General features: G+C 71.8%; 84 protein-coding genes, 1 pseudogene and 3 riboswitches (1 of these 88 running past the window's edge). Of the genes and pseudogenes, 62 read left to right on the forward strand and 23 right to left on the reverse strand.

The genetic code is table 11. The features are described from left to right. Nucleotides 1-270, forward strand: a 270-nt coding sequence (locus ACWDVW_RS10950) for a transposase (protein WP_449946821.1), incomplete at its 5' end; no start/stop codon positions are given. A gap of 1567 nt (nucleotides 271-1837) precedes the next feature. Next, nucleotides 1838-2491 carry a protein NO VEIN domain-containing protein gene (locus tag ACWDVW_RS10955; RefSeq protein ID WP_449947105.1) on the forward strand — a complete coding sequence of 218 codons (654 nt, stop codon included), beginning with the start codon at nucleotides 1838-1840 and terminating at the stop codon, nucleotides 2489-2491. Between the two features lie 343 nt (nucleotides 2492-2834). Here the strand turns inward: ACWDVW_RS10955 and ACWDVW_RS10960 are convergent, their stop codons facing one another. The 3 genes from ACWDVW_RS10960 to ACWDVW_RS10970 all read right to left on the reverse strand — a co-directional run bounded on the left by ACWDVW_RS10960 (nucleotide 2835) and on the right by ACWDVW_RS10970 (nucleotide 5567). Continuing rightward, nucleotides 2835-3374 (reverse strand): hypothetical protein, encoded by a 540-nt coding sequence (locus tag ACWDVW_RS10960; RefSeq protein WP_449946823.1) that lies wholly within the window; start codon nucleotides 3372-3374, stop codon nucleotides 2835-2837. A gap of 103 nt (nucleotides 3375-3477) precedes the next feature. Continuing rightward, complete coding sequence (locus ACWDVW_RS10965) at nucleotides 3478-4029, reverse strand: hypothetical protein (protein ID WP_449946825.1); 552 nt, start codon at nucleotides 4027-4029, stop codon at nucleotides 3478-3480. A 92-nt stretch (nucleotides 4030-4121) separates the two neighbouring features. Then, a complete protein-coding gene (locus tag ACWDVW_RS10970; protein ID WP_449946827.1) occupies nucleotides 4122-5567 on the reverse strand; it encodes a HEPN domain-containing protein in 1446 nt (481 codons plus the stop codon). Between the two features lie 118 nt (nucleotides 5568-5685). Here ACWDVW_RS10970 and ACWDVW_RS10975 point away from each other — a divergent pair, with 118 nt between their 5' ends. From ACWDVW_RS10975 to ACWDVW_RS10985, 3 genes are all read left to right on the forward strand, one after another. Next, nucleotides 5686-6648 (forward strand): hypothetical protein, encoded by a 963-nt coding sequence (locus ACWDVW_RS10975; protein ID WP_449946829.1) that lies wholly within the window; start codon nucleotides 5686-5688, stop codon nucleotides 6646-6648. A gap of 271 nt (nucleotides 6649-6919) precedes the next feature. Next, nucleotides 6920-7090 carry a hypothetical protein gene (locus tag ACWDVW_RS10980; RefSeq protein WP_449946831.1) on the forward strand — a complete coding sequence of 57 codons (171 nt, stop codon included), beginning with the start codon at nucleotides 6920-6922 and terminating at the stop codon, nucleotides 7088-7090. Nucleotides 7091-7314: 224 nt separating this feature from the next. Beyond that, entirely contained in the window at nucleotides 7315-7953 is a 639-nt protein-coding gene (locus tag ACWDVW_RS10985; protein ID WP_449946833.1) for a hypothetical protein, read from the forward strand. Between the two features lie 85 nt (nucleotides 7954-8038). Here ACWDVW_RS10985 and ACWDVW_RS10990 read toward each other — a convergent pair whose 3' ends face one another. Next, nucleotides 8039-8446, reverse strand: a complete 408-nt coding sequence (locus tag ACWDVW_RS10990; protein WP_449946835.1) for a transposase — start codon at nucleotides 8444-8446, stop codon at nucleotides 8039-8041. Between the two features lie 1324 nt (nucleotides 8447-9770). Here ACWDVW_RS10990 and ACWDVW_RS10995 point away from each other — a divergent pair. The 4 genes from ACWDVW_RS10995 (at nucleotide 9771) to ACWDVW_RS11010 (ending at nucleotide 13752) form a co-directional block, all read left to right on the forward strand. Continuing rightward, nucleotides 9771-10553 carry a transposase family protein gene (locus tag ACWDVW_RS10995; RefSeq protein ID WP_449947108.1) on the forward strand — a complete coding sequence of 261 codons (783 nt, stop codon included), beginning with the start codon at nucleotides 9771-9773 and terminating at the stop codon, nucleotides 10551-10553. 409 nt (nucleotides 10554-10962) lie between these two features. Then, nucleotides 10963-12192 (forward strand): helix-turn-helix domain-containing protein, encoded by a 1230-nt coding sequence (locus tag ACWDVW_RS11000; protein ID WP_449946837.1) that lies wholly within the window; start codon nucleotides 10963-10965, stop codon nucleotides 12190-12192. Between the two features lie 212 nt (nucleotides 12193-12404). Further along, nucleotides 12405-12572, forward strand: coding sequence for a hypothetical protein (locus ACWDVW_RS11005; protein ID WP_236145651.1), 168 nt, complete (start codon nucleotides 12405-12407; stop codon nucleotides 12570-12572). Continuing rightward, on the forward strand, nucleotides 12562-13752 hold the full coding sequence (locus tag ACWDVW_RS11010) for a helix-turn-helix domain-containing protein (RefSeq protein WP_449946840.1): 1191 nt from the start codon (nucleotides 12562-12564) through the stop codon (nucleotides 13750-13752). The genes ACWDVW_RS11005 and ACWDVW_RS11010 overlap by 11 nt, the downstream gene beginning before the upstream one ends. A 76-nt stretch (nucleotides 13753-13828) precedes the next feature. Here ACWDVW_RS11010 and ACWDVW_RS11015 read toward each other — a convergent pair whose 3' ends face one another. Continuing rightward, a complete protein-coding gene (locus ACWDVW_RS11015) occupies nucleotides 13829-14290 on the reverse strand; it encodes a GNAT family N-acetyltransferase (RefSeq protein WP_449946842.1) in 462 nt (153 codons plus the stop codon). A gap of 197 nt (nucleotides 14291-14487) precedes the next feature. Between ACWDVW_RS11015 and ACWDVW_RS11020 the strand changes: the two genes are divergently transcribed. Together ACWDVW_RS11020 and ACWDVW_RS11025 are read left to right on the forward strand one after the other, a co-directional pair. Beyond that, nucleotides 14488-15411: a CDP-diacylglycerol diphosphatase gene (locus tag ACWDVW_RS11020; RefSeq protein ID WP_449946844.1), complete on the forward strand. Its 924-nt coding sequence runs from the start codon at nucleotides 14488-14490 to the stop codon at nucleotides 15409-15411. A gap of 347 nt (nucleotides 15412-15758) precedes the next feature. Beyond that, a complete protein-coding gene (locus ACWDVW_RS11025) occupies nucleotides 15759-16526 on the forward strand; it encodes a Crp/Fnr family transcriptional regulator (RefSeq protein ID WP_449946845.1) in 768 nt (255 codons plus the stop codon). 83 nt (nucleotides 16527-16609) lie between these two features. Here ACWDVW_RS11025 and ACWDVW_RS11030 read toward each other — a convergent pair whose 3' ends face one another. The 3 genes from ACWDVW_RS11030 to ACWDVW_RS11040 all read right to left on the reverse strand — a co-directional run bounded on the left by ACWDVW_RS11030 (nucleotide 16610) and on the right by ACWDVW_RS11040 (nucleotide 22634). Beyond that, nucleotides 16610-17914, reverse strand: coding sequence for a hypothetical protein (locus ACWDVW_RS11030; RefSeq protein ID WP_449946847.1), 1305 nt, complete (start codon nucleotides 17912-17914; stop codon nucleotides 16610-16612). A 375-nt stretch (nucleotides 17915-18289) separates the two neighbouring features. Next, on the reverse strand, nucleotides 18290-18829 hold the full coding sequence (locus ACWDVW_RS11035; RefSeq protein ID WP_449946849.1) for a DUF4240 domain-containing protein: 540 nt from the start codon (nucleotides 18827-18829) through the stop codon (nucleotides 18290-18292). Nucleotides 18830-18899: 70 nt separating this feature from the next. After that, on the reverse strand, nucleotides 18900-22634 hold the full coding sequence (locus ACWDVW_RS11040; RefSeq protein WP_449946851.1) for a glycoside hydrolase family 2 TIM barrel-domain containing protein: 3735 nt from the start codon (nucleotides 22632-22634) through the stop codon (nucleotides 18900-18902). A 347-nt stretch (nucleotides 22635-22981) separates the two neighbouring features. After that, nucleotides 22982-23110: riboswitch (cobalamin riboswitch) on the forward strand. Between the two features lie 99 nt (nucleotides 23111-23209). Here ACWDVW_RS11040 and ACWDVW_RS11045 point away from each other — a divergent pair. The 22 genes from ACWDVW_RS11045 to ACWDVW_RS11150 all read left to right on the forward strand — a co-directional run bounded on the left by ACWDVW_RS11045 (nucleotide 23210) and on the right by ACWDVW_RS11150 (nucleotide 46643). Beyond that, complete coding sequence (locus ACWDVW_RS11045) at nucleotides 23210-24265, forward strand: peptidase (protein ID WP_449946853.1); 1056 nt, start codon at nucleotides 23210-23212, stop codon at nucleotides 24263-24265. A gap of 35 nt (nucleotides 24266-24300) precedes the next feature. Continuing rightward, a complete protein-coding gene (locus ACWDVW_RS11050; protein WP_396747244.1) occupies nucleotides 24301-24795 on the forward strand; it encodes a hypothetical protein in 495 nt (164 codons plus the stop codon). Nucleotides 24796-25136: 341 nt separating this feature from the next. Then, nucleotides 25137-26585: a cell wall anchor protein gene (locus ACWDVW_RS11055; protein WP_449946856.1), complete on the forward strand. Its 1449-nt coding sequence runs from the start codon at nucleotides 25137-25139 to the stop codon at nucleotides 26583-26585. Beyond that, nucleotides 26582-27526, forward strand: coding sequence for a hypothetical protein (locus ACWDVW_RS11060; protein WP_449946858.1), 945 nt, complete (start codon nucleotides 26582-26584; stop codon nucleotides 27524-27526). Before ACWDVW_RS11055 ends, ACWDVW_RS11060 begins: the two co-directional genes overlap by 4 nt. Continuing rightward, entirely contained in the window at nucleotides 27519-28763 is a 1245-nt protein-coding gene (locus ACWDVW_RS11065) for a CbiQ family ECF transporter T component (RefSeq protein WP_449946859.1), read from the forward strand. Before ACWDVW_RS11060 ends, ACWDVW_RS11065 begins: the two co-directional genes overlap by 8 nt. Beyond that, entirely contained in the window at nucleotides 28760-30391 is a 1632-nt protein-coding gene (locus tag ACWDVW_RS11070) for an ABC transporter ATP-binding protein (protein ID WP_449946861.1), read from the forward strand. The genes ACWDVW_RS11065 and ACWDVW_RS11070 overlap by 4 nt, the downstream gene beginning before the upstream one ends. Next, nucleotides 30388-31302: an ECF transporter S component gene (locus tag ACWDVW_RS11075; protein WP_449946863.1), complete on the forward strand. Its 915-nt coding sequence runs from the start codon at nucleotides 30388-30390 to the stop codon at nucleotides 31300-31302. The genes ACWDVW_RS11070 and ACWDVW_RS11075 overlap by 4 nt, the downstream gene beginning before the upstream one ends. A 363-nt stretch (nucleotides 31303-31665) precedes the next feature. Continuing rightward, on the forward strand, nucleotides 31666-32622 hold the full coding sequence (locus tag ACWDVW_RS11080) for an ABC transporter permease (protein WP_350696998.1): 957 nt from the start codon (nucleotides 31666-31668) through the stop codon (nucleotides 32620-32622). A gap of 38 nt (nucleotides 32623-32660) precedes the next feature. After that, complete coding sequence (locus ACWDVW_RS11085; RefSeq protein ID WP_449946865.1) at nucleotides 32661-33452, forward strand: ABC transporter ATP-binding protein; 792 nt, start codon at nucleotides 32661-32663, stop codon at nucleotides 33450-33452. Then, nucleotides 33449-34270 carry an ABC transporter permease gene (locus ACWDVW_RS11090; protein ID WP_449946867.1) on the forward strand — a complete coding sequence of 274 codons (822 nt, stop codon included), beginning with the start codon at nucleotides 33449-33451 and terminating at the stop codon, nucleotides 34268-34270. The genes ACWDVW_RS11085 and ACWDVW_RS11090 overlap by 4 nt, the downstream gene beginning before the upstream one ends. A 20-nt stretch (nucleotides 34271-34290) precedes the next feature. Continuing rightward, complete coding sequence (locus tag ACWDVW_RS11095; RefSeq protein ID WP_449946869.1) at nucleotides 34291-35469, forward strand: ABC transporter substrate-binding protein; 1179 nt, start codon at nucleotides 34291-34293, stop codon at nucleotides 35467-35469. A 113-nt stretch (nucleotides 35470-35582) separates the two neighbouring features. Continuing rightward, entirely contained in the window at nucleotides 35583-36374 is a 792-nt protein-coding gene (locus ACWDVW_RS11100) for an IclR family transcriptional regulator (RefSeq protein ID WP_449946871.1), read from the forward strand. Between the two features lie 51 nt (nucleotides 36375-36425). Continuing rightward, on the forward strand, nucleotides 36426-37910 hold the full coding sequence (locus ACWDVW_RS11105; RefSeq protein WP_449946872.1) for an NAD-dependent succinate-semialdehyde dehydrogenase: 1485 nt from the start codon (nucleotides 36426-36428) through the stop codon (nucleotides 37908-37910). Further along, nucleotides 37904-38773, forward strand: a complete 870-nt coding sequence (locus ACWDVW_RS11110) for a nitrilase family protein (RefSeq protein ID WP_449946874.1) — start codon at nucleotides 37904-37906, stop codon at nucleotides 38771-38773. The genes ACWDVW_RS11105 and ACWDVW_RS11110 overlap by 7 nt, the downstream gene beginning before the upstream one ends. A gap of 129 nt (nucleotides 38774-38902) precedes the next feature. Beyond that, on the forward strand, nucleotides 38903-39466 hold the full coding sequence (locus ACWDVW_RS11115) for an amino acid synthesis family protein (protein ID WP_199489138.1): 564 nt from the start codon (nucleotides 38903-38905) through the stop codon (nucleotides 39464-39466). Between the two features lie 29 nt (nucleotides 39467-39495). Then, complete coding sequence (locus tag ACWDVW_RS11120; protein WP_449946876.1) at nucleotides 39496-40857, forward strand: aminotransferase class III-fold pyridoxal phosphate-dependent enzyme; 1362 nt, start codon at nucleotides 39496-39498, stop codon at nucleotides 40855-40857. Nucleotides 40858-40902: 45 nt separating this feature from the next. Further along, nucleotides 40903-42318, forward strand: a complete 1416-nt coding sequence (hydA, locus tag ACWDVW_RS11125) for a dihydropyrimidinase (protein ID WP_449946878.1) — start codon at nucleotides 40903-40905, stop codon at nucleotides 42316-42318. A 42-nt stretch (nucleotides 42319-42360) separates the two neighbouring features. Next, entirely contained in the window at nucleotides 42361-43368 is a 1008-nt protein-coding gene (locus tag ACWDVW_RS11130; protein WP_449946880.1) for an LLM class flavin-dependent oxidoreductase, read from the forward strand. A 4-nt stretch (nucleotides 43369-43372) separates the two neighbouring features. After that, nucleotides 43373-44068 carry an NADPH-dependent F420 reductase gene (gene npdG / locus ACWDVW_RS11135; protein ID WP_449946882.1) on the forward strand — a complete coding sequence of 232 codons (696 nt, stop codon included), beginning with the start codon at nucleotides 43373-43375 and terminating at the stop codon, nucleotides 44066-44068. After that, on the forward strand, nucleotides 44065-44895 hold the full coding sequence (locus tag ACWDVW_RS11140; protein ID WP_131053162.1) for a nitrilase-related carbon-nitrogen hydrolase: 831 nt from the start codon (nucleotides 44065-44067) through the stop codon (nucleotides 44893-44895). Before npdG ends, ACWDVW_RS11140 begins: the two co-directional genes overlap by 4 nt. Continuing rightward, complete coding sequence (gene cofC, locus ACWDVW_RS11145) at nucleotides 44892-45590, forward strand: 2-phospho-L-lactate guanylyltransferase (protein ID WP_449946885.1); 699 nt, start codon at nucleotides 44892-44894, stop codon at nucleotides 45588-45590. The genes ACWDVW_RS11140 and cofC overlap by 4 nt, the downstream gene beginning before the upstream one ends. 69 nt (nucleotides 45591-45659) lie before the next feature. Then, nucleotides 45660-46643, forward strand: a complete 984-nt coding sequence (locus tag ACWDVW_RS11150) for a DMT family transporter (RefSeq protein ID WP_449946887.1) — start codon at nucleotides 45660-45662, stop codon at nucleotides 46641-46643. On the opposite strand, the gene ACWDVW_RS11155 is transcribed toward ACWDVW_RS11150, so the two are convergent. Continuing rightward, nucleotides 46589-58774 carry an amino acid adenylation domain-containing protein gene (locus ACWDVW_RS11155; protein WP_449946889.1) on the reverse strand — a complete coding sequence of 4062 codons (12186 nt, stop codon included), beginning with the start codon at nucleotides 58772-58774 and terminating at the stop codon, nucleotides 46589-46591. The genes ACWDVW_RS11150 and ACWDVW_RS11155 overlap by 55 nt on opposite strands. Nucleotides 58775-58894: 120 nt before the next feature. Further along, a riboswitch (cobalamin riboswitch) is annotated at nucleotides 58895-59103 on the forward strand. 136 nt (nucleotides 59104-59239) lie between these two features. Here ACWDVW_RS11155 and ACWDVW_RS11160 point away from each other — a divergent pair. From ACWDVW_RS11160 to ACWDVW_RS11205, 10 genes are all read left to right on the forward strand, one after another. Continuing rightward, nucleotides 59240-61615 carry a ribonucleoside-diphosphate reductase subunit alpha gene (locus ACWDVW_RS11160; protein ID WP_449946891.1) on the forward strand — a complete coding sequence of 792 codons (2376 nt, stop codon included), beginning with the start codon at nucleotides 59240-59242 and terminating at the stop codon, nucleotides 61613-61615. Next, nucleotides 61612-62664: a ribonucleotide-diphosphate reductase subunit beta gene (locus tag ACWDVW_RS11165; protein WP_449947111.1), complete on the forward strand. Its 1053-nt coding sequence runs from the start codon at nucleotides 61612-61614 to the stop codon at nucleotides 62662-62664. The genes ACWDVW_RS11160 and ACWDVW_RS11165 overlap by 4 nt, the downstream gene beginning before the upstream one ends. A 1031-nt stretch (nucleotides 62665-63695) precedes the next feature. Then, entirely contained in the window at nucleotides 63696-64379 is a 684-nt protein-coding gene (locus ACWDVW_RS11170) for a GntR family transcriptional regulator (protein ID WP_449946893.1), read from the forward strand. Then, on the forward strand, nucleotides 64376-65341 hold the full coding sequence (locus ACWDVW_RS11175; RefSeq protein ID WP_449946895.1) for a tripartite tricarboxylate transporter substrate binding protein: 966 nt from the start codon (nucleotides 64376-64378) through the stop codon (nucleotides 65339-65341). Before ACWDVW_RS11170 ends, ACWDVW_RS11175 begins: the two co-directional genes overlap by 4 nt. Next, a complete protein-coding gene (locus ACWDVW_RS11180) occupies nucleotides 65341-65835 on the forward strand; it encodes a tripartite tricarboxylate transporter TctB family protein (RefSeq protein ID WP_449946897.1) in 495 nt (164 codons plus the stop codon). Before ACWDVW_RS11175 ends, ACWDVW_RS11180 begins: the two co-directional genes overlap by 1 nt. Further along, nucleotides 65832-67364, forward strand: coding sequence for a tripartite tricarboxylate transporter permease (locus tag ACWDVW_RS11185; protein ID WP_449946899.1), 1533 nt, complete (start codon nucleotides 65832-65834; stop codon nucleotides 67362-67364). Before ACWDVW_RS11180 ends, ACWDVW_RS11185 begins: the two co-directional genes overlap by 4 nt. Continuing rightward, complete coding sequence (locus tag ACWDVW_RS11190; protein ID WP_449946901.1) at nucleotides 67361-68383, forward strand: sialidase family protein; 1023 nt, start codon at nucleotides 67361-67363, stop codon at nucleotides 68381-68383. The genes ACWDVW_RS11185 and ACWDVW_RS11190 overlap by 4 nt, the downstream gene beginning before the upstream one ends. After that, complete coding sequence (locus ACWDVW_RS11195) at nucleotides 68380-69261, forward strand: dihydrodipicolinate synthase family protein (protein ID WP_449946903.1); 882 nt, start codon at nucleotides 68380-68382, stop codon at nucleotides 69259-69261. The genes ACWDVW_RS11190 and ACWDVW_RS11195 overlap by 4 nt, the downstream gene beginning before the upstream one ends. A gap of 49 nt (nucleotides 69262-69310) precedes the next feature. Beyond that, entirely contained in the window at nucleotides 69311-70945 is a 1635-nt protein-coding gene (locus ACWDVW_RS11200) for a fucose isomerase (RefSeq protein ID WP_449946905.1), read from the forward strand. After that, nucleotides 70946-72442 carry an FGGY-family carbohydrate kinase gene (locus ACWDVW_RS11205; protein WP_449946906.1) on the forward strand — a complete coding sequence of 499 codons (1497 nt, stop codon included), beginning with the start codon at nucleotides 70946-70948 and terminating at the stop codon, nucleotides 72440-72442. It begins immediately after the preceding gene. A 24-nt stretch (nucleotides 72443-72466) separates the two neighbouring features. Here ACWDVW_RS11205 and ACWDVW_RS11210 read toward each other — a convergent pair whose 3' ends face one another. The 4 genes from ACWDVW_RS11210 to ACWDVW_RS11225 form a co-directional block, all read right to left on the reverse strand. Then, nucleotides 72467-73516, reverse strand: coding sequence for a hypothetical protein (locus ACWDVW_RS11210; RefSeq protein ID WP_449946908.1), 1050 nt, complete (start codon nucleotides 73514-73516; stop codon nucleotides 72467-72469). Next, nucleotides 73513-74595, reverse strand: a complete 1083-nt coding sequence (locus tag ACWDVW_RS11215; RefSeq protein ID WP_449946909.1) for a hypothetical protein — start codon at nucleotides 74593-74595, stop codon at nucleotides 73513-73515. The genes ACWDVW_RS11210 and ACWDVW_RS11215 overlap by 4 nt, the downstream gene beginning before the upstream one ends. Next, nucleotides 74595-76250 (reverse strand): hypothetical protein, encoded by a 1656-nt coding sequence (locus ACWDVW_RS11220; protein WP_449946911.1) that lies wholly within the window; start codon nucleotides 76248-76250, stop codon nucleotides 74595-74597. Before ACWDVW_RS11220 ends, ACWDVW_RS11215 begins: the two co-directional genes overlap by 1 nt. Nucleotides 76251-76395: 145 nt before the next feature. Then, nucleotides 76396-77637, reverse strand: coding sequence for a cytochrome P450 (locus ACWDVW_RS11225; protein WP_449946912.1), 1242 nt, complete (start codon nucleotides 77635-77637; stop codon nucleotides 76396-76398). Nucleotides 77638-77783: 146 nt separating this feature from the next. On the opposite strand from ACWDVW_RS11225, the gene ACWDVW_RS11230 reads away from it, so the two are divergent. Both ACWDVW_RS11230 and ACWDVW_RS11235 read left to right on the forward strand, forming a co-directional pair. Continuing rightward, nucleotides 77784-78362 carry a TetR/AcrR family transcriptional regulator gene (locus ACWDVW_RS11230; RefSeq protein WP_449946913.1) on the forward strand — a complete coding sequence of 193 codons (579 nt, stop codon included), beginning with the start codon at nucleotides 77784-77786 and terminating at the stop codon, nucleotides 78360-78362. Nucleotide 78363: 1 nt separating this feature from the next. Further along, the gene (locus ACWDVW_RS11235; protein ID WP_449946915.1) at nucleotides 78364-80016 is read left to right on the forward strand and encodes an amidohydrolase; all 1653 of its coding nucleotides are present in this window, start codon (nucleotides 78364-78366) and stop codon (nucleotides 80014-80016) included. 100 nt (nucleotides 80017-80116) lie between these two features. Here the strand turns inward: ACWDVW_RS11235 and ACWDVW_RS11240 are convergent, their stop codons facing one another. The 3 genes from ACWDVW_RS11240 to ACWDVW_RS11250 form a co-directional block, all read right to left on the reverse strand. Continuing rightward, a complete protein-coding gene (locus ACWDVW_RS11240; protein WP_449946917.1) occupies nucleotides 80117-81238 on the reverse strand; it encodes a M14 family zinc carboxypeptidase in 1122 nt (373 codons plus the stop codon). A gap of 344 nt (nucleotides 81239-81582) precedes the next feature. Continuing rightward, nucleotides 81583-84951, reverse strand: a complete 3369-nt coding sequence (locus ACWDVW_RS11245; protein WP_449946919.1) for an endo-1,4-beta-xylanase — start codon at nucleotides 84949-84951, stop codon at nucleotides 81583-81585. A gap of 190 nt (nucleotides 84952-85141) precedes the next feature. After that, a complete protein-coding gene (locus ACWDVW_RS11250; protein ID WP_449946921.1) occupies nucleotides 85142-85825 on the reverse strand; it encodes a Crp/Fnr family transcriptional regulator in 684 nt (227 codons plus the stop codon). A 59-nt stretch (nucleotides 85826-85884) separates the two neighbouring features. Here ACWDVW_RS11250 and ACWDVW_RS11255 point away from each other — a divergent pair, with 59 nt between their 5' ends. Beyond that, nucleotides 85885-86163: a YciI family protein gene (locus ACWDVW_RS11255; protein WP_449946922.1), complete on the forward strand. Its 279-nt coding sequence runs from the start codon at nucleotides 85885-85887 to the stop codon at nucleotides 86161-86163. 54 nt (nucleotides 86164-86217) lie between these two features. On the opposite strand, the gene ACWDVW_RS11260 is transcribed toward ACWDVW_RS11255, so the two are convergent. Both ACWDVW_RS11260 and ACWDVW_RS11265 read right to left on the reverse strand, forming a co-directional pair. Beyond that, entirely contained in the window at nucleotides 86218-86802 is a 585-nt protein-coding gene (locus tag ACWDVW_RS11260; RefSeq protein ID WP_449946924.1) for a hypothetical protein, read from the reverse strand. 363 nt (nucleotides 86803-87165) lie between these two features. Further along, the gene (locus ACWDVW_RS11265) at nucleotides 87166-87741 is read right to left on the reverse strand and encodes a hypothetical protein (protein ID WP_449946926.1); all 576 of its coding nucleotides are present in this window, start codon (nucleotides 87739-87741) and stop codon (nucleotides 87166-87168) included. A gap of 343 nt (nucleotides 87742-88084) precedes the next feature. On the opposite strand from ACWDVW_RS11265, the gene ACWDVW_RS11270 reads away from it, so the two are divergent. After that, the gene (locus tag ACWDVW_RS11270; protein WP_449946928.1) at nucleotides 88085-90877 is read left to right on the forward strand and encodes an AfsR/SARP family transcriptional regulator; all 2793 of its coding nucleotides are present in this window, start codon (nucleotides 88085-88087) and stop codon (nucleotides 90875-90877) included. Here the strand turns inward: ACWDVW_RS11270 and ACWDVW_RS11275 are convergent. Further along, entirely contained in the window at nucleotides 90874-91764 is an 891-nt protein-coding gene (locus tag ACWDVW_RS11275; protein WP_449946929.1) for an alpha/beta fold hydrolase, read from the reverse strand. The two genes, ACWDVW_RS11270 and ACWDVW_RS11275, sit on opposite strands and share 4 nt — an antisense overlap. Nucleotides 91765-91875: 111 nt before the next feature. On the opposite strand from ACWDVW_RS11275, the gene ACWDVW_RS11280 reads away from it, so the two are divergent. From ACWDVW_RS11280 to deoC, 10 genes are all read left to right on the forward strand, one after another. Continuing rightward, entirely contained in the window at nucleotides 91876-92007 is a 132-nt protein-coding gene (locus ACWDVW_RS11280) for a hypothetical protein (RefSeq protein WP_449946931.1), read from the forward strand. Between the two features lie 421 nt (nucleotides 92008-92428). After that, on the forward strand, nucleotides 92429-93421 hold the full coding sequence (locus ACWDVW_RS11285) for a glycoside hydrolase family 11 protein (protein WP_449946933.1): 993 nt from the start codon (nucleotides 92429-92431) through the stop codon (nucleotides 93419-93421). Between the two features lie 159 nt (nucleotides 93422-93580). After that, nucleotides 93581-94585, forward strand: coding sequence for a CPBP family intramembrane glutamic endopeptidase (locus ACWDVW_RS11290; RefSeq protein ID WP_449946935.1), 1005 nt, complete (start codon nucleotides 93581-93583; stop codon nucleotides 94583-94585). 182 nt (nucleotides 94586-94767) lie between these two features. Beyond that, entirely contained in the window at nucleotides 94768-95550 is a 783-nt protein-coding gene (locus tag ACWDVW_RS11295) for a GntR family transcriptional regulator (protein WP_350696967.1), read from the forward strand. Nucleotides 95551-95653: 103 nt separating this feature from the next. Then, the gene (locus ACWDVW_RS11300) at nucleotides 95654-97030 is read left to right on the forward strand and encodes an ABC transporter substrate-binding protein (protein ID WP_449946937.1); all 1377 of its coding nucleotides are present in this window, start codon (nucleotides 95654-95656) and stop codon (nucleotides 97028-97030) included. 58 nt (nucleotides 97031-97088) lie between these two features. Next, nucleotides 97089-98060: a carbohydrate ABC transporter permease gene (locus ACWDVW_RS11305; protein ID WP_449946939.1), complete on the forward strand. Its 972-nt coding sequence runs from the start codon at nucleotides 97089-97091 to the stop codon at nucleotides 98058-98060. Beyond that, nucleotides 98060-98884, forward strand: coding sequence for a carbohydrate ABC transporter permease (locus ACWDVW_RS11310; RefSeq protein ID WP_350696964.1), 825 nt, complete (start codon nucleotides 98060-98062; stop codon nucleotides 98882-98884). Before ACWDVW_RS11305 ends, ACWDVW_RS11310 begins: the two co-directional genes overlap by 1 nt. Continuing rightward, complete coding sequence (locus tag ACWDVW_RS11315; protein WP_449946941.1) at nucleotides 98881-100356, forward strand: xylulokinase; 1476 nt, start codon at nucleotides 98881-98883, stop codon at nucleotides 100354-100356. Before ACWDVW_RS11310 ends, ACWDVW_RS11315 begins: the two co-directional genes overlap by 4 nt. A gap of 56 nt (nucleotides 100357-100412) precedes the next feature. Continuing rightward, nucleotides 100413-101429 (forward strand): zinc-binding dehydrogenase, encoded by a 1017-nt coding sequence (locus tag ACWDVW_RS11320; protein ID WP_449946943.1) that lies wholly within the window; start codon nucleotides 100413-100415, stop codon nucleotides 101427-101429. 128 nt (nucleotides 101430-101557) lie between these two features. Next, on the forward strand, nucleotides 101558-102268 hold the full coding sequence (deoC, locus tag ACWDVW_RS11325; RefSeq protein ID WP_449946945.1) for a deoxyribose-phosphate aldolase: 711 nt from the start codon (nucleotides 101558-101560) through the stop codon (nucleotides 102266-102268). An 81-nt stretch (nucleotides 102269-102349) separates the two neighbouring features. Here the strand turns inward: deoC and cobF are convergent, their stop codons facing one another. From cobF to cbiE, 3 genes are read right to left on the reverse strand one after another with little or no spacing between them, the layout of a single operon-like run. Continuing rightward, the gene (gene cobF, locus ACWDVW_RS11330) at nucleotides 102350-103138 is read right to left on the reverse strand and encodes a precorrin-6A synthase (deacetylating) (protein ID WP_449946947.1); all 789 of its coding nucleotides are present in this window, start codon (nucleotides 103136-103138) and stop codon (nucleotides 102350-102352) included. Beyond that, complete coding sequence (cobM, locus tag ACWDVW_RS11335) at nucleotides 103135-103905, reverse strand: precorrin-4 C(11)-methyltransferase (RefSeq protein WP_449946949.1); 771 nt, start codon at nucleotides 103903-103905, stop codon at nucleotides 103135-103137. Before cobM ends, cobF begins: the two co-directional genes overlap by 4 nt. After that, a complete protein-coding gene (gene cbiE / locus ACWDVW_RS11340) occupies nucleotides 103902-105113 on the reverse strand; it encodes a precorrin-6y C5,15-methyltransferase (decarboxylating) subunit CbiE (protein ID WP_449947114.1) in 1212 nt (403 codons plus the stop codon). Before cbiE ends, cobM begins: the two co-directional genes overlap by 4 nt. Before the next feature lie 312 nt (nucleotides 105114-105425). Between cbiE and ACWDVW_RS11345 the strand changes: the two genes are divergently transcribed. The 4 genes and pseudogenes from ACWDVW_RS11345 to cobA all read left to right on the forward strand — a co-directional run bounded on the left by ACWDVW_RS11345 (nucleotide 105426) and on the right by cobA (nucleotide 110478). Continuing rightward, the gene (locus tag ACWDVW_RS11345) at nucleotides 105426-107438 is read left to right on the forward strand and encodes a magnesium chelatase subunit D family protein (RefSeq protein WP_449947117.1); all 2013 of its coding nucleotides are present in this window, start codon (nucleotides 105426-105428) and stop codon (nucleotides 107436-107438) included. Continuing rightward, on the forward strand, nucleotides 107438-108052 hold the full coding sequence (gene cobO / locus ACWDVW_RS11350) for a cob(I)yrinic acid a,c-diamide adenosyltransferase (protein WP_449946951.1): 615 nt from the start codon (nucleotides 107438-107440) through the stop codon (nucleotides 108050-108052). Before ACWDVW_RS11345 ends, cobO begins: the two co-directional genes overlap by 1 nt. After that, a pseudogene (locus tag ACWDVW_RS11355) lies at nucleotides 108046-109428 on the forward strand (cobyrinate a,c-diamide synthase); the annotation flags it as partial. The gene cobO and the pseudogene ACWDVW_RS11355, both read left to right, overlap by 7 nt. 240 nt (nucleotides 109429-109668) lie before the next feature. Continuing rightward, entirely contained in the window at nucleotides 109669-110478 is an 810-nt protein-coding gene (gene cobA, locus ACWDVW_RS11360) for a uroporphyrinogen-III C-methyltransferase (RefSeq protein ID WP_449947119.1), read from the forward strand. A 42-nt stretch (nucleotides 110479-110520) separates the two neighbouring features. Here cobA and cobN read toward each other — a convergent pair whose 3' ends face one another. Then, on the reverse strand, nucleotides 110521-114159 hold the full coding sequence (gene cobN / locus ACWDVW_RS11365) for a cobaltochelatase subunit CobN (RefSeq protein ID WP_449946953.1): 3639 nt from the start codon (nucleotides 114157-114159) through the stop codon (nucleotides 110521-110523). Between the two features lie 66 nt (nucleotides 114160-114225). After that, nucleotides 114226-114304: riboswitch (cobalamin riboswitch) on the reverse strand. A gap of 66 nt (nucleotides 114305-114370) precedes the next feature. On the opposite strand from cobN, the gene ACWDVW_RS11370 reads away from it, so the two are divergent. Further along, a protein-coding gene (locus tag ACWDVW_RS11370; RefSeq protein WP_449946955.1) for a precorrin-3B synthase crosses the window boundary here: on the forward strand, nucleotides 114371-115343 show its 5' portion. It continues 227 nt past the right edge of the window; only the first 973 of its 1200 coding nucleotides appear in the window; it begins with the start codon at nucleotides 114371-114373; its stop codon lies off the right edge, out of view.

Below are 115343 nucleotides of genomic sequence, written 5' to 3' on the forward strand. Positions count from 1 at the left end.
AACACCCACGTCTCCGCCGCCATGCAACAGATGATCGACGCCCGGGACTGGCTGACCGTGATCCGGCTACCGGCCTACGCCCCGGACCTGAACCCGACCGAAGCAGTCTGGTCCCACCTCAAACGCAGCATCGGCAACCTCGCCGTGACCGGCGTCGACCACCTCCAAGCGATCATCCGCAACCGACTCAAGAGCATCCAGTACCGCACCGACCTACTCGACAGCTTCCTCGCTCACACCGGACTGACCCTCGAACCCGACACAACCTGACCATTCAAGATCTGTAGCGTCCCCCATCCATACCAACCATGCGTGTCCATCGACACATGCAGCCCTCGTCTGCTGCCAGCCGACGCACCTCGGCCACGTTCTCACCAGCAGCCTGTACGGCTGGGCGAGAATGAGCGCCGGTGTGCCGCCCAGATTCCAGCGGGTCACGTGGTCCATCCAGCGGCCGAGCGGATTGCACGGACCGCGCAGTGGCCTCTGGCCAGCCAGTGCAAGTCTTTGCAGGAGGTTCTCGCCAGCCGCCGCCCGCACCCGTCTGCCCAGTCGAGTAGCCGGCTGCGGGCCTCCACCTCGATGTTCGGGCCATAGGGCAAGCCCTGACTGGCGAGCACCCCAGTTTGGCGGCGCGGGCTTCGATGGTGTCGTGCAGATTGCGTTGCTCTGGGGTGGCGTGTCGGCGTCAACGTTTCTCGCGGCCTGGGTAGAAGAATCCTTGGTGCTCGCAGCAGTGGGGTATGAGATCGCGGCCGGTCACGGTGCTCTCCTCCGGTGCGAGTGGGTATGTCGAGGTCCTCATGCGCCAGCAGCCGTCAAGTGTTCACCCTTGCCTACTGCATCCGGCGCTGTAGCTTCCCGGTTCGGGCGTGTCGTCGCCTTCTGTGCAGCGCGGACACCGGGGCCGAACCGTCCGCGGTTCGTCGTTGAGGAGGTGTCCCATCAGCGCCTCAACGGTTTCGCCGGTGCTGAGGCCGTTGCACGAGGCCTGCCCGTAACCGGGCAAGGCGCGTTCGACTGGGCCGGTCAGATCGACGGCCAGCCGACTCACATCGGCACAGGCGGCCTCGTCCTGGCCGCGACGAGCAGACACACACCGCTCTGCTGAGCCTGATCAAGAACCAGCGTGCAAGTTGGAATTAATCGGGCAAAATATTGCAGCCAGCGTGCGGATCGGGGCAGATCCGTAAACGTGGTCATGGTCGATGTTCGATCGGGTTCGGCGAGGAGTTGAGGGCCCTTGCAGACCTTCGCCGAGAGCGCGGCAAACAACTAACACATAAGCTGTCCATCGGTCGGTCGGCTGACGATGATCTATCGATACGGCCCTTCAGTCGCGGCGGCATATAAGAAACAATCAACAGCTCGCTTGCAACGCCGGGGCTGTCTGCCCTCTTCCGATGAGGAGAACCAGCGCTACATGGCCAGCATGACGTCAGCCGAGTTCTTTGCTGCCCTTGACAGATTGGAACATCGTGGGTTCGAGCACTTGACGACTCGCTACAAGCCTTTGGCCTTACTGTGGACAATCGGCCGGATAGACACTGGCGGCCCGCAGCTGCGAATGGCAAAGTGGCGCGAGTTTCGCAGTGGTATGCTGTCGATTAAGCAGAGATACGGGCGCCCGCTTCCGGAGCCGGATCCACAGTACCCATTCTGGGAATTGCGTAGCAGTGATTTATGGGAGGTGGTGGGTATCGAAGGTAACGCAAAGTGGCCTTATGCGCCTTCAGTGGGCTCGCTCGAATCACGGAATCCGTCAGGTGGCCTGACCTTGGAGGCAGCAGCAGTACTTGCCGACCGGTCGATTCGCGTACGGGCGGTCAGTTCACTGATGAACCGGTTTTTTTATGACGAGGACCATATCCGACTGGCAACCGACCTTGGCTTTGATCGAAGCAGGGGCGCACATGTATCAAATGCGAAAGCATCAGGAATTTCCCGCTCGCCCTCGGTGTTGGGTCCGAGCGGGCCTAACGTCGCATCAGCCAAATCGGCGGCAAGTCAAGGTGAGCTCGGAGATGGTGCCGCCGGCTTTCGGATAGTGACAAGATCGTCGGCAGTCCGGCCAAGCGCTCAGGGTCGGCAGGCTGACGCTGCGACGAATAGAGCGATCGAAATCTACGCCGAGGACCTTGCGATTGAATATTTCAAGAAATTGGGCTGGTCTGTTGCGCGAGTCGGGCATCTTAAGCTGGGATTTGATCTTGATTGCATGCACCCGACGGAAGGGGCCCTGCACGTCGAAGTGAAAGGTACGCAAGGCCTTGGCGAACGAGTAACCTTGACCCCGAATGAGGTGCGACACACCCAGGCCACTCAGGCGTGCCGCGCGCAGCATGCGCTCTATGTTGTCGCGGGAATCGGCGTTGACACCGGCGCTGAGCCAATCCGGTGCTTCGGCGGACGGGAGCGGTGCCTCCGGCCCTGGCTCATCGACAGTGCCTTGCTAACACCAACGCAATACGCCTACACCGTGCCAGGGTAGGCAAGAATGGAGTCTATGAGAAACGGCTACCCATCGCGCTTCCCCAATTCTCGGGTATAAGGTGAGATTAGAGGCAGCGATCGCTTCTTTTCCGAAGCGGAAGGTGCTCTTGATGCCTATACAACGAACACGGAGCGAAATTCGCCGATTTCTGAGACTCGTAACGAGGAAAGTGATACCTGGAAGGTTGCACTTCGGGACAGCAGTGGAGCAACTTATCGCATGACTCTTTGCCGCATTATTGGAATTTGAGCACCGACTCTCCAAGCGGGAAAGATCGCCGTGTGCGTGGCTGGGTTAATGCCACTTAAGACATGGCGTTCTGGCGTGCCGGCGCGAGGGGTCATACCCCCACCGGGCCGTGCTCCGGCTCAGTGTCCCGGGCGGAACTAGCAGCATGTCGAGCCCTGCCAGCCTGTCTCAAGCGCTCCGCGATGGCGGCGGCTTCTTGCGTGTACACCAGCCCACCCTGGCGGACCAGTTCCTTCCTGTCGGGAGCAGTTATCTTGTAATGGCGCACTTCTACCTGAATGTCGCTGATAGCGGTGCTTGCGTTCCCGAGCTGCACGTTCACGCCTTGCAGGGATCTCTTCGCTTCCTTCAACTGCTCGCTCAGCTTTCCCTTAGCTGTCTTGGTCTCCGCCAGCGTTACGCGCAGCTCCTCGCTCTCTTGATGTGCCTTGGCAAGAGCCTCCTGCACACGACTCAGTTCGCCTTCCATCCTGGTCATGATCGACTCGGCGATCTGCACCGACTTGTCAGCGATGTGGACCTTCCTCTCGCGTCGGCTGAGGAGGTGGCTGATAAAGGCGGCGAACACCGACCCAAGCCCGAAGGCACCTGCTATGGCAACACCCAAGGTAATCTTCTCTGCGGTGGTCACTCTGCCTGCCCTGGTATCGATGGCTGCCCTTCAGCAGGGCAGGCTGTCAATTCATGCCTTGGCTCACTCTCTCTGAAGAGCGAAGGCATCCCTGCCGGACTGGTCAACGGCGAGGCTTGGGAACGGCACCGACGGCTCCGCCGTCATCGTCGTCAGGGCGGTCGATGATGCTCTCGGCCTGGAGAACGGCAAGCGTGGCTGCGTCGAGGTCTATGCCGTTGTCAAGCATGTTGTGGCTGATATATAGGGTTAATTGCTTGAGGCGACCCTCTACGTTGTGCTGGATTGACTGGGCGGTGCGCAACGTCTCGTCCAACTCTGCGCTAGCTTCTGCAACCTTCACCGCAGCTGCGGTTGTCTCCGCCATCACCTCGCTTGCAGCTCGAATCTCGGCCAGTTCCGCCCGCAACTCGCCGCTCTCCTCCTGGGCAGCAGCAAGGGTGGACTGAAGACGCTCAAGCTCAGACTCCATCCGAGACATCAGCGTGTTCGCAATCTGAACAGACTTGTCAGCGATCGTTACTTCCTTCTCGGCGATCGCCGCCCTCTTCTCAGGGCGGGATAGGAAGTGGTCGAACGCAGACTTGAGCAGTGCGCCGATGCCCAACGCGGTCGCGATGGAGACGGCCAACGTGATCTTCTCTGCGGTGGTCACACTGCCCGCCCTGGTATAGATGCCTGTCCGCCAACGCGCACGCTATCAACTCGTTATTCTGGTCAGGGGTCGGCTCCTCGTCCAGTCACCGCTCAGGCGTCCGTGGCCCCACCTGCTGGAGGCGGCCCGGCGATCCGCTCCACCGCAGCCTCCATCATGTGGAAGACGCCTCGCCGTCGAAGAGACCGCACAGCCCGTGACATGCCCTCGGCGCCGACACCAACTCGCTGAAGCAGACAGAGGCGAGTGACCTGGAACAGGCTCTCTGCAAGCCAGTACAGATCTGAGCCATCTAACGGCTCCCGTCCTTCATCAAGGTGCGTTAGGTTGTTCCTCGCCCGCTTGATCGCTCTCACCCAGGCGTCGACATCGTTTCCGACCAAGGAGTTGATGTTCTCGCCAAGCGCACTGGCAAGCTCCCTCAGCCGCCGATCGAGGCTCGGATCGTTGGCGTGCGCCATGATGTGGGAGAACCAGGCGTGATGCTCGGGCGGTACGCCGTTCTCTCTGATCTGCCGCCGCAACCTGCGGAAGGCCGACGGGGTGATGTAAGAGCCTCCGACCGTGGCTCGGTGTAAGCCCTCTGCCGCTGACGAGATGTTGAGGAACCGGTTCTCGCTGTAGATGCCGTCACTTCTCATGCTCAACAGCGCCCCGATGATGGGCCTCAGGCTTGGCGCACTGTCGAGCCAGGTAGCTACGGTCTGCACTCCACCCAGGTCGTCAAGCGGGACGAGCACATCCGTAGCGGAGAGCGTCTTGACTTCCGTTCGTCGACTTAGGTCACCTAGCCTCACCTTGATCTCAATCTCGCGGCGAGTACCTGGAATCGGCGCACCCGATCGGAGCAGTTCCGGGTGATCCGACCTGAACACAACGAGGCTGTCGAACGAGTCGGCGCGATCAGTGCACAAGGAACTCAGGTTGTAGAGGTTGCCCACATCGGAATAGATCATCGATAGCGGCATCATCTCGTCGTACTCAATCACGAACTCTGGCCACACGCTGACTTTGAAGCTCTCAAGCTCCACGTCCTCACGAGACCATCGGAAGTCAACTAGTATCTTGCCCCGCGAGAATCGTGCCTCGCTCGCTGGCGGCCGATCTAGTCGGCAGACCATCTCTCGCCTGTCTACGCCCTGAAGAGCCGAGTCAACGTCAACGGATATGGCGTCCTTGCCCACCCAAGGTGCAGCATCACGAAGACGAACAATCACTGACTCGAACACCGTCTGTTCATCGTCCGCGAAGTGTCCTCCAACGAGGATGCCGTTCACGAAGAACTTCTTGCGATGGAGCCAGCCGCAGTCGATCAGCGTCACAGGCTGCCCGTTGCTCGGTTCCTCGATCAGCCCGAAGATCCGGTCACGCGTGGCCCCGCCCAATTCCACCATCATGCCATCAGGACGGACCTCTACGAGCGGCTCCGTCAAGAAGAGATCTGCCCCGTCCTTCGGGTCGAACACGAGTCGCCCGTGGCGCTTGGCCTGCTCGTGTCCAGGCAGCCAGAAGGAGCCAGTTACTTCGAGGGGTAGCACAACCTGACAATAGAGGAGATCACTGATCTACGGCATACCTGCACCGAGCCGCTGCGACTTGCCGCCAACGAGTCGGTCACGCCACAGCCTTGTCAGCCCGAGCACGTAGCCTTGCCGCGTGGCGCTCAAGCGGGTGTACCTCGACCAGCGGGACTGGATCACGCTCGCCCGACAGCATTACGGGCGGACGGACGACAAGGAGATAGCGGGCGTGCTCGCACTCATCCGTGAAGCATCTGCCGCCGGTCACGCATCCTTCCCACTGTCGGCCGCCCACTACATCGAGACCTTTCGGCAGCGTGACCCGGCTCGCCGACGTCGCCTCGGAGCGTTCATGGCCGAGATCTCGCGCTTCCATGCCATCGCCGACGCACCGGTTCTCTTGGAGGCCGAAGTGCACGCGTCGCTGTGCGCTAGGGCTGGTCTGATGCCAACCAAGCAGCCGAAGCCCTTCGGGCGAGGAGTCGTGCACGCGCTCAGCATCGACAAGCCGCACTACTTCGCAGATGCGGACCTGGAGAAGCGGGCGATCGCTCAGCTTGGCGCAGAGGCAGTGTTCGATTACTTTGAGTGGGCCTCGATCACGGGTCCTAACAAGGAGCTACCTGCGGAAGGGATCGCGCTGCCCTCGAACGAGTTCGCGCAACGCCAGCTGGACTTCGAGCGAGAGACGGCAGAGAGGCTCCAGAAGTGGGGGCACAGCAGCGACCGGGCTCACCGGCTTGTTCTCGCGCAGGAGGCGCAGGACATCGTTGATCTTGCGAACAAGGAGTCGGTGGCGACGGGAATTGACATGTGGTCTTACATCACGTCGTCTAGAGAGACGCTGACCGACTTCATGCTTTCACTTCCGGCGAAGGGTGCCATCTGTCGGTTACGCATGTCGGCCCATGAGGATCAGCGCTTCCGGTGGCACAAGGGCGACCTCAACGACATGACGGCACTGGGAACAGCCGCCGGCTACTGCGATGTGGTGGTGTCGGAGAAGCACTGGGGGAGCATCTTGCGCCGGCACGCTGAGCATCTTCACGCCAAGGTCACGTCCAACTTGCGAGACCTGCCGCAACTGCTGGTTGGCTGACTCGCCGCATCGGCTGCGACTACAACGGCATGGTCGCTCCGGTTCTGGCTGGCGAGGCGCTGGGAAGCCCGCGAAGTCCGTACGAGCATGTCTCGCCGAACGTGTGTTCGAACACGCGGTCCGACACGCAAGTCACCCGGTTGGCTCGCTATGGTGTCTCCTGCGCACGCGGCACTGACCAACTTGGACCTGAGCTCAAGCTGATCGCGGGTCCGGATGGCTCCGGCGGCCGGGGGTCTATCCGCCCTCGGATCCGACGAGTTGGGGTGAAGTGGCAGTGACAGTGCGGCGCAAGGGGCCCTCGGGCCCGAGCAAGAACCGGCGGACCAACGCCAACCGGTGGCGGGATGTCGGCGAGTGGGTGGCACTGGCACTCAAGGTGCTCGCCTACGCGGCAGGGCTGGCGATGGCGCTGGCCAAAAACGGATGCGGGCCCAACTGACCTAGGGTCAGACGGGCCCACACCGAGAGGAAGGGCCTCCGCCTCACGGCTCCTACACCTAGGGGGCGGGGGTCTGCCACTGCACCACGCTGCATAGCAGTGCATCGTGTTGTAACGCTTCGCACGATACATCTCGTGACAGAGATGGGCGACACCGTGTTGCCTATCCCTCGCCGAGGTGGCATGCGGGAGCATGTGCTGGGAGCCAGGAGAGGACCTCAGGTATGGCGCTGGAAATCTTCGAGGGCAAGGGCTTCAATGGCGCGACCCTCGCGGTGGCAGTGTTGGCCCTGCTGGTGGCGGGGGTGGCAGCCTACTTCGCGCGTGAGGCGCTGTTCCCACCTAAGAGACGGATCACCATCCATGTGCTTACGCCTGTCCGCCTTCTCGCCGGCGCTCGGGTAGGGCTCGACGACGTGGAGGTCTCGCGTCGAGGACGCGTCCTTCCTGACCCTCACGTCATCACCATCCTGATTAGGAACACGGGCAGGCATGCGGTAGCGAGCGAGCAGTTCGACCAAGGCAGGCCCCTGAGGGTCGACCTTCAGTCGCCGATCGCAGCCCTTCTGAATCCGGCCGGCGGGCAGGCGCCCTCTGGTGTCGTCGTGGAGGGCACAACTGTCTGCTTCGGACCCGAGTTGGTCAGACGCAAGCAAGAGATTCCGATTCAGGTTTTGGCCTCGGAGTGGGGCGATCAAGAAATCACCTTGACTGAGCATCTGGTGGACACAGAGTGCCGAGTTCAGTTGGGCGGCTTCGAGCAACCAAGGGTGACCCGTCGTGCTGAGGCGGTGGCTACCGCATCAGCTACCGTCGGGCTCACCGTGAGCATAATTGCGCTGGTAACTGACCTCTTGAACTGAAGGGTCGGTCGTGATCGTCCCTTGTCTCCGCATCGTTCCGTCCCCCGCCCAACGGGCAAGCTCTGCTCGCGCGTACAGGTCTGCATCACTGCTTGTTCCCCTCGGCGTGCGCACGTTGCCCACCTTGCGCTATAGGCGCTTCTTTGAGGGTGTCGCGGGTCCAGTCGACCAGGCGTCCGGTGAAGCCCTGGTCGGTGGAGACGTGCCGGATCGGGGTGATCCTGTATGCCTGGAGCAGGGCGGTTTGGTGCCGTTGCGGTCCTGCCCTCGCGGTGAGAACGGTGGCGGCGACCAGCAGGCCCAGGGCGTCGATGACGATGAACCGCTTACCGCCGTTGACCTTCTTCCTGGCATCGTAGCCCAAACTGTCCCGACCGACGGTGCCGGCGCCCTTCACGCGATGCGAATCGATGACCCCCGCCGAGGGGTCCGGGTTCCGGCCCTGCTGCACCCGCGCCTTGATCCGCAGCAAAGTAAGGAGGTTCTCCGTCACGCCGGCTTGCCATCGGGTGAAGTACCATCGCACCGTCTTAACCGACAAGGCCCGACAGTTTGTCATCACCTTCTTCTAGTGGATTGCCGGAAGAATCATAAACTAGTGAAGCGGGTCGGCGGACATCTGGAGCTTTGCGCGCATGAAAGACCGCCCTAACTGCATCTAGTCTCGCACCTGGGATATCGGCTGGTAGGCGAAGCCATCCATTGTATGGAAGTGCCACCATAAAAGCATCCTTTTGCAATCGCTCACGGAGCCGATAGAACCAACGTGGGTACCGGTGGAAGGTGGATCGCGCCGCATGTCGGCCCGTCTTCGCAAGCCGCAGGAGTAGACGGAATGCGCGAAGTCGCCCGTACCGGCGCGAGGCTCGCCATGCGTTAGAGAGTCGGTCGGCTTGGCGTAGGCTGCTAGCAGGATGATCCTCGTACTCCGGGTGCCATGCTCCGTCGAGGTCGCCCAGGTTGTACGCCTGCATCTTGAGCAGGTCTGCTAGGAGGACCGCCCTTTCCGCTGTCCCGCGCGCGACTTCGAGAAAGTCTCCCCATCCGATTCGTGCGCTAATTTGATCTATGTCGATGCCGCGTAACGCATGTCGTTCCATGTTGGCGGGAGCTGGACATTCCGATCGATTTGCATAGTGCTCCTGAACTAGCATATCGACTCTGTCTCCGAGTCGGAGAAGTGAGGGTCCCATCGCATCATAGGCTGCGCTCAGCTCAAGCCGATTCTCCAAGATCAGTCCAGTGACTCGTGCGAGGTGAGCTACAATCCGCTGCACTGCTTGTCGATATGGAAGTAGGAGATCCTGGGCCGTTTGGCTACCTTGCTCCAGCTCCTCCATCTTCTCCGCTGACGCGCTGGCGGCGTGTTGGATGTCCAGCCAAGCCACCTCGGCATCGCGATAGAAGCGCAATGCGTTCTCATATTCGAGGGCCAGAGATTTTGGAACGCCACGGTAAACGGCCGCTGTGGGGCCGGAGGCTATAAGAACGGCACGCTCCCAATCTTTAGCCAAGGTGGCCCAAGAGTCGGATTGCTGCCTATACAGCTCGCCCTCTTGCAGCTCTCTCTGTCGACTCTGCGAGCGAATTTGCCCGATCAATCCCACGATGCTGATGATTACAGCACCTACTGCCGTTGCCAACGTCCAATCAAGGGATCTTAAGTCCATCTCCGGCGCTTTGTCCTCATTGAGCCTTTTTCAACCTGATCCTGCAGGTCAGGGATGGTGTGAGTGGCCCGGGTGTCGATGGGAGCGAGGCTCCAGGTAAGACAGCAAATCGACCAAAACCCGATGCCCCGACCGGGAGCCTCGCCTGTGCTGTCTTACCCGTCCACGATCTCGTTGTCCAGCCGGACCTTGAACCACCTGGCCGATCGCATCCGCAGCTACCGCAACCAGCGCCGATCCAGGTGGCGGCGCCTCGATGCGGGACGGCAGGCACTGCTTGCCCTGGCTCACCTGCGTAACGGTGACACCTACACCCGGCTGGCTGCCGGGTTCGCTGTCGGCGTGAGTACCGCATGGCGGTACGTGCAGGAAGCGATAGCCCTACTCGCGGCGACCGCCGATGACTTGACCACCGCCATGGACCGGATCCGCCGGCTGGCGTACGCGATCCTCGATGGCACCCTGATCCCGATCGACCGGGTCGCCGACCAGAAGCCGTACTACTCCGGAAAACACAAGCACCACGGCATGAACGTCCAGGTCATCGCCGACCCGGCCGGCCGCCTCATCTGGGCTTCGCCGGCGCTACCCGGCTCAGTCCATGACCTGACCGCAGCCCGAACCCACGGCATCATCGACGCGCTGACCAACGCGAACGCGATGACCTTCGCCGACAAGGGCTACCAGGGTGCCCGCGGCAGCATCCGCACCCCGTTCAAGCGGCACCGCTTCCGGCCGAAACTGTCACGCCGGCAGAAGACCGTGAACCGGGCCCACACAACGATCCGCGCCCGGGGCGAACGCGCGATCGCCACCCTCAAGACCTGGAAGATCCTGACCAAGCTGCGCTGCTGCCCACGACGAACGACCCCGATCGTGCAGGCCATCCTCGCGCTGCACCACATCGAAGCCAACCCCCACGCAGGATGAAAATGGCTCATTGTCGAATCGGGCGACCTCAGCCGCAGCGAGTATAGGCGTTGTTAGCAAGTCTCACACTCTTTATTTAGGTCGGGCAGCGCCAGGTCAAGGAGCCGTCTCGGCACACGCGTGCATTAAGGCGGTGTGAGACGTCGGCACGGGGCGGAGAGCCAACGTGAGTCGAAGGCGGGACGTGACCAGCGCGCTGGCCGTGTGACCACAGGTCACGTGACTGCTCGTCTAAGTTCCGCTTGACCTCTGCCCCTCGGGCTGCCCATGGCGCGGCCCGTCGCGAGCCAGCGCTCGGCCCCGGTGTTTAGTGCCATGGCGCTTGGGTCGATGCGGTGTACCGTCCGGAGTGGTGGCCCGTCGGGCGGTCGGCGGGTTCGGGCTCAGTCGGTTCTCCGGGGAGGCTGCCATGCTCACGACGATCGGTGATCACCTACGCAGACTGCGTAGCGAGTCCACTCTCACTCAGGAGCGGCTTGCGGAGCGTGCGGGCGTCAGTGTGGAGACGATTCGCAAGTTGGAGCAGAACGAGCGGACCAGCGCCCGCATGTCGACGTTGAACAAGTTGGCGACTGCGCTTGGCGTACCGACGTCCGCGCTGATGGGTTCCGCTGCGCAGGCGCAGGCCATGCGTGAGCCCGATGCCGCGCCGCTGGGCCTTGTCGATGTCCGCCGCGCTCTGACGCCGGTCTCGGGTCTCGACGGGCGTTCTGTGGTGGACGACCCCGAGATCGGCCCACCGACTGCCGCTGACGTGCGCCGGTCGATCAAGGCGGCGAACACGATCTACCATGCCAATGACTACGCGGCAGCTCTCACGTTGATCCCCGGCCTGCTCGATGAGGCGCGGACGTTTGTCGACGTCGCTGACGGTGATGAGCGGTTGGTCGCGCATGCGCTCGCGTCGCAGGCTCACCAGTTGGCGGGTCGGCTTCTCATCCAGCTACGCCGCGTTGACCTTGCGCATGTCGCCCTCACGGCGGCGCTCGATCACGCTCGCCGCAGCGGGGATGAAATGGTCGGTGCGGCAGCGGTGGCACCGATGTGTTGGCTGTTGCTGCGGCAGGCCCGGTTCGAGGAGGCTGAGGTGCTGGCGGTACGGACCGCCGATCAGGTGGAGCCGAAACTGTCCACCGCCTCACCTGCCCACCTGTCCGCCTGGGGCTTCCTGCTGATCAAGGGCGCGTCGGCGGCGGTGCGGGATGCCCGGCACGACGACGCCCGGGACATGCTCGACCTGGCGGCGGCGGGTGCGCACCGGCTTGGTGACCGGCCTAACCCGGACGCCGATATCACGGGCAACGACTATTCGGCCGAGGGTGTGCACCTGATGCGGGTGGAGTCGGCGGTTATCGCGGGCCGTCCCGACGAGGCATTGGCTCTCGCGCAGCAGGTGCACCGGTCTCCGCAGGTGACCCCGTCATCGCGGCAGCGGCACTACCTGGACGTCGCGTGGTCCCACGCTCAGACGGGTGCGTACGCGGACGCGACCGGTGTGCTGATGGATCTCCGGGATCGGGCACCGGCGTGGTTGCGGCAGCAGCGGTATGCCCGGGACATCGTCCAGTCGATCGCCGAGAAGCGCCGGCGGGCGATGACCAAGGAGTTGGCCGAGTTGGCGTCGCTGGTCGGGGTGTAGTCGCACAACACGTACCACCTTTCCCGCAGGTCGCACGACGTGGCCTGCCGTGTACCTGTCCACCCCCATTGCGCCCCGTGAACATGGCATTACGGGGTGCGACGGCGCGTGAGGTGCTGCCACCAGTTCTCAGGTGAGCCGCGCCCCTTCTGTCAGCACAGCAAAGGTCGTCTTTCGAGCGCACCTTGCCGTGCCTTTCGAGGAGGTAGCGGGTGGACGGTGTACAGCGCGAGCCGGTGCAGAGTCGAGGCGAGCAGGCGGAAGCGGCGGAGCGGGAGGCCGCGAAGCAACGCATCCTGGCGCAGGCTGAGGCGGAGCGGATACCGGTCGAGGAGACCACTCGGGCGGTGCCGGATCGGCGGTGGCGTCGTGCCCGGTGACCCGGTCCCGATTGGGCGGCGGGTCGCCTACCTGCGGGCGCGGCGGAACCTGTCGCAGCAGACGTTCGCCGACCGCCTGGGTAAGTCGAAGAGTTGGGTGGACAAGGTCGAACGCGGTGTGCGGTCGTTGGAGCGCCTGTCGGTCATCCGGGACATCGCCACGGTGCTGCGGGTGGATGCGGCGACCCTGCTCGGTCGCGATGTCGAGCCCGCCGATGCGGTCGAGCGTCACGAGGGTGTCGCCCGGATCAGGGCGGCGATGTCGACGTACGAGATGACCCTCGGTCGACCGTCCGCGCGCGGCGAGGTGATGCCGCCGGAGCGGGTGGCGCGGGAGGTCGCGCACGCGTGGACCACCTACCAGCACGCCCGATACCCGCACCTGATCGACCTGCTGCCGGGGCTGTTGACCACGGTGCACCGGGCGTACGCCCAGGACCCGGAGGCGGGCCGGACGTTGGTGGTGGAGGCGTACCGGGTCACCACGGCGTTGCTGGTCAAGCTGGACGAGCATCAGCTTGCCTGGTTGGCCGCCGACCGGGCCATGTCCGCCGCTACCGGCGACCGGTTGTTGCTGGCGTGCGCGTCGGTGCAGCTCGGTCAGGTGCTCCGGACGTCGGCGCGGGCGCGCTCGGTGATGCTGGCCGCCGCCTACCAGATCGCCCCACCCGACCCCGACACCGGCGAACCACCGGAGGTGTCGCTCTGCGGCAGCCTGCTCGTGCAGGCCGCCCTGATCGCCGCGACCTGCGGCAACGATCGCGCCGCCGCTGACCTGCTGGACGAAGCCGCCGAGATGGCCGCCCGGGTCGGCGAGGGACACGACCACCACCGCACGGCGTTCGGCCCGACCGCCGTCGAACTGGCCCGGGTCACCGCCGCCATTGAACTCGGCGACACCTCGGACGCCGTCGCGCGGCACGAGAAGGCGATCGGCCGGGACGAGTGGCGGTGGCTACCCGTCGAGCATCGCGCCGCGCACCTCGTCGACGCCGCTCGCGCCTACCTGGACACCGACGACGCCACCAACGCCGCCCGAGTGCTGATCCAGGCCGACGCCACCGCGCCCGCCGAGATCCGGCACCGACCGGCGGTACGAGAGATGGTCGCCCACGTGGCCCGCGACCAGGACGCTCCCACGACGATCACCCAACTCGCCATCAGCCTCGGGCTGGTCTGACCACGCCGTTCCTGTCCCGGAGCGCACCACCCGTCTTCCTGGACCGGGGCGAGACAGGTGACGACGGGACGGTGGCTCAGGTAGCCGGTTCGCGGACGTACTCGGCGATCCGGAGGCCGGGGATGACCTCGCGCTCACCGATCAGGCGGAAGTCGAGACGCTCGTAGAGCCGGCGGGCCGGGAGGTTCGCCGCGCCCGTGGCGACCACGGTCCGCCGGTCGCCGGCCGAGGCGAGGAGCGTCCGCACCAGGGCGGTGCCGGTGCCGCGACGGTGGGCCGTCGGGTCCACCACGAGCCGGTCGATGTCCAGCTCGGTGGGGTTCTCCGACCAGGCCACCGCACCGACCAGCCGTTCGTCGTGCTGGGCGCCGAGCCAGCGCAGCGGCGCGGCGCGCAGCGCGTCGAGCGTCTCGTGCAGGGGTGGGATGCGGTCGTCGCCGATGAGGGACGCCTCCACCGCGTACGCCGCGTGCTGGATCGACAGCAGCGTCCCGGCCAGTGTCTCGTCTGCGCCGGGGTCGATCTCCGTGATCCGCACCGCGCCATTCTGGCGCACCGGCCGGAGACGGCCGTCACCAGCCGGTGGACACGATCAGGGGACCGGTCGTCGGCATCGAGGAGCTTTCGGGTACTCCGCCCTAATGTCGACATCGCGTCCGAATCGTCCTTCCCGGCGTCCTGGCCCGAGACGGACACCGGCGCGTCCACACGGATCGGGAACCCTGGAGGCGGATGGTGGGCGACGACAGGACCGGCACGGAACTGGGCAGACGCCAGTTCGTCAGGCTCTCGGGAACGGTCGGTGCCACGGGTCTCCTGGGCCTGGTCGCCGCCGGTCGGGCGCGCGCCGACGGCGGCTCCGACGACGGGGGAGGGCCCCCGGTGAGCCCGGACGCTCCCGGTGCTCCGGGCGCCGCCACCTGCCCCACGCCCTCCGCGTTGTGCGGCTACCCCAGCGACACCGGTGGTCGGTACGACCTGTGGGACCGGGTGCAGGTCTGCACCGGAGCGAAGCCCGGACCGCCGTTCCCGCAGTGCCTGCGCACCACCACGACGTACGTGGTCCTCAACGGCGGTTCCGGATCCGACCACGACTACCTGCTCGTCCCGACCTGCCGTGTCAGCGGCATCGAGTGCCCGTTCATCGCCACCGCCGCCGCCCCGAACTACTGGCTCGACGCGTGGCTCAACGCCCAACCGGGCCAGCCCGGACACGTGGTCTATCCGCACGTCGGCCTGGGCGTCAACTCGGCCGACCCGATGATCCGGCAGCAGGACCAACTCCACATCCACCTGGCCGGGATCCACTCGGGCATCCAGACCCAACTGCAGAACCACGACGCGTCGATCACCAACAACCCGGCCCGGTGGCGCGATCAGATCGTGCCGATCTGGGGTCTGACCGGCACCGGCGCCCCCGCACCGCGCTCCTATCGGGTCCTGCACGTCGCCAACCTGAACGAGAATCTCTTCCGGCTCCTGCTCGACAGCGTGGTGCGGCCGACCGGATCGAACATGGCGGCCCAGGCGATGGCGGTGACCCCCCGCCTGATCGGCAACGGGGGCTTCTACGTCCTGAACAGCGAGCCGGGGCTGACCGTCCCGCCGGGTCAACCCGGCGGCACCGGCACCGTCGACTTCCTGCTCGCGTACGTCTGACCCGACCGGCCGGGTCTGCATGTGTCGTGTTCGGCGCGGTGCCTGGACCCGACATGCTACACCAGCCGGTATGGTCTGCCACGTCGTGCGGGACGCCCTCGCGCGGTGGGCAATATGCGGTACGAGCGGTCATTTCACGGGTTGACTCCCGTGTCGAATCGGACCCATCCTGGCCGGGTGGCCATACCTGAGGAACCGTTCGGTCCGCCGGTGCCGGTAAAACGCGCGACTGACGGGCGGCCGGGCGACTCGCTAGCGTATCAGGAACGGACGCCAAGATCATTGATGATCCGGCGCGATCCCTGGGCACCCACCGCGCTGACGAGACATCGGGACGGTGAACGGAGATGACCCTGGCCAGCACGCGGACCGCCACGAGTGTCCTGGACGACATGCTCGTGCCGCGCGGATCCGAGCTGACGCTCCGCCTGATGAAGGGCGTGCGATCCGCTCTCTATGCACACCCCGTGGCGGCCCGGCGGGTCGCGCTCGCGGCCGGCGAGCTGTTGCAGACGGACGGCGCGGACGGTCGTGTCTATTTCATCGACAGTGGCGCGATATTCCTGGAGCACTATTCTCCGACCGGTCGCCGGACCATTATCGACATGTTGTCGAAGAACGAGTACTTCGGCGAGGACTCGCTTCCCGGAATGCCGAACCAGTACATTCCCGCCGCCGTGGTCGACACGAATCTGATCGTGCTCGACAACGTCGTCATGCGGGACCTGCTCGACGAGGCGAACATCTGCGACGTGTGGTTGCGCAGCCAGATGTTGAAAGCGCGCCGGCACCGATCGCTGCTGTTACAACACACCACATCCGACTGCGAGGCGCGTCTGGCGATGCGACTGCTCGACCTGGCGCAGGGGTTTGGCACCGCGTCCGGCCGGAGCATCCGCATCGGCCTCAAGCTGCGCCACGAGGACTACGCCGCGATGATCGGCACGACCCGCTCCCGGGTCGGGCTGTTCCTGCAACGCTTCACCGAGCGCGGGATGATCCGAAAGACGCCGTGCGGCGCCATCCACGCCGACCCGCGCCTGATCGTCGACTACCTGATGGAACGGATGGGCCTGGGGCCGGGCCGACTGGGCCGCCCCGACGCCGTCGCCTGAGCGGCAGTCCACCTGCCGGCGTTCGGTACGCCTCCGGCTCCCGCCTGCGTAGGCGGGAGCCGGAGGAGACGACCGAGTGGTCGTTACCGGCCGCTCGGCTCCACGACCGTCGGGGTCGCGGTGCTCGGGGTGGCCGCGCGGGCCTGCTCCCGGGCCGACCGGACGTCGTGCCGGCGACGTCGCTCCCGCGCGTTCTGGTAGAGGCTGCGTCCCCAGAGCAGCAGTCCGCCGCCGTCGAGCAGGAAGCTGATCACCGCGATGGTGACGAAGTCAAACGACCCCATCATGGAGTCCTGCCCGGAGACGAAGAGCAGGAACTGGTAGATGAAGCCCCACAGCAGCGGGATCCCGACGAAGATCAGGGTGAGCAGGGCCATCAGGCGCCCGCCGATCCACGCCAGGGCGTACCAGCGCACCACGCGCATCTCCCGCCGGGGCAGCCCGGACTGGTCCACCCGGGGCGTGCGCCGCACCATCCGCGCGACCAGGTTGCGCAGGTAGTCCTCGGTGTCGGACATCAGGTTCCGGCACCCGAGCGCGGTGGCGACGATGTAGTAGCCGTCGGTCCGCAGGAACAGGAACGTCTGCCAGATGATCCGGACCAGGTACGTGAAGAGCAGCGCCGTGAGCAGCAGCGCGCCCCACTCCGGCAGTTGCAGGTAGCCCTGCCGGCCCGCCCAGAGGGCGAAGACGAAGGACGAGGCGAGCACGCCGTCCACCAGGGTTCCGGCGATGAACGCGACGAAGCGTTGCCGCTTCGGCGCCATCCAGATCGTGCTCATGTCGGTCTGGACCACCAGGATGTACATCTGGTTGCCGATGACGAGCCGCGACGGTACGCCCGCCGCCCGTGCCGCGACCATGTGCGCGGCCTCGTGGATCGCGACCCCGACCAGGGTGAGGATGAACGTCGCCCAGGTCAGCGCCGCGAAGTGGATCGGGAACAGCAGCGTCTCACCGGGCGTCGGCAGCAGGTCGGGATCGTCCGCGGCGAGGTACACGCCACCCGCGATGATCAGGACGCAGAGCAGCAGCACGGGGAGGCTGACCATGCGGCGGGCCACCGTCGGGCTGAGCCAGTTCAGGCTCCAACTGCGCCGGGGGCGGGACGTCGCGGCCGGGGCGGGGGCCGGGGCGGGGCTGGGTGCGGCGGCCTCGCCGTCGACCTCGACGAAACCCTCGTCGCCCAGCGCGTCCAGGAAGTCGGTGATGTCGGGCGTCTCGGAGTACTTCTGTTCGTACTGGCGGACCGCCTCGCCCACCGAGTTCCCGGCGGCCAGCGAGTGGAGCAGATCCAGCCCTTCGGCGGGGATCGACAGGAACACCTGTCGCTCGACGTCGCCGATGATGACGGTGTCGCCCTCCGCTCGGTGGTCGAACGGGCGCACACGGACAAGTGTGTCTGGTGGGTAGCCGGCCATGGTCAGTCGTCCTTTTCGCTCATCTCATCCGGGTCGTTGAAGGCCGGCACCCGGAGTTGCCGTCCGGGTGCCGGCCTTCAGGTGTGTCACCGTCAGGAGACGACACACGCAGCGGCGACAGCGCTGGTCTTCACCGACTCCAGCCGGCGAACCGTGAGCTTCTTCATGAAAATCACCTCCCTCGCGACATCGGGCAGCACTACGGTGCCGGTCGCGGGAGAGATCGTCTGCTCACTTATGTGCATACGCCGATAGCGTGTGTGTGGCATTGAGCGAGTCGAACCGAACATACTTCACAGGCGACGCCGGTCCGGCGGCGCCCTGGTCGTGTCGACCCGGGAGCTACGCGTCGGCCCAGCCGGCCGGATTCATGCACGACTCCCGGCTGATCCCCGAGCCGGTGTCCGGCCAGTCACCGAACCGCTCGTGATGCAGGTGGGAGAAGAGGTAGCAGAAGCCCTCGCAGCCGGCGTCGGGCACCGCCGTCACCGGATTCGCCTTGACCGCCTCATAGAACTCCCGGCCCAGCGCCACGATGTACCCACGGGCGTACAGGAAGCCGTCGTCGGAACCGTCGGTGATCTCGTGGATGTCGGCGCGGTCGATGTCGTACAGCTTGCGCTCCACGACCCGGTCGAGGGCGACCAGCTCGGTGCGGGGCAGGTCGGCGGCGAGTCGGCGCAGCTCGGTGACGAACGGGTCGAGCCACCGGTCGATGGCGTACCCGTCGTCGTGTGCGGGGTCGCGGCCGACCAGGGCGCGACGCAGGGCCGTCGGCTCCGGGCCCAGCGCGGCCCACGCCTGCTCCACCAGCGCCCAGAAGCGGTCCTCCTCCTCGGCCGTCGGCAGCGTCGGGGAGGCGATGAGGTCGTTGTCGGTCATTCGCGGACGATAACCACCCCCACCGACACCGGAGCCGCTCCGATCGAGGCTCCTGGGAGGAGCGAGGTCTCTAGGCGATCCGTTGGAGCTGGAAGCGCTGGTTGGGGTTGCCGGAGAGGGCCCACTGGCAGATGCGGGCCCCGTCGGCGGTGGACGCCGCGTACACGTCCATGGCCAGGCCGGTCTGCCGGTTGACCAGGCTGACCACGCCACCGCCGTGGTCGACGAGCCGCCACTGCTGTGCGGCGGTGTTGGTGTCGACCTGCTGGACGATGTCGGCGCCACTGGCGGTGGTGGCGGGCTGGAGCACCAGCCCGCTGTGGCGGGCCCGGATCCGGTAGTGACCGCCGTCCGCGGTCACGAAGTCGAACTGCTGGTTCGACCCGGTGCCGATCGGCCACTGGATGAGCGCGGTCCCCGGCGCGGTGGAGTTGGCGTTGACGTCCGCGGTCTTGCCGCTGTGCTGGGCCACGAGGCGGTAGTGGACTCCCGGCTGCACCGGTCCACCTCCGGTGACCTCGCCGACCGGCTGCCGGGACAGGGTCATCGCCTGGGCGACGTCGGGCAGCGGCCGCAGCCGGTAGCCGTAGGTGTAGGTCCGGTCCGGAAGGATCTTGTACGCGTCGATCGTGTGCGCGCCCCAGCTGTCGTTGCCGCCGACACCCATCTGCCGGTGGTTGACCCGCAGCACCACCTCCTGGCGTCGGGTCAACTGGTAGTCGTGCCGGACCCCGACCGACAGGTCCTCCGGGGTGAAGTACGACGCGTTCACCTCCACCAGCGAGTCGCCGGTCACCAGCAGGCCCCGGCCGGCGCTGTCGGTGAGGGCCGCCCACCGCACGTCGGTCTTGTTGCCGTTCTCCTGCGGTCGCAGGTAACTGGTCCACTGTTGGGCCACGGTCGACTGGTAGAGGCCGACGTCGGAGCCCGTCCGGCGGTCCCAGTGGTTCTCCTGGGGACCGCGACCGTAGTAGCGGAACCGGTCCAACGCGGCGGGCAGCATCAGGATCGTCCCCACCTCGGGGATGTACGGCAGCCCGGCCGAGCCGGGCCGGAGCGTCTGCTCGACCCTGATCTCACCGTTGCCGAAGACCGTGTACGTCGTGGTGTACGTCGAGACCGTACTGGTCGGCAGCGTGCCGTTGACGGTGATCCGGGTCGCGCGGTCGGAGAGGCGGGTCACCACCACCCCGGTCACCGTCCGGTTCGCGCCCGCCCGGCGCCAGGTGGCGTTGCGGGTCGGGTGGCCGTTGCCCCGGTCGTTGTCGTTCGGCGCCCGCCAGAAGTTCGGCGTCGGGCCGGAGTTGAGCAGCCGCATGCCCAACGCGTCGTACGAGCTGATCAGCCCGGTCCCCTTGGCGACGGTGACCGCGAAGCCGGTGCCGCTGACGGTGACCGCGGCGGTCGTCTCCGACACGGTCAGCGTCGGCACGCCGGTGACCGGGACCGGCTGGACCGGCGGGCTGCCGAAGTCGACCGCCAGCTGCTGTTTGGCCACCTCGAACCCGGCGTCGGCCCAGACCGTCGACGTCCGCAGCCGGAACGACAACTGGAGGAAGTGCTCCGCCCCGGGTGCGATGGCGCTCGGGCGCTGGATCGGCACCTGCACCGTCCCGGTCGACAGTGGCGCGACGTCGAGTTGTTGCGCGGTGAGGCTGCCGCTCTGGATCACCTGGCCGTCGGCGAGCAGCGACCAGCGCCCCTCGAACGCGTTCACGTTGGTGAAGAGGTACTCGTTGGTGATCCGGATTGACCCGGTGCTGACGTCGGCCCCGGCGGCGACGTTGATCGCCTGGTAGACCTGCTTGACTTCGACGGCCTTGCCGCCCGGCCGGCGGTCCGCGTCGACGATGCCGTTGCCGCAGAAGTTGCCCTCGAAGTCGGGGCGGTCACCCCAGTCACCGCCGTACGACAGGTAGGTCGCGCCGCTGCCGCCGGGGACCGGTCGGCGCAGTGCCTCGTCGGCGAAGTCCCAGATGAACCCGCCCTGCAGGATCGGGTAGCGCCGGTAGATGTCCCAGTACTCCTTCAGGTTGCCGGTCGAGTTGCCCATCGAGTGGGCGTACTCGTGCGACACGTAGGGCCGAGGGTCGGCGTCGCGGGCACGCTGCTCGGTGCGGGCCAGGGACTCGTACCCCTCCACCCGGAGGTCGCTGACCTCAGGCCGGTTGTCGCCCTGGTACTGGATGATCCGGGTCGGGTCGGCCGCCCGGATCCAGTTGCGCATGGTGACGAAGTTGCTGCCCGCGCCCGCCTCGTTGCCGAGGGACCAGATCACCACGCAGGCGTGGTTCTTGTCCCGGTGCACCATCGCGCTCGCCCGGTCGATGACCGGTGCGGTCCAGTCCGTCCGGGAGGCCGGGTAGCTGCCCATCACCCCGTGCGTCTCCAGGTTCGCCTCGTCCATCACGTACAGGCCGTACTCGTCGGCGAGTTCGTAGAAGGTCGGGTTGTTCGGATAGTGGGCGGTCCGGACGGCGTTGATGTTCAGCTGTTTCATCACCCGGATGTCGCGGACCATGTCCGCCCGGGTCAGCGCCGCGCCCCGGTCGGTGTCGATCTCGTGCCGGTTGACGCCTCGGATCGAGACGGGTCTGCCGTTGACCCGGATCAGGCCGTCCCGGATCGCGAACTCCCGAAAGCCGACCCGGGTCGACACGGTCTGGACGACCGCGCCGGACGGGTCACGGAGCTGGAGGACGGCGGTGTAGAGGTTCGGGTACTCGGCCGACCAGAGGCGGGGTGCCGTGACCGCCCGGCTGCCCCGGCCGGTCGCGTCCTGTCCGGGTGCGACCGCGCCGACGGCGATCTGGGTGCGCAGCGGATCCGGCCAGACCGGTTGCTGGTTCTGGTCGTAGAGCTGGGTCTCGACGGTGTAGGTCCCGGCCGGTTGGCTGCCGCTGTTGCGCAGGCTGGCCGCGACCACGAGGTCGGCGTTGGTGTAGCCGTCGCGCAGTGGTGTCTGGATGGTGAAGTCGCGCAGGTGCACGGTCGGCAGTGAGTAGAGGTGGACCGACCGGAAGATGCCGGAGAGCCGGATCATGTCCTGGTCCTCCAGCCAGTCCCCGTCCGGGAAGCGGAAGACCTCGACCGCGATCAGGTTGGCGCCGGTGCGGAGGTGGTCGGTGACGTCGAACTCGGCCGGGGTGTACGAGCCCTCGCGGTAGCCCACCCGGGTGCCGTTGATCCACACGTAGAAGGCGGCCTTGACCCCTTCGAAGTGGAGGTGGACCCGTCGCCCCTGCCATCCGGCGGGCACCTGGAAGGTCCGGCGGTACTGCCCGACCGGGTTGAACTGGGTCGGCACGAAGGGCGGGGTGCGAGCCTCGTCGAAGCCGGTGCCACCCCACCACGGGTACGCGATGTTGGTGTAGATCGGGAAGTCGTAGCCGTGCTGCTGCCAGTTGGCGGGCACCGGGATCGTGCGCCAGGAACTGTCGTCGACGTCCGTGCGGTGGAAGGTGAGGTCGCGGTCCGCCGGCCGCAGGACGTGCTGGAAGCGCCAGGTGCCGTCGAGGCTCAATCGGTACGGCGAGACCGTGCGGTCCGCGTTCAGCGCCTGCTGGAGGTCCCCGTAGGGCATCAGTGTCGCGTGTGGTGGCTGGGCGTTGACCTGGAAGATCCCAATGTTGTTGTTCCACTCCGGGTAGCCGTTGGGAGGATCCTCCCAGGCCGCTGCCGCGCCCGCCTCGGGTGCGGCAGCGGATGCGCCGCCCGACCACGGCGCGGCGATCGCGCCGAAGGCTCCCAGGCCGCCACCGAGCAGCAGACGGCGACGAACGGACGGTCCCTCTGGATCAGACATCTGCGGTCTCTCCTCGCCACCGACGGCACCGACGCGACGACGACTCGACTCACCGGGAGGTGCTGTCCGCCGAAGGAGCGGGAGGCCCAGTCATCGAAGCCGATCACTGGAAAGTTACGATATTCATCATATGTATGTCAACGCTGTGGCGCTTTCCTGGTCAGTTGGTGATCCAGGCGCAACTTTCGACGGTGATTTGATCTGATGAATGGGCGAGGTTGGTTCGTGGACCGCGCCTCCGGCCGATGTCGATCGTCGCGGCGTCGAGGGCGCTGCGGTGCCGTGGTGACGTACCGCATGCGGCCGATCGCACATTGACAGCGAAGTGGGGGCCGACCAGACTGGCCCGACAATTGCACAGCCGCGGTCACGTGTGGGGGAAGTCCGGTCGAAGTCCGGCGCTGGCCCGCAACGGTAGGCCGCCGGGGGTTACCCCGGTGGCGAGCCCGAATACCCGACGTGCCCGCGAGTCCCTGCTCCTCACCCGTCGTGGCCCACGGGTCGGAGGCCGGCCAGCCACGTCCTGACGGGCGGGCCGGGTTCCTGACGACCGCCGGGCCGGAAAGGCGCGCCCGATGGTCGTCCGCCCGAGCCGGTACCGCCCGCTCACCCTCCTCTGCGGCGTACTCGCCGCCCTCACCCTCACCCTGACACTCACCGGCCCGGCGATCGCCGCGCCCGCCCAGGTGGGCGGCGTCCGCTCCGACGCGGCCGCCGGCTGGCTGGCCCGCCAACTGGTCGACGGGGAACGATTCGAGACCGTCTTCGACGGCGTCGCGTACCCGGACCAGGGGTTGACCCTCGACGCGGTCCTCGCCTTCGCCGCCGCCGGCACGGCCGACGACTTCGGCGCGTCGGCGCTGGCCTGGGTCACCCGGCCGGACGTCCGCGACGGCTACGTCGGCGACGGCACCACCGAGGCGTACGCGGGCGCGACCGCCAAGCTCGCCCTCGCCGTGGCGGTACGCGGCGGCGACCCGACCGACGTCGGCGGGGTGGACCTGGTCGCCCGGCTGCGCGGGTTGCAGGCGCCCGACGGCCGGTTCACCGACCGGTCGGCGTGGGGCGACTACAGCAACGCGTTCAGCCAGTCCTTCGCGATCCTCGCGTTGCGCCGGACCGCAGCGGGAGTGCCCCCGTCGGCCGCCGGCTGGCTGGTCGGCACCCGGTGCCCGGACGGTGGTTACCCGGTGCTGCCGGCGCAGCCGGTCTGTAGCTCCGACGTGGACGCCACCGCCCTCACGGCGCAGGCGTTGCGGGCCGCCGGTCGGCACGCCGACGCCGCCGCAGCACTGCGCTGGCTGGTGTCGGTGCAGCGGGTCGACGGCGGGTTCGTCAACGCCGACGGGATCGCCAACGCCAACAGCACCGGCCTGGCGGCGCAGGCGCTGCGCGACGGTGGCCGGCCGGTGGCCTGGCTGCGGGCCCGGGTCTTCCTGACCGGGTTGCAGGTCGGCTGCGCCGCGCCGACGGCCGACCGGGGGGCCGTCGACTTCGACGGCGGCACCTTCGACCCGGGCACCGCCACCCGCGCCACCGCCCAGGCCGTCCTCGGTGTCACCGGCACCGGGTACGCGCGGCTCTCGTCTGCCGGTGCCGCCACCGGCGCACCCACCCTGCCCTGCCGTTGATCCGCACACCGATCCCCGTTCCCCGAGCCGAAGGAGTGCCCATGTCCCATGTCCAGAGTCCCGTCCGCCGGTGGTTCGCCGGCCTGTTGGCAGCGGCCGTCGTCGCGCTCGGCCTGATCGCCGTCGAACCGTCGCCGCGCGCCGCCCACGCCGCCGCCTGCACCGGCACGACGGGGGTCACCGTCGTGGTCGACTACGGTCCGCTCGGCGGCGGCGTCCAGGTGGCGTGCGCGCTCGGCGACCCGGCCACCGGGCTGGCCGCCCTCCAGGGCGCGGGCTTCGCGGTGACCGGTACCCAGCGGTGGGGCCTGGCGTTCATCTGCCGGATCAACGGTCAGCCGACCGCCGCCACCGAGCCCTGCGTGAACACCCCGCCGGCCAGCGCGTACTGGTCCTACTGGCACGCCTCCGGCAGCGGTGCGGCCTGGACCTACAGCACGCTGGGCGCGACCAGCTACAACCCGGCACCGGGAACGGTCGAGGGATGGTCCTTCGGCACCGGCACGGCACCCAGCATCACCGCCCCCTGACCTGCGGATAGCCTGACGGGTCCCGCGCCCGCCGGGTGTCGACGCCGTCTGGCGCCACAGGGCGACCGGGCGGTACGGTGTCGACACCCGGCGTGCCGGGCCACAACTGAATGCGTCCCGTTCGGGGGGAAGCCGGTCGAAGCCGGCGCTGACCCGCAACCGTGAGCGAGCACTGTCTCGCGAGCCGGAATGCCCCGAATCGGACGAGCGGCTTCCACTGTCGAGGTCTACAGGGTGGAGTCCGGCCAGCCGACTTTCGGCACCTCGTCGCGACCACGTGTACGGGATGCCGCCGGTGCCTTCCGGAGCTTTCACCGACCGCTCTGCGAAAGGCACCCCTCATGCTCTCCTGCTCGCTCCGGCGCGTCGGCGCCGGACTCGGCGCCGCCACCGCCACCGCGCTCGCCGTCGTCGTCGCCACACCGCTGGGCGGGGTGGCCGCACCGACCGCGACCCACACCGCCGCCGCCGGGGACGCCGCGCGCTGGCTTGCCGGCGAGTACGCCGACGGTGTCCTGCCCGGGCCGTTCGGCGGCGCCGACTGGGGCCTCACCATCGACGGCGTGCTCGCCCTCGCCGCCACCGGCGTCAACCCGTCGACCCGGCAGACGGCGACCGCACAGATCGCCGCCAACGTGCGCTCGTACAACAGCTACGACGACTGGGGCATCGAGGGCTTCACCGACGGCGGGGCCACCGCCAAGCTGCTCTACGCCGCCACCGCCGCCGGTGGCGACCCGACCGACTTCGGCGGCTGGGACCTGCGCGCGGAGACCCTGTCGCTGGTCTCCGGCGCGGACACCGGCCACCAGCACGGCCGGATCACCAGCCGCACCACCGAGGCGTCCGGTCAGGACCCGTCCAACACCTTTGACCAGAGCTTCGCCGTCCTCGGGCTGGCCCGCAGCGGCGGCGCACCGCAGGAGACGGTCGACTTCCTGGTCCGGCAGCAGTGCGCGGCCGGCGGCTTCCGGCTCTATCCCGACGCGGACGGCGCACCGTCGGCGAGCTGCGACGCGCAGGGCAACGCCACGCTCGACGTCGACTCCACCGCGATGGCCGTCCAGGCGTTGCTGGCCAGCGACGCCGACGGCGCGGACGACGCCGCCCAGCGCGGAGCCCAGTGGCTGGCGGCACAGCAACGCACCGACGGGTCGTTCGGCGGCTCGGGGCCGACCAGTGGCGCCAACTCCAACAGCACCGGCCTCGCCGGGCAGGCCCTGGCCGCGGCGGGTCGGGACAGCGAGGCGACCCGGGCCGCCGAGGCGTTGGCGGCACTCCAGCTCACCACCGGCAACGGCGGTGCCGCCGCGACCGAGGCCGGTGCCATCGCCTACAACACCGACGCGCTGACCGAGGCGGTCGGCGCGGGCATCACCGACAACCTCCGCGACCAGTGGCGTCGCGCCACCGCCCAGGCGCTGCTCGGCCTGGCCCAGGTGCCGCTCGGCCGGATCGGTCTCGACCCGCCGCCCACCGGCGGCCCCACCCCGTCGGCCAGCGCGTCGCCCACGCCCACCGGCTCGCCCACACCGACCGCGTCACCGACGCCGAGCACGCCACCGACGCCGACCGATCCGCCGACGGTCGACCCGACGCCGAGCGCCTCCCCGAGCGGTACGCCGGCCACGCCGGTCGCCACACCGACCGTGAGCACCAGCCCGGTCGCGGGGGGACCGGGACGCCTGCCCACCACCGGCGTGGCCATCGGCGGGTACGTGCTCACCGCGCTGCTGCTCGTCGGTGGGGGAGCGGTGCTGCTGGTGCTGGGCCGTCGGCGGGCCACATGAGCGGCCGGACGGTCCGCGCGGCAGTGGTGCTCGCGGTGACCGCCGCGAGCACGGCCCTCGGCGCGGCTCCCGCACAGGCCGCCGGTCGCGCCGGCCACTGCCCGGACGCCAACGGCGTGACCGTGGTGGTCGACTTCAAGGAACTCGGCGGTGGGGTGGTGGTCCGCTGCGCCCCGGGCGACCAGGCCACCGGTCTGGCCGCGTTGAAGAACGCCGGGTTCCAGATCGCCGGCACCCTGCGCTGGGGCGAGGGCTTCATCTGCCGGATCGAGGGCAAACCCTCGACCGCCACGGAGAAGTGCGTCGACACGCCACCGGCCAGCGCCTACTGGTCGTACTGGCACGCGCCGGACGGCGGTTCCTGGACGTACAGCGACCGGGGCGTGCTCAACCGCAAGCCACCGGCGGGCAGCTTCGAAGGCTGGTCGTTCTCGCTGAACCGCAGCGCCGACAACGCGCCCCGGCCTGCGGTGGCACCGAACCGGCCGGCACCACCGCCGCGCACCACACCACCGGCACCGCCGCCGCCCCGCACCTCGGCACCGGCACCGCCGCCACCCGCACCCACCCCGCCACCGCCGGGTGCCCCGCCGCCCGCCGCCCCGCCGCCGGCCGCAGGCGCACCCGTGGCGCCCGGCGTCGGCGTCCCGACCGGTGCGGCCGGTACGCCCGCCGCCTCGGCCCCGGTCGCGCCGACCGGCGACGCGTCCGGTCCGCCGCCGGAGGTGCCGCCGTCGGCGAGCGCCGTCCCGCCCCTGGGTGCCGCGCCCGCGCCGCCGACCGACCCGACGGGATCGCTCCCGCCGGTCGAGGTCACCGGAGCCCGGGACGGCGACGGCCTGCCGCTGGGCACCCTGGCCGGGCTGTTCCTGCTGGTCGCACTGGTCGGCGGTGGTGTCCTCGCGGCGCGTCGTCGGCGCACCGCCGCACCGGATGAGTGACCGGGCCGTCGTCGACAGCGGCCCGTCCGCTCGGCTGTCGGTGCGGTCCGGGGCTCGGACCGCCGGGACCTCTCGGCTGCCGCGCGGCCTGCATCCGGGCGCCTGGTGGTGTTGGGCGCTCGGGTTGGCGACGGCGGCCAGCCACACCACGAACCCGCTGCCGCTGGCGATGATCGTCGCTGCGGCGGCGCTGGTGGTGGTCCGTCGTCGCGGCGACGCCCCCTGGGCGTTGGCGTTCCGGATGTACCTGGTGCTCGGTGCGGTGATCGTGGCGATGCGGGTGCTGTTCCGCCTGGTCTTCGGCGGTGGTCAGGGCGACCACGTCCTGCTCCACCTGCCGGAGATCCCGTTGCCCGCCTGGGCGGCCGGTATCCGGCTGTTCGGGCCGGTCGCCGCCGAACAACTCCTCGGTGGCTTCTACGACGGGCTGCGGCTGGCCACGATGCTGATCTGTCTCGGTGCCGCCAACGCCCTGGCCAACCCGAAGCGGCTGCTCAAGGCCGTGCCCGGCGCCCTGTACGCGGTCAGCACGGCGGTGGTGGTCGCCCTGTCGGTCGCCCCGCAACTGGTCGAGAGCGTGCTGCGGGTACGCCGTGCCCGCCGACTGCGCGGTGCGCCCGGGCACGGTCTGCGCGCCCTGCGCGGCATCGCCCTGCCGGTGCTGGCCGACGCCCTGGACCGGTCCCTCGCCCTGGCGGCGGCGATGGACTCGCGAGGTTACGGGCGCACCGCCGCCGTACCGGCCGGTCGGCGTGCTCTCACCGGTGCCCTGGTGCTCACCGGGCTGGTCGGTGTCTGCGTCGGCACGTACGGCCTGCTCGACGCGACCGTGCCCGGCTATCTCGGTCTGCCGATGCTGCTCGCCGGGCTGGCCACGGCGGTGGTCGGAATGCTGCTGGCCGGGCGTCAGGTGCGGCGTAGTCGCTACCGCCCCGACCGGTGGCGGCTGGCCGAGCTGGCCGTCGCCGGGTGTGGCCTGGCCACCGCTGCGGTGATGACGTTGGCCGGCACGGTGGACCCGGAGCGGCTCTACCCGCCGGTCAGCCCGCTCACCTGGCCGGAGTTGACGCCCCTGGTGGTGCTCGCCGTGCTGGTGGCCGTGGCGCCGGGCTGGCTGGCCCCACCGGCACCGACGGCGAACCCCGCCGCGCGACCGCTGCCCGTGCCAGCGGCGGCGAGCGGCCGCACCGACCACACGTCGCCTCGCGACACCGCCCAGCCGGAGGCGCACCGATGATCGACTTCGACCGGGTCACCGTCCGGTACGCCGAGAGCCGCGAGCCGATGCTGCGCGACGTCCGCCTGCACATCCCGGAGGGCGAGCTGTGCCTGGTCGCCGGGCGCACCGGAGCCGGCAAGTCGACGCTGCTGCGGGCGATCAACGGGCTGGTGCCGCACTTCACCGGCGGCACCCTGTACGGCACCGTCACCGTGCACGGCCGGGACACCCGGGCACATCCGCCGCGCGATCTCGCCGACGTCGTCGGCGTGGTCGGTCAGGACCCGCTCGCCGGCTTCGTCACCGACACCGTCGAGGAGGAACTCGCCTACGGCATGGAGCAACTCGCGCTACCCGCGCCGGTCATGCGCAAGCGCGTCGAGGAGACCCTCGACCTGCTCGGCATCGCCGAGCTGCGGGACCGTCCGCTGCGGACACTCTCCGGCGGGCAGCAGCAGCGGGTCGCCATCGGCGCGGTCCTCACCAGCCATCCGCAGGTGCTGGTGCTCGACGAACCGACCTCGGCGCTGGACCCGACCGCCGCCGAGGACGTGCTGGCCGCCGTCACCCGCCTGGTCCACGACCTCGGCGTGACCGTGGTGGTGGCCGAGCACCGGCTGGAACGCGTCGTGCAGTACGCCGACCGGCTGCTCTATCTGCCCGGCGACGGCACCGTCGTCGACGGGCCACCGGACGCCGTGCTCGCCGGCATCGAGCTGGCCCCGCCGTTGATCGAGTTGGGCCGCGTCGCCGGCTGGACACCCCTGCCGCTCTCCGTCCGCGACGCCCGGCGTCGTGCGGGCGACCTCCGGCAGCGGCTCGCCGACGCGTCGCCCCCACCGGCGGCGCCGGTGCCGGACGGCGTACCGGCGCTGACCGCGCGGGGCGTCGCGGTGCGGTACCCGGGCACGGTGGCGGTGCGCGGTGTCGACCTCGACCTGCACTCGGGCCAGGTCGTCGCGCTGATGGGCCGCAACGGCTCCGGGAAGTCGAGCCTGCTCTGGGCGGTGCAGGGCAGCGGCCCACGCCAGGGCGGCACGGTGACCGTGCCCGGCCCGGACGGCGACACCGATCCGAAGGCGCTGTCCGCCGCGCGGGCCCGCCGCCGGGTCGGTCTGGTCCCGCAGACCCCGGGCGACCTGCTCTATCTGGAGACGGTGGCCGCCGAGTGCGCCCAGGCCGACCGGGAGTCCGAGGTGCCCGAGGGGACCTGCCGGGAGTTGCTGGACCACCTCACCCCCGGGCTGCCGGACGACCGGCACCCACGGGACCTGTCGGAGGGGCAGCGGCTGGCCCTCGCGCTCGCGGTCCAGCTCACCGCCGCCCCGCCGGTGGTCCTGCTCGACGAGCCCACCCGGGGGCTGGACTACCGGGCCAAGCGGCAGTTCGCCACCGTGGTCCGTCGACTGGCCGCGCAGGGCCGGGCGGTCGTGGTCGCCACCCACGACGTCGAACTCGTCGCCACCCTCGCCGACCGGGTGGTGGTGATGGCCCAGGGCGAGATCGTCGCCGACGGCACCGCCGCCGAGGTCATGCTCGCCTCACCGGCGTTCGCGCCCCAGGTCGCCAAGGTCCTGGCCCCGCAGCCCTGGCTGACGGTGGACCAGGTCACCTCGGCACTGGCCCGCGCCGAGGTGACGCGATGAGCGTGCTGCGGGTCGCTCCGCGTACGGCTGTCATCCTGACCCTCGCCTCGGTCGCCGCGTTCGCCACCTTCGCCTGGCCGTTCTTCGTGCCCGCCCAGCCGGAGGCGACGGCGCGGACCACCGAGGCGCCGCTGGTCTTCATCGTCGTCCTGCCGGTCCTGCTCGCCCTCGTCCTGGCCGAACTCAGCTCGGGCGGCATCGACAGCAAGGCGTTGGCGATGCTCGGCGTGCTCGCCGCCGTCAACGCCGCGTTACGCCCGCTGGGTGCCGGCACCGCCGGGATCGAGACGGTGTTCTTCCTGCTGGTGCTGGCCGGTCGGGTGTTCGGGCCCGGGTTCGGCTTCCTGCTGGGTGCCATCTCGCTGTTCGCCTCCGCGCTGCTCACCGCCGGGGTCGGACCCTGGCTGCCGTTCCAGATGCTGGCCGCCGCCTGGCTGGGGCTCGGCGCGGGGCTGCTGCCGTCCCGGCTGCGGGGCCGGGCCGAGATCGCCGTGCTGGCCGGGTACGGCGCGGTCGCCGCCTACGCGTACGGGCTGCTGATGAACCTCTGGTTCTGGCCGTTCAGCGTCGGCGCAGACACCCAGCTCTCGTACGTCGCCGGTGCGCCGGTGCTGGAGAACCTGCACCGCTTCGCGGTCTTCACCGCCGTCACCTCCACCTTCGGCTGGGACACCGGCCGGGCGGTCACCACCGCCGTCGCCATCGTCCTGGTCGGACCGGCGGTGCTGGCCGCGTTGCGCCGGGCCGCCCGCCGGGCCGCGTTCGACGCCCCGGTGACCTTCGCCGCGCCCGTCACGCCGACGGTGGGCGTGGGGTCGGGTGCACCCACCGGTGCGCCGATCGACGGGCCGGACGCGGTGCCGACCGCCCCGCCGGGACGAACCGGGGACGGTACGCCACCCGAACGATGAGCGGGTGTGTCCGGACGGTGTGCGGGTGTGCCCGGACGCGTTCCGGGACTGGCGGCCCGGCCTCCGCACCGTCCTGACGCCTCGTCGCCGTGCGGACGACGACGAGCGCTGGCACGCGTGGTGCCCGTGGCGTCGCTCTGCGTGGCGGCGGGTGGTGGACGTCTGCCCGGATCGGGGTATCCGCAGGTGGGCGCGGGTTACAAGGTCGTAAATCGTGATCTGAGGGCGGCTCCGAACCGTTGACGTGGCCTCGCTCACGCTCCTATGGTGAACCACCAGTTCACTGAGTGATCCGATCCGGGCGGGGGAAGCCGGCGGATCCCACGCCAGACGACGCTTCCGAGGGATTCGGAGAGTGCCTGCATGACCGTGACAAGAACGACCACCGCCGCGGTGGCCGCCCAGGGCGGACCCGCCGGTCAGGTGGACCCGCCGACACCACGCCGCCGAAACGCCCGACTGGCCGCCGCGAGCAGGAGCGGTCGCAACGCGGCCGGAGCCGTCCTGGTGGTGGCGGCGCTCGCCGGCCTCTGGGAGGGCTACAAGGCGTTGGGCCGGGCCGTCGGCGACGTCGTGCCCGGCACCCGGATCGCCTTCCCCGTCGCCACCGACGATCTGTCGATGCCGCACGTGTGGACGATCCTCGGCGCACTCGTCGAACCGGCCCGACGCGGCGACCCGACCACGCTCGGCGTCTATCTGCTCGGCGAGACCAGCGTGACGCTGCGCGAGGCGTTCTACGGCCTGGTGGCCGGCGCGTCGCTCGGCCTGCTGCTCGCCGTCCTCTTCCTGAACGTGGTGCCGCTGAGCAAGGGGCTGATGCCCTGGCTCGTGGCGTCGCAGACGGTCCCGCTGGTGGCCATCGCACCGATGATCGTGATCTGGGGCGGCAAGGCCGGCGCACCGCCCTGGGTGGCGGTCACCGGCATCGCCGCCTACCTCGCCTTCTTCCCGGTCACCATCAACACCCTGCGCGGTCTCAAGTCACCGCCGAAGGTCCAACTGGAGTTCATGCGCAGCGTCGGTGCCGGCCGCTGGCAGGTACTCGGGTGGCTGCGGATGCCCGCGGCGCTGCCCTTCGTCTTCGCCGGCCTGCGCCTCGCGGCGACCGCGAGCGTGGTGGGCGCGATCGTCGGCGAACTCTCCGCCGGCACCGGCCGGGGCATCGGCCGGGCCATCCTCACCTTCGCCTACTACTACTCCAACGGCCCCGAGAAGTTGTACGCGGCCGTCCTGGTCGCGGCGGCGGCCGGCATCGTCTTCGTGCAGTCCCTGGCACTCATCGAGCGCGTCGCGCTCCGGAACCGGCAGACCCGGTGACCACCCCTTCCGCCTCCACAACACCTGGAGAGACGCTGATGTCTGAGGCCGCGATCATTTCCGTGCGAGGAGTCACCAAGCAGTTCACCGGCGGAGACCGTACGGTGACGGCGCTTGAGGACATCGACCTGTCGATCGAGCGGGGCGAGTTCGTGTCCCTGCTGGGGCCCAGCGGCTGCGGCAAGAGCACCCTGCTGCGGATCCTGGCGGACCTCACCGAGCCGACCGACGGCACGGTGTCGCTCAACGGCAAGCCGCCGGCCGCGTCCCGGTTGGACCGGGACTACGGCATGGTCTTCCAGCAGGCCGGCCTCTTCGAGTGGCGGACCGTGCAGCGCAACGTCGAACTGCCGTTGCAGGTGGCCGGCGTGGACAAGGCGACCCGGCGGGCCAAGGCCCACGAGATGCTGGACCTGGTCCGCCTCTCCGACTTCTCCCGCCACTTCCCCTGGCAGCTCTCCGGCGGCATGCAGCAGCGGGTGGCGATCGCCCGCGCGCTGTCGGCCGACCCGGAGATCCTTTTCATGGACGAGCCGCTGGGCGCGCTCGACGAGATGAACCGGGAACGCCTGCAGGGCGAGCTGCTGCGGATCTGGTCGGACACCCGCACCACGGTCGTCTTCGTCACGCACAGCATCTCCGAGGCGGTCTTCCTCTCCTCGCGGATCGTCGTGATGTCCGCCCGTCCCGGTCGCATCGCCGCCAGCATCGACGTCGACCTGCCGTACCCGCGCACCGCGGCGACCCGGACCACCGACGCGTACTTCGCCAAGGTCACCGAGGTGCGCGCGGCGCTGCACGGCGTCCCGGCCGAGCAGGCGGCCCGATGAGCACCACGCCCCTCACCCGGACCGCCCCGTCCGCCGCCGGGCTCCGGACGGCCGTCGGCCGGTTCCTGCCGGTCGTGCTCACCGCCGTGGTGATCCTCGGCTCGTGGCAGTTGGCCGTCACGATCTTCGACGTCCCGTCGTTCATCGTGCCGGCGCCGGTGGAGATCTCGTCCGCGTTCCGCTCCGAGTTCGGCACGATCATGTCGGCCTCGGTGATCACCGTGCGGGCGGTGCTCCTCGGTCTGCTCCTCGGCGCGGTCGCCGGGGTCTCGGTGGCCCTGGCGCTCAGCCGCTTCCCGGGCGTGTCCGGCCCGGTGCTGACCGCCGCCGTCATCATCAACTGCGCCCCGATCGTGGCTCTCGCGCCGATCTTCAACAACTGGTTCGGGGTTACCAACCCGATGTCCAAGGCCGGCGTGGCCGCGGTGATGGTCTTCTTCCCGGTCCTGGTCAACACCACCAGGGGCCTTCTCCAGGTCTCACCCCTGCACCTGGAGATCATGCAGTCGCTCGCGGCACAGCCTCGACAGGTGGCGCTCATGCTGCGGCTGCCCAACGCGTTGCCGTACCTGTTCAACGCGCTCAAACTCGGCAGCACGCTCGCCGTGATCGGCGTGATCGTGACCGAGTACTTCGGTGGACCGAGCAACGCGCTCGGGGTGTATATCGCCTACCAGGCGGCCCTGCCCCGCTTCGAGTACGCCTGGGCCGGGATCGCCGTGGCCAGTGCCCTCGGTCTGCTGCTGTTCGGTGCCACGTCCCTCTTGGAACGCCTCCTGATGCCCTGGCACGAGTCCCTGCACGACAGCGACTCCTGAAAGCCCGGATCCCCCACGAAATGTTGGAGTCAGATATGGCCCTGCACCTACGGCGGACCTCGCGGAGGAACCGCCCGATCACGATCGCCGCCACGCTCACCGCCGTCCTGCTCGCCGCCTCGGCCTGCGGAGGCATGTCCGACGGCCCGAGCGAGTCCGCGGCCGAGGCCGCCAAGAACTGTGAGTCGACCACCAAGGTCCGGGTGGTGCTCCAGTGGGTCGCCCAGGCCCAGTTCGCCGGCTACTACGCGGCGAAGGAGAAGGGGTACTACGCCGAGGAGTGCCTCGACGTCACCATCCAGGAGGGCGGCGTCAACATCGTCCCCCAGCAGGTGCTCTCCGCCGGCAACGCCGAGTTCGCGGTCAGCCACGTCACCAAGACGATGGTCACCCGGGAACAGGGCGCGGACCTGGTCAACATCGGCCAGGTGTTCCAGCGCGGCGCGTACCTCCAGGTCGCCTGGGCCGACTCCGGCATCAAGGAGCTGACCGACCTCAAGGGCAAGAAGGTCGGGAGCTGGGGCTACGGCAACGAACTCGTGCTGTTCGCCGCGATGAAGGACGCCGGTGTCGACCCGACCAAGGACGCCGAGATCATCCAGCAGCCGTTCGACATGTCGCTGCTGCTGCGCAAGGAGGTCGACGCTGCCCAGGCCAAGACCTACAACGAGTACGCCCAACTGCTGGAGACCAAGAACCCGGACACCGGTCAGCTCTACCAGCCGTCGGACTTCTCCGTGATCAACCTCCAGGACGCCGGCTACACCAGCCTTGAGGACGGCGTCTACGCCCGGGGTGACTGGCTCAACGAGCAGGCCAACCAGGACACGGCGGTGAAGTTCCTCAAGGCGTCCTACCGGGGCTGGGGCTTCTGCCGCGACGAGCTGGACGACTGCGTGGACATCGTGCTCAACGCCGGCAGCGCGTTGGGCAAGGGACACCAGACCTGGATGCTCAACGAGATCAACAAGCTGATCTGGCCGGCCGCCAACGGCGTCGGGATGATGGACCAGGCGGCCTGGGACCAGACGATCAAGATCGCGATGGGCGGCGGCGTGCTCAAGGGCGTGCCGGACTCCGACGCGTTCCGCACCGACCTGTCGAAGCGCGCCAACGAGGAACTCACCGCTGACGGCTTCGACGCCAACGGCAACTCCTACACCCCGCAGACCGTGACGATCACGGAAGGCGGCAGGTAGGCGAGCGGTCGGGTGCCGGGCGGTCCCCACCGTTCGGCACCCGACCGCAGCCGATGGCTTCTGCCAAGATGTGGGCCGTATCTCACGGCTGACGGCGATTGATGGAGGTAGCGATGGCGCCCAGTGAGGCGGGCCTGGTGCGACGCACGATCTGGCTCCTGCGGGCGGTGGCGGCGCACCCGGAAGGTGTCGGGCTCAGCGAGGTCGCCCGCGAGGCGGGTATCCCGAAGGCCACCTGCTACCGGGTGCTCACCGTGCTGGAGCGGGAGAGCTGGCTCACCCTGGATCCGATCACCCGTCGCTACCGGGTGTCCCTCGGTCTGCTCTCCATCGTGGGCGGACTGCTCGACGGCGGTGGCGCCTACGGCCACATGCGGGAGGTGCTGCGCAACCTCGCCGAGGAGACCCGGGAGACGGCCGGCTTCGACGTGCTGCTGCCGCCGCAGGTGATGGTCGTGGCGCAGGTGCCGGGTCCGTCGCTGATCGGGCAGACGCTCAAGCCGGTACCCCGTACCCAGCCGGTCTGGGCCACCTCCACCGGCAAGGTGCTGCTGGCGGCGCTGAGCGCGGAGTCGGTGTGGGAGGACTTCACCGAGGAGTTCGCCGAGCACGCCCCGCCGGAGGTGGGCGACCTGGAGTCCTTCGTGGCCTCGCTGGACGCGGTCCGGGAGCGCGGGTTCGCCTTCGCGTACGACGAACTCGAGGTGGGGGCGGCGTCGGTCGCCGCGCCGGTGCGGCTGCGCGGCACCACGCCGTACGCGGTCTGGATCGGTGGGCCGACGTACCGGATCACCCGCGAGCGCATCGACACCATGGCGGAGTCGGTGATCAAGGCCGCCCGGCAGCTCACCGACCTGCTCAGTAACGCAGACATCGACATTCCGAGTGCCTTCGCCAGACGCTAGGGCACCCGCCGACCGCACGGCTCGTCCACGCGTGCGGTGAAGGAGGAGACAATGGCCGTACCAGCCGAGGTGTTGGCGGCGGCACTGACGGTGGTCGACAAGACCCCCAAGGGGCTGTACGTCGACGGCGAGTGGCGTGCGGGCCGGGACGGTGCCGTCCTGCCCGTGGAGGACCCGGCGACCGGCACCACCATCGCCGAGGTGGCGGACGCCTCGGTCGAGGACGGGCGGGACGCGTTGGCCGCCGCCGCCCGGGCCCAGGCCGGGTGGGCCGCGACGCCGCCCCGGGAACGGGGCGAGGTGTTGCGCCGGGCGTTCGACCTGATCATCGAGCGCCGTGACGACCTGGCCCGGATGATGACCCTGGAGATGGGCAAGGCGTTCGCCGAGTCCCAGGCCGAGGTGGCTTACGCCGCCGAGTTCCTGCGCTGGTTCGCCGAGGAGGCGGTCCGCATCGACGGCGGCTACCTGCCGGCGCCGGGCGGCAACTCGCGGGTCGTGGTGATGCGCCAACCGGTCGGCCCCTGCCTGCTGGTGACCCCGTGGAACTTCCCGATGGCGATGGGCACCCGCAAGATCGGTCCCGCCCTGGCGGCCGGGTGCACCGTCGTGGTCAAGCCGGCCAAGCAGACGCCGTTGTCCATGTTGGCGCTGGTGCGGATCCTGGAGGAGGCGGGCCTGCCCCGGGGCGTGGTCAACGTGATCACCACCTCGCAGTCCGGCCGGGTCACCTCGGCCCTGCTCACCGACGAGCGGTTGCGCAAGCTGTCGTTCACCGGTTCGACCCCGGTCGGCCGGACCCTGCTGGCCCAGTCCGCCGAGCGGGTGCTGCGTACCTCGATGGAACTGGGCGGGAACGCGCCGTTCCTGGTCTTCGGCGACGCCGACCTCGACCTGGCCGTCGAGGGGGCGGTCCAGGCCAAGATGCGCAACGTCGGTGAGGCGTGCACCGCGGCGAACCGGTTCTACGTGCACCGCTCCGTGGCGCCGCACTTCGTCGAGGCGCTCGCCGAACGGCTGGGCGGGCTGCGTGTCGGGCACGGGCTGGACCCGTCGACCGACGTGGGGCCGCTCATCGACGGCGTCGCGGTGACCTCGGTCGCCGAGCTGGTCGCCGACGCCACGCAGGCGGGTGCGGCGGTCGTCACCGGTGGCGGGCCGGTCGAGGGAGCCGGGCACTTCTTCGCGCCGACCGTGCTCTCCGGCGTGCCGGAGCGCGCCCGGTGCGTCCGCGAGGAGATCTTCGGCCCGGTCGCCCCGGTGGTGGTCTTCGACGACGAGGACGAGGCGGTCGGCCTGGCCAACGACTCCGAGTACGGGCTGGCCGCGTACGTCTTCACCGAGAACCTGGGCCGGGGGCTGCGGGTGACCGAGCGGCTGGAGAGCGGGATGGTGGGGCTCAACCAGGGCGTCATCTCCAACCCGGCGGCCCCCTTCGGCGGCGTCAAGCAGTCCGGGACGGGCCGCGAGGGCGGGGCGGTCGGCATCGACGAGTACCTGTTCGTCAAGTATGCGGCGGTGCGGGCGCCATGGTGACCCGCTTCCTGCTCGCCGGGGTGCAGATGGCGCCGGTCTTCGGCGACGTCGCGGCGAACATCGCCGGCACCTCCGCCTGGATCCGGGCGGCGGCCGACCGGGGAGCCCGACTCGTGGTGCTGCCCGAGGCGGCCTCGGCGGGGTACGTCTTCGCCGACCGGGCGGAAGCGGCCCGGTACGCCCAGCCGGTGCCGGACGGGCCGACGGTCACCGCGTGGGCGCGGCTCGCCGCCGAGCTGGACGTGTGGATCGTCGGCGGGGTGACCGAGCGGGACGGCGACGCGGTCTTCAACTCGGCGGTGCTGCTCGGTCCGACCGGGCACCTCGGCACGTTCCGCAAGGCCCACCTGTGGAACGACGAGAAGGAGATCTACGACCGCAACGCCGACGGTTTCCCGGTCTACGACACGCCGCTGGGCCGCATCGGCATCGGGATCTGTTACGACGCTTGGTTCCCCGAGACGTTCCGCAGTGCCGCGTTGCAGGGCGCCGACCTGGTGGTGCTGCCGTCGAACTGGGTGCCGGTGCCGGGACAGCCGACGACGGCGCCCGCGATGGCGAACCTGATGTGCATGACCGGGGCGCACTCCAACCAGTGTTACGTGGCCGGGATCAGCCGGATCGGGGTGGAGAACGGCCAACCCTTCGTCGGCCGGTCCGTCCTGGTCGGACCGGACGGCTGGCCGATCGCCGGCCCGGCCAGCGGGGACCGCGAGGAACTCGTGCTGGCCGAGGTGGACCTGATCGGTACGCGGGCGCAACGGTGGCACAACCCGTTCAACCAACCGCTGGCCGACCGGCGGACCGATCTCTATGTGACCGGTGACCACGCCGTGCCAGCGGTGCTGCCGTCACCGCGCTGACCTGCGTGGACGGCGACAGGTGAACCTCGCCGGATAGCCGGATACGTCCCTGGGGGCTATTGACTCGCTCCCTCTGCAACGCCAGGATATGAACCAATGGTTCATCCAATGAACCACTAAGGAGTGATCGTGAGCATCCGGGTTCGCAAGCTGATCCGTCACCTCGAAGAGACGCGGCTGGAGAACGGCAGAGCGGTGCAGCCGGTGCACCGGGTCGCCTTCGCCGGCGTGGTCATCGAGAATCCCTACCCCAGCGAGTACGTGCAGGACCTGGTCACCCTCGCCGACGAGATCGGTCAGGAGATCGGCGAACTGGTCGGCCCCGCCTGCGTCGAGCTGCTCGGCGCCGAGGTCGAGGCGTTCGGCAAGGCCGCGCTCGTCGGCATCGACGGTGAGGTCGAGCACGGCTCGGCGCTGATCCACAACCTGCGCTTCGGCAACGTGTTCCGCACCGCAGCCGGCGGCACCGAACTGCTGCCCGCCGCCGAGAAGGTCGGCGTGCCCGGCAGCCCGATCGACATCCCGCTCAAGCACAAGCTGGACTCCAAGACCCGCTCGCACCACCAGACGGTGACCCTCCAGGTGGCCGACGTGCCCCGACCCCGGGAGATCCTCGTGGTCTGCGCCGCGTCGAACACCGGACGCCCGCTGGCCCGCCTCGCCGCCTTCGGCGCCGAGCTCAAGAGCAACTGACCCAGCGCTCGACGGGACGGAGCCAGCCGATGACCATCACCGACACCGACACCACCACCTGGACCAGCGAGCGCCTCAAGCAGATCGACAAGGAGTACGTCATCCACTCCTGGTCGGTGCAGGGTGCGCTCGACCCCATCCCCGTGGCCGGCGGATCCGGTTCGTGGTTCTGGGACTACGACGGCCGCCGGTACCTCGACTTCCAGTCCCAACTGGTCAACCTGAACCTGGGCCACCAGCACCCCCGACTGGTCGAGGCGATCCGCGCCCAGGCCGAACAGCTCTGCTACATCGGACCCGGCTTCGCCGAGCGGTCCCGCGCGGAACTGGCCGAGATGATGGCCGGGCTCACCCCCGGTGACCTCAAGATGAGCTTCTTCACCACCGGCGGCGCGGCGGCCAACGAGAACGCCGTCCGGCTGGCCCGGCACGTCACCGGCCGACAGAAGGTCATCGCGCGGTACCGCTCGTACCACGGCGCCACGGCGGGCGCTATGTCGCTGACCGGCGACCCGCGTCGCTGGGCGGCCGAGCCGGGGATGAGCGGTGTGGTGCGGATGCTCGACCCGTACACCTACCGCTGCCCGGCCGGGCACCCCGACCCGTGCCCGGTCTGCTCCGGCGGCCCGCACCTGGAGGAGATCCTCCGCTACGAGAACCCGGAGACCGTCGCCGCCGTGATCGTCGAGCCGGTCACCGGCACGAACGGGCTGCTCTACCCGCCGGACGGTTACCTGCGCTCGCTGCGGGAGGTCTGCGACCGGTACGGCATCCTGCTCATCTTCGACGAGGTGATGGCGGGGTTCGGGCGTACCGGCGAGTGGTTCGCCTGCGACCACTGGGACGTGGTGCCGGACATCCTCACCACGGCCAAGGGGCTGAACTCCGGGTACGTGCCGCTCGGCGCGATGACGGTCTCCACCCGGATCTCCGAGTGGCTGCGGGACAACATGTTCTGGGGCGGCCTGACGTACGCCGGGCACCCGCTCGCCTGCGCCTCCGGCGTGGCGTCCCTGCGGATCATGCAGGACGAGGGCGTGGTGGAGAACGCCCGGGCGATGGGGGAGCGGCTCGGTGCCGGTCTGGCCACGCTGGCGGAACGCCACCCGAGCATCGGCGAGATCCGGGGCCGGGGGTTGTTCTACGGCGTGGAGCTGGTCCGCGACCGCGACACCCGGGAACCCCTCGTGCCGTTCAACGCCAAGGGACCGGCCGCCGCGCCGGTCGGCCGGCTGCTCAAGGCCGCGATGCAGCGGGGCGTCTACCTGACCGCCAACTTCAACGTGCTGCGGCTGACCCCGCCCCTGGTCATCAACGCCGAGGAGATCGACCTGGCGCTCGGCGTCCTGGACGAGGTGCTCGACCTCGCCGACGAGCACTACCAGAACTGAGCGACGGCGGCGGGTGACGGACCCGCCGGGGAGAGGAGAGGCACGATGCCGACGACGCTGATCACCAACGGCACGGTCGTCAACGCCGACGCCGCGGTCCGCGCCGACGTGCTGGTACGCGACGGCCGGATCGTCGCCCTCGGCACCGGCACGGACTGGACCGCCGACCACGTGGTGGACGCGACGGGCAAGCTGGTCATGCCCGGTGGCATCGACGCGCACACCCACTTGGAGTACCCGGTCGACGGCTTCAGCACCCATACCGCCGACGACTTCCACAGCGGAACGGTCTCGGCGGCGTGCGGCGGCACCACCACGGTCATCGACTTCGTCAAGAAGGAACCCGACCGGACGCTGTACGACACGTACCTGCGGCGGCGGGACACGGCGGCGGCCAAGGCCGTGGTGGACGTCGGCCTGCACGCCATCGTCCCGCCCCGCGCCGCCCAGCCGGACGTCCTCGACGACCTGCGCCGGCTGGTCGGCGAGGGCGCGACGAGCTGGAAGTTCTTCATGGCCTACCCGGGCCAGATGGTCGACGACGACGAGCTGCTCGACGGCTTCGAACTGGCCCGCGACCTCGACGTGCTGCCGATGGTGCACGCCGAGAACGGGCACATGGTGGCCCGCGAGGTGCGGCGTCTGGTGGACAGCGGCCGGACCGCCGAGAACTTCCACATGCGGGCGCACGGGCACGACTCCGAGGCCGAGGCGGTGCACCGCGCCGTCGTGCTCGCCGAGAGCATCGGCACACCGCTGTACGTGGTGCACGTCTCCAGCGCGGAGGCGGCCGACGAGATCAGCCGGGCCCGGTCCGCCGGGTCACGGGTCTACGGCGAGACCTGCCCGCAGTACCTCGTGGTGGCCTACGAGGACTACGCCGACCTGGGGGAGCGGGCCGCCGCGTACGTCTGCTCCCCGCCGATCCGGGAACGCAGCAACCAGGACGGCCTCTGGCGGATGCTCGCCACCGGCGCCCTGTCCACCGTCGCCACCGACCACGCCGGCTTCTGCCTGCACCAACCCGAGGACCTGCCGCCGCAGAAGCTGCGCAGCCCCGGCTACTTCCCGAAGGTGCCCAACGGGGTCCCCGGCGTCGAGGACCGACTGATGGTCCTCTGGCAGTCCGGCGTGGTGAGCGGGGTGATCGACCCGTGCCGCTTCGTGGACCTGGTCGCCGCCCGACCGGCCAAGCTGTTCGGCCTGTTCCCCCGCAAGGGCGTCGTCGCGGTCGGGGCGGACGCCGACCTGGTGATCTGGGACCCGGCCGCCGACCACGTGATCACGGCGGCGGGCTCGCACACGCGCACCGACTACAACATCTACGAGGGCATGCGCGTGACCGGTCGACCCGTGCACGTCTTCTCCCGGGGCGCGCACCTGGTCGACCCGGACGGCCTGCGGATCGACACCCCCGGCCGGGGTGCCTTCCTGACCCGCGACGCGCCGCGTCTCCTCTGACCCACCGAATCCCCTGCACCACGTACGAGCGGAGCTGGACAGATGACACTTCCCCTGGGTATCCACGTCGGTGAGCGACTCAGCCTGGAACAGACCTACTGGCAGGCCGAGTTCGCCGACCAGAACGGGTTCGAGTCCGTCTGGGTCGCCGAGGGACGACTCGCCCGCGACGGCATCGTCCCGGCGGCGATCATCGCGAGCAAGACGCGGAACGTGAAGATCGGCACCGGTGTGGTCAACAACAAGAGCCGCAACGCGGCCCTGATGGCGGTCACCTTCAAGACGCTGGACGAGGTCGCGCCGGGCCGGGCCATCCTGGGCATCGGCGCCTGGTGGGAGCCGCTGGCGACCAAGGTCGGCCAGCCGCTGTCCAAGCCGCTCAAGTCGATGCGCGAGTACATCGGCGTGCTCCAGGCGTTCTTCCGCAACGAGGTCGTCAACTTCGACGGCGAGTTCGTGCAGATGCAGGACGTGCGCTTCGACAGCATGTACCGGGAGAACAAGCCGGTCGACATCCCGATCTACATCGGCGCGGTCGGTCCCCGGATGCTCGAACTCGCCGGGGAGATCAGCGACGGCGTGCACATGGACTTCCTGCTCCCGCCGTCGTACATGGTGGGTGCCCGGGAGGCGATCGGCCGTGGCCTGGCCAAGCGGACCGACGGCCGCGACGCCATCGACCTGACCCAGATCGTCTCGTGCAGCGTCAACGACGACGACCCGCAGGAGGCCATCGACGCCTGCAAGGCGTTCCTCACCCTCTATCTGTGCCAGCAGCCGCACATCGCGGAGCACTGCGGGGTGGATCGGGAACTCGTCGACCGCTTGCAGGAGATCGCCGGCTGGCCCGCCACGCCCGAGGACATCAAGCGGGCGATGCACCTGGTCCCCAACAGCCTGGTGCAGAACGTCACCGCCTGCGGCACCACCGACGACGCCTTCCAGAAGCTCCAGGCGTACCAGGAGGCGGGCGTGCGCTGCCCGATCATCTCCACGCTCGGTGACAAGGAGCAGACCCTCACCCGGCTCGCCCAGGCCGCGAAGGCGTGACCCGGTGAGCACCCACCCCTCCTGCCGCGTCGCCGTGATCGGCGGCACCGGCCCGCAGGGCCGTGGGCTGGGCTACCGCCTGGCCCGCGCCGGACACCGGGTCGTCCTCGGCTCCCGCGACGCCGGACGCGCCGAGGCCGCCGCCGAGGAGTTGTCCCGCCAGGTCGGCGCCGCGCGCGTCACCGGCGCCACCAACCTCGCGGCGGCGACCGACGCCGACGTCGTCCTGCTCGCCGTGCCCTACGACGGGCACGCCGACCTGGTCACCGGACTGGCCCCGGCACTTGCCGACACGCTGGTGGTGAGCTGCGTCAACCCGCTCGGCTTCGACCGCCACGGCCCGTACGGCGTCGCCGTGCTGGCCGGCAGCGCCGCCGAGGAGGCCGCCGCGCTGGTCCCGTCGGCCACCGTGGTCGGCGCGTTCCACCATCTGGCCGCCCCCCTCCTGCTCGACCCGGACGCCGACCTGAGCCACGAGGACGTCCTGGTCTGCGGGGACGACGTCGCCGCCAAGGAGCGGGTGATGGCCCTCGCCGTCGACGTGACCGGTGGCCGTGCCCTCGACGCCGGCCGGTTGCGGCTGGCCCGCCAACTGGAACCCCTGACCGCAGTCCTGATCAGCGTCAACAAGCGGTACAAGACCCGTTCGGGGCTGGCTCTGACCGGCCTCGCCCCGGCGGTCGGAAAGGTCCCCGCGTGAAACTCGCCGCCCTGCAACTCCGCGCCACCGACGACCGGACCGAGACGATCGGCCGTGCCGCCGACCTGATCGACGCCGCCGCCGACCAGGGCACCCGCATCCTGCTGCTGCCGGAACTGTTCGCGGTGCCGTTCGTCCAGCCCGAACCCGACCTGGACTACTTCCGGTACGCCGAGGGCCTCGACGGTCCGTCGAACCGCATGGCGGCCGAGCGGTCGAAGCGGCACCGGATGACGGTCGTCTCGTCGATCTTCGAGGCGGGCCAGGTCCCCGGCGTCTATCACAACACCGCCTGCACCTACGTCGACGGTGAACTGAAGTCGGTGTACCGCAAGTCGCACCTGCCGTTCTCCAACGGCTTCCCGGAGAAGTTCTACTTCCAGCCGGGCGGCACCGAGCCCGACGTGGTGCAGACCGGCGAGACCGGGGTCGGCACCATCATCTGCTACGAGCGGCACTTCCCCGAACTGAGCCGCGTGGTGGCCCTGCGCGGCGGGTCGGTGCTCTGCGTACCCGTCGCCTCGGCGAGCGCGCCGATGCGCGAGGTGTTCCAGTTGGAGCTGCGCGCGCACGCCGTGTTCAACGGCCTCTTCGTGATCTGCGCGAACCGGGTCGGCACCGAGGGCACCAAGGAGTACTTCGGGCTGAGCGCGGTCTACGGCCCCAACGGCGACGTCCTCGCCCAGGCCGCCGACGACCGCGACGACATCGCCGTCGCCGAGGTCGACCTGGACCTGGTGGACCTGTCCCGTCGCCGTCGCCCGTTCCTGCGCGACCGCCGACCCGAGCTGTACGGCCGGTTGACCCGGATGGAGCCGGAGACGTGACACCCGGCTCGTGGGTGGTGGTCGTACCCGCCAAGTCCTTCGCGGCGGCCAAGACCCGGTGTGTGGGGCTGACCGCCGCCGACCGTGCCGCGCTGGCCCGGGCGATGCTGACCGACGTGCTCGGTGGGCTGACCTGGGCCCGGCGGGTCCGCGCCGTGGTCGTCGCCACCACCGACCCGGAGGTCACCGCCACGGCGTTGGCCTGCGGCGCCGTGGTCGCCGGCCGGATCGGCCCGCCCGAGTTGAACCGGGAGGTCGACGCGGCGCTGCGGCTCGCCGGCGAGGCGTACGGCGACGCGCGCCTGGCCGTGGTGATGGCCGATCTCGCCGCGGCCCGACCGGCGGAGTTCGACGCGGCGCTGGCGGCCGCCGAATCGTACCCACGGGCCGTCGTCCCGGACGCCGACGGCACCGGCACCACCCTGCTGGCGCTGACCGAGGCCGCCGACTTCCGTCCCCACCTCGGGCCCGGCTCGCGTCGCCGCTTCCTCGCCGACGGCTTCCACGACCTGCCGGTGCTCGCCCCCGGGCTGCGCCGGGACGTGGACACCGTGGCCCACCTGCTGGACCTGCGGGCCGGTCACCTCGGGGCCGGCACCCGCGCGTGGGCCGCGACACCGCCGTCCGTCGGTCCGCCTCGCGTCACCCGGCCCGTTCGTGCGGCCCACCCGCACGCCGTCCGGCACCCGGCCTGAGGTCACCTCGGCCCGGACGGTCGAGAATGGTTCACTGATCATGAGGTCGGCACCCACCGGGAGGACACGATGAGCCCGCTCACCAGCCGGGCCACCGGCGATCGCACCTGGCTGGTCGCCGTGGCCGCCAGTCTCTGGGGCTTCTCCAGCCTGCTCCGCGAACCGCTGGCCCGCGAGCTTCCCGCGTTGAGCGTGGTGCTGGCCGAACACGTGGTCCTGGTGCTGCTGGTGTCACCCTGGCTGATCCCGGCCGTACGCGCGCTGGCCCGGTCCTCGGTGCGGACGAAGCTGGCCGTGTTGGTGATCGGCGCCGGCTCCTCGGCACTGGCCACCACGCTCTTCACCGCCGCCTTCCGCCTGGGCGACCCGATCACCCCGCAGGTGTTGCAGAAGCTCCAGCCGGTGCTCGCCCTGGTCCTGGCCGCCATGCTGCTGGGGGAGCGGGTCGGCCCCCGGTTCCCGCTGTTCGCGGTGCCCGCGCTGGTCGGCGCCTGGCTGCTGGCCTTCCCCGATCCACTGTCGGCGCAGCCGCGCGGCCTGGCCGCCGCCGGACTCGCGCTCGGCGCGGCGGCGCTCTGGGCGGCCGGGACCGTCCTCGGCCGGATGGTCAGCGCCGAACTCTCCTTCCTGCACGTCACCACGCTGCGGTTCAGCGTCGGCCTGGTCGCGTTGGCCACCTTCGCGGCGGCGACCGGCACCCCGGTCAGCGTGCCGATCGAGCTGGTGCCCCGGCTGGTGCTGCTCGCCGCCATCCCCGGCCTGCTCGCGCTGATGCTCTACTACCACGCCCTGCGCCGGACGCCCGCGTCCAACGCGACCCTCGCCGAACTGGCCTTCCCGCTGACCGCCGCCCTGGTCGGGCTCACCCTGCTCGACGGGCGACTCGGCACCAGCCAGTGGGTCGGCCTGACGCTGGTGCTGGCCTCGGTGGTCCTGCTCGCGCTGCACGAGAACCGCAGCTCCCGGCCGGCGGTGCGGCACCCGCAGCAGCGGGTGCCTCAGGTGGCGGGCACCTCCGGCAGCGCCGCCGGGAGGTCCGGCTCGACGCGGTGACGCAGCAGGTGCAGTGGCCCGGCGGTGATCCCCGCCCCGGCCAGCGCCGCCGCGTACGCCGCCGCCGTCGACTCGTCCACCAGACCGTGCACCAGCGGCAGGGTGGGCGTACCGGCGCGCAACAGCGACTCCAGCTGGCAGGAGGCGATGGTGCCGGGCAACCCGAGCGCCGCCGCGTGACCGGCGACCGCCGCCGACGGCAGGTCCACCGGGACGGTACGGCTGGTCGGTCCGACGTGCAGCAGCCCGCCGCCGACCACCAGCACGTCGCGGTCCCGCCGCATCCGGGCCAGCGCCCGGGTGGGATCCAGCGCGTGCGGGAAGGAGTCGTCCACCACGATCGTGCCGGGGCGCAGCCGGTCGACGTCCAGCGGTTCGGTGGCCGCGCTGGTGGCACCGATGATCAGGTCGGCGGCGTACGCGGGGTCGGGCACCGCCGGGGTGGTGGGGCAGATCTCGACGGCGGCGGTGAGTCCGTCGGCGCGCAGGCGCTCCACCTGGTCGGCCAGCCGGGGCGCGGTCGCCGGCAGGTCGCAGAGCAGCAGCCGCGCCGGTGGACGGGGTGCGCGGGCCAGCAGCAGCCGCAGTGAGGAGAACCCGATCGAGCCGAGACCGACCACGGCGACGGTCCGCCCGGCCAGGCTCCGCCCGGCTGCGGTCAGGGCCGCCTCGACGGTGAGGACCACCGAGACGACCGTGGCCGCGTGACCCGTGGTGACCGCCGTGGCGGTCCGGGTGTGCCGCAGCACCCCGACGCCGTACCCGGTGTGGGCGGGGATCAGGCCGGCGAGGGAGACACAGGTCGCCCCGAGGCCGGCGGCGAGGTCGACGGCTGCGGCGGCCTCGGTGGCGAGCCGGTCCCCGGCGGCGGTCAACTCGTCGGCGAAGCGCGGCAGGCAGACGAAGCCGGAGGTGCCCAGCGGAGTGGACAACTCCTCCAACAGCCGGGGTCGACCACCGGGGAAGAGCAGCTCACGAAGCTGTTCCCGGGGCAGGCTCCCGACCGGCAGACCGGCGATCACGGCGAGCTGCGCGGGGGAGGGCAGGTACCCGACGATGGCGGCGCTCAGCGCGGCCGACGTCCCGGCGCGCGTCGTCGATCGGTCGACCGTCGCCACGCCCGTGTGTGGCTGAGTCGGCGCGGCCACGCCCGCGTGCGGCTCGGTCGGTTCTGCGGTCGGCTCGGTCGCCGCCGTGCTCAGGTCGGTGCGGAGCCGGTCGGCGAGGTGGTCCAGGTCGGCGGCGCTCACCGCCGTGCGGGAGCCGCGCAGGGTGACCCGCAGGCCGTCGGCGACCGGCCGGGCGGTCAGGAACAGGTCGGTGCCCAGCGGCGGCGGGGCGAGTTCGGTGTCCTCGTCCCACGAGAGGTCGAGCCGGTCCGGTCCGGCCGTCCCCGTCGGCGGGGCGGCGGGTCGGAGCGCGTCGAAGTCCAGGAAACTGAAGAAGAACTGGGCGCCGGTCGGTGCGCCGTCGGGCCGTCCGGCGGGTACGGCCGCCGCGATCGACGGCGGGTCGGCGTGCTGCCGGGCGGCGCTGACCTCGGCCGCGACCCGGGCCAGGTGAATCGGGAAGGGCTCGGTGCCGGCCAGGCGCAGCGGCAGCATCGCCGCACACGGACCGAAGATCCGGTGCAGGTCCGGCAGCGGGTGGTCGCGTCCGGTCACGGCCAGCCCGAGGACCAGGTCGTCCTGGCCGGTGAGTCGGGCCAGCACCCGGTGGTACGCGGTCAGCACCGGCGCGTACAGGCTGGTCGACGCCTCGGCGGCCAGCCGGCGCAGTCCCGCCACCACCGTGGCGTCCAGCGTGAACGCGCGGACCGGGGCGCCCGTGTCGGTGGTGCCGTCGTCCGGCCGGTCGGTGTCCGCACGCAGCACCGGCGGCCGGTACGCCGACCCGAACCGCTGCGACCACCAGGCGTACGCCTGCGGGTCCGGTGCGGCGGCGGCCCGCTCCGACAGCAGCCGGGCGTAGTCCCGGAAACCTGCCCGCAGCGGCGTCAGCGGATCGGCCGCCCCGTCGGCGTGGTAGGCGGCCAGCAACTCGTGGCCCAGCAGCGCGGCACTGTAGCCGTCACCGATCAGGTGGTGCGCGTGCACCAGCAGGACGTGGTCGTCCGGCGCGACCCGCAGCAGGCGCAGCCGCAGCAGGGGCCAGGCCCACGGCTCGAACCGTCGACGACGTTCCTCGGCCACCCGGGCGGCTAGGTCGGCCGGGCCGGTCGTGTTCTCGTACGCCACCGGCAGCCGCATCGCGACGGGCAGTTCCTGTTGCACCGGTGGCCGGGCACCGGCCGGGAAGACGGTCCGCAGCATCGGGTGCCGGGCGACCAGCACGTCCACCGCACGCTGGAAGGCGTCCCGGCGCAGCGGACCGCGCAACCGCAGCCGGGCCAGCCAGGCGGTGCCGGCGCCGGGCGTGACGGCGTCGGCGAGCAGGAAGCCACGCTGCGCGGCGGTCACCGGAAACGGCGCGGTGGCGTCCGACTGCGGTCCGCTGTCGGCGTTAGCCGGACCCGCTGGGACGTCGGCGTCCACGGTGGCCCGACCGCCGGTGTGCGGGTCTGGCTCGTCGCGGCTCGTCGCACTGGCGTCGAGCGCGGCGGCCAGGGCGGCCGGGGTCCGGTGCTCGTAGATGAGCGTCGGGCTCGCCGTGACCGCGCGGCGCTCCTGGAGCTGGGCGAAGACCTCGAGGGCCAGGATGGAGTCGCCGCCGAGGGCGAAGAAGTCGTCGTCCGGGCCGACCACTGGCAGGTCGAGCAGACCGGCCCAGATGCGGGCCAGCTCCGCTTCGACATCGGCCGGACCGGTGCTGCCGGTTGCTGCTGCGCGGCGGTCCGTCGGGGCGGTGGCGCGGGCCGGGGCCGCCGCGTCGGCCTCCGGCGGGGTGAGGCCATCGGCGTCCGCCCGAGCGGGTGCGTGAGGGTCGGCGGTCGGTGCGGGTGCCCGGTTGGCGGCGGCCAGTGCCGACAGCGATTCGCGGTCGACCTTGCCGGTGGCGGTCAGCGGCAGGCTGTCCAGCAGGTGCAGACGCGCGGGCACCATGTGCGCCGGCAGGTGAGCGGCCAGGTGGGCACGCAGCGCAGCCGTGGTCGGGGTGGTCTGCGGTGCGGGCAGCACGAAGGCGTGCAGTCGGGGATGCGGATCGGCCCGGTGCAGCACGGTCGCGGAGGCGACCTCCGGATGGGTACGCAGCACCGCCTCGATCTCGCCGGGCTCCACCCGGTGACCATGGATCTTGATCTGGTCGTCGAGGCGGCCCAGGAACTCCAGGGCACCGTCCGGCGCGAGCCGACCCCGGTCGCCGCTGCGATAGAACCGCTCGCCGTCGTGGTCCACGAACGCCGCCTCGGTCAGCTCCGGCTCGCCGAGGTAGCCGGTGGTGAGGCCGACGCCGCCGAGGTACAGCTCGCCGGCCACGCCGGGCGGGCAGACCCGACCGTCCGGGTCGACGACGCGGACCACCGCCCCGCCGACCGGGCGGCCGATCGGCAGCCGACGGACCGTGTCGTCGGGCCGGGCGTCGATCAGGTGCCAGGTGGCGTTGATGGTGGCCTCGGTCGGGCCGTACAGGTTGGTGATCCGGGCGTCGCCGAACAGGTCGAACCAGCGCCGGACCGCCACCGGCGACAACTCCTCGCCGCCCACGTGCACCCACCGCAACGCGGCCAGGTCGGGTGCCTCGCCGTGGCGGCGTACGTGCTCCTCGGCGGCGCGCAGGATCCGTTCCCACAGGGTGGGGACCGAGCTCCACACCGTGATCCGGTCCGCCGCGATTCGGGACAGCAGCACCTGCGGATCGCGGAGCTGGGCGCGGGTGAAGGTGACCACGGTGGCACCGACCAGCAGCGGGGCCAGGATCTGCCGGACCGAGGCGTCGAAGCAGCTCGACGCCGTCTGGGCGAGCCGGTCCCCGGGCCGGTAACCGAAGGTGGCCACGGCCCAGTCGAGATAGGTACGCATCGACCGGTGGCTGACCGGTACGCCCTTGGGCCGCCCGGTCGATCCCGATGTGAAGATCACGTACGCGGTCTGGTCCGGCGTCGCCTCGGGCACCGACGGGACGTCGAGCGTGGCGTCGGCGGTGCCCGGGTCGAAGGAGACCGGTCGTGCGGCAGCGTCGAGGCGGGCCGCGACGGCGGCCGATTCGTCGTCGTGCAGCAGCACTCCGGCTCCGGCCCGGACCAGGTGGTCGGCGAGGCGGGCCGGCGGGTGGGCCGCGTCCAGCGGCACCCAGGCGGCACCGGCCCGCAGGATGCCGACCACTCCGACCACGGTCTGCGGACCGGGCGCGGTGAGCAGGCCGACCCGGTCGCCGGGGCGTACCCCGTGCCGGGCGAGCAGTGCGGCCACCCGGTCGGCGTCGCGGTCCAGCGTCCGGTAGGTCAGGGTCCGCTCGCCGGTCGTCACCGCCACCGCGTCCGGGGTGCGTCGGCAGACCGCCCGGATCCGGGCGGTCACGTCGTCGCCGTCGACCGGCTGCCGCTCGACCCGGTCGGCGGGGGCGGACCGCTGCCCGGCCGGACCGGCGGCCAAGCGGTGCGCCACGGCCCGGCCGGCTTCGGTGGACCGCTGCCCGACGGGGGCGGCGTCCACGGCGGTCGCCGCCCGCTCCTTGGTGGACAGTGGCGGTCGGCCGGTGGCGATCGCGACGAGGTCGTCCCGGTGCTCGGCGGCGAGCCGGGCCACGGTCGCCGGGGTGAACAGGCGGCCCGGGAAGTTCCAGGACAGGCCGAGGCCGTCGCCGGACTCCCAGCAGAGCAGGCTCAACCGGGTGGCGGCGGAGCCGGAACCGGCCGCCGTGGGCCGCACGGCGACGGGACAGTCCGGGTCGAGGGTGACCGGGAACCGGGCGAAACTGAACCCGGCCGGACTGACGGTACGCGGCCCGGCGCCGGGACGGTCGAGCAGTCGGGCCAGGTCGAGGCTGGTCACCGAGCCGTGCCGCTGCGCCGCCGACCAGGCCACCCGGAGCCGGTCGGCGAGCTGTCCGACCGGCTCGTCGGGGTCCACGTCGAGGACCAGGGGCAGGGTGTCGGCGAACGGCCCGACGATCCGGTCGATGTCGGCCAGCCGGGCGTCCCGACCGGCCCGCGCCACCGTCACCGGCACGCGTCGCTGCCCACCCCAGCGGGCCAGGCAGCGCAGGTACCCGGCCAACAGCAGGTGGAACAGCGACACACCGGCTGCGGCGGCCCGGTCCCGCAACGCCGCCACCAGCTCCGGCTCCAGCTCACTCTGCATGGTCAGCAGGGGCGGGCCGGGGCGCGCGTCCGGGTCACCGTCGAACGGCAGCCGCAGCGTCGTGCCGTCGGCCAGCAGGTCCCGCCAGTACGCCAGGTCCTCCGGCGCGGGCCCGGCCACCTGCCGCGCGTACGTGTCGAACCCGGGAGCCGGCGGTCGGGCCACCGGCGTACGGCCGTGGGCCAGGGCGGTGTAGTCGGCCCACAGTTCCTCGCTGAGCAGGTTCAGGCTGAACCCGTCCCCGGCGGCGTGGTGCAGCACCAGCATCAGGTGGGCCCGGTCGGGTGCCTCCCGGACCAGGACCGCTCGCAGCGGCGGCTGCCGGGTCAGGTCGACCGGGGTGTTGCACAGCCGCTCCCGGACCTCGGCGAGCGGCTCGGTGAGCGACCGCACCGCGTACCAGTCCGGGGCCGGAGCCGGGTGGGCCGGCACGGGCGGGACCACCTGGCGAGGCGTACCCGGACCGGGCGTGAACCGCACCCGCAGCATCGGGTGGCGCGCCTCCAGGCGGGCCAGCGCCTGCCCGAGCAGTCCGGCGTCCAGGGGACCGGTGACGGTCTGCTGGACGAAGGCGAAGCTGGCCACGGTGGGGTGGAGCCGTTCGTTGACGTGGAAGGCCCGCTGCACGGCGGTCAGCGGGAACGGCTCGCCCTCGACCGGCGTCCGCTCCCTGGCCGCCGACGTACGCGTCACCGGCGGAACCGCCTCGGCGGCGCGTACCCCGGTGAGGTGGGCGGCCAGGTCGGCGACGGTGGTGTACTCGAAGAACAGCGTGACCGGTAGCTCCCGGCCGAGTTCCTCCTCCAGCCGCTTGACCAGGTCCACCGCGGCCAGCGAGTCCAGGCCGAGGGCGAGGAACGAGGTGTCGTCGGCGATCTCGTCGGGCTGCCGGTGCAGCGGTTCGGCGAGCAGCCGCCGCAGCAGCCGGGCCACCTCGTCCCGACCCGGTCCACCGTCCACACCGTCCGGTCTGCGCGGCAGGTCGACGGTGGTGGTCTCGGCAGCGACGGTAGCGACGGCGGCCCCGGCCGGGACGGTGACCGCCGGGGCGTTGGCCGTCGGCGCGGTGATCGAACGCTCCTGCGAGGATGCGACGACGACGTGCGCGGCGTCGACACGACGGGCGAGCGTCAGGGCGCGCAGCGCCTCGTCGACCGGCATCCCCCCGCCGACACCGCCGGTCCGGGCGGCCATGCCGGCGTCGCTGATCGCGGCGAAGCCGACCGCCTGGACGCGCCGGCCAGCGGCCCGGTGCGCGGAGGCGAACGCGTCGAGGAACCGGTTGGCGGCGGCGTAGTCGCCGATCGCGCCGGCCAGCCCGGGCCGCACCGCGCTGACCGACGAGAACCCGACCAGGGCGGCCCGATCGTGACCGTGTCGCCGCAGCGCCTCGGCGAGCAGGTGGGTGCCGCGTACCTTCGGGCCCAGCACGGCGAGCACGTCCTGGACGGACTTGGCGCGCAGGGTGCCGACCCGGACGATGCCGGCGGCGTGGAACACGGTGTCCACCCGGGGTGCGGCGGCGAGCAGGGCGTCCACGTCGGCGGCCACGGTCACGTCACACCGGTGGTAGGTCGCCGTCGCGCCCAGCGCGGTCAGTTCGGCCAGCAACGCTGCCGGTGCGTGGTCCGACCGACCGGCCAGCAGCAGGGTCGGTTGCTCCCGGCGGGCCAGGGACCGGGCCAACTCCGCGCCCACACCACCGGCACCACCGACGATCAGGTGCACGGCCCCCGCCGCGACGGGTCCGCCACCGGCAGGGTCGCCGGTCCGGTCGCCCGCCGACGGCACCGGGTAGCGGAACCGGCCCGCGTCCGACGTCACCGGATCGAGGAACCGGCCCAGCCGGCGTCCGCCGCGCCAGGCCACCCCGGTCGCCGCGTACGGGTCGGGTGAGGTGTGCCCGTCGGCGACTGCCGGGTCTGCGGCGACGGCGGACACCTCGTGCCGGACGGCGTCGACCCGGGCTGTCGTACCGTCCGAGGAGGACAGGTCCACGGTCTGCACGAGCAGGCCGGGACGCTCGTCGGCGAGCGCGGCGGCCAGTCCGGCCAGCACCGCCTGCACCGGCCGCCCACGCTCCTCGGTTGCGCCGGTGACGTGCACGTCCTCGGTGACCACCAGCAGCCGGCCCGGCCGGTCGATCCCCTCGTCGATCAGGGCGCGGACGGCGCGTACCTGGGCGGTGACGGCGGCGTCGAGCGCGGCCACGTCCGGTGTGTCGACCGCCGCCCCGGCCAGCAGCACGGTGATGTCGCCGTCCGCACCGGCCGCCGGGCCGGTGTGGACCTCGATCCCGTCGGCGGTGAGCGCGGCGGCCAGGTCGTCGGCGAACGGACCCCCCACCCCCGGGCCGCGCAGCCACACCCGCCGGGCCGGTACGCCGACCGCCGCCGGCACCTCCCGCCAGGCCACGACGTGCAGCGGTACGGCGTGCGCCGCCCCCGGTGGCGGAAAGGCGCGACGAGCGAACGGGTAGGTCGGCACCGGCACCCGCTGCCGCCCGCCGTACAGGGCGGGCCGGTCGAGCGGACCACCCCGGGCCCAGAGCCGCCCAGCCGTGGCCAGCAGCGACGCGGCACCGCTGGGCACCGCACCGGTCGGCTCGTACTGCACCGCGATCATCCGGACCAGGGCCCTGGTGGGTTCGTCGTCGCCCCGGCCGCCGCTGTGGTGCGTCGCCTCCGCTGCGCCGGTCCCGGCCGCCGTCAGCTCGGCGGTGCCGTCGGCGACGCCCAACTCGACCACGGTGTCGTACCCGTCGTCGTGGAGCCGCCGCCACGCCGCGCGCAGCTCCGCTCCGCTCGCGGTGTCGGTGGCCCACCGGACCGGCTCCGGTGGGTCCCACCGCCCGGCCGCCGCGCTGAACACCGGGACGCCCCGCAGCGCCGCGAGGGCGTACCCGTCGTCGTCCCGGTCGGCGTCACCGTTTTGGACGTGGGCCGGGTCGGCGAGCGCGACGGCACGCCGGACCGCGTCGGCGACGCCCAGCCCGCCCCCGGTGGCGGCTGCCGCCAGCTCACCGACCCCGTGTCCGAGCAGCGCGTCGGGCCGCACCCCCCAGGCGGCGAGCTGTCCGGCCAGGGCCAGGGCCACCACCACGCGTACCGGGGCGGTGACCCGCCGATCCGACCGGTCCGGCTCGTCGTCCAGGCACCAGGACAGCAACGGCCGTCCCGCCACCGGCCCGGCGGCGGCGCAGGCCCCGGTCAGCAGGTCACGGAAGACCGGGAGCCGGTCGTGCAGGTCGCGGACCGCAGGTGCGGCCGGCGATCCGTCGCCCGGGAAGACGAAGACGATCCGGGGCCGGCGGCGGACCGGATCGTCCCGGTACGCGGTCGCGGCAGCCGCCAACCGATCGGCCAGCCCGGTGCCGTCGGTGACGAGCGCCAACCGGTACGGCGCGTCGTCCCGGGCCGTCCCGGCGCTGGCGACCACGTCGGCCACGTCCAGGTCGCCCCGGTCGCGCAGGTGCCCCGCGAGGTCGTGGGCACTGCGCCGCAGCGCGGACGCCGACCGCGCGGTGAGCGTCACCAGGTGCGCGCCGGTGCCGGCCGGCGGCGGTACGGGCTCGCGGGGCGGTGCCTCGCGCAGCACGGCGTGGGCGTTGGTGCCGCCGAAGCCGAACGCGTTCACGCCGGCGACCAGCGGTCCGGGTGCGGTCCACGGGCGTGCCTCGGTGACCACCGTGAAGCCGGCGGCGTCCAGGTCGTACCGGGTGGACGGTCGGACGTGGTGCAGCGACGGCGGCAACTGCCGGTGCCGCAGGGCCAGCACCACCTTCAGCAGCGCCGGCATGCCGGCGGAGTTGAGCAGGTGTCCCAGGTTGGTCTTGACCGACCCCAACCAGCGGGGCGTGCCATCGGGGCGGCGCGGATACGCGGCGGCCAGCGACCGCGCCTCCACCGGATCACCGAGGCCGGTGCCGGTGCCGTGCGCCTCGACGTACGAGACGGCGGCCGGGTCGAGCCCGGCGTCCGCGTACGCGCGCGCGATGACCTCCCACTGCCGCTGCGGATTCGGGGCGAGCAGGCTCAGCGACCGGCCGTCGTTACCCACGGCGGTGCCGGCGACCAGCGCCAACACCGGGTCCCCGGCGGCGTACGCGTCGTCGGGGCGGCACAGGACGAGCGCCGCGCCGCCCTCGCCGGGCACGAAGCCGTCGGCGTCGGCGTCGAAGGCGCGACACCGCCCGGTCGGCGACAGCGCCTCGGCGGCGTCCAGCAGCCGGTAGGCGGTCTCGGTGAGATTGAGGTTCACCCCGCCGACCACCGCGATGTCGCACTCGCCGGTGGCCAGGCTGCGCGCGGCCAGGTGTAGTGCGACCAGCGCCGAGGAACAGGCCGTGTCCACCACGATCGCCGGACCGACCAGGTCCAGCGCCTGCGACAGCCGGGCCGCCACGAGGTTGCGCAGGTTGCCGACCAGCGCCGCCGGTGCGGTGACCGGACCGGCGGCGGCCAGCAGCTCCGGGAAGGCGCTCTCACCGACGGCGGCGAAGACCCCGACCCGGCGGCCCTGCCGACGCGGCCCGGCGTACCCGGCGCGTTCGAGCGCCTCGTACCCGATCTCCAGGAACAGTCGGGCGTGCGGATCGGTGAGCCGGGCCTCCTCGTCGGAGAGCCCGAAGAAGTCCGCGTCGAGCTGCATCGGATCGTCCAGGAAGGACCCCCAGCGGGGCCGACCGTCCTGCGGCGTCCACCGGTGCTCCGGGACCGGCCGCACCGCGTCGACGCCGTCGACGAGCCCGCGCCAGAACTCGTCGGGGTCGTCGGCACCCGGGAAGCGGCAGGCCATCCCGATGACCGCGAGCGGCGTCGCGCCGGAGCGGACGTCCTGCGACGCCGGGGCGCGCCCGTCGGGCGGTGCCGGTCGGGTCGTGGGCGGCCCGGCCAGGATGCGGTCGGTCAGCGTGGCGACGGTGGGGCAGTCCCGCAGGTCCGCCGGATCGAACGTGGTGCCGAGGGCGTCCTCCAGCCCGGCCAGCACCTCCATCGCCTTGAGCGACGAACCGCCGATGGCCAGGAACCGGTCGTCGGCCGCGATGGTGTCGGCGGGCCGGTCCAGGACCCGGGCCCAGACCGCCCGGACGACCTGCTCGACCCGTCGCCGGGACAGCGGCCCCGAATCGCCCGACGGCCGCGCCTCCGACTGCCGTGTCGGTTGCGTGTTCGCGGGTGCCCCCGGAGGTGTGTCGCCGGACGCGGACGTCCCCGGCAGGCTGGTCGCCGCCGGGTGCCAGCGGCGTTCCCGGTCGGCGAAGTCGCCGGCCAGGTAGCGTTCGCGCATCCGTCGCCGCCGCAGCTTGCCGCTGGTGGTCCGGGCGAACGCGCCGGGCGGCAGCGGCAGCACCCGTACGTCGTCGTGCCCGGCCGCCTCGGCGACCCGGGCCCGCGTGGCGTCGAGCACCACGGCCGCCCCGGCCGGCGGTCGCGCCCAGGCCACGAACACCACGATCCGCTCGCCGCCGGTGTCCGGGTCGGTGCAGCCGACCACCGCCGTCACCGTGGCCGGCAACCCGACGGTCGCGGCGGCCACCGCCTCCAGGTCGGGAGCGTGGAACGTCCGACCGTTGACGAAGATCACGTCCTTCGCGCGGCCGGTCACGCAGAGCCGACCGGCGCGCTGGAAACCCAGGTCACCGGTGTGCAGCCAACCGTCCACGAAGGTCTCCCGGCTGGCCTGCGGGTCCCGGTGGTAGCCGCGCGCCACGTTCGGGCCGCGTACCTCGATCAGGCCCACCCGGCCCTCGGGCAGCAGCCGGTGCCGCTCGTCGACGACGCGGACCTCACAGCCGGGCACCGGGTGCCCCAGGTCCATCAGCTCCACGGCGTCCGGGCCCGGCCCGGTGGTCACCGCGCGGCCCTGGCTCAGCGCGGCCCGGTCCAGCACCAGCGGCACGGCGACCTCTCCGGGCGGCGGGAAGGTCACCGCGAGGGTCGCCTCCGCCAGGCCGTACACCGGTCGCAGGGCGGACGGGGCGAGCCCGGCCGGGCGGACGTGCGCCAGGAAGGCCCGCCACACGGTGGGGGAGATGGGCTCCGCGCCCACCACCACGCACCGGACCCGGCTCAGGTTCAGCGTGGCGAGGAGGTCCGCCGGGACCCGGCGGACGGCCAGGGCCAGCGCGAAGTTCGCCGCCGACAGCAGGGTCGCGCGGTGCCGGTGGGCGGCGGTGAACCACAGCGCCGGGCGCTTGGCGAACGCCATCGGGGGTACGCGGACCTGGGTGCACCCGATGGCGAGCGGGGTCAGGTGGGTGCCGATCAACCCCATGTCGTGGAAGTACGGCATCCAGGTGACCAGGACGTCGTCCGGCCCGGCGCCACTGGCCAGCCGGGACTGATCCACATTGGCCAGCACGTTGGCGTGGGTCAACTCCACCCCGCGCGGCGTGCCGGTGCTGCCGGAGGAGAACTGGAGGAACGCCACGTCGGTCGGGTCGGCCGCGAACAGCTCCTCCGGTGGGGTGCCGGTCCGCAGGTCGGCCAGCCGCAGCACCGGGCCGTCCAGCCCGTCGGCGATCGCGTCGGTGGCGTCGTCCACCACGGTCACCGCGTCGGTGAGCAACTCGCGGACGGCGCGTACCCGGGTCGGCTCGGGTGGCAGCGGCACCGGGACCAGCCCGGCGGCGAGCGCCCCCCAGAACAGCGGCTGGAAGTCGTCCCCGGCGTCGGCGACCAGGATCACCGGAGTGCCCGGGGCCACGCCGGCGGCCCGGTAGCCGCCCGCCACCCGCAGCGCCTCGTCCCGCAACTCTCGGACGGTCACGGTGCGTTCGGTGCCGTCCTCGCGCACGTGCACGATGACCTGCTCGGGTCTGCGATCCGCGGCCTGGAGGAGGATGTCGAGCAGTGCCCGTCGGTCGCCGGGTCCGGCCGCTGTCTGCACGCGACGATGCTAGTGGGCATGATCGACAACCCGGCCGGCGGTCGGCGGGATGCCCGACATCTGGCACGCGACACGCCCGGCACAGCATCTGGTGTTGTCATCTTCGCGCCGTACCCATATATGGTGTGCCTCGTAGCTGGTTCGGCCGCCACTGAAACGGCGGTCGAGGCAAGAGGGAACCCGGTGGGAATCCGGGACTGCCCCGCAGCGGTGAGTGGGAACGACCGCCGTCATCACGCACTGGACCCGCCAGGTCTGGGAAGCGACGGCCAGTAGGCGCGAGCACCAGGCCCACGAGTCCGAAGACCTGCCAGCGCGCCGCACGCGACGTGTGCGGCGGTCGAAGGCCGCGTGGGACGGCCGACGCCACGAGCTGGTCAGTCACGGCAGCAGTGCCGTCGGTGACCGGCGGCGTCCTCCCGCGCGGACCCGACGATCTCGGGGACAGGCGTGAGGAGGGGGAACATGACGGTGACCCAGGAGCAGGCGGGGCCGGAGCAACGCCGGCACGTCATGCAGGTCCGCAAGCGGAACGGCGACACCGAGCCGGTGGACGTCAACAAGATCGTCAAGGCGGTGGAACGGTGGGTCGCCGACCTGGACGAGATCGACCCGCTGCGGGTGGCCACCAAGACCATCAGCGGGCTGTACGACGGCGCGACCACGGCCGAAATGGACAAGCTGTCCATCCAGACCGCGGCCGAACTGATCGGTGAGGAGCCGCAGTACTCGAAGCTGGCGGCCCGACTGCTGGCCGCGTACGTGGACAAGGAGGTCCGCGGGCAGCAGGTGGCCAGCTTCAGCCAGTCCATCCGGTACGCACACGACCTGGGCCTGATCGGCGACGAGACCGCCGCGTTCGTGGCCCGCAACGCGCGCAAACTGGACGACGCCGTCGACCCGGCCGGGGACCTGCGTTTCGAGTACTTCGGGCTGCGCACGGTCGCCGACCGGTACCTGCTGCGGCACCCGCAGACCCGGCTGGTGGTGGAGACGCCGCAGTACTGGCTGTTGCGGGTCGCCTGCGGCCTGTCCCAGACGCCCGGCGAGGCGATCGGCTTCTACCGGCTGATGTCCAGCCTGGCCTACCTGCCCAGCTCACCGACGCTGTTCAACTCCGGCACCCGGCACACCCAGATGTCCTCGTGCTTCCTGGTCGACTCGCCGCGCGACGAACTCGACTCCATCTACGAGCGCTACCACCAGGTCGCGAAGCTGTCCAAGTTCTCCGGCGGCATCGGCATCTCCTGGTCCCGGGTGCGCGGTCGGGGCGCCCTGATCCGCGGCACCAACGGCAGGTCGAACGGCATCGTGCCGTTCCTCAAGACGCTGGACGCCGGGGTGGCCGCGGTCAACCAGGGCGGCCGTCGCAAGGGCGCGGCCTGCGTCTATCTCGAACCGTGGCACCCGGACGTGGAGGAGTTCCTCGAACTGCGGGACAACACCGGCGAGGAGTCCCGGCGGACGCACAACCTGAACCTCGCCAACTGGATCCCGGACGAGTTCATGCGGCGGGTCGAGGCGGACGGCGACTGGTCGCTGGTCGACCCGTCGGACGCCCCCGAGCTGCCCGACCTGTTCGGTGAGGCGTTCGACGAGGCGTACCGGGCGGCGGAGAAGAAGGCGGTCAAGACCGTCAAGGCCCGCGACCTGTACGGGCGGATGATGCGGACGCTCGCGCAGACCGGCAACGGGTGGATGACGTTCAAGGACGCCTCGAACCGGCTGTCCAACCAGACCGGCGCCCCGGGCAACACCATCCACCTGTCGAACCTCTGCACCGAGATCCTGGAGGTCAACGACGACGCCGAGACGGCGGTCTGCAACCTCGGGTCGGTCAACCTGGGCGCGCACGTCACCGCGGACGGTGTCAACTGGGAGCGGCTGCGCGCGACGGTGCGTACCGCCGTGGTGTTCCTGGACCGGGTGATCGACATCAACTACTACCCGGCCGCGCAGGCGGCGGCGTCGAACCCGCGCTGGCGCCCCGTCGGGCTCGGGCTGATGGGGTTGCAGGACGCCCTCTTCACGCTGCGCCTACCGTTCGACTCCCCGGCCGCCCGGGAGCTGTCGACCCGGGTGCAGGAGGAGATCTTCCTGACCGCGTTGGAGACCTCCGCCGGCCTCGCCGAGCGGTTCGGCCCGCATCCCGCGTACGCCGAGACCCGCGCCGCCCGGGGCGAGCTGCACCCGGACCTGTGGGGCGCCGAGGTCGGCCAGCCCGAGCGGTGGGCTGCGCTGCGCGAGACGATCGGCCGGCACGGCCTGCGGAACTCGCTGCTGGTGGCGATCGCGCCGACCGCCACCATCGCCTCGATCGCCGGCTGCTACGAGTGCATCGAGCCGCAGGTGTCCAACCTGTTCAAGCGCGAGACGATGTCCGGCGAGTTCCTCCAGATCAACACCTACCTGGTCCGCGAACTGAAGGCGCGCGGACTGTGGACGGCCGCGATCCGGGAGCAGATCAAGCGCGCCGAGGGTTCCGTGCAGGGCGTCGTCGAGCTGCCCGCCGACGTACGCGAACTGTTCCGGACCGCGTGGGAGCTGCCGCAGCGGGCGTTGATCGACCTGGCGGCGGCCCGTGCCCCCTTCATCGACCAGTCGCAGTCGCTGAACCTGTTCCTGAGCGCGCCGACCATCGGCAAGCTCTCCTCGATGTACCTGTACGCCTGGAAGTCCGGGCTGAAGACCACGTACTACCTGCGGTCGCGTCCGGCGACCCGGATCCAGCAGGCCACCGTCGCCGTCACCCCGAGCGTCACGCCGGTCGTGGCGGTCAGCGACGACGAGGCGTTGGCCTGCTCCCTGGAGAACCCCGAGAGCTGCGAGGCATGCCAGTGACCACCGTCTCCGAGACCAGCACCAGCACCAGCACCGGCGTGGGGGAGCGGCACCTGCTGCTCGACCCCGGTATGGACCTGACCCTGCGGCCGATGCGGTACCCGCACTTCTTCGACCGCTTCAAGGACGCCATCAAGAACACCTGGACGGTGGAGGAGGTCGACCTGCACTCCGACCTCGCCGACCTGGCCAAGCTCTCGCCGGCCGAGCAGCACCTGGTGTCGCGGCTCGTGGCGTTCTTCGCCACCGGCGACACCATCGTCGCCAACAACCTCGTGCTCAACCTCTATCAGCACGTCAACTCGCCCGAGGGGCGGTTGTACCTCTCCCGGCAGTTGTTCGAGGAGGCGGTGCACGTCCAGTTCTATCTGAACCTGCTGGACACCTACGTCCCGGACGAGAAGGAGCGGTTCGCGGCGTTCGCGGCGGTGGAGAACATCCCGTCGATCGCCCGCAAGGCCGAGTTCTGCTTCAAATGGATCGACTCCATCTTCGCGCTGCGCGAGCTGCGGACCCGGGAGGACCGGCGGGCCTTCCTGCTGAACCTGATCTGCTTCGCCGCCTGCATCGAGGGCCTGTTCTTCTACGGCGCCTTCGCCTACGTCTACTACCTGCGCTCCCGGGGCCTGCTGCACGGCCTCGCCTCGGGCACCAACTGGGTGTTCCGCGACGAGTCCATGCACATGGCCTTCGCCTTCGACGTGGTCGACACCGTCCGCGCCGAGGAGCCGGACCTCTTCGACGCCGAGATGGAGCAGCAGGTCAAGGACATGCTGGCCGAGGCGGTCGAGTGCGAGGTGCAGTTCGCCGTCGACCTGCTGGAGCAGGGCGTCTCCGGCATGTCGCCGGCCGACATGCGGGAGTACCTTCAGCACGTGGCCGACCGGCGCCTGGCCGTGCTCGGCATCGCACCCATGTACGGCAGCGGCAACCCGTTCGCGTTCATGGAGTTGCAGGACGTCCAGGAGCTGTCCAACTTCTTCGAGCGTCGGGTCTCCGCCTACCAGGTCGGGGTGACCGGCTCGGTCAGCTTCGACGACGACTTCTGACCGGCTGAGACGGATCGCTGGTCCCGGGTGGCGTGACGCCGCCCGGGACCAGCGGCGTTCCGGCCCGGGCTCCGGCCGATGCCTGGCCCAATGGTCGTGTCGGCGGCCCCTGTCGAGCTGAACCGTATGCGCTATCGGCCCTCTCGGCTGCGAGCGCGGCCAGCGGGCCGACGACTCGGCGGTGTGGCGGGCCGGGCGGTCCCGGTCGCTGCCGATCGCCCCTACCCGCCCGTCCGGGGAGACGAACCCGGACACTCCGACCGTGGAGGCCATCAACGCGGGCCGACCGTGCTCGAACGGTGAGTTGCGGTCAGGCCCGGCGAGCGGCGCGGCAGCTCGGCTCGGCTCGCACGGCCACTCCCTGCCGGCGCAGGGCAGGTGGGCGCTCACCGCGATCCGTCGCCGCCGTCAGCTCGACAGTGCCCGTACCCGACATGGCAGTCAGCCGCCCCGGCCCCCGGCCCCGGCCCCTGGCCCCGGCCCCTGGCCCCGGCCCCTGGCCCCGGCCCCTGGCCCCGGCCGACGTCTGCGTCTCCGACCCTCGGCCGACGCCGACGCCGACGCCGACGCCGACGCCGACGCCGACGAGCTTCCACGGGTGCCGGCGAGCTGGCCGAGCGACTGCGGGGAAAGGCCGCTCGTCGTGGGCGGACCGGAACCGGTCGCGCCCGTACCCTGTCGCAATGTTTCTGCTGATCCGGCGTGACCTCGGGTCCACCGACGTGCGGTCGCGGGATCGCCGGCCGGGTCGGGCCCCTGGTGTGTCGGCAGTGACCGCGGTGCGGGGACCGGTGGCCGAGCGCGGCCCCGCCGTCCGCTGAGCGGCCCGTGGCGGCCGTCGTGTTCCCGGCTCGCGCGCCCATTCCGGCCCGCTGTCGCCGCCGCCAGGCGTCGCGGCGACGTCTCCTCGTCCCGTCGGGGCATCCACCAGGCGAAATGCCGGCAGGAAACATCGAGAAACTCGTTCGTCATCTTCCGTTGACCGTGGGATGAGTCGAGTGTTAACTGTTAACAGTTATCAGGAGGACAACGTGTTGGACGTCAGGCCGATCAGGGCGGAGTCCCTCGGCGAGAAGCTGGCCGGCGAGCTGCGCCGTCGCATCATCGTGGGCGACGTGCCGTCGGGCACCCGTCTCGTCGAGGAGGAGCTGGCCGATTCCTTCCAGGTCAGCAGGGGTCCGGTCCGCGACGCGATCCGCATCCTGCGGTCGGAGGGACTGGTCACCGGCTCCGGCCGCAACGCGGTCACCCGTTCGCTGAACGACGCTGACATCGAGGAGCTGATGGCCCTGCGGGAGTCGTTCGAGCTGCTGGCGGTGGAGCGGGCCATCACCGTCCGACGCGAGGTCCTCGCCCGTCAGTTGCGTACCGCGCTGGTCGACATGGACGCGGCCGTCACCGACCGTGACCCGGTCGCCTTCACGACCGCGGACATCCGGTTCCACAGCGCGTTCTTCGCCACCGCCGGGATGACCCGGCTCAGCGTCCTGTGGGACCAGTTCCGCCCCACCATCGAAGGTCTGCTGCACGCCTCCGGCAAGCGGCTGGCCGACCTCGCGCCCTCGGCGCGGGAGCACCACGACCTGGCCGGGCTGATCACTGCCGGCAAGGTCGCCGAGGTCAAGGCCGAGCTGCACCGACACCTGCAGACGACCTGCTCGCGGCTGCGTTCCGCGAATCCCCCGACCCCCGTCCAGAGAGAGAACGACCTATGAGAACACGCATGCTGCGCCTCGCCGCGTTGGCCGTCGCCGGCACCCTCCTGGTGACCGGCTGCGCCAACCGCGGCGGGAGCGAGACCGCCTCCGGCGAGAACTTCCCGGAGAAGGACCTCACCCTTGTCGTGCACGCCGCCGCCGGTGGCGGCTCCGACCTCACCGCCCGCACCCTGGCCAAGGAGCTGGAAGCGGACCTCGGGCGGTCGATCGTGGTGGAGAACCGGACCGGTGGCGGTGGACGGGTGGGCCTGACCTACCTCAAGGGCCGTCCGGCCGACGGGTACTCGATCGGCTTCATCCCGGTCGAGGTGGCGATGCTCGGGCACCAGGGCGCCGACATCACCCCGGAGCAGTTCACCGTCCTCGGGCAGGTGATGAACGCGCCGGCCACGCTGTCGGTGCCGACGAACAGCCCGTACCAGAGCCTCGACGACCTGCTGGCTGCGGCAAAGCGCGAGCCGGGCACGATCACTGTGTCGAACTCCGGTGCCGGCGCCATCTGGGAGGCCGCCACCCTCGCCCTGGGCGAGGCGGCCGGTGCGACCTTCAAGCCGGTGCCGTACGACGGCGGCGCGCCGGCGGTGGCCGCCGGGGTCTCCGGCGAGGTCCAGGCCGTGATGGCCGGGGTGAGCGAGTCCGCCGCCGCGGCCGGCAACAACCAGCTGCGCATCCTCGCGGTGCTGGCCCCGGAGCGGGTCTCCTCGCTGCCGGAGGTGCCCACCGCCACGGAGCAGGGCGTCGACGTGGTCATCGGTGGCTGGGGCCTGATGGGCGCCCCCGCCGGCCTGCCCGACGAGGTCCGGCAGCGGCTCGCCGACGCCGTCCGCAAGGCCGCTTCCTCGGAGGCGTTCAAGGACGTGATGACCAAGGCCGGCAACACGCCGCTGGCGACCTCGCCGGACGAGGCCAGCCAGTTCGCCAAGACCGAGTACGACCGCTTCGGCCAGATCTACGGCTGATGGCTATCCACCACCCGCCGATCCAGGGTGATCACGGTGTCGCCGCGCGTTGGCGCGCGGCGGCACCGGGGATGGTCTTCCTGGTGCTGGGCGCCGTGTTCCTGTGGCTGGCCCGCTCGATCGAGCTGCCCGCCCGGGCCCTGGCGGTGAGTCCCCGCATCTGGCCGGAGACGCTCGCCATCGGGATCATCGGCCTGTCGGCCCTGCAGATCGTCCTCGCCTTCGTCACCACACCCGCCGTGGCCGACGACGAGGACGAGGACGGGCCGGCCACCCGCTCGGGGATCGTCCGGGTGGTCGGCTTCGTCGCGGCCACGCTCGCCTTCGGGGTGCTCTGGTACTACCTGCACTTCCTCGTCTCCGGACTGGTCTTCGTCGCCGCGCTCACCTGGATCGCCGGGGGCCGGGGGATCAAGGACCTGCTGTTCTTCCCCGCCGGGGTGACCGTGGTGATCTACGGCCTGTTCGGCCTGCTGCTGAGGGTGCCGCTGTGAACGCGCTCGTCGAGGGCTTCGGTGCCCTCCTCTCCGTCCAGATGCTGCTCTGCGTCCTCGCGGGCGCCGCGATCGGCATGCTCGTCGGCGCGTTCCCGGGCATCACCGCCACCATGGCGGTCGCCCTGGCCAGCGCCTTCACCCTGACCATGGATCCGCTGCCCGGCCTGGCCGTGCTGCTGACCATCCTGATCGGCGCGCAGTTCGGCGACCGGGTCCCGGCCATCCTGATCAATACTCCGGGCACTCCGGCGTCGATCGCCACCACCTTCGACGGCTACGCCATGGCCAAGCAGGGCAAGGCCGGCCTGGCGCTGACCTCGTCGGCCTTCGCCTCGGCGGTCGGCGGTTTCGTCGGCATCGCGGTGCTGATGGTCGCCGCGATCCCGCTGAGCACGGTGGCCATGCGCTTCGGCTCGCCGGAGATGTTCGCGCTGGTGGTCTTCGGTCTCACCATGATGATCGAGGTCTCCGGCCGCCAGCTCGTCAAGGGCCTCATCGCCGGTCTGTTCGGCCTGGCGCTGGGCACCGTCGGCCGGGACCCGATGGACGGCTCGGACCGGCTGACCTTCGGTATCCCGCAACTGGTCGAGGGGATCCCGTTCATCGCGGTGATCATCGGTCTGTTCGGCATCGCCGAGGTGTTCAGCCAGATGATCTCGCGGAGCCACCACAAGCAGAAGGCGATCACCAGCTTCGGCCGCTGGTGGCCGACCAGGCAGGAGACCCGGCAGATGGTCAAGCCGATCGCGGTCGGCTCCTCGGTCGGCACGGTGGTCGGCGTGCTGCCCGCCGTCGGCGGGGACATCGGCGGGATCGTCGCCTGGAACCAGGCCAAGCGGGTCTCCAAGGAGCCGGAGAAGTTCGGCAAGGGCTCCCTGGAAGGGCTCACCGCCGCCGACGGCTCCTCCAACGCCGGTGTCGGCGGGTCGGTGCTCACCACGCTGGCCCTCGGCGTACCGGGCGACTCGGTGATGGCGGTGATGCTCGGCTCGATGATCATCTGGGGCATCCAGCCCGGCCCCGGCCTGTTCACCTCGCAGCCGGACCTGGTCTACTCGATCGCCGGCATCATGTTCTTCGCCACCGTGCTGACGCTGGGGCTGAGCCTGCTGCGCATGCGCGGCGTCGCCAAGCTGCTGGAGCTGCCCAGCCGGTTCCTGTGGACGGTGATCCTGGCCTTCTGCGTCGTCGGCACGTACGCGGTGAACAACAGCGTCTTCGACGTCGGCGTCATGGTCCTGTTCGGCGTACTCGGCCTGCTGCTGCGCCGGTACGGCTTCCCGGCCGGCCCGATCGTGCTCGGCCTGATCCTCGGCCCGCTGGCCGAGCGCAACTTCCGCCGGTCGATGGAGCTGGGCGGACTGGAGACCATCTACACCAGCCCGATCGCGGTGGGCCTGCTCGTGCTGGCAGTGCTGGCCGTGGCGGTGCCCCGCATCCGCAGCCGGATGAAGGCGCGTCGGCAGGATCCCACCGACCGCGACACCCCGACCGATCCGCCGGTCCCCGCCGGAGCGAGCCGGTGACGGCACGACACTTCGTGGTCCGGGACGTGCCCGGCCAGTGCCACGGCAGCACCGTCTGCGTCACCGAGGACACCTTCGTGGTCGCCTGGTTCCAGGGCGACCACGAAGGAGCCGCCGACTCGCGGATCTGGCTCAGCCGGGGGACCGACGACCGGTGGAGCGCCCCGACGGTGGTCAGCGGCGACCTGGCACCCTGCTGGAACCCGGTGCTGCACCGGCGTACCGGCGGGGACCTGGTCTGCTGGTTCAAGGTCGGCGCGACCATCTCGACCTGGGTGACCCACCAGGTCGTCTCCACCGACGGCGGCCGGACCTGGTCGACGCCCCGACCGCTCGGCGACGCCGAGCCCGGCGGCCGGGGACCGGTCCGCACCCCGCCGCTGCGCCTACGCTCCGGCCGACTGCTCGCCGGGGCCTCCACCGAGAAGTGGGGCGAGCGCCCCCGATGGGACTGCTTCGTCGAGCGCAGCGACGACGACGGCGACACCTGGCAGCGCTCCCCGGACATCCGGCTCGACCACGCCACCTTCCCCGGCGCGGGCGCCATCCAGCCCGCGCTCTGGCAGACCCCGACCGGCGAGGTACGCCTGCTGGCCCGCAGCACCGCCGGCCGGCTCGTCACCGCCACCAGCGTCGACGACGGCCGCACCTGGTCGCCCGGCTCGCTGTCCACCGTGCCGAACAACAACTCCGGCATCGCGGTGACCCGCCTCGGCGACCACGTCCACCTGGCCCACAACCCCACCACCGGGGACTGGGCCAGCCGGGCGCCCCTGACCGTCTCCGTCTCCACCGACGAGGGGGAGACCTTCCGGCCCTGGCTGACCCTGGAGGAGTCGCTCGGCGAGACGGCGGACGAGGGCTACCGGCCCGCCGACTCGGGGGTGCGGACCACCGGTGGCAACGAGTTCTCGTACCCCTGCCTGATCCCCGTCGGGGACCGGCTCGCTGTGACGTACACCTGGCAGCGGCGCGGCATCGTGCTCGCCCTGCTCGATCCCTCGGAGCACATCTCATGACCACGGCCCACCCCGGAGCCAACCTGATCAGCGCCCTGCCGACCCTGTTCGACCCCGACGGCGCGGTCGACCTCAAGGCCACCCGGGCGGCCTACGACCAACTCGCCGCGCACCCCGTCGACGGGGTGTTCGTGGCCGGCACCACCGGTGAGTTCACCACCCTCACCGACGACGAGCGGCTGGACGTCGCCGCCGCCGCCAACGACGCCTTCGGGCCCGGGCGCACCTACTGGCACGTCGGGCACGCCAGCACCCACCAGGCGGTACGCCTCACCCGCGCGGCCGTCGACCGGGGAGCGGCCCGGCTCGCGGCGCTCACCCCGCACTACTTCCCGGCCACCGAGCGGGCCCTGCTCGACTACTACGAGGCGGTGGTGACCGCCGCCGCCGGACGGCCGGTGTACGCGTACCTCTTCACCGCCCGGACCACCACGACGGTCTCGCCACGGTCGCTGGCCCGGCTTGCCGGGACGGGTCTGGCGGGCGTGAAGATCAGCGGCGAGCCGACCCCGGTGCTGGCCGAGTACCTCGCCGCGCTCGGCGACCGGGACCTGCCGGCGTACTCCGGTGCCGACGCGGAGTTCACCGAGGTCGTCGCGGCCGGCGGCGCCGGAGTGGTCTCCGGGGTCAGCTCGGCGCTGCCGGCACCCTTCCTCGCGGTCCGGGACGCCCTGCGCAGCGGGGACGCCGACGCGCTCGCGGTGGCCCGGGAACGGTCGCTGCGAGCGGTGGCCGCCACCCGGCAGGGCAACCTCGCCCACCTCAAGGCCGTCCTCGAACTGCGCGGGCTGCCGGCCGGCGGCATGCGTGCCCCGCTCGACCCGATCTCGGCCGACGATCGTCGCGCGCTCGAAGCCGACGTCGCCGACCTGCTCTGACCCTCGTCACCGCCGTCACCCGACACCGCCGCCCCCGAAGGAGCCCCGCGTGAGCAGCTACGCTTTTCCCGAGTTGACCGACCAGCCCGTGGCCGAGCCCGGCGTGGTCTGGACCGTCGCCAGCGGCGACCTGCGGCCCAGTGCCAACGTCACCTGCTGGCCGGTGCAGCGGCAGTTCGAGGCCGACCTGGAGCGGGCGATCACCGCCCTGGGCCACCGGGTGCAGCGGGCACACCCGGTCGACGACACCGCCGGGCACGGCTTCATCGCCAGCCAGCGCCAGGGCATCGAGGTGTTCAAGTCGATCCCGCCGGACGCGCCGCTGATCGTCGCCGAGGCGGTCTGGCAGTACAGCCACCACGTGCTGGCCGGGCTGCGCACCCACCGGGGCCCGATCCTGGTGGTGGCGAACTGGAGCGGTGAGTTCCCCGGCCTGGTCGGCCTGCTCGGCCTGACCGCCAGCCTCACCAAGGCGGGCGTGGCGCACTCGATCCTGTGGAGCGAGAAGTTCACCGACGACTGGGCGGTGACGCGACTGCGTACCTGGCTGGAGACCGGGAAGCTGGAGCACGACCAGAGCCACGTACGGGACCTGCCGGAGCTGCCGGCCACCGAGGAGGTACGGCTCGGTCGGGCGCTCGCGGCGCAGCTCGTCCGGGACAAGGCCATCATCGGCGTCTTCGACGAGGGCTGCATGGGCATGTACAACGCCATCATCGACGACGAGCTACTCAACCCGCTCGGCGTCTACAAGGAACGGCTGTCGCAGAGCGCCCTGGTCGCCGAGATGGCGACGGTCACCGACGCCGAGGCGCAGGCCGTACGGGACTGGCTGGACACGGCCGGGTTCACCTTCCACACCGGCACCGACGAGGCCACCGAGCTGACCGACGCCCAACTGCACAGCCAGTTCACGATGTACGTGGCCGCGCTGCGCATCGCCGACGACTTCGGCCTGGACGCGGTCGGCATCCAGTACCAGCAGGGGCTCAAGGACGTCGTACCCGCCAGCGACCTGGTCGAGGGGCTGCTGAACAACGTCTCCCGTCCGCCGGTGACCAGCCGCGACGGTGCCCGGGAACTCTACGCCGACGCGCCGTTGCCGCACTTCAACGAGGTCGACGAGGGTGTCGCGGTGGACTCCCTGGTGACCAACCGGATCTGGACCGCGATGGGGCTGGACCCGGCGACCACCCTGCACGACATCCGCTGGGGCGAGGAGTACGACGGCCGGTTCGTCTGGGTCATGGAGATCTCCGGCTCGGTCCCGGCCTCGCACAACGGCGGCTACGACAAGAGCTGGAGCATGCGGCAGCCGCCGATGTACTTCCCGCTCGGCGGCGGCACCCTCAGCGGCGTGTCCAAGCCGGGGGAGATCGTCTGGTCCCGGGTCTTCATCGCCGACGGCGTCCTCCACGTCGATCTGGGTCGGGGCAGCGCGGTGGAGTTGCCGGCCGAGGAGACCCAGCGCCGCCTCGACGCCACCACCCCGCAGTGGCCGATCATGCACGCCGTGCTGCACGGCGTCGACCGCGACCAGTTGATGGCCCGCCACAAGGCCAACCACCTGAACGTGGTGTACGCCCCGGACGCCGCCACCGCCGACCGGGCGCTCGCCGCCAAGGCCGCCATGTTCGCCGAACTGGGCCTGGCGGTGCACCTCTGCGGTGAGGTGAACCTGTAGATGGCACCGTTGCTGATCGGCATCGACCTGGGCACCGGGAGCAGCAAGGGTGTGCTCACCGACGCCGCCGGCCAGGTGCTGGCCACCGCCGTCCGCCCTCGTCCCCGGTCGATGTCGTTGCCCCGGCCGGGCTGGGCGGAGGTCGACGCCGAGGCGGTCTGGTGGGCCGACGTGGTGTCCATCGCCGCCGAGCTGACCGCCGCCGCCCAGGGCGCGCGGATCGCGGCGGTCTGTGTCAGCGGTGTCGGCCCCTGCCTGGTGCTCTGCGACGAGCGGGACCAGCCGGTCCGGCCGGCGATCCTCTACGGCATCGACATGCGGGCCACCGCCGAGATCGCCGAGTTGACCGAGCTCTTCGGCGCCGAGGAGGTGCTGCACCGGTCGGCCACCCCGATCACCACCCAGGCGGTCGGTCCCAAGGCGCTCTGGGTACGCCGCCACGAACCCCAGGTGTGGGAGCGGGCCACCCGGTGGTACAACTCCAGCTCGTACGTGGTGCGGAAGCTGACCGGCGAGTACGTCCTCGACCACCACACCGCCAGCCAGTCCGTGCCGCTGTACGACATCGAGGCCCGGCAGTGGCACCGGCCCTGGTACGACGAGATCATGGGCGACCTGCCCGCGCCCCGACTGGCCTGGTCGGCCCAGATCGTCGGCGAGGTGACCCCGGCGGCGGCCGAGGCGACCGGGCTGCCGGTGGGCACGCCGGTCTGCGCCGGCACCGTGGACGCCTGGGCCGAGTCGGTCAGCGTCGGCGTCCGCAGCCCCGGCGACCTGATGCTGATGTACGGCTCCACCATGTTCTTCGTGCAGCAACTCCGGGGCGTGGCCCGGCATCCGCAGCTCTGGAACACCGTCGGGGTGTCTCCGGACTCGTACTGCCTCGCGGCCGGCATGGCCACCTCCGGCAGCCTCACCACCTGGCTGCGCGACCTGGTGGGCGAGGTGCCGTTCGAGACGCTGGTCGAGGAGGCGGCGGCGGTGCCGCCGGGCGCGGACGGTCTGCTGCTGCTGCCGTACTTCGCCGGGGAACGGACCCCGATCTTCGACCCGGACGCCCGGGGCGTGATCGCCGGACTGACCCTGCGGCACGGGCGGGGTCACCTGTTCCGCGCCGGGTACGAGGGGATCGCCTTCGGCATCCGGCAGATCCTGGAATTGCTGGACACCCCGGAGAACCCGGTCGCGCGGCTGGTCGCGGTGGGCGGCGGCACCCAGGGTGGACTCTGGACCCGGATCGTCAGCGACGTCACCGGCCGGGAGCAGGAGGTGCCGGAGGTGACCATCGGGGCCAGCTACGGTGACGCCCTGCTGGCCGCGATCGGTGCCGGTCTGGCCGCCCCGGACACCGACTGGACCCGGCCCGGGCAGATCGTGCGTCCCGATCCCTCGGTGTCCGCCACCTACGACGGCCTCTACGCCGGCTACACCTCGCTGTACCGCAGCACCCGGGCCGAGGTGCACGCCCTCGCGCGGTTGCAGGGCGCAGCCGGGTAGCGGGCCGGACCGCCGGGGGACCGGTCAGGCGCCGGCCGGGCAGCACCGGCGGTCGGGTGACGGCGTCCGCAGGTCGACGCGGATCGCCTCCAGGACCACCCCGGTCGCCTGCTCGACCACGACGGGGGCGCGGGCCCGCAGCGGGTCGGTCGGGCCGGGCGTGGCCGGCGGCAGCGGGACCAGGGTGCAGTCCGTGACCACCACGTCGCGGTACTCCAGCACCCGCACCGAGTGGTCGATCTCGCTGCGTCCCCAGCCCGCGATCCGCACCGCGTACAACGGTCCGTTCCAGGCGACGTGGGCACGCGACACCCGGATGCGCTCGCCGATCGAGGTGCCGTGCGCGGGGTGGAAGCGGTCGGTGTTGTCGCCGGGCAGCAGCCGGAAGCCGATCTCCACCTCCGACAGGCAGGCCCGGTCCACCTCGACGTCGTGCACAGAGCTGAGGTAGAAGCCCTCGAAGGCGTCGGAGACCCGCAGGTCGGAGATGGTGACGTGGTGGGGGTGGTAGGAGGGCCCGCTGATCGAGTCGACCCCCGTGCCGACCGCTCCCCAGTGCACGGCGACGCCGGTGCAGCCACCCACGATCGTCACGTCGGAGACGACCACGTCGCGGACGGCACCGACCAGGGCGAGGCAGTTGGCCGACCGGGTGCCGGGGCGCTCCACCCGGACACCCTCGATCCGGACGTCGGAGATCCACTGCGTCTCGGCCGGATAGAGGTACCTGCCGACGGTGACCGCGGTGCCCCGGTCGCCGCCGTGCGCTCCGGGGGCACACGGCGGCGGGCGCAGACCGATGTCCCGCACGGTGACCCGCGAGCCGAGTACGTGGATCAGCGGCTCACCGTCCGACGCGGACGAGGTCAGCCAGGTCCGGACGATCCGATCCGTACGCGGTGCGCCGGCCAGCGTCCAGCCGTCGCCGACGACCAGTCCCTGGTCGAGCGGGTAGGTGCCGGCCGGTAACCGCAGCGTGCCGCCGGACCCGGACGCCAGGATCCGTTCGACGGCGACCCGGTTGGCCGTCGCGTCGTCGGTGAGCACCAGGTCGTGGCCGGGGGAGTCGGTCACGACCACTCCAGCTCGACGACCCGGCAGACGACCTCGCAGACCCGTCGCCGCATCGCGGTGGCGTCGGGCTCGTCCACCCCGATCAGCACCGGGCCGGGCGTCGTCCGGGTGACCACCACGTCGAGCGTCTCGGCGCCGTCGGCGGTCACCGCCACCGGGCAGTCGCCGCCGTCGACCAGGTTCACGGCGCGTACCCGGAGCTGCTCCGGGCGCGGTGGCCCGGTGAACGGCGACGCCTCGAACAACGCGTACCCGGCCCCGCGCTGCGCCACCCGGACCGCCTTCAACACCGTCTGCGCCCTGCCACGACGCATCCACGCCCGGCGGGGGTCACGGATCGCGGACGGGGCCACCGAGGCGGTGGCCACCCGGAGCCGACACCGCACCGTGGTGGCGTCCGCGTTGACCACGACGTGTCCGGTCCGGGCGTGGCCCTCGCCGCGCCCGCGCGCCCCCACCAGACCACCGGCGCTGGCGAGCCCGGCGTGCTGGGCGGCCTGCCCGGTCACCCGACCCGTGGTCTCCGGCGGCTCGACGTCGTCGATCGCGGAGATCTCCACCTGGTTGATCCGCACGCCGACCGCCGCCAGCGCGCTGAGCGACGGGGACGCCCACGCCGGCAGCGTCGCGTCCGCCACCTCGACGATCAGCAGCTCGTCCGCGCCGACCTCGTCCGCGCCCAGGTCGAACTCGACCCAGGCGTGCGCCTCGACCATCCGCAACCGGCCGCGTTGGCGACTGATCAGGGCCGCGACCCGGTCGGTGCCCTGCGCCCGGACCATCACCAGGCGGGGCAGCTCGCGGACGCCCCGGGACGGTGCGGCCACCCGGGACCAGGCCGTCTGCGAGGCACCGTCGACGTGCAGGTCGACGCGGACGCGGACCGGCCGACCGTCGGTGCGGACCTTGAGCACGACCGCGCCGGACGCGCCCTGGACCCGCCCCAGGATCGCGACGCCCCGGGCCATCCGGTCGGCGACCAGCACCTCGGAGTCCGCGCCGGAGGCGAAGAGCGCGGGCAGCCCGCGCGGTGTGGCCGGCTCGTCGAACTCGGTGGCGAACCACGTGCCGACGGCCACTACCGGACTCCTTCCGGCACCCGCAGGTCCGTCCGGGTCAGCACCGGCTCGCGTCGGGTCCACATCCGCTCGACCGCGTCGAACAGTGGATCCGCGTCGCTCTCGATGTGCCGGAACGCGGTCTGCACCGCCTTGAGCAGGTACCCGGCGGGCCACACCTCCCAGTGCGGCACCTGCGGGGTGACCAGGTCGGTGGCGCTGCGATAGAACCACAACCAGAGTCGCGCCCGCTCGACCTGCTCGACCGAGATCAGCTCCTGCCCACCGCAGAGACCGGTGATCGCCGCGTCGAGCGCCTTCGCGTACGCCTCCGGGTCCTCCACCACAGTGGACAGACCGCACTCGCTCCACTCGGACCAGCCCGCCTGGATCACCGGGATCCCGTACGCGGGCAGCTCGTTGCTCACGCTGCCGCGAACGGTGACGCCCAGGTCGACCAGACTCCAGAGGCCGTTCTTGCTCAGCTCGCTGCTGGGCTGGAACACCATGTGCTTGTGCCGGCCGTAGCGGGCGGCCACCGAGTCGAAGAAGCCGGTGCTGTCGTAGCGGAACTGACTCGGGTGGTCCTGGAACAGCCACTGCACCTCGGTGCTGGTGCTCGCGTACCGCGCGGTCTGCTCGAACCAGTCGGCCAGGGTGGGGAAGGACTGGTGGTTGGTGCCGGGCGCGTCGGAGACCGCGTGGTTGAACACCGCCACCACCGGCCGGGCCGGGTCGAAGCCCAGCCGCGCCGCGAAGTGCGTCCGCAACCGGGCGCGTTCCGCGCTGTTGCTGATGTCGACGGAGGCGCTCGCACCGCCGCGCCACCAGCTCGGCCGACCCAGGTTGACCTTCGACCGCCAGGCCACCAGCTCCGCGTTGCGCCGCACCTCGCCGCGCCGCGTCCAGACCCGTTCGGCGAAGAAGGCGCCGATCTGGTGGGTGAGTTCACCCCGGAAGGTGTACCGGCCGGTGTCCGCCTCCGGGAACAGCGCGTACGCCTTGAGGCATCCGGTCTGCTGGGTGTGCACCACCGGTACGCCGGCCCGCCGCGCCGAGTCCACCGCGAGACCCCAGTGGTCGTAGTCGACGTGACTGGTCACCAGCGCCACCACCGAACCGCTGCCGAGCAGGGCGTCGTAGCTCGACGAGATGGCCCGGGCCAACGCCTCCCGCCGCCGGTAGCGCGGGTCGGCGTCGGGGTCCTCGGGTGGGCGGGGCCGCTTGGTCACCCGGCAGTAGGTGGCGCTGACGAACTCGGCCAGCGTGTCCGCGCCGATCGACGGGCCGGGCGTCAACCGCCTGCCGAACAGCTCCACCGGCACCTGCTCGGGCGTGGCCGACCGGGCGGGCCCCTCGACGAGCCGATAGAGGTCCACGACCTCGGTCGCGCCGTACGCCCGGGCCAGACGCTCGACGAGCTTCACGTCGAACTCGGTCCACAGCGCCTCGTGCCACATCTGCTCGACGCCGGTGACGACGACGAGTTGGGCGGGCACGATCCGGCGGATCGCGTTGGCGACCGCCAGGTTGCGCATCGCCACCCGGATGTCCTGGTGGAACACCTCGACGACGAGGTACCGCTCCGACGACGCGGATCCCACGTTCTTGCGCCAGTAGACATCGGCGGAGTCGAGAAACGCCTCGAACTCCTTCTTGTCAGCCCCGAGCCACACCCGAAACCCGTCCTTCTCCCGATACGTGAGTCGGCGTCGGACGCTACGGTCGCGGTACGCACGAGAGCCGAACGGACGGTAGCCGGCCGGTGAAGAACCCCGATCCGGCGCGGCGGACGCCGGGTGGGTGTGCGGGACCCGTCGCTCAGTCGGACTGCCCTGCCACGGCGAGCACCACACCGCTCACCGGCCGGGTCGGAATGCGGTGCAGCGGGATGTCCAGGTCCTGATCCGGGACCCGGTAGTCGAGGCGGGCCAGCCGGACGGCGAGCGCACCGAGCAGCGCGACGGTGATCTGCTCACCGGGGCAGCGGTGGCTGGTGCGCGGATCGCCGCCACCCTGCGGGACCAGGTCGAACGGGCCGATCTCCCGGCCCACGAAGCGGTCCGGGTCGAACCGGTACGGGTCCGGCCACAGCCGGGCGTCGTGGTTCTGCCCGTACAGGTCGAGCAGCACGATGGCGCCGCTCGGGATGTCGGTGCCCCGCCAGCTCAGGTCGGTCACCGCGCGCCCGCCGACGAAGGGCGCGAACGGGTAGAAGCGGCGGACCTCGTGGGCGAACGCCTCGACGAAGGCGGGCTCCGCCGCGCGCAGCCGGTCCCGGTGCTCGGGCCACCGGTGCAGGGCGTGCCCGGCGAAGGCCACGAACCAGGTGATCGCCACCGTCGGCCGGATGATGTTGAGCAACTCCACCGCGGCGGTCTTCGGATCGAGCAGCCGCCCGTCGCTGTCCTCGTGCGCGGCCACCGCCGCCAGCGCCGAGCCCTCCGGCGCGGCGACCTCGCCCCGGCGTACCCGGTCGACGAGATCGCCGAGCAGGCGTTCGAGGCGTCCCCGGGAGCGCCGGGCACGCCAGTGCCGTGGCCCGGCGGTGGCGAAGCCGTCCACCTCGGCGACCAGGTTCGCGGTGAGTTCCGGCACGTCCCGGTCGTCCACCGGGACCCCGGTCCAGTCGCAGACCGCGCGGGTCAACACCTCGGCGGTCTCCGTGAACAGCACCACCCGCCGACCCGTCCAGGACCGCGCGGCCTCGTCCCAGGCCACCTCGGTCCGGGTCACCAGCCCGTCGAAGCCGCCGCTCATCAGCAGCGAGGTGAACATCGCCTTACGGACCCGGTGCGGCTCACCGTCGAGGGTGTGCACCGCCCCCTTGCCGAACAGCGTGCCGCGGATCGGTTCCGGGATCGCCCCGTGCCGCCGGATGTGGCGCTCGTCGTAGAAGAAGCGGGCCGCGTCGGGGCCGTGCAGCGCCACGGCGGTCTGGCCGAGCAGACGGGTACGCACCACGTCCGTCTGATCCGCACGCAGGCGATTGGGCAGCCACCCGTAGCCCTGAATCGCGAGAGTCAGGGTGTCGTCCACCCGATGCAGCAGGTCAGTCGGCATACCGGTGGTCCTGCCCGTTCACCCGACCGTCAAACCGGCCCCGCCGGACACGAACGGGGCGGGGCACGCGCGCCGAGCGCACCGTCGGCGGCGGCGAGGCGGCGCAGCGGTTGCGAGAACTCCGTAAGTAAGTGTTTACTTACGGGATGGGTCGTCGGGACGAGATCATCGACGTGGCGCTGCGTCTCTTCGCCGAGCAGGGCTACCGGGCCACCACGATCACGCAGATCGAGGCCGCCGCCGGGCTGTCTCCCGGCGCGGGCGGGCTCTACCGCCACGTCGGGTCGAAACGCGAGCTGCTCGTGGCCGCCTTCGACCGGGTCCTGCACAGTCGCCGTGCCGCACAGGCCCAGCCCGGGATCGCCGACCGCACCGACCCGCGTACCGCGATCGCGGTCGCCGGCCGGGCGGTGCTCGCCACCGTCGAGGCGGACCGGGACCTCTACCGGCTCGTCCTCCGCGGCGGCGGCGACCTGCCGGTCGACCTCACCGACGTCTACCAGCGGCTGTTCCAACCGGGCTTCGACGAGGTCGCCGCCTGGCTGGCGCAGCTCGCCGGAGACCGTCCCCGGTTCGACGCGGAGGCCGTCGCCGCCGTGAGTCTGTCGTCGCTGTTCTATTTCGCGATCAGCGAGTTCACCTACGGCTGCCCGCCGGGACACGTCGCGCGGGACCGCTTCCTCGCGGCGTGGGCCGAGGGGCTGCTCGCCCAGCTCGGAGCGTGACATGAGGACCGTCTTCAGCGGCGGCACGATCCGCACCATGGACCCCGCCCACCCGGTCGTCGAGGCGGTGGCGATCGACGGCGAGGTGATCGTGTCGGCCGGGGACGCGGCGACCGTACGCGCCGCCGCCGGCCCCGGCGCGACCGTGCACGACCTCGCCGGCCGGACCCTGCTACCCGGCTTCGTCGACCCGCACCACCACCTCTATCTGGTGGCCGCCGACCAGCACACCCGGGCCTTCGACACGCACCCCGCGACACTGCGCGAGCTGCTCGACCGGATCGCCGCCGTCGTCCGCGCCGACCACGGCACCGGCTGGCTGCGCCTGCACGGGGTACGCCCGCTGCACCTGGCCGAGGGTCGCCTGCCGACCGCCTCCGAACTGGACACCGCCTGCCCGGACCGGCCGCTGCACCTGTTCTCGGTCAGCTATCACGAGTCCACGGTCAACTCCGCCGGCCTGGCCGCCCTCGGGTACGGCAGCGCCACCCCCGACCCGGGCGGCGGCCACCTGGAACGGGACCGCCGTGGACGCCCCACCGGCGTCCTCGTCGAACAGGCCAGCTTCGTCGCCGAGTCGCTGACCCGCCGCGCCACCGGCGACGACGACGCCTGGGTGGAACGCGCCGTCGCGCACAGCCGGATCCTGGCCCGGCACGGCATCACCCGCATCGGCGACCTCGCGGTGCCGCCGGAGGGTGCCGCCCGGTACGCCCGCGCCGCGCCCGAGCTGGCGGTGACCGTGCACCGCTGGCATGTCGGCGCGGCCGAGATCGGTGACCCCACCCTGCCCGACCTCGACCCGGATCGGGACCACGGACATCCCCGTACCCCGCTCGGTGGCTTCAAGCTCCTCGTCGACGGCGGCGAGCGGTGCGACCTGTGCCTCACCGGTGGGCAGATGCTCCGTTCGGTCGCCGGCATGCCCCGGGCGCTGCTGCGGCACGGCCGTCGGGCCCTGGCCCTGTCCCGGCGTGGTGGCACCCCGACCCGCCGCCCGGACGGCCGCTGGCACAACGGCCTTCGCGTGCTGGATCGTGACCGGCTGACCACCGCCGTCCGGGCGGCGGTCGACCGTGGCCTGCCGCCGGCCCTGCACGCGGTCGGAAACGGTGCCCTCGCCGACGCCCTTGCCGCCGTCGACGGGCTCGACGCCCCGATCCGGATCGAGCACGCGATGGTCTGCGATCCGGCCACCGCGCGTCGGCTCGCCGACGCGGGCGTGCACGTGGTCACGCAGCCGTCCTTCCTGCACGACCTCGGCGCGGAGCTGACCGTGCTCCCGTTGCCCGCACCGCTGCGGCTCATCCCGCTGCGCACGTTGCGCGACGCCGGAGCGTCGGTGGCGGCCAGCACCGACTATCCGGCCGGCACGCTCTCGCCTCTGGTCGGCATCCAGGCCGCGGTCACCCGACGCGTGGCGGGCGGCGACATCGTCCACCCGGACGAGGGTCTCACCGTCACCGAGGCCCTGGCGGCCTACACCCGGGACGCCGCCGTGGCGCTGGGGCTGGCCGACCGGGCCGGTGTGCTGCGTCCCGGCGCCGCCGCCGACCTGGTCGAACTCGACCAGGACCCGGTGCACGCCGACCCCGACCATCTCGGCGACATCGCCGTCACCGGCACCTGGTGCGCCGGCCGCCGGACCGCCTGAGCCGCCCTCGTCGCGGGACGGTCAGGTCGACGCGACGGCGGTGGTCCCCGCTCCGGCACCGGAACGTGGACCACCGCCGGGTCAGCGATCGCGTCGAAGATCAGAACTCACACTGCTGGGGGAACTTGGCGCAGGTGGAGATCGAGGCACCCCGGGCCGGGATGTCGCTCCACCGGTTGGCGTCCACGCCGGCCAGCGAGCCGTCGCTGAACGAGTTGACGATGGCCCAGAGCCCGTCGACGTTCTGCTTGATGAGGTAGCCGCTGCTCTTGTGACCGATGCCGCCGCGCGACTCGAAGAACATCGCGTTGCTGCGCCAGTTGGCGTACTCGCCGCGCGGCCCGGGGGCGTTGAGCATGGCGGCCGAGGTGACGCCCTCCGGGATGTTGATGTACGGGTAGCGGGTCACGTTGACCACACCGCTGCGGCCCGCCGCGTCCGCGGCCACCACACCCATCCGGCGGACGGTGTCCCACTGCTGCGAGGTCAGCATGCCGGGGTCGAGGGAGATGCCGACCGAGAACGTGGTCATCTCGTCGGTGTCGCCGACGACGTACGTGCCCTGGTGGTGCAGGTCGATGATGTGGTGCGGCTTGAAGTCGGCCCAGACGTACCAGAACGCCTGCGACTCGACGGCACGGTGTCGGGTGTAGTTGGCGTAGGTCTGCTCGGACAGCGGCGCCTGACCGAGACCGGCCCGGACCGCGTTGAGCCGGTCGAAGATCGGCCGGTCCACACCCCAGTCGCGGTTCAGGTCGACGTTCTGGACGCTGTCCTGCCGCCGGTACGCCTCGGAACCGTCCGGGTTGTAGATCGGGACGACCGCGAAGCTGACCTGCTGCAACACCTCCCGCGCGTGCTTACCGCCGGAGACCAGCGTCTTGAGGAAGTCCAGCGAGGCCTCGGCGCCGTACGGCTCGTTGCCGTGGATTCGGCCCTGGATCCAGATCCGGGTGCTCCCGGTGCCGATGAAGGCGACCTCGAGCGGGCGGCCCTGGCCGCTGCGGCCGACCTCCTGCACCCGCAGGGCGCCCTTGCTGCGGGCCTGCAACGCGTGCAGCTCGGCCGAGACCTCGGCGGCGCTGAGCATCGAGGAGCGGTTGACGGTCTCCTGGTTCGGCGGTACGAACGGCCCGTTCGCCTGGGCGACCCCGGGCACCACCATGGGGGCGAGGAGGAGCGCGGCGGCGAGGATGACATGCCGGCGACGTGGTCTGGACACTGGGTGACGTCCCTTCTGAGGTGGTCGCGGTAGCGTCCAGCAAGACGATCGTGTGCGACTCCGCGCGCCTGTTCGCGCCGCTGTGCTGGCTGGGCTGCGACCTTCCTGGTCGGAAGGCTCCGCGGTGCGCTCATTCAACAAGGGGGCGTTTTCGCAGGTCAAGGGCGGTGAGCAAGTTCCGTCGTCTGTTCAGGGTCGGGCGCTCCCGGCTCCGTCGAATGTCCTACGTGGCCTGGGCTCCGCGCGGGTCGGTACACCTGGACACGGGAGTGGCGACCACCGCTTTCGCAGTGGCCGCCACTCGCCGGACCGGCCCGGGTCTCCGCCGGGGCCGGTGTCGGTTCCTACAGGTTGGCGCAGTATCCGACGCTGTGGGTGCTGGCGCCGGGCTTCAGGGTCCGGTTCCAGTCCACCCCGCTGATCCGGTAGCCACCGTCGGCCAGGCGTTCCCGGGTGAAGTTCCACGCGGTGTAGATGTCGCCCTCCAGGTCGACGATCGCGCTCCAGGCTACCGGCTTGTCGCCGGTGTTGGTGGCGGTGATCGTGGCGCAGTAACCCCCACCGCTGTCGGAGTTCCACCGGGCGACCCGGGTGAGCGTGACGGCCACGGTGGAGCCCTCGACCAGCCGGCCCACCCCCCAGCGGGCGGTGCTCTGGTAGCCGACGCCCTCCTGCTCGGCCCAGTTGCGGATCGACGTGCGCGTACCGCCGGAGGCGTCGTTGACCTGGAAGTCCAGGCCGTGGAACGTGTCGAGGCCGCCGTACTCCAGCAGGCTGATCGCGGCCTCGACGGTGTAGCCCGTCGGGGTCCGTACGGCCGCGCTGGTCAGCCGTCCCGCCTGGAACGCCTCGTCGCCGGTGCCGAACGACACGACGTTGTCGGCGTTGATCCGGATCTGGGTGTCGTCGTAGCGGTAGGAGCCGTTCTTGGCGTTGCCGGCGTCGACGTAGATCTCCACCGAGTCCTGGGTCCACGGGTCGGACCCGGAGACGTCCACCTCCGGGTCGGTGACCTCGGCCAGCACGTAGAGCGTCTGGTCCCGCCACAGCGTACGGACCTGCGCCACCGCCCCGTCGGTGCCGGAGACCTGCTTCGCCGTGGTCACCGTGCTCGCCTGGCTCCAGACCTCGTCCACCGTGCCGTCGACCACCGGCGCGCTGGGGGCCCGGCGCACCTCCAGGTACGACAGCTCCTCCACCAGGGTCAGCGTGCCCACCGCACCCGGGGTGTTCCAGCCGGAGGTGGTGCCGTCGTCGGTGACCCGGACGTCGAGCGAGAGCGTGTCCCCCCGGGTGGCCTCGGTCAGCGGCAGGTGGGCGACCAGGTGGTAGCCGCCGTCCCGGGCCGCCGCCACGGCCGGCACGTCACCGGTGCCGTCCCGCCGGACCCGGTAGGTCTCGCCGTCCAGGGCGAACTCGACCCGGTCGTCGGCGGAGACCGTGGCGTCGGTGACCGTGACGTACGCGGTGAGGTGGTCCGGTGCCCAGCGCAACTGGAACCGGGCCGCCTCCTCCACCGGGTGCAGCGGCAGCGTGCGCCAGGTCAGGTCCGTCGGGGCGGCGGCGGTCAGGGGCACGTCCCCGGCGAAGACGGTGGCGGTACGCAGCCGGGCGGGCAGCTCACCGTCGACCGCGCCGTGGTAGGCGGGCTTGGCGCGCAGGTTGTCGTCGAAGAGCAGCGGCGCGCCGTTGCCGGACCGCCAGGAACGCCCGTCGGTCAGCCCCCACACGGTGACGGCCAGCAGGTCGTCGGTGTGCTCCCGGAAGATCCGGAAGGCGTCCCGGTAGTAGTAGCCCTGCTCGATCAGGTTCGCCTGGGTGACCGGGGTGCCGGTGGTGACGTCGAGTTCGGTGACGGCCTGCGTCACCGGCAGGTCGGTGAACGCGTCCAGCGCCGCCTCCAGGCTGCTCACCGGCGTGGCCAGCGAGACGTGGAACTGGTGGCCCACCCCGTCGACGGGTACGCCCCGGGCGATCAGCCGCTCCACCAGCGCCTTGTAGCGGGCCTGCTTGCCGCTCTGCTCGGTGTTGTAGTCGTTGATGAACAGGGTGATCGGGTCGGTGCCGTCGACCGCGTACACGTCGTTGAACGCCTCGTCGGCGTACTCGAACGTCAGGTCGATGAAGGACTCGCCGAGGATCCGGTACCACTCGCTGCGGCGCAGGCCGTCGGCGTACTCGCCGCTGTCGCTGACCACCTCGTTGACCGCGTCGAAGGCGTAGAGCGGGTTGGTGGCGGAGCCGAAGGCGCCGTACCGCTCGCTCAGCGACCGGGCGACGGCGAAGATGTGCGTGCGCAGCCGCTCGCGCAGCACCTGCTGGTCGGCGGCGGACGTGCTCAGCGGCTGACCCGCCGAGTCCTGGAAGAACCAGGCCGGCGTCTGACTGTGCCAGACCAGCACGTGACCGTAGACCTTCAGGTCGTTGTCGCGGGCGAAGTCCATCATCGTCAGCGCCTGGTCGTGCGGGCGGAAGGTGCCCTCGTCGTCGTACCAGGCCTCCGGCTTCATGTGGTTCTCCGCCGTGATCTGGTTGAAGTGCCGGGTCAGCAGCTGCGCGGCGGCGCCCTCGGTCTCCCGGCCGTCGATCGCCACCCCGACCGGGAAGTCGGTGGTCTCGTGGATGCCGGTGAGGTCCTCCACCACCGGCGGCTCGGGCACCCGGACGACGATGTCGTCGGCGAGGAAGTCACTGGTGTTGCCGGGTACGTCCGCGCCCTGCCAGCGGGTCTCGAAGTACAGGTACGCGCTCTCCGCCGCCGGTACGGTGAAGCGGGCCGTCACCTGCGTCCACCCGGTGTTGGTGACGGTGGTGAACTGGGCCAGGGTCGCGAACGACTGGCTGCCGCCGCTGGTGCTGGCCAGGCTGAGCCAGACCTCGTCGGTCGGCTGGCCCTCGGCGAAGCGCAGCCAGGCGCTGAACTCGTAGGTCACGCCGGGCTCGACCAGCCCGGTCACGTCCCGGCCGAGCCCGGCGCCCTGGTTGACCCGGTCGCTGACCAGCGCCGCCGCCTCCCCGCCGTGCGCGACGTCGGTCAGCGTGACGCTCGGGGCGCCCGGACCGCCGTCGCGCGGCCCCCAACCGTCCAACCCGTCCTCGAAGTCGGTGTCGACGACCACGGTGCCCGGCGCCGGTCCGGTCCCGCCGTCCGGCGCGGTGATCAGCACGTCGTCCACCAGGAACGGGGTGGTCCCCTCCGCCTCGACATAGAGGGTGGCCGCGCTGAGCCCGGTGGGCAGCGTGTAGTCGCCGCCGATCCGCACCCACTCGCCCGCCGTGGCGGGCACGCTGTCGCCGATCCAGGTGTACGTGTTGTCACCGCCGGCGGCGGGCGTCGACTCCACGGTGAAGTGCACCCCGGCGGTGCCCTCGGTGCCGGCCGGGAGTTTCACCCAGGCGCTGACCGAGTAGCGCGTACCGGGGGTGAACAGGGCGGTGGCGCTGGTCGCCGGGCCCTGCCAGTCGGCCGTACGCCCGGTGACCGAGAGGCTGTTGTCGCTGTCGTGGCCCTCGGCCGCGATGGCGAGGGTGACGTCGCCCCGAGCCCCCCACGGAGCGTACGAGCCGGACTCGAAGTCGGAGGAGAGGATGGTCTGCGCGGCGGCGGCCGGACCGGGTGCGACGGCTACGGCCGCGACGAGTGTCGTGGTGCAGAGGACGGCGAGAAGTCGCGATCGCTGTCGCGATCGGCGGGAGGATTTCCAGAGGCGCATCGGTGATCCCTTTACGCGATTGTGGCTGGTGGCGGGGTGCTTCGCTGGAGGCGTACCGGATGCATCCAAGCGCGTGCATGTTATGTCGGGCCGATTGTCGTGACCAGAACTTCCGGAAACTTTCGGAAAAGGGAGCGGTGGCGATCGGCCTGACGGAGGTTGACAGCGATGTGTTAGGAGGGGTCCCTTCCTATGCACGAGGCGTTAGGAGGGGACCCTTCCTTGCATCAGTGAGCCGTCGGGGGTCCATCACCACGACGGCGCCGGGTTCGACCCGGATGGCACCCGCCTCGACCAGGACCCGCAGCGCCCGGTTGACGGTGACCCGGGACAGCCCGACCTCCTCGCCGAGCCCCTGCTGGGCGCCGGGCAGGTCGATCCGGCTGCCCGGCGCGGGCCGGTGCTCGGCGATCCAGTCCGCGATCCGGGCCACCGGCTGCGGCGCGGCGCGGCGGACCCGGTCCCGGCGGTCCCGGTTGACCTGCCCGGACAGGTGCCGCAGCACGTGGTCGCGCAGTGCCGGCACCTCGTCGATGAGAGCCCGGAGGGCGTCCGCCGGCAGGAACCGGATCCGGCATCGCGTCACCGCCGTCCAGGTGGCGGTGTGCGGTCCACCGTGCAGTGTGGCGGCCTTGTCCACCACGCAGGGGCCGGTCGCCGTGGCGAAGCGGACCCGTGTCCCGTGGCGGGTGTCGTACCCGGCGACCAGGGTGCCTCGCTCCGCGACGATCAGGTGCCCGGCCGGGTCGCCGCACCGAGCCAGGACGGTGCCGGCCGGCACCTCGCGCGGCGGGCACTGGGCGGCGAGCCGCGCGATGCGGTCGGCGTCGAGCATCGAGAACAACGGCACCGCCGACAGGTTCCCGATGGCCACGTTCCGCAGAGTATCCCGCGATACAGCCGACCGTCGGTCCGGTCCGTAGCGTCCCCGCCGTGATCTGTGTGGAACTCTCCTTCACCGCCGACCCGGCCCGCCTGGCGGCGCGCCCCGACCACCGGCAACGCCTGCGCGCCTGGCACGACCAGGGCGTGTTGCTCCTCGCCGGCCCCTGGGACGACGACTCCGGCGCACTGCTGGTCTTCGCCGCCGAGGCCGCGACGGTGCGCCGGCTGATGGCCGAGGACCCGTACTTCACCACCCCGGGCGTCCGCGTCGTGTCGCTGCGCGCCTGGCGCCCGGTGGTGGGCTCGGACCGGCCGGGCACGCTCTGACCCACGGCAGCGGCGCGCCGCCGTGGGCGGGGCCGCCGCATCAGCCGGTACGGGTCACAGCCCGGCCGCCGCGTCGTACCGGCGACGCAGGTCGGCCATCTCCCCGGGCTCGAGCGCCTCCTTCTGCGCCAGGTCGGCGTACTTCGCCGGGAACATCTGCCGCAGCCGGTCGATGAAGATGACGTCCTCGGTCGCCTCGACCACCTGGATGCCGGGTGGGTTGGTGGAGCGGTCCATGATGACCGGACCGGCCAGCTTGACCGCCCAGTCCCAGGTGCGCTTCTCCTCGGCCACCCCGCAGAGGTGGAAGCCGTAGACGGTCCGGACGTCGGCGATCGAGGTCACCTCGGCCGGCTCGAAGCCGTACACGTGGACTCCGCAGACCACCGCCGGTGGCGTCTCCTGCCCGTCGGCCGCCTGCTGGGGCGCGTGGCCGGCGTGGTTGTGCTGCCCCGGGTCCGCCTGTTCCAGCGTGGCGCGCATCCAGGTCATGAGCTGCCCGCGCAGGTCCGTCGGCTTCGTGTCCGTCTCGGCGGCGCTGACCAGTGCCACCGCGGTGGCCGAGACGGTCAGCACGATCACCGCCACCCATACGAAGCGGTTCCGGTACCACCCCGCCACACTCTGTCGGGAAATCATGACTGCTTCTCACCTCGTCGCCGGTTCTGGTGCGTCGGCAGATCGCGTCGGACGCCCCCGACATCTCCGGCCGCGACGCCTCGCGGACTCGTACCGGGGGACACACGTTCGGCGGGGACACCTACCCGGAGATGTGCCCGTCGTCGTGGTGATGGCCTGGCGATGCGGCGCGCGACCGTCTGCCGATGCGGCGCGCTGCCGACATAGCGCTGCTCCCGTGCGCTGGCCGTTCCCAGCGCGTTTGCCCCCGCGCTGCGGCGATATGAGCCATTCCAGCACGCCCGGACCCGGTCCGGCAACATCGACCGTCACCGAGGTCCGACCATGCCCCGGGTCCCGCCCCGGTCAAGGTGCCGAGTTCGGCTACCGGCCGTTGCCGCGCGGGACCGGGTGACCGAAGGCCAGGGCCAGGAACGGCCGCGCCGCCAGGCCGTCCCACCCGCCGGACGACGTCGCCGCGTGCGGGTTGCGGAACAGGTGACCACCGAGGCCCGACCGCATCGCCAGCAGGTACGCCGCGTGCAGGCTGGCACCGGTCCGCAACAGCAGGTCGAGGTGGTCGTCGATGTCCGGCCCGGTTCGCGCGGCGCCCCGGATCCACACCGGCGCCACCACGCACGGTGCGGTGGCCGAGGCACTGGAGGCCAGCGCGGCCATCGCCTCGGCCGCCGGCAGCCCCGCCAGCGGGACCAACTCGCCGTCGCGGTATTCGTGGACGCCCGGAGCGGTGTCGCCGACCGCGCGGGCGAACACCAGCCAGCGTGCGGTGTGGACGTCGTCCGGTGTGACCGGCAGCCCGGCGTCGGCCCCCGCCTGGCAGACCCGCAGCACGTCGGGACGGGGCAGGGGATCGGTGACGAAACGAAGGACCGGCTGTCGGGTCCGCAGGAGGTGCTCCAGGTCCTCGGTACGTGGCCGGGGCGGCAGGGTCCTGCTCATCGTCACCTCCGCAGGGATCGAGACGCGGATCCGCCGGCACCGGTCGGAGCGTGGCACGGGCGAGGCGTTCCGGTCCGGACCGTCGGCCATCCCGACGCCGACGGGTCCCGGACCAGAACGCTTGCTGGTGTGTCCAGAGGCACCCCGTGGACGCTTCTGGACCCACCGATTGAAAGATCGTTGATTCGGCGGCCGATGGTACGGTTTCCGGCGTATCCGTCGCGCACAATTGGCGTACAAACGAATTGTGCGCGACTACCGTCGATCGGTCGGTCCGGCTGTGCGGCGACGCGGTTCGGATGGGGTGCGGTCCAATGGCTCAGGCCGTCGGCTGAGGTGACTGATGCTTCTCCGGTTCGACCTTCTCGGCCCGTTGTCGGTGTCCCGGGACGGGCATCCCGTCGACCTCGGCTCGGTCAAACAACGGCTGCTGCTGGCCCTGCTGCTGACCCGCCCCGGCGAGGCCGTGTCCGCCGACGAGTTGGTCACCGTGCTCTGGGGCGACCAGCCGCCGGCCTCCGCAGGTGCGAACATCCGCACCTATGTGCGCGGGCTGCGGCAGGCGATCGACTGCGACGGCCGGATCGTCACCACCACCGGGGGCTACCTGCTGCGGGTGGAGCCGGACGAGCGCGACCTGGACCGCTTCGACGCCGCCGCGGCACGCGGGCGCACCGCCGCGACCTGCGGTGATCCGGTACGCGCCGAGGCCGAACTGGCGCAGGCGCTGGCGCTGTGGCGCGGCCCCGTCCTGGCCGGGCTGCCGCTGCCCCGGGCGCTGTCGCGCTGGGTGGGGCAGGTGGCCGAGCGGCGCCTGCTGGCCGAGGAGGACCACGCCGGCACCCAACTCGCGCTCGGTGCGGCGGCGCAGGTGATCCCGCGACTGCGGGCCCTGCTCGAACGGCATCCGTTGCGGCAGCGCGCCTGGGCGCACCTGATGACGGGCCTCTATCACAGCGGGGACGCGGCCGGGGCCACGGCGGCCTTCCGGCAGGCCCGGCAGGTGCTCGCCGAGGAGACCGGGATGGACCCGGGGCCCGAGCTGACCCGCCTGTACGACGACATCCTGCACCACCGCTGCCCGCCGCCCGGCCCGCCGCCGCCTGCCGAACCCGCGCCCGTCGCCGGTACCCGCCCGGCGCAGTTGCCGCTCACCACGCCGGACTTCGTCGGCCGGCGGGAGCAACTCGCCCGCCTCGACGCGGTCGTCGGGCACCCGGCCGGCGGACCGACCTCCGTGGTCGTCACGGTGGTGTGCGGGATGGCCGGCGTCGGCAAGACCACCCTGGCGCTGCACTGGGCGCACCGGGTCGCCGACCGTTTCCCCGACGGGCAGCTCTACGTCAACCTGCGCGGCTACGACGAGGGCGAGACGGTCTCCCCGGCCGACGCCCTGCTCGGCTTCCTGGAGGCGCTGGACGTACCGCTGGCCCGCATACCCAGCAGCCAGCACGCCCGCACCGGGCTGTACCGCAGCCTGCTGGCCGACCGCGAGATGCTCATCGTGCTGGACAACGCCCGCGACGCCGACCAGGTGCGCCCGCTCCTGCCGGGCGCGGGCCGCTGCGCCGTCGTGGTGACCAGTCGGGACCAGCTCAGCACGCTGGTCGCCGCCGAGGGCGCCCGACTGCTGACCCTCGACGTGCTGACCGACACCGAGTCGACGCACCTGCTGCGCAGCCGGGTCGACGGCAGCCGCCTGGACGCCGAGCCGGCCGCCGTGGCCGAGATGATCGAGGCAGCCGGCCGGCTGCCGCTCGCGCTTTCCATCGTGGCGGCCCGGGTGGCCACCCGACCGACGTTCCCGCTGGAGGCGGTCGTCGCCGAGCTGCGGGCGCCGGAGACCCGGCTCGCGATGCTCGCCGAGGGTGACGTCCGGCGGGTGTTCTCCTGGTCGTACGAGGCGTTGAGTCCGGACGCGGCACGCCTGTTCCGCCTGCTCGGCCTGCACCCGGGGCCGGAACTGAGCGGCTCCGCCGCCGCCGCGCTGCTCGGCTGGCCGCGTGTCGCGGTCGCCCCGGTGCTCACCGAGCTGACCCGGCTGCACCTGCTGACCGAGCACCGCCCCGACCGGTACGCCTTCCACGACCTGCTGCGCTCGTACGCCGCCGAGCTGGCCCAGGCGGACGAGCCGGTCGACCAGCGGTGGGCCGCCCACCGCCGGCTGTACGACCACTACCTGCACAGCGCCGAACCGGCCGGTCGCCTGGTGCAGCCGCAGTGGCCGCCGGTGACCGCGCTCCCGGCGCTGCCCGGCAACGTCCGCGTGCCGATGGTCGACCAGGACGCCGCGCTGGCCTGGTTCACCGCCGAACGGCACGTGCTGCTCCGGGTGATCCGGCAGGCCACCGCCACCGGCTTCGACGCGTACGCGTGGCGTTTGGCCTGGGCGTTGACCACCTTCCTCGCGCCGGGTGGGCTCTGGCAGGACCAGTCGACCGCCCAGGAGGCCGCGCTGGAGTCGGCGGAACGTCTCGGTGACCTGGAGGCGCAGGCCACCGCCAACCGCCTGCTCGGCCGGGCCGCCTACCGCCTGGGCGAGTACGACACCGCGGGCGAGCGCCTCCAGCGGGCGATCACGCTCTACGAGAAGCTCGGCGACCAGGACGGCCTGGCGCAGACGCTGCACAACTACACCGAGCACTGCTTCGTGCTCGGCCGACGGGACGAGGCGTTGACGCACGCCCACGAGGCGTTGCGGCTCTACCGGCTCGGCGGTAACCGGGCGGGCGAGGGGCGGGCGCTGAACGCGATCGGCTACCTCCACGCCGTGCTGGGCAACCACCGGCAGGCGATCGCGGACTGCACCGAGGCGCTCGCCCAGCAACGGCTGATCGACGACCGCAACGGACAGGCGGCGACGCTGGACAGCCTGGGCTTCGCCTACCACGGACTGGGGGAGTACCAGTCGGCGGTGAGCTGCTACGAGCAGTCCATCGAGTTGTTCCGCGACTCCGCCGACCGCTACCACCAGGCGGAGACCCTCACCCGCCTCGGCGACACCTGCGTCGCCATGGACGACCTCGACGGTGCGGTGGCGGCCTGGCGACTGGCCGCCGCCATCTTCGACGACCTGGGCGACCCGGCCGCCGAGGGTGCCCGCCGCCGACTCGCCGAGGTAGGACGCTCCGGCTAGGCGGCACCCGCCGGTCGGCCGAGGAAGCGGTGCAGGGCCTCGGTCAGCCCGACCGGGTTCTCCTCGGCCACGTGGTGACCGGACTCGATCGGGTGCCCGCGCAGGTCGTCGGCCCAGGGACGCCACACGGCGAGCGGGTCGCCGTACAGGTCGGCCAGGTCGTCGCGGGTCGTCCAGAGCAGCAGCGTGGGGCAGCGGACGGTACGCCCCGCGCGCCGGTCGGCCTCCTCGTGCGCGCGGTCGACGCCGAGGCCGGCCCGGTAGTCCTCCAGCATCGCCCGGATCGTGGCCGGGTCGTGGACGGCCCGCCGGAACTCCCGGTGGTTCTCGGCGCCCATGCTCTCCGGCCGGGCCTTGTCGCCGTACCAGGCGTCGGGGTCGGCGCCGATGACGCGTTCCGGGGTGTCCGGCTGGGCGAAGAAGAACCAGTGGTACCACCGCCGGGCGAAGGTCGCGTCGCAGCGGGCGAGGGCCTCGCTGATCGGTACGCCGTCGACGACCACCAGCCGGTCGACCGCGTCGGGGTGGTCCAGGGCCAGGCGGAGCGCCACGTAGCAGCCCCGGTCGTGGCCCACGGCGGCGAACGTCGGATGGCCCAGCGCCCGCATCAACCGGACCATGTCCCCGGCGACCGCGCGTTTGGACTGCTGGGAGTGGTCGGGCCGGATCGGTGCCGTGCCGGACTGTCCGTAGCCGCGCATGTCCGGGCAGACGACGGTGTACCCGAGGTCTACCAGGCGCGGGGCCACCCGGTGCCAGGTCGCCCCGGTCCGGGGGTGCCCGTGGACCAGCAGGACCGGCGGCCCGTGCCCGCCGTGCCGTACCCGCAACTCCACGTCCCCGACGTCGATCCGTTCGTCGGTGAATCCCTCGAACATGCGCGACATGTACCCCGATCGTCGCCCGGTCAACAGCGACGCGACCCGGGGTCGGCGGAAGCCCTGCCGTACTAGCTATGCACGCTGGTGCTGGTCCGGATCCGCCACGTCGATGCCTTCGTGGACCGTCACGGGTGGGCCGCGAGCGGCAGCGGAGCACGGCGTCAGGCACCGGTGGTCACGGTGCACGACGCGGCGTCGCACGCGATGTGCTGGATCGGCTCGGCGCTCGGTGGCGGCCGGACCCGGTGAGCGCCCGTCGGTGCCGGTCGTCGTCCGGAAGGCCACTGGAAGTTCCGATGGCAGAGGTCGGGCGTGTCCGGGGCGACACCGATAGTTGCGGTGGTTGTCGTCCGAGGTGACGCGCTCACAACGCGGTTGAACAGGATCAACATCGCGAGGGTCGGCTGCTCCGGCCCGCCGGAGATGTCGGGAGTGTTTCCGGAAGTTGTTGACGTGTCCAGGGAAATCGGCCAATACTGATGGCCATCGACGCAGCTCGATCGTCGTCGACTCGCCACCAGTTCCGCCGGTCACCGTGCGGCACGACCGGTACCCCACCACCACCGAATGCGCTACACGCCGACCGTCGACGGCGGTCGCCCGGGCCGCCGAGCGGCGGTCGGCGCGTAGTGCACTGCTGGCCTCCGGCCAGCCGTCCCGAGGAGGAAGCATGCCCGACGGCCTCGTGCAACCGAGACGCCGCAGACGCCTCCGGTCGCTCATCGGCGCGGCCTGTGCCGTGGCGCTGATCACGACCGGAACCGTGGCGGTCGCCACAGGCCCCGCCCACGCCCAGACCGTGACGTCCAACCAGGAGGGGAACCACAACGGGTACTTCTTCTCCTTCTGGAAGGACAGCGGCAACGTCTCCATGACGATGGGGAACGGCGGCCAGTACAGCACCCAGTGGAGCAACGTCAACAACTTCGTCGCCGGTAAGGGCTGGAACCCGGGTACGCGGCGCAACGTGACCTACTCGGGCACCTTCAGCCCGAACGGCAACTCGTACCTGACCCTGTACGGCTGGACCCGCAGCCCGTTGGTCGAGTACTACATCGTGGACAGTTGGGGCAGCTGGCGTCCGCCGGGCGCCAACTCCATGGGCACGATCAACACCGACGGCGGTACGTACGACATCTATCGCACCCAGCGGGTCAACCAGCCGTCGATCGACGGCACGCAGACCTTCTACCAGTACTGGAGCGTCCGGACGTCGAAGCGGGTGGGCGGCACCATCACCACCGGCAACCACTTCGACGCGTGGGCCAGCCGGGGCATGAACCTGGGCAACCACTACTACCAGATCATGGCCACCGAGGGGTACCAGAGCAGCGGTAGCTCCAACATCACGGTGAACAGTGGGGGCACCACCAACCCCACCACCCCGCCGCCCGGCAGCGGCGGCTGCTCGGTCAGCGTGAGTCGGGCCGACGAGTGGAGCGACCGGTTCAACGTGAACTTCTCGGTCAGCGGCAGCAACAACTGGACCGTCTCCATCCGCACCAACGGCAGCCAGAGCCTGCAGAACAGCTGGAACGCCTCGGTCAGCGGCTCCAGTGGCACGCTCACCGCCCGGCCGAACGGCAACGGCAACAACTTCGGCATCACGCTCTACAAGAACGGCAACAACACCACGCCGACCGCGAGTTGCTCCGCGAGCTGACGTGATCGATCGGGACGGGGTGTCGGCTGACCGCCGGCACCCCGTTCGCCGTCCCGTCCCGCCGTCCGTCCACTGCGGAGCGGTACGACTTTCGACATACGACCCGATCATGCCGATGGCCGACGCGACGGGTCGCGGCCGTGCGACACCCTTGTCGGCATGACGAGTTCGACCACCGGTCTGCCACCCACCCACGACCACCACCCGGCCCCTTCGCCGCCGGCGCAGCCGTGGCAGGCCGCACCGGGGCGGCTGCGGACCGCGCCGGCCGGTACCCCGTACCACCGGCTCGCCCGCACCTCCGCGCACCGCTGGTGGCGCCCGCTGGTCGGCACCCTGCTGGTGCTGGTGGCCGGGCTCGTGCTGACCCTCGTGGTCATCGCGCCGTACCTGGTGGCGGCCGAGCTGACCGGGCAGCCGGCCGACGCGGACGGTCTCGCCTCCTTCGGGCCGCTGGCCGAGATGGCGTTGTCGCTGGTGTCGCTGGCGGTGCTGATCCCGGTCGTGCTGCTGGCCGCGTGGTGGGTGCAGGCCCGTCCGGCCGGCTCGGTCTCCTCGGTGACCGGTCGGCTGCGGTGGCGCTGGCTGGGCCTCTGTCTGCTGCTGTCGGTGCCGGCGGTCACGTTGATGCTGGGTGGACTGGTCGGGCTGCTGGTGGCCACCGGTGACTGGACCGACGCCGACACCGCCGAGATCGGCTGGGTCGGGCTGCGCACCTTCGCGATCAGCGCGGTGGTCCTGCTGTCGCTGGTGCCGTTCCAGGCCGCCGCCGAGGAGTACGTCTGCCGGGGCTGGCTGCTCCAGGCGGTCGGCGCGTACGTGCGCAGCCCGTGGATCGCGATCGTGCCGCAGGCGCTGGTCTTCGCCGCGGCGCACGGTTGGGGCACCCGCTGGGGTTTCGCCGACCTGGTGCTGTTCGGCGTGGTGACGGGCTGGTTGACGGTCCGCACCGGTGGACTGGAGGCGGCCATCGGCCTGCACGTGGTCAACAACGCCATCGCTCTGGTGATGGCGGCGGCCCTCGGCGGGCTGGACAGTGACACCACTGCGGCGGACGCGCCCTGGCAGGCGCTGGCCGTGAACCTGTTCGTGGTGGTGGGCTACGCCGTGGTGGTGGACCGGCTGGCCGCCCGTCGGCGGGTGGCGGTGACCGTGCCCGCCTGACCGTCGCGCCGCACGCCGGGTGTCCACCGAATCCGCGCGGTGGACACCCGGCGTCGATTCGTCGGCCGGGCTGCGTCAAGTTTCCTCAGGTCAGGGGCTTGACCACGTGATCGTTCGGCCCTATGTTCAGTGATGTCCACAGACTAATGCGGACATCACTGAACAAGCGACGAGGAGCAGGCGTGGCGACGACCCAGGAACTGAACCCCGCCGCCCTCAGGGCACTCACCCGACAGGTCTCGCCCGCCGAGGCCGAGGCGCTGCACGAGCAGATCTCACAACTCATGCGGCAGCGCATCGAGTCGGGGGAGTGGCCGGAACACCTGAAGCTCCCCGCCGAACCCGAGTTGGCCGCCGCGCTGAACGTATCCCGGGGCACGGTCCGCCGGGCCATCCGTACGCTGATCGAGGCCGGCCTGCTCAAGCAGACCCGGGGCAAGGGCACCTTCGTCCGGGGACAGATGCTGGAGCAGGAGTTCGCCCAGGAGCTGATCTCCACCGCGCAGAGCCTGGACCGCGAGGGCGTCGAGTACCACACGCAGGTGCTCTCCGCCCGCGTCGTGCAGGCCCCCTCGCACATCGCCGCCCACCTCGGCCTGCGTGCCGACGACCTCAGCGTGTTGGCCATCCGCCGGACCCGATCGGTCGGCGGCGAGGTGGTCTATCTGCTGGACAACTACCTGCCCACCGCCCTGTGTCCGGACCTGTCACCGCAGGTCCTCCAGGAACGGTCGCTGTTCGGCGTGCTCGAACACGACTACGGCGTGACCGTCGACTCGGTCCGGCGTACCTTCTCCGCGATACTTCCCGACGACGACGTCAGCACCGCGATGTCGCTGCGTCCCGGGGTCCCCGTCCTCTATCTCGAGCAGATCTCCTACCAGGCCAACGGAAACTCGGTCGAGTACTCCGACGTCTGGGTGCGCGGCGACCGCGTACGGATCTCCTCCTGGATCAAGCGGTAGGACGCCCCGTCCCACCACGTCCTTCCCCCTCCACACCCCACCCCCACTCGTGCCGACGGTGGTTCGCCACCGCCGTCGTCGCACGCTGCCCTGAGGAGACATCATGCGCAACGAGGCTCCCTTCCGGCTGTCCAGGCGCGGCCTGCTGACCGGCGTGCTCGGGATCGGTGGCGCCGTGGCGCTCGGCGCCTGCGCCGGCCGCGAGGGCGAGACCGGCACCGCGGACGCCGCAGCGGCCGGCGCTACCTTCGACGGCTCCGGCATGTCCTGGGACCGTTTCAAGGGCGAGACGCTCAACCTGCTGCTCTGCGAGCACTGGTGGACCTCCGCGGTCAGCAAGCGCTTCGCCGAGTTCGAGGCACTGACCGGTATGACGCTCAAGGCCAACACGCTCTCCGAGGACAGCTACTACCAGCAGGCCCTGGTGGCCCTCTCCTCCGGCGCCACCACCTACGACGCCCTGATGGTCGGCAACCTGCAGGCCGGGCAGTACATGAACGCGGGCTGGCTGGAACCGCTCGACGCGTACTTCGGTGGTGGCGACCTGGTCAACACCGGCTGGTTCGACCCGAACGACTTCTTCGAGCCGGCCCGCCGGGCCAGCAGCCTCAACGGTGAGCTGATGGCGTTGCCGCTCTCCGCCGAGGCCGGCGTGGTGATCTATCGCAAGGACCTGGCGTCGCAGGCCGGGATCACCGGCTTCCCCACCCAGGAGAGCCTGGTCGACGCCAGCGCGAAGCTCGCCGCGAGCATGGAGCGCCCGTTCGCCGGGCGCGGTCGACGTGGACTCGACATCGTCTGGACCTGGACGAACTACTTCCTCACCCAGGGCGGCGAGTTCTATGCCGGCAACACCCCGGCGGTGGACAGCCCCGAGGCGGTCGCGGCGACCGAACTGTACGTGCAGCAACTGCTCAACCGGTACGGCCCGAAGGGCGCGTCCAACATGAGCTGGCTGGAGGCCACCGGCTCGGTCAACGAGGGCCGGGCGGCTCTCTACACCGACGCCAGCGGACTGCTGTCGGTGGTGCTGGACAAGAGCAGCAGCCAGCACACCGACCAGATCGCGGTGTCCCGCTGGCCCGGCAGCGCGTCCGCCCCGGCCGCACCGAACTACTGGTACTGGATGGCCGGCATCCCGAAGGCGTCGCGCAAGAAGGAGCAGGCGGCGCTCTTCTACGCCTGGGCGATGAGCAAGGAGACCGCCACCGCGGTCAGCGCCGAGTCGGGCAGCCCGTCGGCCCGCGAGTCGGTCTGGTCGAACGAGGACTTCCTCTCCTTCTATCCGGGCGACATGTCGCAGGAGATCGTCGCCAACCTCCAGGCCGTACAGCCGGAGCGGGTGCCGTACGCCCGGCCGACCTTCCCGAGCGAGGCCGACGCGCTCTCCCTCGAACTGATCAAGGTGCTGGTGGACGGCAAGGACCCGAAGCGGGCCATGTCGGACGCGGCGGCGGCGATGGCCCGGGCCGGCCGATGACGTCCCGCCCCACTTCCGTGGACGACTGCCGGAGCAGTCCAGGCCGAACGAGGTTGTGATGTCCGCAGATCGAACAGCCGTGCTCGCGCGGCAGGCCGCCGACCCGACGCCGCCGACGCGTCCGGGCACCACCGGCGGCCCGCCGCGCCGCCCCCGCGAGGACCGGGGCCGGCGACTCTTCCTCGTCGGCATGCTCGCGCCGATGACGGTGCTGCTGCTCGCGTTCACCCTCTATCCGTTCGTGTCGGTGCTGGTCGGGTCGTTGCGACGCAACGACCTGACCCGCCCGGACGAGCAGGGGTTCGCCGGCCTGGCCAACTTCGCCGACGCGCTCTCCGAGCCCGGTCTGCTGCGGGCGGTGCTGCTCACCGTCGGCATGGTGCTGGTCGCGGTGGTCGCCGAGTTCGCCCTGGGTACGCTCGCCGCCTCGCTGCTCTGGCGGCCACTGCGCGGCAGCCGGCTCTACCTGGCCCTGCTGGTGCTGCCCTTCGGCGCCACCCCGGTGGCGGCGTACCTGTCCTGGCGGTTGATGCTCAACCCGGACGGTGGGCAGATCAACGCGACCCTGGGTGCGCTCGGGCTGCCCACACCGGGCTGGACGTCCGAGCCGATGCTGGCCGTGGTGGCCCTCGTGGTGGTCGACATCTGGCAGTGGGCGCCGTTCATCACGCTGGTCATGCTCGCCGGGCTCAAGTCGTTGCCGGACGAGACGTTCGAGGCGGGTGCCCTGGACGGCGCGAACGCCGTGCAGCGGCTGGTCCGCATCGCGCTGCCGATGCTCAAGCCGCTGGTGGCCTTCGTCGTGACGATCCGCGCGATCGACGCGATCCGCACCTTCGACTCGATCTGGATCATCACCGGGGGAGGGCCGGGCGCGGCGACCGAGACGCTCGTCGTGCGCATCTACCGGACCGCCTTCAACGACCTGCACATCGGCGAGGCGTCCGCGCTCGGCCTGCTGCTGCTCGTCGTCCTCTTCATCCTCGGCAAGCGGTTCGCCGCGCCCGCGCTGCAACGGTTGGAGCACTAGTGCACGAGACGCGCAAAGGCCGGGTCCTGCGGACCGTGGCGATCTGGGGCCTCATCCTCTGGTCGGTCCTGCCGTTCGCCTTCATGCTCCGCGTCGGCTTCGCCGCACCCAGCGACATCCGTGGCGGTGCGCCGGACTGGCTGGCCCCGCTCTACATGTTCAACTTCGTCGACCTGTTCGGCGACGCGGATTTCATGTCGGCGATCGGCCGCTCCGTCCTGGTCGCCGTGGTGTCCTCGGCGATCGCCATCGCCGCCGCCACCCCGGCCGCGTACGCCTGCGCCCGGATGAAGTTCCGGGGCCGCGCCGACTTCGAGTTTTGGGTGCTGTCCACCCGGATGCTCCCCGCGGTCGTCGTGGTCATCCCGTACTTCGTGCTGTTCCGCCAGCTCGGCGGCATCGACACGGTGTGGGCGCTGACCGTGATGCACACGGTGGTCAACCTCGCGGTGACGTTCTTCCTGCTGCGCAGCTTCTTCGCCGACCTACCGGCGGCGGTCTTCGAGGCCGCCGACCTGGACGGCTGCTCGGAGACCCGGAAGTTCGTCAGCGTGGCGTGGCCGATGGTGCGCAACGGCGTCGCCGCGGCGGCGGTGCTGAACTTCATCTTCTCCTGGAACGAGTTCGTCTTCGCGCTGACCCTGGCCAGCGGCGAGGCGAAGACGGTCTCGGTGGCGATGCTCGGGTTCATGCAGTTCCAGTCGGTGGCGATCGGTCCGATGATGGCCGCCGGGACGCTGGCCGTGCTGCCCGTGGCCGTCGTGCTCTTCGTGTCGCAGAAGCAACTCGTCACCGGCATGAGCTTCGGGGCGGTGAAGGGATGACCGACGTCGTGTGTGTGGTGGACGCCGGCACCACCGGGATCCGCTGCGCCCTGGTCGACGAGCGGGGCGAGGTGCACGGTCAGCACAGCCGGGAACTGGCCGTCGACCATCCGCAGCCGGGCCGGGCGGAGCAGTCCCTGCCGGCGATCTGGGAGGTGACCGTAGGGGAGCTGCGCGCCGTGCGGGCCATGGCCGACCAGGCCGGGCACCGGGTGGTCGCGCTGACGCTGGCCACCCAGCGCGCCTCCGTCGCCGGCCTCGACGCCGACCTGCGGCCGGTGACCCCGCTGGTGCTCTGGATGGACCAGCGGGGCGCCAGCGAGCTGGACGCCCTGCGGGCGGCCGTCGACCCGGACACCTACAGCCGGGTGTCGGGCATGCCGTTGAGCACCATGCCGGCCCTGGCCACCCTGGTCTGGCTCCGGGCACACGCCCCCGAGGCGTACGCCGCGTCGGCCGTCTTCGTCGGCGTCCAGGAGTGGCTGCTGACGCGGTTGACCGGCGGCCGACCGCAGGTCGACCGCAGTTGCGCCTCCTGGTACGGCCTGCTCGACCTGCACGCCGGACGGTGGAGCGAGGACCTGCTGGCCGCCTTCGACCTCGACGGCGACCGCCTGCCCGAGCTGCGCGCGGCCACCGACGTCGCCGGTGCCCTGGGCGACGAGATCGCCGAGGAGACCGGCCTGCCGCGTGGGCTGCCCGTCTACGTCGGCGGCGGCGACCAACAGTGCTCGGCGGCCGGTGGCGGCGGAGTCCGTCCCGGCGCCGCCACCGTCAACCTCGGCACCTCGGCGACGATGGTCTTCCCGGCCGCCGTCGGCGACGTCGCCGACCCCGCCGGGTTCGTCCGCGCCGCCCACGTCGTCGAGGGCTGCGTCTCGGTCGAGGGCACCATCCCGGCCTGCGGGTCGGCCCTGCGCTGGCTGCGGGAACTGCTGCGCTACGGCGACGACGACCCGGCGTACGAGCGGATGTCGGCCGACGCCCGGCAGGTCGAACCCGGCGCGCGCGGCCTGCTCTTCGCGCCCACCATGGCCGGCGTCGGCACCCCGCACTGGACGGCGGCCGGCGGCCGGATCGACGGCCTCGACTTCACCCACGGACCGGGCGCCCTCGTCCGGGCCACCATGGAGGGCATCGCCCTCCAGGTCCGTGACGTGCTGCGACACCTGCCGCCGGAGCTGGCCGGACCGACGTTGACCGCGATCGGCGGCGGTGCCCGCTCGGACGTCTTCGGCCAGATCCTGGCCGACGTCACCGGCCGCGCCATCGAGGTACCGACGGGCGACCCGCAGGCTGCACCGCTGCGCGGTGCCGCCCTCACCGCCTGGGTGGGCCTCGGCCGGTACCCGGACCTGGCGCACGCCGCCGGGTCCCGGCCCGCCGCCCGCCGCCACCTGCCCGATCCCACCACCGTCCCTGTCTACGACGCCCTGTACCGCCGGTACCTCGACCTGGCGGACCTGGCGTGACACGCGACATCCGAGGAGAACGCGAGATGGAAGCCCACCCCACGGAAGAACCGTCGATGCGGGCACTGATGCTGACCGGCGACCGCACCTCGGTCGTACGCAGTGTGCCGCGCCCGGTGCCGGCCCACGACGAGGTGCTGGTACGCGTGACGTCGTCGGCGGTCTGCGGCAGCGACCTGCCGCACTACCGCAAGCCGGCGGCGGAACTCGACAACCGCCTGCACACGGTGCCCGGCCACGAGGCGGTGGGCGTGATCGCCACGGCCGCCGCCTCCGGCGCCGGACCGGCCGAGGGCACCCGGGTCATCGTCTACCAGCACTCCGGCTGCGACGAGTGCGTCTTCTGCCGCAGCGGCGAACCGATGTTCTGCGCCGACCGCCGGACGCTCGGCAACCACCGGGGCGGCGCCGACGCGGAGTACGTCACCGCTCCGGCGACCGGCGTCCTGCCGGTGCCCGACGACGTCGGCGACGGGCTGGCGACGCTGATCGCCTGCAACTTCGGCACCGCGTACTCGGCGGTCCGCAAGTCCGGCGTCGGCGTCGGCGACCGGGTCGCCGTGTTCGGCCTCGGGCCGGTCGGCTGCAGCGTGGTGGCCCTCGCGGTGGCCGCCGGGGCCGAGGTCTACGCCCTCGACCCCATCGAGGGGCGGCGGGACCTGGCCAAGACGCTCGGGGCGGTGGTCGTCGACCCGCGCGGGCAGGACCCGGTCGCCACCGTCGCGGCGGTCACCGAGGGCCGTGGGCCGGAGATCGTCTTCGAGTGTTCGGCGAACCCGGCCGCGCAGGCGCAGGTGATGAAGCTGGCCCGGCCGCACGGCACGGTGGTGCTGCTGGGCGCGAACAACAGCATGGAGATCGACCCCGGCGTGGACGTGATCCGCAAGGAGTTGCGGGTGCTCGGTAGCTGGGTCTTCACCCAGCCGGAGTTCCCGGCCGTGCTCCGGGCCGCCCGTGGCCTGCCCGCGCTCGCGCACCTGCTCGCCCCGCCCTTCCCCGCCGACCAGGCGGCCGAGGCGCTGGCCGCGGCCGACGCCGGCCACGTCGGGAAGGTGTTGATCGACTGGTCGTGACCCGACCGAGCGGTGTGCCGCTCCCGTTCACCCGGTCCTTGACCATCCCCAGATCCGCCACTGCGGCGGCCGAGGCGCGCGACGCCGGCCGCCGGGTGCCGCACGTCCGCACAAAGGAGATTCCCGCCATGACGTCCGCCACGACGGCCCTGCCGGCCGACCTGACCCCGGCCGCCCTCGCGCCGTACATCCAGCACACCCTGATCGAGGTGGGCACCACCCGGGACCGCATGATCAAGCACGCCGAGGAGGCGCTCGCGCACGGCTTCAACGCGGCGATGGTGCCGGGTTCCTGGGTGCCGGTCGTCGCCGAGGTGCTGCGCGGCACCGACGTGCAGGTGGCCTCCGCCCTGGACTTCCCGACCGTCGGCGTGACCACCAGCGCCGGCAAGGCGTTCGAGGCGGAGAGCCTGGTCCGCGCCGGTGCCGCCCAGATCGACATCGGCGTGCAGGTCGGCTGGCTCAAGAGCGGCATGTACGACGAGTTCCGCGAGGACATCGCCGGTGTCGTCCGCGCCTCCGGCGTGCCGATCAAGGTGATGCTCGAACTGCCGCTGCTGACCGCCGCCGAGCGGGAGACCGCCGTCGAACTCTCCATCGAGGCCGGTGCGGCGTACCTGAAGAACGCCAGCAGCGGCACTGTCGAGGTCGCCAACCCGGAAAGCATCGGCTACCTGGTGTCCCGGGCCGCCGGCCGGAGCCGGGTCAAGGCGTCCGGCAGCATCAAGTCCTACCCGCAGGCCGTCGCGTTGCTGCGGGCCGGCGCCGAACTGCTCGGCACCAGCGCCGGCATCGCGATCGTCACGGACACCGCCACCGCCACGACGGTCAGCTACTGACCCGCCGGTGACGACGTGACCGCCCGGGCGTGGGTCGGCGAGAGGCACCCTCGCACCCGCGTCCGGGCCCGTCGTGTGTCGTCACGCCTCGTCGACGGGGTCCCGGCGCCGCAGCAGGTACGTGTCCATGATCCAGCCCTTGCGACCGCGGGCCGCCCGCCGGGTCGCCACGATCCGATCGGCCACCTCCGACAGCCGTCCCGCGACGAGGATCTCGTCGGCGGTGCCCAGGTAGGCGCCCCAGAAGATGTCGAGGTCCTCGTCCAGGTAGTGGGTGAAGGAGCAGTTCGCGTCCAGCATCACCACGATGTCGTCGACGTCTGCGGGCAACCGCTCGGCCAGCCGACGGCCGGTGGTGACCAGGAACGCCCGACCCACCCGGTTGAGCCCGATGCGGTGCCGTGCGGCCAGCGTCGCCACGCTGCTGACCCCCGGGATCACCGTGTGCTCCAGCGCGACCCGCCCGCGCGCCTGGATCTCCTCCACCACCGCCAGGGTGCTGTCATAGAGAGCCGGGTCGCCCCAGACCAGGAACGCGCCGCAGCCCCCGTCGGGCAGGTGCGCGGCGACGGCCTCCTCCAGCAGGTCGGCGCGGTGCCGCCGCCACTGGTCCACCGCCGTGACGTACCCGTCTGCGGTCCGGTCCCGGTCCGGGTCGCGCACCTCGACCACCCGGTGCTCGGGCCGGGCGAAACGGGCCAGCAACTCCTGCCGCAACGCGATCAGGTCGTGCTTCTCCGCACCCTTGTCCAGCAGGAAGAACACGTCGGCCCGGCGCATCGCCTCGGCTGCGGCCAGGGTGAGCTGACCCGGGTCGCCCGCCCCGATGCCGATCACCAGGATCGTCCGCACCGTGCTCACCCCGCTCATCCCGCCGACCCGGTCGGACGCTTGGCGCTGCGGTCCCGGCCGGGGGAGTAGAGGTAACTGTCCGGAAAGGAGTCGGCGGCCAGCGCGGCACCGACGATGATCACCGCGGTCCGGCGGATGCCGTGCGCCTCCACCTGGTCGGCGATGTCGGCCAGGGTGCCGCGCAGCACGACCTCGTCGGGTCGGCTGGCGTTGGCCACCACGGCCACCGGGCAGTCCGACCCGTAGTGCCCGACCAGTTCCCCGGCGATCTGCCGGGTCCGCGCCACCGCCAGGTGCAGCACCAGCGTGGCGCGGCTGCGGCCCAGCTCGGCCAGGGTCTCCCCGGGCGGCATCGGCGTCGACCGGGCCTGGGTGCGGGTGAGGATCACCGTCTGCCCGACGGTCGGCACGGTCAGCTCCCGGCGCAACGTGGCCGCCGCCGCCGCGTACGACGGCACGCCCGGCACGATCTCGTACGGCACCCCGGCCGCGTCCAGCCGCCGGGTCTGCTCGGCGACCGCGCTGAACACGGCCGGGTCACCGGAGCAGAGGCGGGCCACGTCGTGCCCGTCGCGGTGCGCCTCGACCATCGCCGCGACGATCTCGTCCAACGTCAGCTCGGCGGTGTCCACCAGCCGCGCGTCGGGCGGACAGGTGGCGAGGAGGTCGGCGGGTACCAGGCTGCCGGCGTACAGGCAGACCTGGGCGCGGGCCAGGACGCGCTGCCCGCGTACGGTGATCAGGTCGGCGGCGCCCGGTCCGGCGCCGATGAAGTGCACTGTCATGGCTTGCTCACCGCCCACTGCACCAGCGCGCGGGCGGGTTTCCACCCGGTGAAACCGCCCAGCGGCTCGGCGCGTTCGATCGACAACCGGGTCAGGTCCCCACCGTGCCGGGCCATCTGGTCGGTGAGTTCGCGTTCGCCCTCCAGGGTGACCGCGTGGGCGACGAGTCGCCCGCCGGGCCGCAGCGCGTCCCAGGCCACGTCGAAGACCCCCGGCGCGGTCAGCCCGCCGCCGACGAACACCGCGTCGGGTGCGGGCAGGTCGGCGAGGGCCTGCGGCGCCCGGCCCCGGACCACCCGCAACCGGGGTACGCCCAGATCGCGCGCGTTGGCGACGATCCGGTCGGCGCGGTCGTCGCGGCTCTCCACCGCCACCGCCGACGTGCTGGGGTCGCTGCGCAACCACTCGACGGCCACGCTGCCGCTGCCGGCGCCGACGTCCCAGAGCAGGTCGTCGCAGGTGGGACCGAGACGGGACAGAGCCAAGGCGCGAGCCTCTCGTTTGGTCAGGGCACCGTCGTGTGCGAAGGCGTCGTCGGGCAGACCGGGCACGGTGGACAGCACCCGGGTGCCGGGCGCGGCGGCGACCCGCACCGCGACCACGTTCAGCGGTGCGCCGGGTGGGGCGGACCACTGCCCGGCCCGGCCGTCGACGCGCTGCTCCGTGTCGGCGTCGAGCGCGGCCAGCACGGTCAGCTCGCTGTCGGCGTACCCGGCGTCGGTGAGCAGCCGGGCCAGCGCGGCGGGGGTGGCGGCGTCGGTGCTGAGCACCAGCAGCAGTCGGCCCGGGGCGAGGTCGCGGCGGACCTCGTCCAGGTCACGGCCGACCGCGCTGCGGACGGTGACCCGCTCCACCGGCCAGCCCATCCGCGCGCACGCCAACACGATCGAGGAGGGATGGCTGACCACGCGCACCCGGTCGGCGCCGAGCAGCCGGACCAGGTGCGTGCCGATGCCGAACCACATCGGGTCGCCGCTGGCCAGTACGCAGATCCGCCGGTCGGCGTGCGTCGCGAGCAGGTCGGGCAGGGCCGGCAGCAGCGGCGTCGGCCAGGCGACCCGCTGCGCCGACACGCTGTCCGGCAGCAGGTCCAGGTGCCGCCGGCCGCCCAGCACGACCTCTGCCTGCCGCACCGCGTCGCGTCCACGCTCGCCGAGCCCCGCCCAGCCGTCCGCGCCGACGCCGACCACGGCGACCGGGGATGTCATGGACCTCACGCGGCGCAACGGTAGTCCAGCAATCCGCGACCCTGCCGCCCCGGGGGGTCGGTGTGACATCATCGGCGACGACGGCGCGGTGGGGAACACCGGTGAGTCGGCCCGAGTCGGGTCGGCGAATCCGGGGCGGTCCCGCCACTGTGACCGGTCCGGCCCCGCGCCGGCCACCGGAAGCCAGACACTCGCTGCGTCGTGCCACGTCGGCCGCTGCGTCGGCGTGGTCGGTGACCGGCCGTGGGCGAGGACCCACGCGAGGTGAAAGGTGTGGCCGTGCGGTCGTACCCCTTCTCCGCCGTCGTCGGCATGGACGACATGGCGTTGGCGCTGAACCTGTGCGCGGTCTCCCCGGCGATCGGCGGTGTGCTGGTCCGAGGCGAGAAGGGCACCGCGAAGTCGACCGCCGTGCGGGCCCTGACCGCGTTCCTGCCCCCGGTCGAGGTGGTCACCGACTGCCGCTTCTCCTGCGACCCGGCGGCACCGGACCCGGACTGCCCGGACGGGCCGCACCCGGCCGACCCACCGGCCCGTACGCGTCCGGCCCGGCTGGTGGAGTTGCCGGTCGGCGCCGGTGAGGACCGCCTCCTCGGCGCGCTGCACCTGGAACGGGCGCTGCGCGAGGGCGTCACCGCGTACGACCCGGGCCTGCTCGCCGCCGCCCATCGTGGCCTGCTCTACGTCGACGAGGTCAACCTGCTGCACGACCACCTGGTGGACGTGCTGCTCGACGCGGCGGCGATGGGCCGCGCCACGGTGGAGCGCGACGGCGTCTCGGTCACCCACGCGGCCCGGTTCGTGCTGGTGGGCACCATGAACCCCGAGGAGGGGGAACTGCGCCCGCAGTTGCTGGACCGCTTCGGCCTGACCGTCGAGGTCGCCGCCAGCCGGGACCCGCAGGTGCGCGCCGAGGTGATGCGCCGACGACTGGCGTACGAGGCCGACCCGGACGGTTTCGCCGCCCGGTACGCCGATGCCGACGCGGCGCTGGGCGCACAGGTCGCCCGGGCCCGCACGCTGCTGCCGAGGGTCCGTCTCGACGACGCGACGGTGACCCGCATCGCCGCCCTCTGCGCCGCCGCCGAGGTCGACGGGATGCGCGCGGACCTGGTCATCGCGCGGACCGCCATCGCCCACGCGGCCTGGTGCGGGCGCACCGAGGTGGGCGTCGGCGACGTCCGCGTCGCCGCCCGGCTGGCCCTGCCGCACCGCCGCCGCCGCAACCCCTTCGACCCGCCGCAGCAGGACGCCGCCGACCTCGACAGGGCGCTGCACGACGCCGGACTGGACGAGCCCGGGCCGCCCGAGGACGAGCCGGATCCGCCCACGGACGGCCCACCGGGCCCGAACGACCCGGACAGCCCGCCCGACGGCGGCGGCCCGGGCGACCCCGAGGGTGAATCCGCCGACGAGCGCCCGTACCGCTCCCGCCCGGACACCCCGCCCGCCCCGGGCACCGAGGGGGAGCGGACCGTGCCCGCCCCGGTGCCGGCCGGCGCGCCGTACCGGGCCCGGCTGTTACAGGTCCCCGGCAGCGGCCTCGGCGTGGCCGGCCGCCGCTCGCCGGCCCGCACCACCACCGGCCGCACCGTCGGTGCCCGGCGTCCGGACGGCGCGACGACCGGACGGCCCCACCTGGTGGCCACGCTGCACGCCGCCGCACCGCACCAGCGGGCCCGGGGCCGCCAGGGTCCCGGCATCCTGGTCCACCCCGGCGACGTGCGGTTGCCGGTGCGGCAGGGCCGCGAGGGCAACCTGATCCTGTTCTGCCTGGACGCCTCCGGCTCGATGGGTGCCCGCCAGCGGGTCGGCGCGGTCAAGGCCGCGGTGCTGTCCCTCCTGCTCGACGCCTACCAGCGCCGGGACAAGGTCGGCCTGGTCACGTTCCGCGCCACCGACGCCGAGGTGGCGCTGCCGCCCACCGCCAGCGTGGAGGTGGCCGCCGCCCGGCTGGCCACGCTGCCGACCGGGGGCCGCACCCCGCTGGCGGAGGGGCTGCTGCGCGCCCGCGAGGTGCTGCGGGTGGAACGGATCCGCGACCCGCGACGGCGTCCGCTGCTGGTGCTGGTCACCGACGGGCGCGCCACCACCGGCCCGGACGCGGTGTGTCGGGCCCGGCACGCGGCCCGGCTGCTCGCCGCCGCCGGCACCAGCGCCGTGGTCGTCGACTGCGAGCAGGGCCGGGTACGCATGCGGCTCGCCGCCGACCTGGCCACCACGCTCGGCGGGCAGTACCTGCCGCTGGAGGGGGTCGCCGCCGACGCGCTCACCGACGCGGTCCGCGCCCACACCGCCGTCCGGACCGAGAGGGGTGCCGCCTGATGCCACAGGGCCAACCGGTCACCGTGCCGGACGACGGGCTGACCACCCGGCAACGCCGCAACCGGCCGCTGCTGATGGTCCACACCGGACCGTCGAAGGGCAAGTCCACCGCCGCCTTCGGGCTCGCCCTGCGCGGCTGGAACCAGGGCTGGTCGATCGCGGTGTTCCAGTTCGTCAAGAGCGCCAAGTGGACCGTCGGCGAGGAACACGCACTGCGCGCACTCGGCACGGTGCACGAGCAGACCGGCCAGGGTGGCCCGGTCTCCTGGCACAAGATGGGCGCCGGCTGGAGCTGGAGCCGGACCCAGGGCACCGAGAGCGACCACGCGGCACAGGCCGCGGAGGGCTGGGCCGAGATCAAGCGTCGGCTCGCCACCTCCGCCCACGACCTGTACGTGCTCGACGAGTTCACCTACCCGATGAAGTGGGGGTGGGTGGACGTCGACGAGGTGGTGCAGACGCTGCGGGAACGCCCCGGCCACCAGCACGTGGTGGTGACCGGGCGGGACGCCGACCCCCGGCTGGTGGACGCGGCGGACCTGGTCACCGAGATGACCAAGATCAAGCATCCGATGGACTCCGGTCAGAAGGGCCAGCGGGGCATCGAATGGTGACCCTCCCGCCCCGGCTGATCGTCGCCGCCCCCGCCTCCGGACAGGGCAAGACCACGGTGGCCACCGGCCTGATGGCGGCGCTGCGGCGGCGCGGCCTGACCGTCAGCGGCCACAAGGTCGGCCCGGACTACATCGACCCCGGCTACCACGAGCTGGCCACCGGCCGCCGAGGTCGCAACCTCGACCCGTTCCTCCAGGGCGAGCAGCGGATCCTGCCGCTGCTGCGGCACGGTGCCACCGTCGGTGCACCCGCCGACATCGCGATCGTCGAGGGCGTGATGGGTCTGCTCGACGGCGCGGTCGGCCGGGCCGGGTTCGCCTCCACCGCCCACGTGGCGCGGCTGACCCGTACCCCGGTGCTGCTCGTGGTGGACGTCTCCGGCGCCTCGCGCAGCATCGCCGCCCTGGTGCACGGCTTCGCCACCTTCGACCCGCAGCTCACCGTCGCCGGGGTGGTCCTCAACAAGGTCGGCTCGGTGACCCACGAGGCGGAGATCCGCGACGCGCTGGCCGTCACCGGTGTGCCGGTGCTGGGTGCGCTGCGCCGGGACGCGACCCTGGACACCCCGAGCCGGCACCTCGGCCTGGTGCCGGCCGCCGAGCGGGCCGCCGCCGCCGCGCGTACCGTCGACGCGCTCGCCGCCCACGTCGCCGCCGGTGTCGACCTCGACCAGGTGGTCGCGGTGGCCCGCCGGGCACCCGCACTGCCCGGCCCGGCCTGGGACCCGGTGGCCGAACTGTCCGGTCTCACCGTGGACGGGACCGTCGCGGTCGCGTCCGGACCGGCCTTCACCTTCCGGTACGCCGAGACCGACGAACTGCTCACCGCCGCCGGCCTCCGGCTGGCCCCGGTCGACCCGCTGCGCGACCCGACGCTGCCCGAGCAGACCACCGGGCTGTACCTCGGCGGCGGCTTCCCCGAGGTGTACGCCGCCGGGCTGACCGAGAACGCACCCCTGCGTCAGGCGGTGGCCGACGCCGCGGCGCGCGGCGTGCCGACGGTCGCCGAGTGCGCCGGGCTGCTCTATCTGGCCCGCGACCTCGACGGCGCGCCGATGACCGGGGTCCTGCCGGTGCGTGCCCGGATGACCGACCGGCTGACGTTGGGCTACCGGGACGCGCGGGCCGCCACGGAGAGCGTGCTCGCCGACGTCGACCAGCAGGTCACCGGCCACGAGTTCCACCGCACCCGGGTCGACGCCGACCCCGACAGCACACCCGCCTGGCGGTTCCGGCCCCGCCCGTCCGCCGCGCACGGCACCGCCGCGCCGGTGCCCGACGGCGTCGTGTCCGGCACCGTCCACGCCTCCTACCTGCACGTGCACTGGGCCGGACACCCGAGCCTGGCGGCCCGCTTCGCCACCGCCGTGCACCGGCACACCACCGGCGCGGCACCGCGTACTCCCACCGCCGCCCCGGCCGTCGCGGGCTCGGCAACCCGGACTCCCGCCAGCGGCTCGGCCGTCGCGGACCCGGAACCCGATACTTCCGCTGCTGTCCCGGCTGACGCGCGCCTGGCACCCCGTACCCCCGCTGCCGTCCCGGCTGACGCGGGCTCCGCTGCCACCGGCTCGGCTGTCGCAGGCCCGGCGGCCGGGGTGATTCCGACCCCGCGTGTGTCCGAGTCGACCGGTCCCGTTCCGGCCGAATCGCCTGCCGTCGGGCGGGTCACGCTGGTCGGGGGCGGTCCCGGCGATCCGGGTCTGCTCACCCGCCGGGCGCTGGACCGTCTCGCCGAGGCCGACGTGGTGGTGGCCGACCGGCTCGTGCCGCACGCGGTGCTGCGCGACCTGCGGCCCGGCGTTCGGGTCGTCGACGTGTCGAAGGTGCCACGCGGCGCGTTCGTCCCCCAGGAGCAGATCAACCAGATCCTGGTCACCGAGGCCCGCGCCGGACACCGGGTGGTCCGGCTCAAGGGCGGCGACCCGTTCGTCTTCGGCCGGGGCATGGAGGAGATGCTGGCCTGCCGGGCCGCCGGAGTGCCGGTGGAGGTGGTGCCCGGGGTGACCAGCGCCGTCGCCGTACCCGAGTTGGCCGGGGTGCCGGTGACCCACCGTGGTCTGACCCAGGGCTTCACCGTGCTTGCCGCCCACCTGCCACCCGGCGATCCGGGCAGCACCGTCGACTGGGCCGGGGTGGCCCGCTCCGGCACCACGATCGTGCTGCTGATGGCGGTGCAGACGCTGCCCGAGGTGACCGCCACGCTGCTGCGGCACGGCATGGACCCGGCCACGGCGGCGGTCAGCGTGGAGAACGGCGGCACCGACCGGCAACGCGTACTGCGGGGACGCCTGGACGACATCGCCACCGTCGCCGTCGCCCAGCACCTCTGCGCACCCGCCGTCACCGTGATCGGTGCGGTCGCCGCGTTCGCCGACGTGACGCAACTCGCCGACGCCAGCGTCCGCCCCGGGCACGACGTCTGAGCCGTCCCGGGGAACCGCCGGGCTCCCCGGGACGGCACCCGCTCAGCCGGACTCCTCCAGGTCGCCCTCGACCTCCAGGTACGCCTGCCGCAGCGCGTCCATCAGCGCCGGATCGGGCTTGGCCCAGAGCCCACGGTCGGCGGCCTCGGTGAGCCGCTCGACGATCCCGCGCAGCGCCCACGGGTTCGACCGGCGCAGGAACTGCTGGTTCTCCGGGTCCAGGACGTAGCTCTCCGCGAGCTGCTCGTACATCCAGTCGGTGACCACGCCGGCCGTGGCGTCGTACCCGAACAGGTAGTCCACGGTGGCGGTCATCTCGAACGCGCCCTTGTAGCCGTGCCGACGCATGGCCGCGATCCACCGTGGATTGACCACCCGGGCCCGGAACACCCGCGCGGTCTCCTCGGTCAGCGACCGGGTGCGGGTGGCGTCCGGGGTGGTGCTGTCCCCGATGTACGCCCGAGGCGCCTGCCCGGTCAACGCCCGCACCGTGGCGATCATCCCGCCGTGGTACTGGAAGTAGTCGTCGGAGTCGGCGATGTCGTGCTCACGGGTGTCGGTGTTCTTCGCCGCCACCGCGATCCGCCGGTACGCCGACTCCATGTCCTCCCGGGCGGGCCGCCCGTCCAGGTCACGGCCGTACGCGAAGCCTCCCCACACGGTGTAGACCTCGGCCAGGTCGGCGTCGTCGCGCCAGTTCCCGCTCTCGATCAGCGGCAACAGTCCGGCACCGTACGCACCGGGCTTGGAGCCGAAGATGCGGGTGGTGGCGCGCCGGTCGTCGCCGTGCCGGGCGGCGTCGGCGCGGGCGTGCGCGGCGAGGTAGTTCTCCTCGTCCGGCTCGTCCAGCGCGGCCACCTCCCGGATCGCGTCGTCCAGCAGGAGCACCACGTGCGGGAAGGCGTCCCGGAAGAAGCCGCTGATGCGCAACGTGACGTCGATACGGGGGCGGCCCAGGTCGGCCAGCGGGACGATCTCGACGCCGGTGACCCGCCGGGACGCCGGATCCCAGACCGGCTGCGCCCCGATCAGCGCCAACACCTCGGCGATGTCGTCGCCGGAGGTCCGCATCGCCGAGGTGCCCCAGGCCGACAGGCCGACCGAGCGGGGCCACTCGCCGGTGTCCCGGCGGTAGCGCTCCAGCAGGCTGGTGGCCATCGCCTGCCCGGTCTCCCAGGCCAGTCGGCTGGGGATCGCCTTCGGGTCGACGGTGTAGAAGTTGCGGCCGGTCGGCAGCACGTTGACCAGTCCGCGCAGCGGCGACCCACTCGGTCCGGCGGGCACATAACCCCCATCGAGGGCGTGCAGCACGGCGTCGAGTTCGCCGGTGGTGCCGGCCAGCCGTGGCGCGACCTCGGTGGCGGCGAACGTCAGCACCCGGCCGACCTCCACGCCGTGCGGATGGTCGTCGCCGAGCATCTCGACGCGTACCCGGTCGACCGCCTCGACGGACCAGTCGTGCCGCTCCATCTCCTCGACCAGCCGTCGGGCCACCGCCTCGATCCGGTCCACCTCGGCGGTGTGTTCGGCGCCGCCCTCGTCGAGGCCGAGCGCGGCCCGCAGACCGGGCACGGCGTCGGCCTGCCCGCCGAAGACCTGACGGGCACGCAGGATGGCCAGCATCAGGTTGATCCGCGCCTCGCCGGTCGGGGCGTGCCCGAGCACGTGCAGGCCGTCGCGGATCTGCGCGTCCTTGACCTCGCAGAGCCACCCGTCGACGTGCAGCAGGAAGTCGTCGAACTCGGCGTCGTGTGGGCGCTGCTCCATCCCCAGGTCGTGGTCGAGTCGGGCGGCCTGGATGAGCGTCCAGATCTGCGCCCGTACGGCCGGCAGCTTGGCCGGGTCCATGGTGGCGATGTTGGCGTGCTCGTCGAGCAACTGCTCCAGCCGGGCGATGTCGCCGTAGCTCTCCGCCCGGGCCATCGGCGGCACCAGATGGTCCACGATGGTGGCGTGCGCCCGTCGCTTGGCCTGCGCGCCCTCACCCGGGTCGTTGACCAGGAACGGATAGATCAGCGGCAGCTCACCGAGGACCGCGTCCGGCCCGCAACTGGCGGAGAGGCCGAGGTTCTTGCCGGGCAGCCACTCCAGCGACCCGTGCTTGCCCAGGTGCACCACGGCGTGCGCGCCGAACTCCTCGTCCAGCCACCGGTAGGCGGCCAGGTAGTGGTGCGTCGGCGGCAGGTCCGGATCGTGGTAGATGGCCACCGGGTTCTCGCCGAAACCACGGGGCGGCTGGATCATCAGCAGCACGTTCCCGGCCCGCAACCCGGCCAGGACGATCTCGCCGTCCGGGTCGGCGGACCGGTCGACGAACAGGTCACCCGGGGCGGGACCCCAGTGCTCGGTCATCGCCTCCCGCAGGTCGTCGGGGAGCGCGTCGAACCAGCGGCGGTAGGTGGCGGCCGGGACGCGGACCGGGTTGCCGGCCAGCTTCTCCTCGGTGAGCCACTCCGGGTCCTGGCCGCCGGCCGCGATCAGCGCGTGGATCAGGCGGTCCCCGTCGGCGTCCTGGCCGTCACCGCTGGGCAGCAGGCCGGGCAGCGCGTCCGGGCCGTCGACCGGTCCGACGTCGTACCCCTGTCCGCGCAGTGTCCGCAGCAGGTGGACGGCGCTGGCCGGAGTGTCCAGCCCGACCGCGTTGCCGACCCGGGCGTGCTTCGTCGGGTACGCCGACAGCACCACCGCGATCCGCCGCTCGGCCGGCGGCACGTGCCGCAGCCGGGCGTGCCGGACCGCGATGCCGGCGACCCGGCGGGCGCGCTCCGGATCGGCGACGTAGTGCGGCAACCCGTCGGCGTCGGTCTCCTTGAACGAGAACGGGACCGTGATCAGCCGCCCGTCGAACTCCGGCACCGCCACCTGGGTGGCCGCGTCCAGCGGGCTGAGCCCGTCGTCGCTCTCCGCCCAGGACGCCCGGTCCTGGGTCAGCGCCAGCGCCTGGAGGATCGGCACGTCCAGCTCGGCGAGCGCGCCGACGTCCCACGCCTCGTCGGCACCCCCGGCGGAGACCTCCGCCGGCCGGGTGCCCCCGGCCGCCAACACCGTGACCAGCAGCGCGTCGGCCCGGCCGAGCGTGGCCAGCAGGCCCGGCTCGGGGGCGCGCAGGCTCGCGCAGAACACCGGCAGCGGTACGCCACCGGCCTGCTCGACGGCCGCGCACAGCCCCTCCACGAAGGCGGTGTTGCCGCTGAGCTGGTGGGCCCGGTAATAGAGGATGCCCACCGTCGGCCCGGTCACCGTCGGTGCCGGACGCGACATGACGCCCCAGTCGGGATGCGCGAGCGGCGGCGCGAAGCCGTGACCGGTCAGCAGCACCGTGTCGCTGAGGAACGCGTGCAGCTCACGGAGGTTGTCCGGACCACCCTGCGCGAGGTAGGCGTGCGCCTGCGCGGCGATGCCCTGGGCCACCGTGGAGCGGGCCATCAGGTCCGCGTCGGGCAGTTGTTCACCGCCGAGGGCGACCACCGGCACGTCGCCGCCGAGCAGCGTGTCCAGGCCACGCTGCCACATCCGGTACCCGCCGAGGATGCGGACCACCACGAGGTCCACGCCGGCCGTCAGGTCGGCCAGCGCCTCCGGCTCCTCGCCGACGCGGGCCGGGTTCGCCAGCCGGTACGCCGCACCACTGGACCGGGCGCTGAGCAGGTCGGTGTCCGAGGTGGACAGTAGTAGGATCACGCCGTCACCGGGCATGGTTGACTCCTCCCCGGGTCCGCGCCCGTGGCCGTCGGTCGCGGTCGACCGGAGTGTCTGGCTCGCGGGCCGGCACGGGGCCGGACCGGTGACAGTGGCGGGACCGCCCCGGACTCGCACCGGGTTCCTCCGCGCCGACCGCGTGATGCTGATCTCGGCGCGTTCCGTGCCGAGACTCCGACTCTACGATGAACGGGTGCCCGCTGTCTCCACCCCGTCCGGCCGTTCCGGCGCCGACCGGTGTCCCGGGGCGTTCCGGGCCCACCAGGCCGCCGACGGACTGCTGGTGCGCGTCCGGCTTCCCGGCGGTCGGCTGAGCACGTCACAGCTACGGCGGCTGGCCGCCACCGCCCGAGACGACGCCGACGGCACGCTGGAGCTGACCTCACGGGCGAACGTGCAGCTCCGCGGCATCCCCGACCAGGAGGCGGTGGACCGGATCGCCGCCGTCCTGGTCGACTCGGGGCTGCTGCCCAGCGCCAGCCACGAGACGGTCCGCAACATCGTCGCCTCGCCGCTGAGTGGTCTGGACCACAGTGGCCGGCCCGACGTACGACCGGTGGTGGCCCGGGTCGACGAGGCGCTCTGTGCCTGTCCCGAGCTGGCCGACCTCAGCGGCCGTTTCCTGATCGCCGTCGACGACGGCCGGGGTGACGTCGCCGCCCTCGGCGCGGACCTGTGCTGGCTGGCCGAGACCGGTGCGCTGCTGGTGGCGGGACGCGACGTCGGGCTGCGGGCCGACGCCGACCAGGTCGCCGCGACGATCGTCACCGCCGCCCGAGCCTTCCTGCGTCACCGCGCCGGGCGGCGGGACGCGTGGCGGGTGGCCGACCTGCCCGAGGCACCCGCCGCCGTCGTCGCGGCACTGGGCGGGCCGCACGCCGAGCCGGTCGAGCCACCACATGGCGGCCCGCCGCCGGTCGGTCCACACCCGGCCGGCTTCGTGGTCGCCGCCGCACCGCTGGGCCGGCTCACCGCCGCGCAGGCCGAGGCGATCGCGACGCTGACCGACGGACCGGTGGTGGTGACGCCGTGGCGGACCGTCGTCGTGGTCGCCGCACCCGAGACGGCGGTGCCGGCGCTGACCGGGGCCGGGTTGGTCGTCGACCCCGCCTCGCCCTGGGTCGGGGTGACCGCCTGCGCCGGCCGACCCGGCTGCGGCAGCGCGC

It is taken from the genome of Micromonospora sp. NPDC003241, assembly GCF_053589795.1.

What these genes read in the sequence shown, in the direction of transcription:
- ACWDVW_RS10955 (WP_449947105.1), top strand. Translation starts at nt 1,838, where the DNA reads ATGAACCGGTTTTTTTATGACGAGGACCATATCCGACTGGCAACCGAC.
- ACWDVW_RS10985 (WP_449946833.1), top strand. Translation starts at nt 7,315, where the DNA reads ATGGCGCTGGAAATCTTCGAGGGCAAGGGCTTCAATGGCGCGACCCTC.
- ACWDVW_RS11000 (WP_449946837.1), top strand. Translation starts at nt 10,963, where the DNA reads ATGCTCACGACGATCGGTGATCACCTACGCAGACTGCGTAGCGAGTCC.
- ACWDVW_RS11025 (WP_449946845.1), top strand. Translation starts at nt 15,759, where the DNA reads ATGACCCTGGCCAGCACGCGGACCGCCACGAGTGTCCTGGACGACATG.
- ACWDVW_RS11035 (WP_449946849.1), bottom strand. Translation starts at nt 18,829, where the DNA reads ATGACCGACAACGACCTCATCGCCTCCCCGACGCTGCCGACGGCCGAG.
- ACWDVW_RS11040 (WP_449946851.1), bottom strand. Translation starts at nt 22,634, where the DNA reads ATGTCTGATCCAGAGGGACCGTCCGTTCGTCGCCGTCTGCTGCTCGGT.
- ACWDVW_RS11045 (WP_449946853.1), top strand. Translation starts at nt 23,210, where the DNA reads ATGGTCGTCCGCCCGAGCCGGTACCGCCCGCTCACCCTCCTCTGCGGC.
- ACWDVW_RS11055 (WP_449946856.1), top strand. Translation starts at nt 25,137, where the DNA reads ATGCTCTCCTGCTCGCTCCGGCGCGTCGGCGCCGGACTCGGCGCCGCC.
- ACWDVW_RS11060 (WP_449946858.1), top strand. Translation starts at nt 26,582, where the DNA reads ATGAGCGGCCGGACGGTCCGCGCGGCAGTGGTGCTCGCGGTGACCGCC.
- ACWDVW_RS11065 (WP_449946859.1), top strand. Translation starts at nt 27,519, where the DNA reads ATGAGTGACCGGGCCGTCGTCGACAGCGGCCCGTCCGCTCGGCTGTCG.
- ACWDVW_RS11070 (WP_449946861.1), top strand. Translation starts at nt 28,760, where the DNA reads ATGATCGACTTCGACCGGGTCACCGTCCGGTACGCCGAGAGCCGCGAG.
- ACWDVW_RS11075 (WP_449946863.1), top strand. Translation starts at nt 30,388, where the DNA reads ATGAGCGTGCTGCGGGTCGCTCCGCGTACGGCTGTCATCCTGACCCTC.
- ACWDVW_RS11080 (WP_350696998.1), top strand. Translation starts at nt 31,666, where the DNA reads ATGACCGTGACAAGAACGACCACCGCCGCGGTGGCCGCCCAGGGCGGA.
- ACWDVW_RS11085 (WP_449946865.1), top strand. Translation starts at nt 32,661, where the DNA reads ATGTCTGAGGCCGCGATCATTTCCGTGCGAGGAGTCACCAAGCAGTTC.
- ACWDVW_RS11090 (WP_449946867.1), top strand. Translation starts at nt 33,449, where the DNA reads ATGAGCACCACGCCCCTCACCCGGACCGCCCCGTCCGCCGCCGGGCTC.
- ACWDVW_RS11095 (WP_449946869.1), top strand. Translation starts at nt 34,291, where the DNA reads ATGTTGGAGTCAGATATGGCCCTGCACCTACGGCGGACCTCGCGGAGG.
- ACWDVW_RS11100 (WP_449946871.1), top strand. Translation starts at nt 35,583, where the DNA reads ATGGCGCCCAGTGAGGCGGGCCTGGTGCGACGCACGATCTGGCTCCTG.
- ACWDVW_RS11105 (WP_449946872.1), top strand. Translation starts at nt 36,426, where the DNA reads ATGGCCGTACCAGCCGAGGTGTTGGCGGCGGCACTGACGGTGGTCGAC.
- ACWDVW_RS11110 (WP_449946874.1), top strand. Translation starts at nt 37,904, where the DNA reads ATGGTGACCCGCTTCCTGCTCGCCGGGGTGCAGATGGCGCCGGTCTTC.
- ACWDVW_RS11120 (WP_449946876.1), top strand. Translation starts at nt 39,496, where the DNA reads ATGACCATCACCGACACCGACACCACCACCTGGACCAGCGAGCGCCTC.
- hydA (WP_449946878.1), top strand. Translation starts at nt 40,903, where the DNA reads ATGCCGACGACGCTGATCACCAACGGCACGGTCGTCAACGCCGACGCC.
- ACWDVW_RS11130 (WP_449946880.1), top strand. Translation starts at nt 42,361, where the DNA reads ATGACACTTCCCCTGGGTATCCACGTCGGTGAGCGACTCAGCCTGGAA.
- ACWDVW_RS11150 (WP_449946887.1), top strand. Translation starts at nt 45,660, where the DNA reads ATGAGCCCGCTCACCAGCCGGGCCACCGGCGATCGCACCTGGCTGGTC.
- ACWDVW_RS11160 (WP_449946891.1), top strand. Translation starts at nt 59,240, where the DNA reads ATGACGGTGACCCAGGAGCAGGCGGGGCCGGAGCAACGCCGGCACGTC.
- ACWDVW_RS11175 (WP_449946895.1), top strand. Translation starts at nt 64,376, where the DNA reads ATGAGAACACGCATGCTGCGCCTCGCCGCGTTGGCCGTCGCCGGCACC.
- ACWDVW_RS11180 (WP_449946897.1), top strand. Translation starts at nt 65,341, where the DNA reads ATGGCTATCCACCACCCGCCGATCCAGGGTGATCACGGTGTCGCCGCG.
- ACWDVW_RS11195 (WP_449946903.1), top strand. Translation starts at nt 68,380, where the DNA reads ATGACCACGGCCCACCCCGGAGCCAACCTGATCAGCGCCCTGCCGACC.
- ACWDVW_RS11205 (WP_449946906.1), top strand. Translation starts at nt 70,946, where the DNA reads ATGGCACCGTTGCTGATCGGCATCGACCTGGGCACCGGGAGCAGCAAG.
- ACWDVW_RS11225 (WP_449946912.1), bottom strand. Translation starts at nt 77,637, where the DNA reads ATGCCGACTGACCTGCTGCATCGGGTGGACGACACCCTGACTCTCGCG.
- ACWDVW_RS11230 (WP_449946913.1), top strand. Translation starts at nt 77,784, where the DNA reads ATGGGTCGTCGGGACGAGATCATCGACGTGGCGCTGCGTCTCTTCGCC.
- ACWDVW_RS11235 (WP_449946915.1), top strand. Translation starts at nt 78,364, where the DNA reads ATGAGGACCGTCTTCAGCGGCGGCACGATCCGCACCATGGACCCCGCC.
- ACWDVW_RS11245 (WP_449946919.1), bottom strand. Translation starts at nt 84,951, where the DNA reads ATGCGCCTCTGGAAATCCTCCCGCCGATCGCGACAGCGATCGCGACTT.
- ACWDVW_RS11260 (WP_449946924.1), bottom strand. Translation starts at nt 86,802, where the DNA reads ATGATTTCCCGACAGAGTGTGGCGGGGTGGTACCGGAACCGCTTCGTA.
- ACWDVW_RS11265 (WP_449946926.1), bottom strand. Translation starts at nt 87,741, where the DNA reads ATGAGCAGGACCCTGCCGCCCCGGCCACGTACCGAGGACCTGGAGCAC.
- ACWDVW_RS11270 (WP_449946928.1), top strand. Translation starts at nt 88,085, where the DNA reads ATGCTTCTCCGGTTCGACCTTCTCGGCCCGTTGTCGGTGTCCCGGGAC.
- ACWDVW_RS11275 (WP_449946929.1), bottom strand. Translation starts at nt 91,764, where the DNA reads ATGTCGCGCATGTTCGAGGGATTCACCGACGAACGGATCGACGTCGGG.
- ACWDVW_RS11285 (WP_449946933.1), top strand. Translation starts at nt 92,429, where the DNA reads ATGCCCGACGGCCTCGTGCAACCGAGACGCCGCAGACGCCTCCGGTCG.
- ACWDVW_RS11290 (WP_449946935.1), top strand. Translation starts at nt 93,581, where the DNA reads ATGACGAGTTCGACCACCGGTCTGCCACCCACCCACGACCACCACCCG.
- ACWDVW_RS11300 (WP_449946937.1), top strand. Translation starts at nt 95,654, where the DNA reads ATGCGCAACGAGGCTCCCTTCCGGCTGTCCAGGCGCGGCCTGCTGACC.
- ACWDVW_RS11305 (WP_449946939.1), top strand. Translation starts at nt 97,089, where the DNA reads ATGTCCGCAGATCGAACAGCCGTGCTCGCGCGGCAGGCCGCCGACCCG.
- ACWDVW_RS11315 (WP_449946941.1), top strand. Translation starts at nt 98,881, where the DNA reads ATGACCGACGTCGTGTGTGTGGTGGACGCCGGCACCACCGGGATCCGC.
- ACWDVW_RS11320 (WP_449946943.1), top strand. Translation starts at nt 100,413, where the DNA reads ATGCGGGCACTGATGCTGACCGGCGACCGCACCTCGGTCGTACGCAGT.
- deoC (WP_449946945.1), top strand. Translation starts at nt 101,558, where the DNA reads ATGACGTCCGCCACGACGGCCCTGCCGGCCGACCTGACCCCGGCCGCC.
- cobF (WP_449946947.1), bottom strand. Translation starts at nt 103,138, where the DNA reads ATGAGCGGGGTGAGCACGGTGCGGACGATCCTGGTGATCGGCATCGGG.
- cobM (WP_449946949.1), bottom strand. Translation starts at nt 103,905, where the DNA reads ATGACAGTGCACTTCATCGGCGCCGGACCGGGCGCCGCCGACCTGATC.
- cbiE (WP_449947114.1), bottom strand. Translation starts at nt 105,113, where the DNA reads ATGACATCCCCGGTCGCCGTGGTCGGCGTCGGCGCGGACGGCTGGGCG.
- ACWDVW_RS11345 (WP_449947117.1), top strand. Translation starts at nt 105,426, where the DNA reads ATGGACGACATGGCGTTGGCGCTGAACCTGTGCGCGGTCTCCCCGGCG.
- cobO (WP_449946951.1), top strand. Translation starts at nt 107,438, where the DNA reads ATGCCACAGGGCCAACCGGTCACCGTGCCGGACGACGGGCTGACCACC.